General features: G+C 40.6%; 107 protein-coding genes (2 of these 107 cut by a window edge). 60 read left to right on the top strand and 47 right to left on the bottom strand.

Features of this window, described 5'->3' with window-relative positions; all coding sequences use genetic code 11:
• A protein-coding gene (locus tag ACMX3D_RS24945; RefSeq protein ID WP_482748483.1) for a DUF2087 domain-containing protein crosses the window boundary here: on the top strand, positions 1-281 show its end. 310 nt of this gene lie to the left of the window's left edge; the window shows 281 of its 591 coding nt (coding positions 311-591); its start codon lies off the left edge, out of view; its stop codon occupies positions 279-281.
• A gap of 99 nt (positions 282-380) precedes the next feature.
• Here ACMX3D_RS24945 and ACMX3D_RS24940 read toward each other — a convergent pair whose 3' ends face one another.
• Together ACMX3D_RS24940 and ACMX3D_RS24935 are read right to left on the bottom strand one after the other, a co-directional pair.
• Complete coding sequence (locus ACMX3D_RS24940; RefSeq protein ID WP_482748482.1) at positions 381-1,163, bottom strand: ABC transporter ATP-binding protein; 783 nt, start codon at positions 1,161-1,163, stop codon at positions 381-383.
• The gene (locus tag ACMX3D_RS24935; protein ID WP_482748481.1) at positions 1,153-2,286 is read right to left on the bottom strand and encodes a branched-chain amino acid ABC transporter permease; all 1,134 of its coding nucleotides are present in this window, start codon (positions 2,284-2,286) and stop codon (positions 1,153-1,155) included. Before ACMX3D_RS24935 ends, ACMX3D_RS24940 begins: the two co-directional genes overlap by 11 nt.
• Before the next feature lie 179 nt (positions 2,287-2,465).
• On the opposite strand from ACMX3D_RS24935, the gene ACMX3D_RS24930 reads away from it, so the two are divergent.
• The 3 genes from ACMX3D_RS24930 to ACMX3D_RS24920 all read left to right on the top strand — a co-directional run bounded on the left by ACMX3D_RS24930 (position 2,466) and on the right by ACMX3D_RS24920 (position 4,756).
• Positions 2,466-2,663, top strand: coding sequence for a hypothetical protein (locus tag ACMX3D_RS24930; protein ID WP_482748480.1), 198 nt, complete (start codon positions 2,466-2,468; stop codon positions 2,661-2,663).
• Between the two features lie 143 nt (positions 2,664-2,806).
• Complete coding sequence (locus tag ACMX3D_RS24925) at positions 2,807-3,064, top strand: cytotoxic translational repressor of toxin-antitoxin stability system (RefSeq protein WP_482748479.1); 258 nt, start codon at positions 2,807-2,809, stop codon at positions 3,062-3,064.
• Positions 3,065-3,169: 105 nt separating this feature from the next.
• On the top strand, positions 3,170-4,756 hold the full coding sequence (locus tag ACMX3D_RS24920; protein ID WP_482748478.1) for a glucose-6-phosphate isomerase: 1,587 nt from the start codon (positions 3,170-3,172) through the stop codon (positions 4,754-4,756).
• A 113-nt stretch (positions 4,757-4,869) separates the two neighbouring features.
• Here ACMX3D_RS24920 and ACMX3D_RS24915 read toward each other — a convergent pair whose 3' ends face one another.
• The gene (locus ACMX3D_RS24915; RefSeq protein ID WP_482748477.1) at positions 4,870-5,526 is read right to left on the bottom strand and encodes a Nif11-like leader peptide family natural product precursor; all 657 of its coding nucleotides are present in this window, start codon (positions 5,524-5,526) and stop codon (positions 4,870-4,872) included.
• A 493-nt stretch (positions 5,527-6,019) separates the two neighbouring features.
• Between ACMX3D_RS24915 and ACMX3D_RS24910 the strand changes: the two genes are divergently transcribed.
• The 6 genes from ACMX3D_RS24910 to ACMX3D_RS24885 all read left to right on the top strand — a co-directional run bounded on the left by ACMX3D_RS24910 (position 6,020) and on the right by ACMX3D_RS24885 (position 10,530).
• Complete coding sequence (locus ACMX3D_RS24910; protein WP_482748476.1) at positions 6,020-6,514, top strand: hypothetical protein; 495 nt, start codon at positions 6,020-6,022, stop codon at positions 6,512-6,514.
• A gap of 30 nt (positions 6,515-6,544) precedes the next feature.
• Positions 6,545-6,811, top strand: coding sequence for a translation initiation factor (locus tag ACMX3D_RS24905; RefSeq protein ID WP_482748475.1), 267 nt, complete (start codon positions 6,545-6,547; stop codon positions 6,809-6,811).
• A gap of 214 nt (positions 6,812-7,025) precedes the next feature.
• Complete coding sequence (gene coaD, locus ACMX3D_RS24900; protein ID WP_482748474.1) at positions 7,026-7,598, top strand: pantetheine-phosphate adenylyltransferase; 573 nt, start codon at positions 7,026-7,028, stop codon at positions 7,596-7,598.
• Positions 7,487-8,170: a DivIVA domain-containing protein gene (locus ACMX3D_RS24895; RefSeq protein ID WP_482748473.1), complete on the top strand. Its 684-nt coding sequence runs from the start codon at positions 7,487-7,489 to the stop codon at positions 8,168-8,170. The genes coaD and ACMX3D_RS24895 overlap by 112 nt, the downstream gene beginning before the upstream one ends.
• 180 nt (positions 8,171-8,350) lie before the next feature.
• Positions 8,351-10,189, top strand: a complete 1,839-nt coding sequence (locus ACMX3D_RS24890) for a hypothetical protein (protein ID WP_482748472.1) — start codon at positions 8,351-8,353, stop codon at positions 10,187-10,189.
• 8 nt (positions 10,190-10,197) lie between these two features.
• Positions 10,198-10,530: a Ycf66 family protein gene (locus ACMX3D_RS24885; protein WP_482748471.1), complete on the top strand. Its 333-nt coding sequence runs from the start codon at positions 10,198-10,200 to the stop codon at positions 10,528-10,530.
• Between the two features lie 113 nt (positions 10,531-10,643).
• On the opposite strand, the gene ACMX3D_RS24880 is transcribed toward ACMX3D_RS24885, so the two are convergent.
• The gene (locus tag ACMX3D_RS24880; RefSeq protein WP_482748470.1) at positions 10,644-11,231 is read right to left on the bottom strand and encodes a Uma2 family endonuclease; all 588 of its coding nucleotides are present in this window, start codon (positions 11,229-11,231) and stop codon (positions 10,644-10,646) included.
• A gap of 115 nt (positions 11,232-11,346) precedes the next feature.
• On the opposite strand from ACMX3D_RS24880, the gene ACMX3D_RS24875 reads away from it, so the two are divergent.
• Positions 11,347-13,017: a DNA repair helicase XPB gene (locus tag ACMX3D_RS24875; RefSeq protein ID WP_482748469.1), complete on the top strand. Its 1,671-nt coding sequence runs from the start codon at positions 11,347-11,349 to the stop codon at positions 13,015-13,017.
• A 128-nt stretch (positions 13,018-13,145) separates the two neighbouring features.
• On the opposite strand, the gene ACMX3D_RS24870 is transcribed toward ACMX3D_RS24875, so the two are convergent.
• The 3 genes from ACMX3D_RS24870 to cysS form a co-directional block, all read right to left on the bottom strand.
• Positions 13,146-14,489 (bottom strand): TldD/PmbA family protein, encoded by a 1,344-nt coding sequence (locus ACMX3D_RS24870; protein ID WP_482748468.1) that lies wholly within the window; start codon positions 14,487-14,489, stop codon positions 13,146-13,148.
• Positions 14,490-14,562: 73 nt separating this feature from the next.
• Positions 14,563-16,002 carry a TldD/PmbA family protein gene (locus ACMX3D_RS24865; RefSeq protein ID WP_482748467.1) on the bottom strand — a complete coding sequence of 480 codons (1,440 nt, stop codon included), beginning with the start codon at positions 16,000-16,002 and terminating at the stop codon, positions 14,563-14,565.
• Positions 16,003-16,506: 504 nt separating this feature from the next.
• The gene (gene cysS, locus ACMX3D_RS24860; RefSeq protein ID WP_482748466.1) at positions 16,507-18,009 is read right to left on the bottom strand and encodes a cysteine--tRNA ligase; all 1,503 of its coding nucleotides are present in this window, start codon (positions 18,007-18,009) and stop codon (positions 16,507-16,509) included.
• A gap of 187 nt (positions 18,010-18,196) precedes the next feature.
• Here cysS and ACMX3D_RS24855 point away from each other — a divergent pair, with 187 nt between their 5' ends.
• From ACMX3D_RS24855 to ACMX3D_RS24795, 13 genes are all read left to right on the top strand, one after another.
• Positions 18,197-19,318 (top strand): CobW family GTP-binding protein, encoded by a 1,122-nt coding sequence (locus ACMX3D_RS24855; protein ID WP_482748465.1) that lies wholly within the window; start codon positions 18,197-18,199, stop codon positions 19,316-19,318.
• 70 nt (positions 19,319-19,388) lie between these two features.
• Positions 19,389-19,832, top strand: coding sequence for a D-aminoacyl-tRNA deacylase (gene dtd, locus ACMX3D_RS24850; RefSeq protein ID WP_482748464.1), 444 nt, complete (start codon positions 19,389-19,391; stop codon positions 19,830-19,832).
• 149 nt (positions 19,833-19,981) lie between these two features.
• Positions 19,982-20,317: a photosystem II reaction center protein Psb28 gene (psb28, locus tag ACMX3D_RS24845; protein WP_482748463.1), complete on the top strand. Its 336-nt coding sequence runs from the start codon at positions 19,982-19,984 to the stop codon at positions 20,315-20,317.
• Between the two features lie 222 nt (positions 20,318-20,539).
• Complete coding sequence (locus ACMX3D_RS24840; RefSeq protein ID WP_482748462.1) at positions 20,540-21,043, top strand: MogA/MoaB family molybdenum cofactor biosynthesis protein; 504 nt, start codon at positions 20,540-20,542, stop codon at positions 21,041-21,043.
• A 51-nt stretch (positions 21,044-21,094) separates the two neighbouring features.
• The gene (locus tag ACMX3D_RS24835; RefSeq protein WP_482748461.1) at positions 21,095-21,280 is read left to right on the top strand and encodes a hypothetical protein; all 186 of its coding nucleotides are present in this window, start codon (positions 21,095-21,097) and stop codon (positions 21,278-21,280) included.
• On the top strand, positions 21,273-21,476 hold the full coding sequence (locus tag ACMX3D_RS24830) for a caspase family protein (protein ID WP_482748460.1): 204 nt from the start codon (positions 21,273-21,275) through the stop codon (positions 21,474-21,476). The genes ACMX3D_RS24835 and ACMX3D_RS24830 overlap by 8 nt, the downstream gene beginning before the upstream one ends.
• Before the next feature lie 369 nt (positions 21,477-21,845).
• A complete protein-coding gene (locus tag ACMX3D_RS24825) occupies positions 21,846-22,919 on the top strand; it encodes an Mrp/NBP35 family ATP-binding protein (RefSeq protein WP_482748459.1) in 1,074 nt (357 codons plus the stop codon).
• Between the two features lie 278 nt (positions 22,920-23,197).
• A complete protein-coding gene (rodA, locus tag ACMX3D_RS24820) occupies positions 23,198-24,514 on the top strand; it encodes a rod shape-determining protein RodA (protein ID WP_482748458.1) in 1,317 nt (438 codons plus the stop codon).
• Positions 24,515-24,637: 123 nt separating this feature from the next.
• Complete coding sequence (locus tag ACMX3D_RS24815; protein WP_190591931.1) at positions 24,638-24,835, top strand: NAD(P)H dehydrogenase subunit NdhS; 198 nt, start codon at positions 24,638-24,640, stop codon at positions 24,833-24,835.
• A gap of 77 nt (positions 24,836-24,912) precedes the next feature.
• On the top strand, positions 24,913-25,569 hold the full coding sequence (locus ACMX3D_RS24810; RefSeq protein WP_482748457.1) for an HAS-barrel domain-containing protein: 657 nt from the start codon (positions 24,913-24,915) through the stop codon (positions 25,567-25,569).
• 145 nt (positions 25,570-25,714) lie between these two features.
• A complete protein-coding gene (locus ACMX3D_RS24805; protein ID WP_482748456.1) occupies positions 25,715-27,844 on the top strand; it encodes a cation:proton antiporter domain-containing protein in 2,130 nt (709 codons plus the stop codon).
• Positions 27,845-28,191: 347 nt separating this feature from the next.
• Positions 28,192-29,127, top strand: a complete 936-nt coding sequence (locus tag ACMX3D_RS24800) for a UDP-glucuronic acid decarboxylase family protein (protein WP_482748455.1) — start codon at positions 28,192-28,194, stop codon at positions 29,125-29,127.
• Between the two features lie 161 nt (positions 29,128-29,288).
• Entirely contained in the window at positions 29,289-30,680 is a 1,392-nt protein-coding gene (locus ACMX3D_RS24795) for a UDP-glucose dehydrogenase family protein (RefSeq protein ID WP_482748454.1), read from the top strand.
• 158 nt (positions 30,681-30,838) lie between these two features.
• Here the strand turns inward: ACMX3D_RS24795 and ACMX3D_RS24790 are convergent, their stop codons facing one another.
• On the bottom strand, positions 30,839-32,521 hold the full coding sequence (locus ACMX3D_RS24790; RefSeq protein WP_482748453.1) for a fasciclin domain-containing protein: 1,683 nt from the start codon (positions 32,519-32,521) through the stop codon (positions 30,839-30,841).
• A 595-nt stretch (positions 32,522-33,116) separates the two neighbouring features.
• Here ACMX3D_RS24790 and ACMX3D_RS24785 point away from each other — a divergent pair.
• The 4 genes from ACMX3D_RS24785 to ACMX3D_RS24770 all read left to right on the top strand — a co-directional run bounded on the left by ACMX3D_RS24785 (position 33,117) and on the right by ACMX3D_RS24770 (position 37,130).
• Positions 33,117-33,899 carry an MlaE family lipid ABC transporter permease subunit gene (locus ACMX3D_RS24785; protein WP_482748452.1) on the top strand — a complete coding sequence of 261 codons (783 nt, stop codon included), beginning with the start codon at positions 33,117-33,119 and terminating at the stop codon, positions 33,897-33,899.
• Positions 33,900-34,064: 165 nt separating this feature from the next.
• Entirely contained in the window at positions 34,065-34,796 is a 732-nt protein-coding gene (locus ACMX3D_RS24780; RefSeq protein ID WP_482748451.1) for a hypothetical protein, read from the top strand.
• Between the two features lie 386 nt (positions 34,797-35,182).
• Positions 35,183-35,950, top strand: a complete 768-nt coding sequence (locus ACMX3D_RS24775) for a DUF1350 family protein (RefSeq protein WP_482748450.1) — start codon at positions 35,183-35,185, stop codon at positions 35,948-35,950.
• 43 nt (positions 35,951-35,993) lie between these two features.
• The gene (locus ACMX3D_RS24770) at positions 35,994-37,130 is read left to right on the top strand and encodes a PP2C family protein-serine/threonine phosphatase (protein ID WP_482748449.1); all 1,137 of its coding nucleotides are present in this window, start codon (positions 35,994-35,996) and stop codon (positions 37,128-37,130) included.
• Here the strand turns inward: ACMX3D_RS24770 and ACMX3D_RS24765 are convergent, their stop codons facing one another.
• The 4 genes from ACMX3D_RS24765 to ACMX3D_RS24750 all read right to left on the bottom strand — a co-directional run bounded on the left by ACMX3D_RS24765 (position 37,131) and on the right by ACMX3D_RS24750 (position 39,708).
• Positions 37,131-37,457, bottom strand: a complete 327-nt coding sequence (locus ACMX3D_RS24765; RefSeq protein WP_482748448.1) for an STAS domain-containing protein — start codon at positions 37,455-37,457, stop codon at positions 37,131-37,133.
• A gap of 641 nt (positions 37,458-38,098) precedes the next feature.
• Positions 38,099-38,761 (bottom strand): nucleotide exchange factor GrpE, encoded by a 663-nt coding sequence (grpE, locus tag ACMX3D_RS24760; protein WP_482748447.1) that lies wholly within the window; start codon positions 38,759-38,761, stop codon positions 38,099-38,101.
• A gap of 82 nt (positions 38,762-38,843) precedes the next feature.
• Positions 38,844-39,335 carry a Dps family protein gene (locus tag ACMX3D_RS24755; protein ID WP_482748446.1) on the bottom strand — a complete coding sequence of 164 codons (492 nt, stop codon included), beginning with the start codon at positions 39,333-39,335 and terminating at the stop codon, positions 38,844-38,846.
• 109 nt (positions 39,336-39,444) lie between these two features.
• Positions 39,445-39,708: a ParB N-terminal domain-containing protein gene (locus ACMX3D_RS24750; protein WP_190686624.1), complete on the bottom strand. Its 264-nt coding sequence runs from the start codon at positions 39,706-39,708 to the stop codon at positions 39,445-39,447.
• Positions 39,709-39,823: 115 nt separating this feature from the next.
• Here ACMX3D_RS24750 and ACMX3D_RS24745 point away from each other — a divergent pair, with 115 nt between their 5' ends.
• The gene (locus ACMX3D_RS24745) at positions 39,824-41,491 is read left to right on the top strand and encodes a SpoIID/LytB domain-containing protein (RefSeq protein WP_482748445.1); all 1,668 of its coding nucleotides are present in this window, start codon (positions 39,824-39,826) and stop codon (positions 41,489-41,491) included.
• A 313-nt stretch (positions 41,492-41,804) separates the two neighbouring features.
• Here ACMX3D_RS24745 and ACMX3D_RS24740 read toward each other — a convergent pair whose 3' ends face one another.
• Positions 41,805-42,104, bottom strand: coding sequence for a ferredoxin (locus ACMX3D_RS24740; RefSeq protein ID WP_482748444.1), 300 nt, complete (start codon positions 42,102-42,104; stop codon positions 41,805-41,807).
• Positions 42,105-42,435: 331 nt separating this feature from the next.
• On the opposite strand from ACMX3D_RS24740, the gene ACMX3D_RS24735 reads away from it, so the two are divergent.
• From ACMX3D_RS24735 to ACMX3D_RS24725, 3 genes are all read left to right on the top strand, one after another.
• Positions 42,436-43,410 carry a Gfo/Idh/MocA family protein gene (locus tag ACMX3D_RS24735; protein WP_482748443.1) on the top strand — a complete coding sequence of 325 codons (975 nt, stop codon included), beginning with the start codon at positions 42,436-42,438 and terminating at the stop codon, positions 43,408-43,410.
• A 5-nt stretch (positions 43,411-43,415) separates the two neighbouring features.
• The gene (gene map / locus ACMX3D_RS24730; protein WP_482748442.1) at positions 43,416-44,186 is read left to right on the top strand and encodes a type I methionyl aminopeptidase; all 771 of its coding nucleotides are present in this window, start codon (positions 43,416-43,418) and stop codon (positions 44,184-44,186) included.
• Positions 44,187-44,312: 126 nt separating this feature from the next.
• The gene (locus ACMX3D_RS24725; protein WP_482748441.1) at positions 44,313-44,882 is read left to right on the top strand and encodes a hypothetical protein; all 570 of its coding nucleotides are present in this window, start codon (positions 44,313-44,315) and stop codon (positions 44,880-44,882) included.
• Positions 44,883-44,886: 4 nt separating this feature from the next.
• Here the strand turns inward: ACMX3D_RS24725 and ACMX3D_RS24720 are convergent, their stop codons facing one another.
• Entirely contained in the window at positions 44,887-46,347 is a 1,461-nt protein-coding gene (locus ACMX3D_RS24720; RefSeq protein WP_482748440.1) for an adenylate/guanylate cyclase domain-containing protein, read from the bottom strand.
• Entirely contained in the window at positions 46,344-47,351 is a 1,008-nt protein-coding gene (locus ACMX3D_RS24715) for a putative pterin-binding protein (protein ID WP_482748439.1), read from the bottom strand. The genes ACMX3D_RS24720 and ACMX3D_RS24715 overlap by 4 nt, the downstream gene beginning before the upstream one ends.
• Before the next feature lie 180 nt (positions 47,352-47,531).
• On the opposite strand from ACMX3D_RS24715, the gene pruA reads away from it, so the two are divergent.
• Positions 47,532-50,561, top strand: coding sequence for an L-glutamate gamma-semialdehyde dehydrogenase (pruA, locus tag ACMX3D_RS24710; protein WP_482748438.1), 3,030 nt, complete (start codon positions 47,532-47,534; stop codon positions 50,559-50,561).
• A 263-nt stretch (positions 50,562-50,824) separates the two neighbouring features.
• Here the strand turns inward: pruA and ACMX3D_RS24705 are convergent, their stop codons facing one another.
• The gene (locus ACMX3D_RS24705) at positions 50,825-51,031 is read right to left on the bottom strand and encodes a hypothetical protein (protein WP_482748437.1); all 207 of its coding nucleotides are present in this window, start codon (positions 51,029-51,031) and stop codon (positions 50,825-50,827) included.
• A 168-nt stretch (positions 51,032-51,199) separates the two neighbouring features.
• Between ACMX3D_RS24705 and ACMX3D_RS24700 the strand changes: the two genes are divergently transcribed.
• The 5 genes from ACMX3D_RS24700 (at position 51,200) to ACMX3D_RS24680 (ending at position 56,644) form a co-directional block, all read left to right on the top strand.
• Positions 51,200-51,370, top strand: a complete 171-nt coding sequence (locus ACMX3D_RS24700; protein ID WP_482748436.1) for a hypothetical protein — start codon at positions 51,200-51,202, stop codon at positions 51,368-51,370.
• Between the two features lie 37 nt (positions 51,371-51,407).
• On the top strand, positions 51,408-51,800 hold the full coding sequence (locus ACMX3D_RS24695; protein ID WP_482747409.1) for a helix-turn-helix domain-containing protein: 393 nt from the start codon (positions 51,408-51,410) through the stop codon (positions 51,798-51,800).
• Complete coding sequence (locus ACMX3D_RS24690; RefSeq protein WP_482747408.1) at positions 51,758-52,354, top strand: transposase; 597 nt, start codon at positions 51,758-51,760, stop codon at positions 52,352-52,354. The genes ACMX3D_RS24695 and ACMX3D_RS24690 overlap by 43 nt, the downstream gene beginning before the upstream one ends.
• On the top strand, positions 52,320-55,796 hold the full coding sequence (locus tag ACMX3D_RS24685) for an NB-ARC domain-containing protein (protein ID WP_482752421.1): 3,477 nt from the start codon (positions 52,320-52,322) through the stop codon (positions 55,794-55,796). Before ACMX3D_RS24690 ends, ACMX3D_RS24685 begins: the two co-directional genes overlap by 35 nt.
• A 458-nt stretch (positions 55,797-56,254) precedes the next feature.
• Positions 56,255-56,644, top strand: a complete 390-nt coding sequence (locus ACMX3D_RS24680; RefSeq protein ID WP_482748435.1) for a hypothetical protein — start codon at positions 56,255-56,257, stop codon at positions 56,642-56,644.
• A 226-nt stretch (positions 56,645-56,870) separates the two neighbouring features.
• Here ACMX3D_RS24680 and ACMX3D_RS24675 read toward each other — a convergent pair whose 3' ends face one another.
• The gene (locus ACMX3D_RS24675) at positions 56,871-59,009 is read right to left on the bottom strand and encodes a tetratricopeptide repeat protein (RefSeq protein WP_482748434.1); all 2,139 of its coding nucleotides are present in this window, start codon (positions 59,007-59,009) and stop codon (positions 56,871-56,873) included.
• A gap of 443 nt (positions 59,010-59,452) precedes the next feature.
• Here ACMX3D_RS24675 and ACMX3D_RS24670 point away from each other — a divergent pair, with 443 nt between their 5' ends.
• Both ACMX3D_RS24670 and ACMX3D_RS24665 read left to right on the top strand, forming a co-directional pair.
• Positions 59,453-59,677, top strand: a complete 225-nt coding sequence (locus tag ACMX3D_RS24670; protein ID WP_482748433.1) for a type II toxin-antitoxin system HicB family antitoxin — start codon at positions 59,453-59,455, stop codon at positions 59,675-59,677.
• Positions 59,670-59,837 carry a type II toxin-antitoxin system HicA family toxin gene (locus ACMX3D_RS24665; protein ID WP_482748432.1) on the top strand — a complete coding sequence of 56 codons (168 nt, stop codon included), beginning with the start codon at positions 59,670-59,672 and terminating at the stop codon, positions 59,835-59,837. The genes ACMX3D_RS24670 and ACMX3D_RS24665 overlap by 8 nt, the downstream gene beginning before the upstream one ends.
• A gap of 177 nt (positions 59,838-60,014) precedes the next feature.
• Here the strand turns inward: ACMX3D_RS24665 and hemB are convergent, their stop codons facing one another.
• Both hemB and ACMX3D_RS24655 read right to left on the bottom strand, forming a co-directional pair.
• Positions 60,015-60,995, bottom strand: a complete 981-nt coding sequence (gene hemB / locus ACMX3D_RS24660) for a porphobilinogen synthase (protein WP_482748431.1) — start codon at positions 60,993-60,995, stop codon at positions 60,015-60,017.
• 295 nt (positions 60,996-61,290) lie between these two features.
• Complete coding sequence (locus ACMX3D_RS24655; RefSeq protein ID WP_482748430.1) at positions 61,291-61,632, bottom strand: DUF4870 domain-containing protein; 342 nt, start codon at positions 61,630-61,632, stop codon at positions 61,291-61,293.
• Between the two features lie 242 nt (positions 61,633-61,874).
• Here ACMX3D_RS24655 and prfC point away from each other — a divergent pair, with 242 nt between their 5' ends.
• From prfC to ACMX3D_RS24630, 5 genes are all read left to right on the top strand, one after another.
• Complete coding sequence (gene prfC, locus ACMX3D_RS24650) at positions 61,875-63,503, top strand: peptide chain release factor 3 (RefSeq protein ID WP_482748429.1); 1,629 nt, start codon at positions 61,875-61,877, stop codon at positions 63,501-63,503.
• A 106-nt stretch (positions 63,504-63,609) separates the two neighbouring features.
• Positions 63,610-65,844: a M48 family metalloprotease gene (locus ACMX3D_RS24645; RefSeq protein WP_482748428.1), complete on the top strand. Its 2,235-nt coding sequence runs from the start codon at positions 63,610-63,612 to the stop codon at positions 65,842-65,844.
• Between the two features lie 699 nt (positions 65,845-66,543).
• On the top strand, positions 66,544-67,023 hold the full coding sequence (locus tag ACMX3D_RS24640) for an RNA recognition motif domain-containing protein (protein WP_482748427.1): 480 nt from the start codon (positions 66,544-66,546) through the stop codon (positions 67,021-67,023).
• Positions 67,024-67,873: 850 nt separating this feature from the next.
• Entirely contained in the window at positions 67,874-68,494 is a 621-nt protein-coding gene (locus ACMX3D_RS24635; RefSeq protein ID WP_482748426.1) for a TenA family protein, read from the top strand.
• A gap of 58 nt (positions 68,495-68,552) precedes the next feature.
• Positions 68,553-68,903, top strand: coding sequence for a winged helix-turn-helix transcriptional regulator (locus ACMX3D_RS24630; protein ID WP_482748425.1), 351 nt, complete (start codon positions 68,553-68,555; stop codon positions 68,901-68,903).
• Positions 68,904-68,916: 13 nt separating this feature from the next.
• Here ACMX3D_RS24630 and ACMX3D_RS24625 read toward each other — a convergent pair whose 3' ends face one another.
• From ACMX3D_RS24625 to ACMX3D_RS24615, 3 genes are all read right to left on the bottom strand, one after another.
• Complete coding sequence (locus ACMX3D_RS24625) at positions 68,917-69,318, bottom strand: salt stress protein, Slr1339 family (RefSeq protein WP_482748424.1); 402 nt, start codon at positions 69,316-69,318, stop codon at positions 68,917-68,919.
• Positions 69,319-69,419: 101 nt separating this feature from the next.
• Positions 69,420-70,025 (bottom strand): vWA domain-containing protein, encoded by a 606-nt coding sequence (locus ACMX3D_RS24620; RefSeq protein WP_482748423.1) that lies wholly within the window; start codon positions 70,023-70,025, stop codon positions 69,420-69,422.
• A gap of 72 nt (positions 70,026-70,097) precedes the next feature.
• Complete coding sequence (locus ACMX3D_RS24615) at positions 70,098-70,703, bottom strand: vWA domain-containing protein (protein ID WP_482748422.1); 606 nt, start codon at positions 70,701-70,703, stop codon at positions 70,098-70,100.
• Between the two features lie 477 nt (positions 70,704-71,180).
• Here ACMX3D_RS24615 and ACMX3D_RS24610 point away from each other — a divergent pair, with 477 nt between their 5' ends.
• Entirely contained in the window at positions 71,181-71,522 is a 342-nt protein-coding gene (locus ACMX3D_RS24610) for a hypothetical protein (RefSeq protein WP_482748421.1), read from the top strand.
• A gap of 187 nt (positions 71,523-71,709) precedes the next feature.
• Positions 71,710-72,870, top strand: coding sequence for a cupin domain-containing protein (locus ACMX3D_RS24605; protein ID WP_482748420.1), 1,161 nt, complete (start codon positions 71,710-71,712; stop codon positions 72,868-72,870).
• A gap of 118 nt (positions 72,871-72,988) precedes the next feature.
• Here ACMX3D_RS24605 and ACMX3D_RS24600 read toward each other — a convergent pair whose 3' ends face one another.
• Positions 72,989-74,305 (bottom strand): Tudor-knot domain-containing protein, encoded by a 1,317-nt coding sequence (locus ACMX3D_RS24600; protein ID WP_482748419.1) that lies wholly within the window; start codon positions 74,303-74,305, stop codon positions 72,989-72,991.
• 188 nt (positions 74,306-74,493) lie between these two features.
• Between ACMX3D_RS24600 and ACMX3D_RS24595 the strand changes: the two genes are divergently transcribed.
• A complete protein-coding gene (locus ACMX3D_RS24595; RefSeq protein WP_482748418.1) occupies positions 74,494-75,270 on the top strand; it encodes a Uma2 family endonuclease in 777 nt (258 codons plus the stop codon).
• Between the two features lie 89 nt (positions 75,271-75,359).
• Here ACMX3D_RS24595 and ACMX3D_RS24590 read toward each other — a convergent pair whose 3' ends face one another.
• From ACMX3D_RS24590 to ACMX3D_RS24580, 3 genes are all read right to left on the bottom strand, one after another.
• Entirely contained in the window at positions 75,360-76,484 is a 1,125-nt protein-coding gene (locus tag ACMX3D_RS24590) for a site-2 protease family protein (RefSeq protein WP_482748417.1), read from the bottom strand.
• Positions 76,485-76,749: 265 nt separating this feature from the next.
• Positions 76,750-77,796, bottom strand: coding sequence for an RNA 3'-terminal phosphate cyclase (rtcA, locus tag ACMX3D_RS24585; RefSeq protein WP_482748416.1), 1,047 nt, complete (start codon positions 77,794-77,796; stop codon positions 76,750-76,752).
• 194 nt (positions 77,797-77,990) lie between these two features.
• Complete coding sequence (locus ACMX3D_RS24580) at positions 77,991-78,902, bottom strand: LysR substrate-binding domain-containing protein (protein ID WP_482748415.1); 912 nt, start codon at positions 78,900-78,902, stop codon at positions 77,991-77,993.
• 204 nt (positions 78,903-79,106) lie between these two features.
• Between ACMX3D_RS24580 and ACMX3D_RS24575 the strand changes: the two genes are divergently transcribed.
• Positions 79,107-79,763, top strand: a complete 657-nt coding sequence (locus ACMX3D_RS24575; RefSeq protein WP_482748414.1) for a peroxiredoxin-like family protein — start codon at positions 79,107-79,109, stop codon at positions 79,761-79,763.
• 91 nt (positions 79,764-79,854) lie between these two features.
• On the opposite strand, the gene ACMX3D_RS24570 is transcribed toward ACMX3D_RS24575, so the two are convergent.
• Both ACMX3D_RS24570 and ACMX3D_RS24565 read right to left on the bottom strand, forming a co-directional pair.
• The gene (locus tag ACMX3D_RS24570) at positions 79,855-80,040 is read right to left on the bottom strand and encodes a hypothetical protein (protein WP_482748413.1); all 186 of its coding nucleotides are present in this window, start codon (positions 80,038-80,040) and stop codon (positions 79,855-79,857) included.
• 119 nt (positions 80,041-80,159) lie between these two features.
• The gene (locus tag ACMX3D_RS24565; RefSeq protein WP_482748412.1) at positions 80,160-80,648 is read right to left on the bottom strand and encodes a hypothetical protein; all 489 of its coding nucleotides are present in this window, start codon (positions 80,646-80,648) and stop codon (positions 80,160-80,162) included.
• 308 nt (positions 80,649-80,956) lie between these two features.
• On the opposite strand from ACMX3D_RS24565, the gene ACMX3D_RS24560 reads away from it, so the two are divergent.
• On the top strand, positions 80,957-82,846 hold the full coding sequence (locus tag ACMX3D_RS24560; protein ID WP_482748411.1) for a protein kinase domain-containing protein: 1,890 nt from the start codon (positions 80,957-80,959) through the stop codon (positions 82,844-82,846).
• 84 nt (positions 82,847-82,930) lie between these two features.
• Here ACMX3D_RS24560 and rbfA read toward each other — a convergent pair whose 3' ends face one another.
• Both rbfA and ACMX3D_RS24550 read right to left on the bottom strand, forming a co-directional pair.
• Positions 82,931-83,341, bottom strand: coding sequence for a 30S ribosome-binding factor RbfA (gene rbfA / locus ACMX3D_RS24555; protein WP_482748410.1), 411 nt, complete (start codon positions 83,339-83,341; stop codon positions 82,931-82,933).
• 157 nt (positions 83,342-83,498) lie between these two features.
• Positions 83,499-83,705, bottom strand: coding sequence for a DUF751 domain-containing protein (locus tag ACMX3D_RS24550; RefSeq protein ID WP_482748409.1), 207 nt, complete (start codon positions 83,703-83,705; stop codon positions 83,499-83,501).
• A gap of 162 nt (positions 83,706-83,867) precedes the next feature.
• On the opposite strand from ACMX3D_RS24550, the gene ACMX3D_RS24545 reads away from it, so the two are divergent.
• Positions 83,868-84,701: a DNA adenine methylase gene (locus ACMX3D_RS24545; protein ID WP_482748408.1), complete on the top strand. Its 834-nt coding sequence runs from the start codon at positions 83,868-83,870 to the stop codon at positions 84,699-84,701.
• Here ACMX3D_RS24545 and ACMX3D_RS24540 read toward each other — a convergent pair.
• From ACMX3D_RS24540 to ACMX3D_RS24530, 3 genes are all read right to left on the bottom strand, one after another.
• Complete coding sequence (locus ACMX3D_RS24540; RefSeq protein ID WP_482748407.1) at positions 84,698-85,174, bottom strand: PD-(D/E)XK nuclease superfamily protein; 477 nt, start codon at positions 85,172-85,174, stop codon at positions 84,698-84,700. The genes ACMX3D_RS24545 and ACMX3D_RS24540 overlap by 4 nt on opposite strands.
• A 232-nt stretch (positions 85,175-85,406) precedes the next feature.
• The gene (locus ACMX3D_RS24535) at positions 85,407-86,624 is read right to left on the bottom strand and encodes a HetZ-related protein (protein WP_482748406.1); all 1,218 of its coding nucleotides are present in this window, start codon (positions 86,622-86,624) and stop codon (positions 85,407-85,409) included.
• 371 nt (positions 86,625-86,995) lie between these two features.
• Positions 86,996-87,655 (bottom strand): L-threonylcarbamoyladenylate synthase, encoded by a 660-nt coding sequence (locus ACMX3D_RS24530; protein WP_482748405.1) that lies wholly within the window; start codon positions 87,653-87,655, stop codon positions 86,996-86,998.
• A 125-nt stretch (positions 87,656-87,780) separates the two neighbouring features.
• On the opposite strand from ACMX3D_RS24530, the gene larC reads away from it, so the two are divergent.
• On the top strand, positions 87,781-89,046 hold the full coding sequence (gene larC, locus ACMX3D_RS24525) for a nickel pincer cofactor biosynthesis protein LarC (RefSeq protein WP_482748404.1): 1,266 nt from the start codon (positions 87,781-87,783) through the stop codon (positions 89,044-89,046).
• A gap of 73 nt (positions 89,047-89,119) precedes the next feature.
• Here the strand turns inward: larC and ACMX3D_RS24520 are convergent, their stop codons facing one another.
• The 10 genes from ACMX3D_RS24520 to ACMX3D_RS24475 form a co-directional block, all read right to left on the bottom strand.
• The gene (locus tag ACMX3D_RS24520; protein ID WP_482748403.1) at positions 89,120-89,689 is read right to left on the bottom strand and encodes a DUF6658 family protein; all 570 of its coding nucleotides are present in this window, start codon (positions 89,687-89,689) and stop codon (positions 89,120-89,122) included.
• 89 nt (positions 89,690-89,778) lie between these two features.
• Complete coding sequence (locus ACMX3D_RS24515; RefSeq protein ID WP_482748402.1) at positions 89,779-90,294, bottom strand: DUF6658 family protein; 516 nt, start codon at positions 90,292-90,294, stop codon at positions 89,779-89,781.
• A gap of 553 nt (positions 90,295-90,847) precedes the next feature.
• Positions 90,848-90,931 carry a hypothetical protein gene (locus ACMX3D_RS24510; protein ID WP_482752420.1) on the bottom strand — a complete coding sequence of 28 codons (84 nt, stop codon included), beginning with the start codon at positions 90,929-90,931 and terminating at the stop codon, positions 90,848-90,850.
• Between the two features lie 158 nt (positions 90,932-91,089).
• Positions 91,090-92,373, bottom strand: a complete 1,284-nt coding sequence (locus tag ACMX3D_RS24505) for a photosystem II assembly protein (protein ID WP_482748401.1) — start codon at positions 92,371-92,373, stop codon at positions 91,090-91,092.
• A complete protein-coding gene (locus ACMX3D_RS24500; RefSeq protein ID WP_482748400.1) occupies positions 92,366-93,286 on the bottom strand; it encodes an SPL family radical SAM protein in 921 nt (306 codons plus the stop codon). Before ACMX3D_RS24500 ends, ACMX3D_RS24505 begins: the two co-directional genes overlap by 8 nt.
• A 157-nt stretch (positions 93,287-93,443) precedes the next feature.
• Positions 93,444-93,848 carry a PIN domain-containing protein gene (locus tag ACMX3D_RS24495; RefSeq protein ID WP_482748399.1) on the bottom strand — a complete coding sequence of 135 codons (405 nt, stop codon included), beginning with the start codon at positions 93,846-93,848 and terminating at the stop codon, positions 93,444-93,446.
• Positions 93,849-94,136 carry a hypothetical protein gene (locus tag ACMX3D_RS24490; protein WP_482748398.1) on the bottom strand — a complete coding sequence of 96 codons (288 nt, stop codon included), beginning with the start codon at positions 94,134-94,136 and terminating at the stop codon, positions 93,849-93,851.
• Positions 94,137-94,273: 137 nt separating this feature from the next.
• Positions 94,274-95,911, bottom strand: coding sequence for a chaperonin GroEL (gene groL, locus ACMX3D_RS24485; protein WP_482748397.1), 1,638 nt, complete (start codon positions 95,909-95,911; stop codon positions 94,274-94,276).
• Between the two features lie 112 nt (positions 95,912-96,023).
• Positions 96,024-96,335: a co-chaperone GroES gene (groES, locus tag ACMX3D_RS24480; RefSeq protein WP_482748396.1), complete on the bottom strand. Its 312-nt coding sequence runs from the start codon at positions 96,333-96,335 to the stop codon at positions 96,024-96,026.
• 496 nt (positions 96,336-96,831) lie between these two features.
• On the bottom strand, positions 96,832-97,038 hold the full coding sequence (locus ACMX3D_RS24475; protein ID WP_482748395.1) for a hypothetical protein: 207 nt from the start codon (positions 97,036-97,038) through the stop codon (positions 96,832-96,834).
• Between the two features lie 430 nt (positions 97,039-97,468).
• On the opposite strand from ACMX3D_RS24475, the gene ACMX3D_RS24470 reads away from it, so the two are divergent.
• On the top strand, positions 97,469-98,146 hold the full coding sequence (locus ACMX3D_RS24470) for a response regulator transcription factor (protein ID WP_015113911.1): 678 nt from the start codon (positions 97,469-97,471) through the stop codon (positions 98,144-98,146).
• A 615-nt stretch (positions 98,147-98,761) separates the two neighbouring features.
• Positions 98,762-104,884 (top strand): trifunctional serine/threonine-protein kinase/ATP-binding protein/sensor histidine kinase, encoded by a 6,123-nt coding sequence (locus tag ACMX3D_RS24465; RefSeq protein ID WP_482752419.1) that lies wholly within the window; start codon positions 98,762-98,764, stop codon positions 104,882-104,884.
• Between the two features lie 47 nt (positions 104,885-104,931).
• On the opposite strand, the gene ACMX3D_RS24460 is transcribed toward ACMX3D_RS24465, so the two are convergent.
• Entirely contained in the window at positions 104,932-105,588 is a 657-nt protein-coding gene (locus tag ACMX3D_RS24460; RefSeq protein ID WP_482748394.1) for a DUF3386 domain-containing protein, read from the bottom strand.
• A 113-nt stretch (positions 105,589-105,701) separates the two neighbouring features.
• Here ACMX3D_RS24460 and ACMX3D_RS24455 point away from each other — a divergent pair, with 113 nt between their 5' ends.
• Both ACMX3D_RS24455 and ACMX3D_RS24450 read left to right on the top strand, forming a co-directional pair.
• Positions 105,702-106,367: a LuxR C-terminal-related transcriptional regulator gene (locus ACMX3D_RS24455; RefSeq protein WP_482748393.1), complete on the top strand. Its 666-nt coding sequence runs from the start codon at positions 105,702-105,704 to the stop codon at positions 106,365-106,367.
• Positions 106,368-106,383: 16 nt separating this feature from the next.
• The gene (locus ACMX3D_RS24450) at positions 106,384-107,001 is read left to right on the top strand and encodes a hypothetical protein (RefSeq protein WP_482748392.1); all 618 of its coding nucleotides are present in this window, start codon (positions 106,384-106,386) and stop codon (positions 106,999-107,001) included.
• Between the two features lie 113 nt (positions 107,002-107,114).
• On the opposite strand, the gene ACMX3D_RS24445 is transcribed toward ACMX3D_RS24450, so the two are convergent.
• The 3 genes from ACMX3D_RS24445 to ACMX3D_RS24435 all read right to left on the bottom strand — a co-directional run bounded on the left by ACMX3D_RS24445 (position 107,115) and on the right by ACMX3D_RS24435 (position 108,994).
• On the bottom strand, positions 107,115-107,678 hold the full coding sequence (locus ACMX3D_RS24445) for a DUF1796 family putative cysteine peptidase (protein ID WP_482748391.1): 564 nt from the start codon (positions 107,676-107,678) through the stop codon (positions 107,115-107,117).
• Between the two features lie 123 nt (positions 107,679-107,801).
• Positions 107,802-108,371, bottom strand: a complete 570-nt coding sequence (gene dcd / locus ACMX3D_RS24440) for a dCTP deaminase (protein ID WP_482752418.1) — start codon at positions 108,369-108,371, stop codon at positions 107,802-107,804.
• 86 nt (positions 108,372-108,457) lie between these two features.
• Complete coding sequence (locus tag ACMX3D_RS24435) at positions 108,458-108,994, bottom strand: P-loop NTPase family protein (protein WP_482748390.1); 537 nt, start codon at positions 108,992-108,994, stop codon at positions 108,458-108,460.
• A 342-nt stretch (positions 108,995-109,336) separates the two neighbouring features.
• On the opposite strand from ACMX3D_RS24435, the gene ACMX3D_RS24430 reads away from it, so the two are divergent.
• From ACMX3D_RS24430 to pgl, 4 genes are all read left to right on the top strand, one after another.
• On the top strand, positions 109,337-109,897 hold the full coding sequence (locus tag ACMX3D_RS24430) for an adenylate kinase family protein (RefSeq protein WP_482748389.1): 561 nt from the start codon (positions 109,337-109,339) through the stop codon (positions 109,895-109,897).
• 198 nt (positions 109,898-110,095) lie between these two features.
• Positions 110,096-110,836, top strand: coding sequence for a ribonuclease PH (gene rph, locus ACMX3D_RS24425; protein ID WP_482748388.1), 741 nt, complete (start codon positions 110,096-110,098; stop codon positions 110,834-110,836).
• Positions 110,837-111,389: 553 nt separating this feature from the next.
• Entirely contained in the window at positions 111,390-114,323 is a 2,934-nt protein-coding gene (locus tag ACMX3D_RS24420) for a CHAT domain-containing tetratricopeptide repeat protein (protein WP_482748387.1), read from the top strand.
• 368 nt (positions 114,324-114,691) lie between these two features.
• Positions 114,692-115,343, top strand: partial view of a 6-phosphogluconolactonase gene (pgl, locus tag ACMX3D_RS24415; protein WP_482748386.1) — the 5' portion only. The gene runs 71 nt beyond the window's last position; 652 of the gene's 723 nt are visible here — the first part of the coding sequence; the start codon lies at positions 114,692-114,694; its stop codon lies beyond the right edge, outside the window.

Raw genomic sequence — 115,343 nt, 5'->3', positions numbered from 1 at the left:
CCTGGGAAAACAAAGTTCTGAACAACTATTTAGAAAGCAATCCAAACAACTTGGAGAAAGTTCAACGCCTCAAAGAAATTCCCAATAATCGTAAAAAGCGGTTAGTAATTCTCAAGTGGTTAGCAAATAAATTTGAGCTAGGAGTTGGATATTCCGAACAGATGGTACATGAAACTCTCGGTCGTTACCATCCTGATTACGCTACCTTGCAAAGAGAGTTGATGAATTACAAATTAATTAAGCGAGAGGATGGGATTTATTGGCGTAATCTACAGCCTTGAGAATGACAAGTTGAGTTTTTGGCACAAAAGGTGTTAACAGAAGGCAGAATTCAATTCTGAATTCTGTCCTCTGACTCCTGAATTCTCTTGAATAAAAGATTATTTTCCTAAATAAGCTTCTAATACTTGGGGATTGGTTTGAATTTCACTAGGAGTACCATCAGCTAAATTCTGCCCTTCAGCCAATACCCAAACCCGATCGCACAAGGACATAATCACATCCATATTGTGTTCAATAATTAAAAACGTCAGACCATCTTGGCGGTTCCAGGTGACAATGCGATCGCATATATCATCAATTAACCTGGGATTTACCCCTGCTGCTGGTTCATCCAACAAAATCAACTTAGGATTAGTCATCAACGCCCTACCCATTTCCAGCAGCTTGCGTTGTCCACCCGACAAACCCCCAGCATAATCTTGCGCTTTATGTGCCAACCCTACAGACTCTAACAAAAACATTGCCCGTTCTTGCAATTGCTTTTCTTCTGTGGCGACTACGTGGGGTTGGAGTTGTACTTGCCAAAAGCTTTCGCCTGTTTGCTTTTGCGCTGCTAATAGCATATTTTCTAACACCGACAACCGCGAGAGAGTCCGCGCTACCTGAAAAGTACGGACTAATCCCTGCTGGGCGATTTGGTATGGTTGCAACTGTTGAATCTGTTCACCATCAAAAATGACTCGTCCCTTATCTGGGCGAATAAAATTCGAGAGTAAGTTAAATAAAGTCGTTTTACCAGCACCATTGGGGCCAATCAACCCAGTGATGCTACCTTTCATCACTTCAATTTTTGCCTCATTGACTGCTTTGATCCCGCCAAAGCTTTTGCAAAGTCCAGAGGCGGCTAATAAGGGAAGTGGCGGTGATTGGTTATTTACCAAGGGTGAGTTCCTCCTTTTTCCCTAAGATACCTTGAGGTCGCCAAATCATTAGCACCATTAAAATCAGACCAATTACCATAATCCGAAATGCACCCAGACGCGCTTCATCTAAGGGAATAATTCTGGGCAGAACTTCTCTAGTAATGGCATCGTAAGCAAAGTAAATGACCGCACCTAAAATTGTGCCGATGTTATTACCAGAACCGCCTAAAATTACCATAATCCAAGCGTCGAAGGTTAGCTGCGGTTGGAAGTTATCGGGATAAATTGCACTCAACTGCCAAGCAAAGAAAGCACCTGCCACACCTGCGATCGCACCTCCCAACATCAGGGATTGTAACTTGTACCAAAAGACATTTTTCCCCAAAGCTTTCGGTATTTCTTCATCTTCGCGGATAGCTTTTAATACTCGACCCCAAGGCGATCGCACTAAAATCTCTAGCCGCCAAAATACAAACGCCAATACCAATAGTGACAACAACATAAAACCTGCTTTGGGGTTGTAATTATACAAACCCATCACACCAGAAATATAAATTGCTGCTGTCAACAAACCCAAGACAATTCCCACCCCTAAACGCGATGCAACTTCTTGCTTACTACTGGTTTTTTTAGAAGAATCACTATTCAAAAATCTTTGGGCAGTGCGAATCCATCGCCATAGTGCAAAAAAAGTTACAGCCGCTAACAACGTCAGCAACCCAATCATCACTAAACGAATTACTAAATTTGGTTCTGTGGAGAAGGGTATAGTATAACTTTGTACGCCAAAAGCCCCAGATACCCATGTATCACCTACAGGTAATTCTTGGTTATTCACCACCAAGCGAATCAGTTCACCTGTACCAATAGTAACGATCGCCAGATAATCTTCTCGCAGGCGCAAAGTAGCAAAACCAATCACCAAGCCTAACAAAGCCGCTACCATTGCCCCAACAACTGCTGATATCAGTAACGGAACGCCTTTTAAACTTAACAATACTGTTGTGTAAGCTCCCAAGGTCATAAAAGCAATATGACCAAAGTTAATTAACCCGGTAAAGCCCCACTGTAAATTCAGCCCTAGACCAAACAGGGCAAAAACTGCCGTAGAAATTGCCAGAAAAATTAAATAATCAACCATATTTAGTCAATAGTCATTAGTCAATAGTCATTGGTCAAACAGCAGGAAATAGAAATTTTATACTTCAGACTTCATACTTCAGACTTCATACTTGTCCCCAAGATAGTACATCTTACCGTTCACGATTGCCAATTTTTGGGAACAATAGCCTTGACTTTTGGAACATAGTTTATTGATATATGAATTTGCTGCGTATAAGAATCCATCATTTAATCGAGCAGTTAGCTGATGAAGAACTCCAAAGCGTTTGGGATGACGTTCACGCTTTACATTGTGACTTTTATATGTTGAACGCCATCAAGAAAGTCAAGCAATCGCAGCAACCCTGGGATATTTTGACTCAGGAAGAAGCGATACAAATTTTAATGTTTTACTGAAAAAAAGAAGGGAGTAGGGAATTGGGAGTAGGGAGTAGGGGCTTGCTGCAAGTGAAAATAACATTTCATACTTTATCCTTTATCCTTCATACTTCACACTTTCCTAGTCCCTAACTTCTAGTCCCTAATAGAGGTGATCCCTAGTGAGTGTGGAAATGCGCTATGCCAGGTCTTTTTTAGTAGATCTGAAGAGTTTAGAGCCTGCTGCTTATCAGCGGGTGTATGATTTTGTGTTTTTTGAATTTGGGGAAAAGTGGCAGCTGCATTGTCTTCCCGAACTGCGTCAGCTAGATGGAGAGGGCATTTTTCATCGCTTTACCCTAGATGAATATTTAATTGGTATTGAAATTAGAGGAGAAATTGTCAAGTTTCTGCGGGTCATACCTATGCCAGATGTTTAGTAGGGCGGATTAGCCCAACACTTAAAACTGTATAAGGCTAAGCAGGGATGCAGCTGACCTTACATTAAACTTGTTTTGGAAAAACAACTTATTTGAGATTTCCCTATGGATGCAAGGGTACTTTGGCAAAGATACCAAAATTGGTTATATTTCCACGAGGGATTAGGACTGTACTTAGATGTAAGTCGGATGCGCTTTGATGATGCCTTCGTAGACTCATTGCGTCCGAAGTTTGACAAAGCGTTTGCGGATATGGCTGCCTTAGAGAAGGGTGCGATCGCTAATCCTGACGAAAACCGCATGGTTGGACACTATTGGCTGCGCAACCCAGATTTAGCACCTACTCCAGAACTAACACAAGAAATTGTCCAAACATTAGAACAAATTGAAGCCTTTGCAGAAAAAGTCCAAACAGGCGCAATTCATCCTCCGCGAGCCAGTCGCTTCACGGATATCATCTCTATTGGTATTGGTGGTTCTGCGCTTGGCCCCGAATTTGTCGCTGAAGCCCTCGCTTCTGATTTCCCTCCCCTAAAAATTCACTTTATTGACAATACCGATCCCGCAGGTATTGACCGCATTCTTAACCAATTACGCAACAACCTCTCCAGCACCTTAGTTTTGGTGATCTCCAAATCTGGAGGTACACCAGAACCCCGCAATGGCATGATTGAAGTCAAGAAAGCTTACGCTGGACACAATCTTGATTTTGCTCAATATGCTGTAGCGATTACCAGCCCTGGTAGTAATTTAGATAAAGTTGCCCAGTCTGAAGGTTGGTTAGCCAGATTCCCCATGTATGATTGGGTGGGAGGCCGTACCTCAGAAATGTCAACTGTGGGTTTAGTTCCAGCAGCATTACAAGGCATTGATGTGCGTGCCATGCTAGATGGTGCAAAAGAAATGGATGATGCCACCCGCGTTCCAGATATCAAAAACAACCCGGCGGCTTTGTTGGCGTTGTCTTGGTACTATGCTGGGAATGGTAAGGGCGAAAAAGATATGGTCGTTCTGCCTTACAAGGACAGCTTGGCACTGTTCAGCCGCTATTTGCAACAGCTGGTAATGGAATCCTTGGGTAAGGAAAAAGATTTAGACGGTAATATTGTTCATCAAGGTATTGCCGTTTATGGTAACAAAGGTTCAACAGACCAACACGCTTACGTCCAGCAGTTGCGTGATGGTGTACCGAACTTCTTTGCTACCTTGATTGAAGTTTTGGAAGATCGTCAAGGTCAGTCTCCAGAAATCGATCCTGGAGTTACCTCTGGCGATTATCTCTCCGGTTTCCTCCAAGGAACCCGAAAAGCTCTTTATGAAAATCAGCGCGATTCAATTACTATCACTATTCCTCAAGTTAATGCTCGCACAGTCGGAGCTTTAATAGCTTTGTATGACCGTGCTGTTGGTTTATATGGCAACTTGGTTAACATTAACGCCTACCACCAACCAGGGGTAGAAGCAGGTAAAAAAGCCGCTGCTGCTATTCTTGATTTGCAAACTAAAGTAATTGCAGTTTTGCAAACAGCAAAAACACCTCTTTCCTTGGAAGAAATCGCTGAAAAAGCTGGTGCTGCTGAAGAAATTGAAGCAATTTACAAGATTCTCCGCCACTTACATGTCAACCAGCGAGGTGTTGTATTGCAAGGTAATCTTGGTCAACCCGACAGTTTGAAAATTTCTCTTAGCTGATTGGTTTGGGAATTTTTCGCTCATATTCGTGAACAAACAGATCCCCGACTTCTTTGAGAAGTCGGGGATCTGCGCAAATAGGATTGTTATATACCACTCCCAACTCTCTTACTTCAAACTACACTCATCAATCGTTGGTTAAAGTAGCTCTTGGGTAAAAAGCACTGATCAAGTAAAAATGGATTGCGAATATTTTGGCTGACAAGATTGCCTGATTTATTTAAATGACAGAATGGTGGTACGATTCCCCAATCTTCTGCTAACCAAATCCAATATCCTATTTCAATTCTGCCGTAGTTCGACACTGTGAGAATTTCGCCAACACTATTGTTAATTGAAACTAATTCTGGAGAAGACTTCACTTCCGTTAATAGCCAAGCTAACTCGTCTACAGAAAAGTGATAGCGGTTATCAGCAGCTATTTTAATAAAATCTTGGGGATTTTTAGAGGATAGCAATTTCTCTTTTAAAGATGGCGTTATTTGTGCGATGTCAAACAGATCCCAAATCTGTTTTCGGGTGACAGCAAACCAAGCAAACGCTTCTGCGCTCAAGTTATAACCATTTTCTTTAGCTATGTTGATAAAGGGTTCAATGCTGTCAATTTTTGCTAGTTGAGTTTTGAGAAAAAAGTTATGCTCTTCTAATAATATAAAGTCATTGATTTTCTGCCATGTAAAATGGTCAAAATCTTTGATAAATTTTACTTTTGCTTTCCAATAGAAATACCTCTCTTCTCTCAAGAAGAAATTCCAGAGGTGATAATACATAAGTTATTTTTTTAACTTTAATAATTGGTAGGGATAATCACCAGTGTAGTAAGTATAAGTTGAATTAATCGACAGTATTAAATAAACTAATTTGTGTAAATGAAGTTACACGGTAACTAAGTATAAAATCCTTGTTAAGTTTAGAACCAGCTAAGTTTATTTATACTGAGCTTAGAAGAAGTTGGGTCTAGGCGATCGCTCTTATTTGTAAAGCAATGTGATTTTTTGGCTAAATACTGAAACTTTTATACGCAAAACTTAGTGTATATCTTATACGAAGGAGAACTCATTGTATCTGCTCCTCTACATCAGCAGATACACAAAATAGTTTTGATTCAGTTAACAGTTTATTTCTAAAGAATGAATGCAGTTTCTCTCAAAGGCAGGAGTGAATACTGCAATTATTGCTTCATGATTTTAATAATGAAAATTCCAAATTTCAAATCTTTTTAAATAACACAACTTTATAAAATGCAGAGTGATAGCGCAAGAAATGAAAACCATATATCAAAAGCCTAAAAAAGCTCCGTTACCTGCGGCTGTGTTTCTTTCTGCTTTATTGTCAGTTCCTTTTTTAAGTAGCTGTGGCGATAATTCTCGAACAGCATCACCTCCGCCTCCTGTGGATGACACCGTTGGTAGAAATGTCAATTATCCAAATGCTACCAACCAACCCCAAGCAAAAAAAGGATTATCTACTGGGCAAAAAGTAGCAATTTTAGCAGGTGCTGCTGCTCTATATTACCTTTATCAGCAGCGGAAAAATGCTCAAGGCGCAGGGCCAAATGGCAAGTATTACCTATCTAAAAACGGGCGTGTTTACTACCGCGATAGTCAAGGTCGCGCTCACTGGGTAACACCGCCACAAGAAGGAATTCGAGTTCCAGAGTCGGAAGCGCAACGGTATCGAGATTTTCAAGGCTACAACGGGCGTTCTACAGGTCGTGATTTAACAGATATTGCTCCCCAAGAAGCGCCAGCTTACTAGATTTAACACAAAGATTACAGGAGAAGAATTATGGTAGACGGCTTTTTTCAAAGAGCGAGAGAACTTTTCACAGGCTCAAATAATGACGAGCTTGACCAAGATACAGATTATAGCGATCGCGAGGTGCGTCCAGCCAGCGAAGATCCCTACGGTGACCCCGCAAACCAAGACTATGGCAATATCACCCCCGCCAGCGAAGATCCCTACGGTGACCCTGCTGATGAGTACAGCAACCTAGCATCCGCAGACCAAGACCCTTACGGCGATCCTGCTGATGAATATGGCTATGGCCGTTAGTAATCAATAAATGTCGTGACGATAGATTAAACTGGTGTTGATTAAAGGCAGTGGTAATTAATACTACTGTCTATTTTTTGATTGTTAATGCACAATAGAGGCGCAGAGATTTGATGAGCTGGGGTTGACTGGGAGTTGTAAAGAAAGTAGAAGCGATCGCCACTGAGGAATTAGATATAATCACCTCAATAACTTTGATACATCCAAATATATTGTGATTGCTATCTACCCCGGCAGCTTTGACCCCATCACCTTAGGCCACCTTGATATTATTCAACGTGGTAGTCGGCTGTTTGACCAAGTAATTGTTGCCGTGCTGCGAAATCCCAATAAAGTACCGTTGTTCAGTGTGCAGCAACGACTAGTACAAATTCGGATAGCTACGCAACATCTACCAAATGTCGAAGTAGATAGCTTTGATGGCTTGACTGTGAATTATGCCCAACAGCGCCAAGCACAAGTGTTGTTACGGGGGTTACGGGCAATTTCTGACTTTGAAGTAGAATTACAGATGGCGCACACAAATAAAACACTGTCTACTCAAATTGAAACAGTTTTTCTCGCAACATCAAATGAATATAGTTTTTTAAGTAGTAGTGTGATAAAAGAGATCGCAAGATTTGGTGGTTCTGTCGATCATCTTGTACCCCCGCACATTGCTTTAGATATATACAAATGCTACAACCACAACTATCCAATAGCGAACCCAACCACAACGGCAGTTATTCCCCCCCTCCAGAGTATCCCAATGGAGCCGCCAACGGGGACAATTCCCGAACAGGAGTAGATATTCAGCGAGAACTCAACCAGTTAGAAGATTTGATTTTGTCTGGTTGGCGAGTTCCCCTGACAGGACGCACTCTCATAGACGAAGAAAAACTATTTGAACAGCTTGATTTTATTCGGGTTTCTTTACCCTCGCTGTTTCAAGAAGCCGCAGCGATTCTGCAACACAAGCAAGAAGTGATGCTAGAAGCAGAAGAATATGGACAGCAGATTGTTGAAGCCGCCCAAGCCAAAAGAGCCCAAATTTTGGCAGAAAGTGATATTTTGCGACAAGCAGAACGGGAAGCAGAACAACTAAGGCGACAAACCCAGCAAGAATGCGACGCAATGATGCAAGAAACCATCGCCGAAATTGACCGTAGGCGACAAGCTTGTATGGAAGAATTAGAACAAATGCGCCAAACTGCGATCGCCCAAGCCCAAGAAATTGAAGATGGTGCTGATCAATATGCTGATAGTGTCCTCGAAAATATCGAGCAAGACCTCAAAGATATGTTAAGAATTATCACCAACGGCAGGCAACAATTACGCCAAGAAAATCAATCCCAAGGTTATTCATCGAGAAAGAAATAAGGTGAGAGAAAGGAGAAAAATAAATAAATTCTTACTCAGCACTCAGCAACGCCAGTTGCTTCAAGTCGGCAGAGCCGCCCAACGCACTGGCTCCTCAGCACTCGGCACTTTTACTGTAAGATTCTCCTAACCCTATTTTGCTCATAGGGTGAAAATCGCAGGTTATTCCAGTGCATGACCATGCCTTACTATCAGGATCAGTTAAGCATTTCTACTGTTGATGAGGCTCTACAACAGTTATCTGTTGATGAACTTAAAAAACTGGCAGCATTACTGAATACTAATAGCAAACCCACGCGCAAAGCAGAAATAATTGCAGTGATTCAGCGCCATCTCTTGGGGGAAAATCTGCAACAATTGTGGCGAGAACTAGATCATCTGCAACAAAAAGCCGTAGCGGAAACTATTCACAATACAGATGGTTTGTTTAACGCTACACGTTTTTATGCTAAATATCTCGAAGAACCAAATTGGGGAACATCTGACGCATTCGGTTACAAGCGTCAACCATCGTTGTTGTGCTTATTTATCTACGGTAAGGTCATCCCACAAGATCTACAAACAAGGCTGAAAGCTTTTGTTACTCCACCAGCAGAATTTTCGATTAATAGCTTAGATAAATGTCCAGAAGTTTTTCGTTTGCAGTGGCGAGAATGGAACTGGAAAACTCGTGAACGAGAAACCCATGAAAAAGAAATTGTTGTCAAGCAGTGCGAAATGGAAACTGCGGCGCAACAAGATTTACTAGCGGTACTGCGGTTAATTAACGCCGGAAAACTCAGTGTTAGTGATAAAACTAGCTACCCCAATAACACTAGTATGAGTGCGATCGCCTCTGTACTGACTGGTGGCGATTATTACAACGACGACCCATCTACACCATCATACGAAAAAATCGGTTTTATCAAACCCTTCGCTTGGGCAATGCTAGTCCAAGCCGCAGGTTTAGCTGAACTTTCTAGCAAACGCCTAGTCTTAACTAAAGCCGGACAAAAAGCCCTTACCAACCCACCCGCCGCCACCATCCGCAACATTTGGAAAAAATGGCTAAAAAATAAAGTATTAGACGAACTACGCCGCATAGATGCCATTAAAGGGCAAACAGGCAAAGGTAAGCAAGGTTTAACCGCCCCAGACAAACGCCGCGAAGCCATTACTAAAGCCTTAGCAGAGTGTCCTGTAGGATGCTGGACGGGTGTAAATGAATTGTTTCGCTGCATTCTCGTCAAAGGCTACGATTTTGAAGTTACCCGCAATCCTTGGAATTTATATATTAGTGATTCTCATTACGGTAGCTTAGGTAATGGTGGCGATGATTGGGAGATTTTGCAAGGCAGATATACTTTATGTCTGCTATTTGAATATGTTGCCACCTTGGGCATGATTAATATCGGGTACGTTAACCCAGGCGGTGTTCGTCCTGACTACAGCGATTTATGGGGAACAGATGACTTGCCTTTTCTCAGCCGTTATGACGGTTTGATGTGTTTGCAATTAACACCCTTGGGTGCATATTGCTTGGGTTTGCAAAACGACTATACTCCGCCACCTTTAGAAGTACGGGCAGTATTCCGAGTATTACCAAACTTAGAAATAGCCGCAACTGGAGAACCCATCACCCCTGCTGATACTATCGTGCTGGATGTTTACGCCCAAAAAATTTCTGATGCTGTATGGCGGTTAGAGACGGCTAAGTTATTGGGTGCGATAGAAGAAGGGCAAAGCATCACCCAATTACGAGAATTTCTGCAAGCCCGCAGTTGTCATGAATTGCCAGAGACAGTCAATCAATTTTTAGCAGATATTGAAGTACGAGGCAATAGTTTGCGCGATCGCGGTCAAGCCCGGTTGATAGAATGCACTGATGCTGCTTTAGCTGTATTAATCGCCAACGATTCCCGCACCAAAAAGCTGTGTTTCTTAGCTGGAGAAAAGCATTTAGTTGTGCCTAGCGAATCAGAAACTAAATTCCGTAACGCCGTGAAAAAATTGGGTTATAGTATTGCGTTAAGTGGTTAGAATTTCTCATGAACGAATTAATTTTAATGCAAGTAAATTTCGGTTTGAATGTAGCCAGTTTGATTGGTTTTGTTCATATCATTTTTGCAGTAGCTTACCTACTGGCTATGATCATTTTGCTCATTCAGAGTTCTAGAAGATTAGACAGTTTATCTTTAATTATTTATATTGTTCAAACTTTAATTATCCCTGTTTTCCTGTTAGGGTCGGGGTTAATTTTGGTTTTTCAAGGTTGGCGATTAGACCCAATTTTACAATTTATGCAATTCTTATTAACTGTATTAATTATTTATCTATGTATTAAAGATATTGTGATTAACGGTGGTTATAGGAATCGGTAATTTACAGTCAGCAAATATAGTCAAATAAATTATATAAAAATGATTGCTACAAAGTTTATTAAAAATGTAGCATCACAAACAAACTGTATTCTTCTATAATTTCACTCTTGCTGTTAAACATCAGATTCAACATCAAATTCGACCTTGTTGTATAAATCCTGTAATTTAATTTCCAATGGAACAGTAACTAAATTAATAAACTCATCTTCGACATCATATTCTTGTAAAGACCATCGCTTATTAGCAGTTTTATAAAAATGTTCTACAAAAATCCTATCCTGCTCAACTAATAAATATTCTTCAAAGGATGGTATAGTACGATATGCTTTAAATTTTCCTTCTCTATCATAACTTTCAGTAGATTTTGATAATACCTCAACAATTAATTTTGGATTCGTAATTGTATCTGTCCTATTTTCCATAAATTCTATTTTACCTGCAACAATAGAAATATCTGGATATGTATAAATACGTTGTTTAGCTATCCACAAACGCATATCACTGTTAAATACTTCATAATCTTGTTGTCTAAAAGCAAAATTCAAAATAGCATAAAAATTACCAGAAATTCGATTATGGTTTGCAGTTCCACCAGCCATTGGAATAATTCTTCCGTCAATATACTCACTTTTAAAATCAGCTTTTTCTTCTGAGTTTAAATATTCTTGGATGGTAAAATATTGTGGTTCTAGTATTTGCACAAGTTTACCTCACTTCGGCTTTGTGAAAATATTCTGTTTTAATATTTTAGGCTATCTATACTATTGCTCTACAGAATTACTAAATTATATTTAGTAGGATTTAGCTGACAAAATTATGTCTTATATCCCAGAAAATGCGCTGATTGTGCAGAGCGATCGCACTATTCTTTTAGAAGTACATTCTCCCACAGCGGCTAAAGCCAGAGAAGCGATCGCACCTTTCGCTGAACTAATCAAAAGTCCCGAACATATCCACACTTACCAAATTACACCGTTGAGTATTTGGAATGCACGGGCGGCGGGGTTGCAGGTTGAGGCGATGGTAGCAGCGTTGCGAGACTATGCTAAATATCCCATCCCCGAAGCTGTCGCACAAGAAATCAGCACCTTGGGTAGTCGGTATGGCTTGACGGTAATTGAACGGGATGGAGATAGTTTACTGCTGCGGATGAGTGACCAACCATTAGCAGAGTTGCTGTCACGGGATAAGCAAGTAGCACCATTATTAGGTCAGCGACTTTCCGAGGTTTCCTTTCAAGTCGCGGCGAGTTTGCGCGGCGTACTCAAACAGGCTTTGTTAGCGGCTGGCTATCCGGCGGAAGATATTGCAGGTTATGTCACTGGCGATGCTTTAGCAATACAGTTACGCGAAGAAACACGCACAGGCAAAAAATTTCTGCTGCGGGACTACCAAAGTCAAGCAGCAGAAGCATTTTATCAGTCGGGAAGAGTACAAGGTGGCAGTGGCGTAATTGTGCTACCCTGTGGTGCAGGTAAGACAATTGTCGGTATGGCTGCGATCGCTGCCGTGCAAGAGAGTACACTTGTACTAACAACTAGTTTAACATCGGTGCGGCAGTGGCGGCGGGAATTGTTGGATAAAACAGATTTACCGGAAGATGCGATCGCAGAATACAGTGGCGAAGTCAAAAATACAGGGCCAATTACTTTATCAACTTATCAAATCCTGACTTATCGCCATCAACGCGACGGTGACTTTCCCCACTTTGATTTATTCAGTGTGCGTTCTTGGGGTTTAATCATCTACGACGAAGTTCATCTTCTTCCTGCGCCAGTTTTCCGCATTACAGCTGAACTGCAAGCCCGCCGCCGCTTGGGACTCACCGCCACCCTGATTCGGGAAGATGGTAGAGAAGGTGATGTCTTCGCCCTTATCGGCCCGAAACGTTACGATGTTCCCTGGCGCGAATTGGAAGGTGAAGGTTTCATCGCCACCGCTAGTTGCACGGAAATTCGTATATCTCAAGATAAAGAACGCCAAATGGAATATGCTTTAGCACCCAGGCGGAATCAGTTTCGTGTCGCCGCCGAAAATCCGCGCAAGCTGCAAGTTATCAAAGAATTGTTAGCAAAAGAATCAGGACACCGCATTTTAATTATTGGCGAATTTCTCTCACAATTGGAAGCGATCGCCCAAGTTACAAAACTACCGCTAATTACAGGCAAAACTCCAGAAAAAGAACGAGAAAAACTTTATCAAACCTTTCGAGAAGGGAAATTAGGCGGACTCGTTTTATCCAGAGTTGGTAACTTTGCCATTGATTTACCAGATGCAGATGTTCTTATTCAAGTATCTGGTAAATATGGTTCTCGCCAAGAAGAAGCACAACGTTTAGGTAGAGTGTTACGACCTAAATCTGATGGTCGTCCTGCGCAATTTTATACTTTAGTTTCGCTGCGTACTTGTGAAGAAGATTTTGCCCGTCATCGTCAGTTATTTTTAACTGAGCAAGGTTATAGTTATCAAATTGAAATTATGGATTAGTTGAGAGTAGACCTAGTTATTTTCAACGTACAGGTACGCTGAGTTTAGCGCAAAGGTGCGCGGAGATTTTATTAAGATAATTTGTTCTATGGCAAAATTATTAGGTGGGTCTTTATAGAGAATTGGTATTACAAAGTGTAAGTAAAATCATTCACTAACATACCAGGAACTAGACTTCCACCTAATTGGCGGCTATCATAAGTGCCAACTTCGGGCATAAATTCTTGGAAATTGGTGAAATCAACTAAATTTTCCCCCCAAAAACGATAGAGGCTTTCGTCAAAGCGCAGATTTTCGATAGGTGCAATAATTTCTCCATTTTCTACCCAAAAACAGGCATAACGGGTCATACCTGTAATTCTACCTGTCGGGCGATCGCTCCAATTGAGATAATGCAAATTCGAGACATATAACCCTGTGTCTAAGTTAGGCAATATCTGCTCAAATCTTAAACTTCCTGGACTTATTTCTGGTGTGCGTAAAGTTTCTGAACTATTAGCACCGTTAGCAATTTTTTGATATTCTTTAGCAGTCCGAGAATTAACTAAGCTATTTACTAAAATTCCTTGTTTGATAATTGGTAATTCTGGTGCTGCCATTTCGCCTAATTCATTAAAGCGCGGCACTAAACCTAGTTGAAAGTTTTCTTTCAAACTAAATTTAGCAGATAACTGTTTTTCTTTTCTTGATAAGGTAGCTAACGCACTATTACCTTGTTGGATATCTGCCTCACTCACAGCACCCCAAGAAAGCATATTTAATAAATCAGCAACAGCCGCAGGTGCAAAATAAGTTTTATACTGTCCTCTTGCTAGTTCTTTCGCTGGACGAGACAGCAATTGTAGTTGTTTTTTTGCTTCGCTGATTTTAGCCGTGTAACTTGCTACATCCCAATTGCTGCCAGCAAATGTACCTTTAACAGCTTGTCCAGAACTGATAAACAAAGAATAATCTAATGTGAATGTATCAGTAGCAAACCAATGTTTCTGACCGCTAGAATCTCCATAAGCTTTAATTACTACACCCCCGGCATAAATGCCAGTAAAATCTAACCCTACTACTTCTGCCAATATGCTAGGAACTACTGCTTCTGGTGTTAATAAATTACTATTATGAATTTCTCTACTAGTATTATTTCCTGATGGTAAAACTAAATAAGGATCAATCGGTAATACTGGCAGTTCATTGCGTAACTCTTGTAAGGCTTGATATGCTCTTTGCCAATCTTTCTCCCAATTGCCTGTAAAGGGGAACTGTCGAGAACTACTGCGTTGATCGGCCATTAAAGTCAATTCAATCCAACCATCAGCTACACAGCCAGTTTGTCTAACTTTTGCATGATTGAAACGAGTAAATTGACTTTGTTCACTGCTGAGTTTCAGGGTAAATTCTTCATCGTCTACTTTTTTAATTAGCAGAGTTTCTAATAACTGATTAAAGCTAGATTCTAAAGCCGTTAATTCTTCTTTCATTGGTAGATTATTAATTTGTAATTCGGAATAAAGCTACAAAAGTCAAAAGTCCTACTTTTGACTTTTAACTTCTTCAACTGCCTCCGCCGAAGACTTCAACATTAGCAAATACACAAACGGGTGAACCGTGTCCTACCCAAATGGCTTGATTAGGTTCTCCTTTACCGCAGTAAGGAGTGCCGTACATTTCCCAGCTATCAGCATTTCCGACTTTGATTAAACTGCGCCAAAATTCTGGGGTTGTAGCGCGATAGTTGGGGTTGCGGAGAGTTTTGGTGAGTTTGCCATTTTCAATTAATTTGGCATATTCGCAACCAAACTGGAATTTATAACGGCGATCATCTATTGACCAAGACCGATTTGATTCCATGTAAACGCCATGTTCTATACTGCTAATGATTTCATCGAAAGTGGCATTACCTGGTTCTAAGTTTAAGTTAGCCATACGATCAATTGCTGGTCGATTCCACGAACAAGCACGGGCGCAAGCAACTCCAGGGACTCCAGATCTAGCTTGACTTTCTAAACTACCTAAACCCCGTTGTAGTACGCCTTCTTTAATCAAATATTCTCGTGTGGCTACTGCACCAGTATCATCAAAAGCGTAGCTGGCATACTCACCTGGTACGGTGGGGTCAAAGGTAATGTTCATCAGTGGTGAACCGTAGACTCGCTGACCAAAATCTTCGGTTGTGATAAAACTACCGCCCGCATAGTTACGCTCATCACCTAAAATTCGGTCAATTTCTAAAGGATGTCCGACGCTTTCATGAATTTGCAGCATCATTTGGTCTGGGGCTAAGACTAAGTTAGTGCGTGTATTTGGGCATTCATCTGCTGTTAATAGTTCTACAGCTTGTTCTCCTACTTGTCGCACTCGTTGCCATAAATTTTCTTGTCTTAAAAGTTCCCATCCTCCTTGATAACAGTGTGCTTGCCAACCGTTGTTGGTGCGTTGCTGAACAACTGCTCCGTCTTGGGCGATCGCTCCATAATGAGTTCCCAAGGAGATAAACTTTTGGTATACTTCTGAGCCGTTGCTGCTGACAAACCAACTTTCTCGCTCATTAGTACTGATGCTGGCTGTGGTTTGTACAATTTGGTCATTAACTTTCAGCGTGTGGCACATCCGCACCAGCAAGTCATTAATTTCTCCAGGACTCAGTGCATCTAATGGTTCCAAAAATGGTGAGTTGTATTCACCGACAACTTTTGGACGTTCAGTTTCTTTAAACGGATATATCCACCATTCACTAGAGAAGAGTGCTTGTTTATAAGCTATTTGGGCAGCAGATTTCAGAGATGCTAGTTCTAAAGAGTTGGTAGCGGCATAACCTAGACAGCCGTTAACTAAAACTTCGATCATGGCTCCCTCGGTGGTAGCTTTACCGTTAGTTTGGGGTATACCATCGCGTACATAACGGTTCGAGGCTGTTTCTTTGACTGCTCTGATACCAATCCAATCAGCAGGGATATTAAAGTTAGCGATCGCTTTTGTTAGTTCAGACCACATAATAATTTTAGATGCAAATTTAATGAATTTATTATTGACAATTTGGTTGATTTATGAAATACATCTTTAGTTTACTTGTTTAGCTACTTTTAGATTAGCAATCAACTAACCAGCAATTAGACAAATTCTGTAATATCCTCTGCTTTTGTGACCAGCCTAAAAAATTTTAGTTTTTTACCAAACCTGGTTGTATTTGATACTAATTCCTATTCTTTAGTTTTTACCCTAATCGAAGTAAATTATCAGACCTGAGCTACTTTTTCAAGACTGTTCTCACCACCATTCCTAAAAGTTGGATTTAGTGCAATAATCCAGAAGCCGTACATTAATAAAGAAAGCAGTAACTTAAACGAAATCTCGCTTAGAGTAAATGTTATGAAAGCATAACATTGCTGCCTATGTTGAGTTTTCTTGAGAAGAGTTGAGTTAAAAAAAGGCTTTTGTAGTTGAGTTTTTTTTAGATAAAAACTGCAATAGAAGTTTTACAAAAGCCTATGGATAAAATTAATTTTTGTGCCAGCGCGTACCTTCAGAACTATCAATTAAAGTAATACCTTTGGCTTGTAATTCATTACGAATGCGGTCTGCTTCGGCAAAGTTTCTCGCTTTTCTAGCAGCTTGTCGTTGTTGAATCAAATCTTCAATTTCAGTATCACTTAAACCATCATTTGCAGGGGTAGTATCTTCAATTTCGGCTGTTAAACCTAAAACTTCTGCCAAAGTTACAAGAGTTTGCCATTGTTTTTTGAGTTCATCGGCTGGTGTTGTAGTTTTGCCTTCATGGACGAGGATATGTCCTTCGCGGCGTAATTCTTTGGCTAATTCAAACAAAACTGTTACCCCACCAGGGAAATTAAAGTCATCGTTGACAGATGCTTTAAAGCGTTCGATGTATTGAGTGCTGAGTGCTGAGGAGCCAGTGCGTTGCGGAGGTTCCCTCCGTTGTAGCAACTGGCGTTGCTGAGTGCTGAGTGTTTCTTCCCAACCCAGTTGTTTACCGTATTGATAGCCAAACAGCAAACCTTCTTTTAGGGTGTGCCAGCCGTTAGTAGCAGCAGCGATCGCATCATCGGTAAAATCAAGAGGTTTGCGATATTGCGCCATCAGTACAAACAAGCGTAATGCCATTGGGTCAACACCACGATCAAGTAAGTCGCGGATGGTGGTAAAGTTGCCCAAAGACTTGGACATTTTCTCACCGTCCACTTTTACCATGCCGTTGTGCAGCCAGTAATTTGCTAAAGGTTTACCTGTAACGGCTTCTGATTGGGCAATTTCATTTTCGTGGTGGGGGAAAATTAAGTCAGCACCACCAGCATGAATATCTATTGTTTCACCTAAGCGATCGCGCACCATCGCCGAGCATTCAATGTGCCATCCCGGACGACCAGCACCCCAAGGTGATTCCCAAGCGGGTTCTCCGGGTTTAGCAGCTTTCCACAAAGCAAAGTCAAAGGGGTCTTTTTTCTTTTGATATTCTGGGTCTTCTATATTAACGCGATCGCTCGCCCCAGCCTGCATATCTTCTAACCTGCGACCAGAAAGCTTACCATACTCAGCAAACTGCCGCACAGCATAGTAAACATCACCATCAGCAGGGTAAGCAAAACCTTTGTTTTCCAGTTCATGAATTAATCGCTGAATCCCGTTCATTGTATGTGTCGCGCGGGGATATTCATCAGCTTCTTTAATTCCCAGCCGTGCCATGTCTTCAAAATATGCTTTGATAAAGCGTTCAGCTACAGCCTCCATTGATGAGTGTTCTTGTCGTGCGCGATTGAGAATTTTGTCATCAACATCAGTAAAATTCTGCACATAGCGCACTTCATAACCGATAAACTGGAGATAGCGGCGCACGACATCCCAAACGATGCAAGCTCTAGCATGACCCAAATGGCAGTAGTCATAAACCGTCACGCCGCAGTAATACATCTTAACCTTGCCTGGTTCGACTGTTTCAAACGGTTCTTGACGACGGGTAAGGGTATTGTAAACAGTTAGGGTCATAACAGAGTAATGCGGCAATAGAGGGATACGCAATAATAGGGTAAAACAGCTGGTGAGTTTATCCAGCATCCCTATGCTAGTGTTTTCTGGACTATCTGCGCTACCTTTTGTAAATCTGAATTTCCCAGTGGTAGCAACCGCAACTTAGAGAAGTTTTCTATTTTTTGATTTGTTTGATAACAGCGCTATGCAAACAGCAGTGAATTCTGAATCTCAACCAATGGATGCGCCTAAACAAGGTTTACCAGTAACAATTATTACTGGATTTCTTGGTAGCGGCAAAACGACTTTACTAAATCATATTCTCACAAACCAGCAGGGTTTAAAAACCGCTGTTTTAGTGAATGAATTTGGTGAAATTGGCATTGACAACGAGTTAATTATCTCTACCGATGAAAACAATAATATGGTGGAGCTAAGTAACGGTTGTATCTGCTGCACAATCAATAATGATTTAGTTGATGCCGTTTACAAAGTATTAGAACGGGAAGAAAAGCTAGATTATCTCGTGGTAGAAACTACTGGACTAGCAGATCCGTTACCAGTAGCCTTAACATTTTTAGGTACAGAATTGCGGGATTTAACCCGTTTAGATTCGATTATCACTGTTGTAGACGCAGCTAACTACAGCTTAGATTTATTTAACTCTCAAGCAGCTTACAGCCAGATTGCCTACGGTGATATCATTCTGTTGAATAAAACAGATTTGGTTGATGAAGCTACATTGAGCCAGTTAGAACGCAAAATCAACGAAGTCAAAGAAGGTGCGAGAATTTTGCGTACCCAGCGATCGCAAGTACCACTCGCTTTAATTCTCAGTGTAGGATTGTTTGAGTCTGACAAATATTTTGACACTGTTGATGAGCATGACCATCATGACCATGACCATTCAACCTGCGGTCACGACCACGACCACGACCACGACCATTCAACCTGTGGTCACGACCATGACCACGACCATCATCACCACCATCATTCCGACCATCTAGAAAATGATGGCTTTACCTCTATATCCTTTCAAAGCGACAAGCCGTTTTCTATCAGGAAATTCCAGTATTTCCTAGATAACCAGCTACCAACAAGCATTTTCCGCGCCAAGGGTGTGATGTGGTTTGATGAAAGTCCCAAGCGGCACATTTTCCACCTATGCGGTAAACGCTTCACCTTAGATGATGACGAGTGGAAAGGTGAACCCAAAAACCAGCTTGTGCTAATTGGTCAAAATCTAGACCGTGAAACTTTAATGGCGCAATTAGAAAACTGTGTTTGTTTACCTTCTGTAAGTCGCGGTAAAGGCTTTGGGAAATGAAGTATGAAGTGTGAAGTATAAAGTATGAAATATTTATTTTCATAATTCATACTTCAGACTTCATACTTTTATGCGCGTTATCATCCAGCGAGTGAAATCATCTCAAGTAACAGTTAACGGTGAAACTGTAGGCAAAATTGAACGAGGATTAAACTTACTCGTAGGTATTGCCGATACAGACACAGATGCAGAACTCGACTGGATGGCGCGTAAATGCCTAGAATTACGGCTGTTTCCCGATGAAGAAGGTGGAGACAGATGGCAAAAATCTGTGCAAGAAATCAACGGTGAATTGTTGGTAGTCAGCCAATTCACTCTTTACGGCGACTGTCGCAAAGGTCGCCGTCCTTCTTTTGACCGTTCTGCATCCCCTCAAACCGCAGAAGATTTATACAACAGCTTTGTTAACAAGTTACGTGCTAGTGGTTTGCGTGTAGAAACAGGTAAATTTGGCGCAATGATGCAAGTCTCCATCGAAAATGACGGCCCTGTAACTTTATTCTTGGAAAGGTAACTTGGTCAATGGTCAACAGTCAAAAGACAGAAGCCAGAAGAACAAAATTTCAGACTTCAGACTTCAGACTTCAGACTTCATAGACTACTGAGTTCTAAATAATGAGAGAATATTAAATCAATGATCACAAAACTTTAAATTCTCTCATCATGGCAAAAATCCAATTTTCTAGAGGCATTGACGAAGACGTAGTACCAGATGTACGTTTGACGCGATCACGCAGTGGTGATACTGGTACAGCAACGTTTATTTTTACAAATCCTAAAGCCTTAGATCAAGGTAGCACGGAAGATGTCACTGGCATGTATATGCTTGACGAGGAAGGCGAAATCATCACCCGCGAAGTCAAGGCTAGATTCGTCAACGGTAGACCCGAAGCATTAGAAGCAGTTTATATTATGAAATCTCCTGACGAGTGGGATCGCTTTATGCGCTTCATGGAAAGATATGCTGAACAAAACGATTTGGGATTCAGCAAATCTTAAGCAGTCAACTGAAGTATGAAGTATGAAGTATGAAGTATGAAATGAACTACATACTTAAGTTAGGCGAATTGGAACAAGGATAGTTGCCTTGATTTGAAAAATATATTTTTTTAATCCTTGAGCCTTCATACTTCATCTTTTTTTAGTCAGATAAACGATAATTTTTGAATATTACAGTTCTAAATCTTAGATACCAAACCAAAATCGAAAATTTAAAATCGGATGACGCAACAACCCCATCCAAATACAGAAAAAATAACTATAACTTGTGCTGTAGTTACAGTCAGCGATACACGCACTCCAGAAACAGACAAAAGTGGTCAACTTATCCAACAATTACTGTTAGCTGCTAATCATATTGTTCCAGCCTACGTAATTATCAAAGATGAGCCAGCGCAGATTCAAGAACAGATAGAATCGCTGGGTAAAAGTACTAATTTAGATGCAGTGATTTTCAATGGTGGTACAGGTATTGCACCAAGAGATACTACTTATGATGCTATTGAAAAATTATTAGAAAAAACTCTACCGGGATTTGGAGAGATATTTAGATTTTTAAGTTATCAAGAAATTGGTTCCCGTGCGATCGCTTCTCGCGCCGTCGCAGGTGTTTATCAAAATAAATTAATCTTCTCTCTCCCTGGTTCTAGTAATGCTGTGCGGTTAGGTATGGAAAAACTGATATTACCTGAACTAACTCATTTAGTAAGTCAGATGCGGAAATAGGGACTGATATCAATTTTGGCTTTAATCGGATTCCTGACGGCCGAAGTAAGCATGAAGAATGTGAAAAGCTTCTTAAGTTTTTTAGGCGATCGCTTGGGAGACAAACCCATTAAAATTACTGTGAAAGCTGGTGATAAAGAAGTCAACATAGAAGCTAAAAGCCGACAAGAGCTACTAGAAAGTGAGAGAGTAGCAAAAGACTTATTAGCAGCAATGGGCGATCGCAGCAATGGCTAAGAAGATAGCACTACTAATTGGAGTCAGTGAGTATGGTGAAGGTATCCCTTCCCTCTCAGCATCACTCAATAATGTGGAAGCTATGAAGCGAGTTTTGCAAAACCCAAACCTGGGAGGTTTTGAGCAAGTTGAACGGCTGCTGAATCCCGATGCGATCGCTATGCGAACGGTAATTGAAAAGCTGTTCCTAAAGTAACAAAAGCGGTATTAACCATCAAGATTAACAAACCCAAAAGAAAACCAGAAATCTGGTGTGGGCGATGGAGTTGGAAGGGATGAGAAAATCCCACCTGTCGAGAAGGAAGTTGCTTGATGCTGGAGGGAGAAGATTGATTGTCCGCCTCACCCTCCAGCATTACCATCTAAAATGTGGTTACAGCAATAGCTAACCAGAAACCCTCAGCACGTTGTGGGTCAGGTAAGTAAAAGAATCTGGATAAATACTCACACTCTTGTAAAAGACCTATACCTATCAGCTATTCCCCACTCCCTAAGAAAGTTAAGATTCTATTAGGTAAGAATAAAAATTTCTTAAATTTTTTACGGCGGTAATGCTGAAAACACTATGTACGATGTCCTTGATTCCCGTTCTGTCTTAGAAGTATTGCGGCCTGTGCAAGACCCAGAACTCCGCAAGAGTCTGGTAGAACTGAATATGATTCGCAACGTTAACATTGACGGCGGCAAGGTGAGCTTCACTTTGGTTTTAACTACACCCGCTTGTCCCTTACGTGAATTTATTGTCGAAGATTGTGAAAAAGCTGTGAAAAAACTACCTGGTGTTACGGAAGTCAAGGTAGAAGTCACAGCAGAAACGCCCCAGCAAAAAAGTTTACCCGATCGCAATGGTGTTCCTGGTGTCAAAAATATTTTGGCGGTTTCCAGTGGCAAAGGTGGTGTCGGTAAAAGTACGGTAGCGGTGAATGTGGCTGTGGCTTTGGCTCAAACAGGTGCAAAAGTCGGCTTGCTAGATGCTGATATCTACGGCCCCAACGATCCCACCATGCTGGGACTAGGTGATGCTCAAATTACCGTCCGTTCTACAGACAAAGGTGAAGTTTTAGAGCCTGCATTTAATCACGGTGTCAAATTAGTCTCAATGGGCTTTTTGATTGATAAAGATCAGCCCGTGATTTGGCGGGGGCCAATGCTCAATGGTGTAATTCGCCAGTTTCTTTATCAAGTGGAATGGGGAGAACTAGACTATTTAATTGTCGATATGCCGCCCGGAACTGGTGATGCCCAGTTAACTTTAGCCCAAGCCGTACCAATGGCTGGAGCCGTAATTGTCACGACACCACAAACAGTCGCTTTATTAGATGCTCGCAAAGGATTACGGATGTTCCAGCAAATGAACGTCCCAGTTTTGGGAATAGTAGAAAACATGAGCTACTTTATTCCTCCAGATATGCCAGACAAACAGTACGATATTTTTGGTTCTGGTGGTGGTTCTAAAACTGCCACAGAATTGGGAGTTCCTTTATTAGGCTGCGTACCCTTAGAGATTTCTACTAGAGTTGGTGGTGACAGTGGTGTGCCGATTGTCGTAGCCCAACCAGATTCAGCTTCTGCCAAAGCATTAAAAGCGATCGCCCTAGCCATTGCTGGTAAAGTATCAGTTGTTGCATTGACGGCATAAATTTTAATTTTTGTCTGATTCCTGGGCAACCGCCTAGGAATTCAGATTATGAATAGAGAATTTAGAAGTTAGAATTCAGAAGTCAGAATTTCTCATAGTTTAAGTATGAGGCATTCTATAATGTAAAACTATTTTGTTTTGAGCAATAAACTCAAAGGTTTGTCAACTCAATTACTCATCCAATCTCCGAAAATTCCTGATAAATTCTGACTTTTGTCTCCTAAAGTCTTGCTTACTCAGTAAATTTAACTCTCCAAATTAAATTCTAAAACCGCACAATGTTGTTAAAACGTTCGCTCCCCAAAGTTCGCTGGAAGTATTGGGTTAAGCCTTGGCAGCAAGTAGATTGGTTATTATTTTGTTTACCTGTTGCTGTCAGTATTTTTGGCGGCCTGATGATTCTGAGTACAGAACTCAAACAACCTGTTACGGACTGGTGGTGGCATTGGTTAGTAGCTGGTATCGGTGTTTTCATCGCGTTGTTTTTAGCTCGTATCCGCTACGAAAATCTACTTCAGTGGCATTGGATTACATACGGTCTTACTAACCTTAGTTTGATTGCGGTAATGCTGGCTGGTACTAGTGCCAAAGGCGCACAGCGGTGGATTAGCGTCGCTGGTTTTAATGTCCAACCTTCAGAATTTGCCAAAATTGGGATAATTATCACTTTAGCTGCTTTATTACATAAGCGGACAGCTGCTTCCTTAGATAATGTTTTCCGGGCTTTGGCAATTACAGCTGTTCCTTGGGGGTTAGTCTTTTTGCAACCAGATTTGGCTACATCGTTGGTATTTGGGGCGATTGTTATAGGAATGCTGTATTGGGCTAATGCCAATCCTGGCTGGCTAATCTTGATGATTTCTCCTGTAATTTCTGCCATTCTGTTTAGTATCTACTGGCCTTTATCCGAGCCAATCACCTTATTTAAAGAAATAGCTTTAGGGCCTTTGGGAATTATTTGGTCATTTGTAATGGCAATTGTGGGCTGGCAAACACTGCCTTGGCGGCGATTCGGTTTTGGTGCAATTGGTGCGTGGATTCTTAATATCCTAGGTGGTGAACTAGGGGTTTTTGCTTGGAACCATGTCTTAAAAGAGTATCAAAAAGACCGTCTTACCGTCTTTATTAACCCTGATCATGATCCCCTTGGTGCAGGCTATCACCTGATTCAATCGCGGATTGCTATTGGTGCAGGTGAAATTTGGGGATGGGGTTTGTTTAAAGGGCCGATGACCCAACTCAATTTCGTACCCGAACAGCATACAGACTTTATTTTCTCAGCGGTGGGTGAAGAATTTGGTTTTGTGGGTTGTTTAGTAGTACTGTTGGTCTTTTGTTTAATTTGCTTTCGTCTATTGCATGTGGCGCAAACAGCCAAAGATAACTTTGGTTCTTTGTTGGCTATTGGCGTGTTGTCGATGATTGTGTTTCAGTTAATTGTGAATGTTGGTATGACTGTTGGTTTAGCACCTGTAGCCGGAATTCCACTGCCTTGGATGAGCTACGGACGTTCTGCTATGCTGACTAATTTCATAGCTTTAGGAATAGTAGAATCGGTGGCAAATTTCCGACAACGGCAGAAGTATTATTTATGAGTCAATAATCAATAGTCAATAGTCAATTAGGATAAAAACTATGGACTATGAACTCTCAACTATTGACTTTGGACTCTGAACTATTGACTATTGACAAGTATGTAAATCAGCGAGGGTAAAAAGATGATTCTGCCTGGAGCAACTGTTCGTGTCAAAAATCCCGCAGATACCTACTATCGCTATGAAGGACTCGTACAACGGGTAAGTGATGGTAAGGTAGCTGTATTGTTTGAAGGTGGCAATTGGGATAAGCTAATTACCTTTCGCCTGTCAGAGTTGGAACCTGTAGACACAACCGCAGGACGTAAAAAAGCAAAATAAGCTTTTAGTCAATAGTCAATAGTCAAAAAGCTGTGGACTATTGACTTTTCACTCAGCACTCAGCACTCAGCATTACCATGCGTCTTCCTCTACCACAATTTGCAACAAGCGATCGCCACCCTAACCACATTGCGGAGGTGATTGAAACTAATACTACTGAATTTCTGGCACAGTGCTTGGAACCAGAAGACTTGAGTTTTCCAGCTATGCCACCTTTTGGTAGTTGGGTTTGTGCTGTAGATGAAGAGTCGGGCAATCAAGTGTATGCTGTGGTGTCTTATGCCACAACTATGCCCATAGATTCTATACATCGGGCGGTGGCGCTGGGGTTGTCATTGCAGGATTTACGCGAGGAACAACCCCAGATATTTGCCATGCTGAAAACTGAATTTCGGGCGGCGATTGTTGGTTTTGCACCACCTTCCCAGAATTCCCCAGAAATCTCCAGAATATATCAGTATCTACCACCCCGTCCGCCACAAATTCATCAAGCGGTTTATCGCTGTGAAGCGGAAGCAATTATTAAATTTACTGAAGAACTAGATTTTTTACGGACATTATTGTCTGTAAACGGTGCGCCAGTTGAGTCTTTAACCGCAGCAGCCATTCGGGATGTTTACCAGTTACGCAAAGCTGACAGAGAATGGCTTGTCAAAGCTGGACGAATGCTGAGTGTGCTGTTGAAAGACGATTACGATCGCTTACGTTTTATTTTGAGTCAAATCCACCCCTAGGTAGTTCTGTTCTTAACAATTACCTAAGTAGTTTAAGATAAAGTGTTTTGTTATCTTTCAGGGTGGCTTTTATAATGATTGATTTTGATTGAGCGATCGCCTAAGTGCGATCGTTACTTTACCGTCGCCCTTTTAAGTCCTACCTATGGAACCAGTATTACAAGTTCTGGCTCTAGAACCAACTTCTCAAGTTCTTGGTCAGGAACCAGTAGTTCCCTTGGCAATTTTGCTGCTGGTTATTTTAGTTATACCCATACTGTTTGAGCGCCTCAGACTACCGGGGTTAGTTGGTTTGGTATTTTCTGGAGTTGTACTTGGCCCATCAGGCTGGCATTTATTTCAATTTGATTCGCCAATAATTAATCTAATATCTAATATTGGCTTAGTTTATTTGATGTTTTTAGTAGGTTTAGAACAGGACTTTGGGCATTTACACCAGAGTCAAAAACGTTCTTGGGTATTTGCTGGCTTCACCTTCTTGTTACCTTTGCTCACAGGAATCTTAGTAGCGAGGATTTTTAACTTTGCTGGGTATACATCTATATTAATAGGCAGCTTATTTACTTCCTACACCCTTTTGGCATATCCCATTATTAGTCGTTTGGGAGTGATTAACAATCAAGCCATTAGCGCTACTATTGGAGCAACGATATTTACTGATATTTGTGCTGTTTTGATATTAGCGGTTTGTGTATCTAGCCCACAAGCAGAAGTATTTAGTTTATCGAGTCTACTCACATCGTTAGGTCGGTTAATCATTTACGCAACAGCTATTTTGGTAGGGTTTGATTGGGCTGGACAAGAATTTTTCCGCCGTTGTGGAGACGATGAAGGTAATAAATTTTTATTTGTATTGCTATCTGTATTTCTCGCAATTTTCAGCGCTCCATTCATCGGAATTGCCAAAATTGTCGGAGCTTTTTTAGCAGGTTTAGCAGTGAATAGAGTAGTAGGCGCAGGCCCAACAAAAGAAAAGTTGGTATTTGTTGGCAGTGTCCTGTTTATTCCCGTTTTTTTTGTTAACCTGGGTTTGCTGATTGATTTACCGGCTTGGGGCAGAAGCATTACAACTTTACAGTTAATGCTGTTATTCATTGTTAGTTTAATTGTTAGTAAATTTCTAGCAGCTTTGTTAGCAAAACTTTGTTATCGCTACAACTGGCAAGAAATGTTAACTATGTGGTCTATATCATTACCCCAAGTAAGTACGACCTTAGCTGCTACTTTTGTAGGGTATCGTGCTAACTTGCTATCAATAGATGTATTTCATAGTGTTGTGGCGTTGATGCTGATTACATCAACTTTAGGGCCGTTGCTCACCAATCGCCTGGCTGTAGCTTTAACGCCCATACTAGAACCAGTAACTGTAAATTCACCTGACCAACCAACAGCAGAAAAACATAGTACTTTTACTATAGTTGTACCGATATATAATCCTCATACGCAGCAATACTTAATTGAAATGGCGGCATTATTAGCCCGTCACGAAAAAAGCAAAATTATCCCGTTAAATATTGCCACTGCTGCATCTCGTATGGATGCACCACAGTTAGAAGCATCTCTGCAACGAAGTGAGAGATTACTGGCAAAAGCTACAGAACAAAGTCTTAGCTTGGGAATAGATACAGTACCACTGTTGCGGATTGATAATGCCTTTGCATCGGGAATTAGTAGGGCGGCACGAGAGCAAAAAGCTAGTTTAATTGTAATGGGTTGGGGTAAACGTACTGGTTGGCGATCGCGTTTATTTGGCAATGTAATTGATAGTGTACTTTGGGCATCCCATTGTTCTGTGGCGGTAACACGTCTAGTGGAATCACCCCATAAAATTCAGCGCATTTTAGTCCCATTAGAAAATTTTACTTCATCTGCATTGCCTGCTGTCAAGTTCGCCCAAATGCTGGCAGAAGCAAATCAAGCCCAAGTTACAGTTTTAAATGTGTGCGATCGCCGCATTAGTTCTAGTAAAATTGCCGCTAGGCGATCGCAACTCTCGGTTTTGGTATCAAAATTTGCTGTGCCAAATCACCCAGAAGTTCAAGTTATTGCTCATGAAAATGTTGCCCAAGCAATTTTGCAGGCAGCACGATTATATGACTTGGTGGTATTACCTTTTATACGTAATCGCACTATTCCTGGTGGCTTGGTTATAAGCGATTTCACCACTCAAGTAGCAAGGCAACTTACCTGCTCTATTGTCATGTTGAGAGAAGCACAACATCCTCAAATCATCACCATACCTACAAATATTGCTAATCCTACTTCTGTTGTCTAAGTAATTTCCTAGGCTGACAATTCTAGAGATGAAAATTTGCAACTTCAGATAGATCAATGAGTTAGAACTGATTATGATTTAGGTTTTACAGGAAACTTGATTTTGTTGAAGATTTCATGAATTCTAGGTGAAAAACGCTCAAGGCTTCAGTGATGTTTGCTATTTTGCTAGATGAATTGTCCAGCAACTAAGTGTTAATGTAACAAAATTGCATACACAACAGATTAGTCAAACCGAAAATACGTTACTAATTAGCTCTGTTCGCCCTGCATTTTTGTATCTCGGCTGGGTACTCTAAAAACAAGCTAAACAGCCACTACTAAATATCTGTAAATATCGGGAAAACTATGAGAATTTTGGTGACGGGCGGCGCTGGGTTTATTGGTTCCCATCTTATCGACCGATTAATACCCCAAGGGCATGAAGTAATATGCTTAGATAATTTTTATACGGGTACTAAACGTAATATCCTCAAATGGATGGGGCATCCAAACTTTGAGTTGATCCGCCACGACATTACTGAACCAATTCGTTTAGAAGTCGATCAAATCTACCACTTAGCTTGTCCAGCTTCTCCAGTACATTACCAGTACAACCCAGTTAAAACCGTTAAAACTAACGTGATGGGAACGCTGAATATGCTGGGTTTAGCGAAGCGTGTAAAAGCAAGACTTTTGTTAGCTTCAACTAGTGAAGTTTACGGTGATCCGGAAGTTCATCCCCAAACAGAAGACTACAGAGGTAACGTTAATCCCATTGGACTACGTTCATGTTACGACGAAGGCAAAAGAATTGCTGAAACTTTGGCATTTGATTACTATAGACAAAATAAAGTTGAAGTTCGGGTTGCTCGGATATTTAACACCTACGGCCCACGGATGTTAGAAAACGATGGTCGGGTAGTGAGCAACTTGGTCGTCCAAGCATTACGGGGTATTCCCTTAACTGTATACGGTGAAGGTACACAAACACGTAGTTTCTGCTACGTATCAGACTTAGTAGAAGGTCTGATGCGGTTGATGAACTGTGAATTTACTGGGCCGATTAATTTAGGTAATCCTGATGAATACACCATTTTAGAATTGGCGCAAGCTGTGCAGAATTTGGTGAATCCAGATGCCGAAATTAAATTTGAGCCACTACCTTCTGACGATCCTCGCCGTCGTCGCCCTGATATTACAAGAGCAAAAACTTGGTTAAATTGGGAACCTACCATTCCTCTGCAAGAGGGGTTAAAACTGACAGTAGAGGATTTCCGCGATCGCCTAAAAAGCGATACCTAGGATGGAAGCTTCATAGCAGTGGCTAAAGCTGCTCTGAATCAGAGTACAGGCTAGATTATATTGGTAGCTCGTACTTGCATGGCTGGTTAATCGACGGTGTGTAGATGTATTATTGACAACTTCTTTTAGAAGAATAACCCCAAGAAAGCGAGGAGTTTAAAATGCGTGTTTGCGTCATTGGTACTGGTTACGTTGGTTTAGTTACAGGTGCTTGCTTGGCTCACATTGGGCATGATGTAGTTTGCATAGACAATAACGAAGAAAAAGTCAAACTCATGAAGTCTGGGCAGTCGCCGATTTTCGAGCCTGGCTTGTCGGAAATTATGCAGTCTGCCATTCAATCTGGCAATATTCAATTTTCTTCAGATCTCGCTGCTGGCGTTGCCCACGGTGAGATTCTCTTTATTGCTGTAGGTACGCCACCTCTACCCAATGGTGAAAGTGATACCCGTTATGTAGAAGCTGTAGCTCGCGGCATCGGAGCTAATCTTAATGGTGGCTATAAAGTCATTGTCAACAAATCTACAGTACCCATTGGTTCTGGTGACTGGGTGCGAATGATTGTTTTAGATGGAATTGCTGAACGTCAAAAAGAACTTGTACCAGCAGGTGGCGTGCCTAGTGATGACAAATTGCCAGAACTAACTGCACATTTTGATGTTGTCAGCAACCCAGAGTTTTTGCGCGAAGGTTCAGCAGTATACGACACCTTTAACCCTGATCGCATTGTACTAGGCGGCAATAGTTCTAGAGCGATCGCGATGATGCAAGAACTTTATGCCCCAATTGTTGAGCGCAAGTTTGCAGCTGACCCATCTTTAGCACCTGTACCTGTACTGGTTACAGACCTCAGTTCCGCAGAGATGATCAAATACGCTGCTAATGCTTTCTTGGCTACCAAGATTAGTTTTATTAACGAAGTTGCTAACATCTGCGATCGCGTCGGTGCTGACGTTACTCAAGTAGCTAAAGGCATTGGTTTAGACTCCCGTATTGGTAACAAATTCTTGCAAGCAGGGATTGGTTGGGGTGGTTCCTGCTTCCCCAAAGACGTTTCAGCCTTAATTCACACCGCTGACGACTATGGTTATGAAGCTCAATTACTCAAATCAGCCGTTAGTGTTAACGAACGCCAGCGTTTGATCGCTTTGGAAAAACTTCAGCAAGTTCTCAAAATCCTCAAAGGTAAAACTGTTGGACTACTCGGTTTGACCTTCAAACCAGATACCGACGACTTGCGCGATGCACCTGCACTCAACTTAATTGAGCAACTCAACCGCTTAGGCGCTAAAGTTAAAGCTTACGACCCAATTATTTCTCAAACAGGTATGCGTCATGGTCTTTCTGGTGTCTTAGTCGAAACTGATGCGGAAAGACTAGCTGATGGTTGTGATGCTTTAGTACTCGTAACCGAATGGCAACAATTCAGCCAATTGGACTATTCCAACATGGCAAAATTAATGAACAACCCTGTGATTATCGATGGTCGTAACTTCCTCGACCCTGAAACAATGGTGAGAGCAGGTTTCCAATACGTTGGTATCGGAAGATAGATTTTTATAGCAAGGAACAGGGAATAGGGAACGGGGAACAAGCTGGAAAGTTTCTGAATGTTCAGTTCTAATTTATCTGGAAACTGCTATAGTCCTTGTTGTTTCAACAAAACAGACGCGATTAATTGCGTCTGTTTTGCTGTGAATCAGGAAATTAGTTAAAAGTTGTAACCAATGCCGAAGAGTAAACCAACATCAGTCTGATCCAAAAAAGCAGCATTGACAGTACCGTTAAGTGTAAAGCGATCGCCTAAAGGCACATCTACACCACCAGTTAACAACAATCCAACATCTGCATCGTCGCTAGTTTCAATAGCTACACCAGCACCAACAAAAGGAGATACAGGAAAGCGCTGTTCACCTGTAGGATTAACTGAACGTGGGGCAAAATCGAAAGTTACAGGTACTAGAACTACAGTATCGTTACCAAACACTGCGGAAGGACGTACAGATATATAATTAGTTAAACCAACTTTGCTAATTACCGCTATGTTTCCTTCGCTTAAAGCGGAGTCTCCACCCAAACCGATGTTACCAGCAACTCCAAGATAACTAGAACCGCCACGGGTAGATCTACCAGGATTAATATCGCTAGTTGTAGTTCCAGGGGTAGTTTGATTATTGTCTGTTGGTTGTTGGCTAACATTCAAGTTAGGTGGAATCAAGACTTCGTTAATAACGTGAATTACACCATTACTAGCTTGCACGTTTGGTTGAATAACTTGAGCATCATTGACAGCGATTTGATTATTAGCGCTATTCACCTTGATATTTACAGGTTGATCCTCAGCAGTTTTTAGTTCTCCAGCTGTGAGTTGACTAGTAGTTAATGAACCAGGAACGACGTGATATCTGAGAATTTTCACCAACAGTTCTCTGTTTTCTGGCTGTTGTAGCTGTTCTACAGTACCAGCAGGTAATGCTGCAAATGCCTGATCTGTCGGAGCAAATACTGTATAAGGGCCTGGTTGTTGCAGAGTATCAGCTAAACCTGCTGTCTTTAGTAAAGTAGTTAAGGTGGTAAAAGAATTATTAGAGGCAGCGATGGAAACGATATCATTACCAGTTTGAGTGCTGCCAGTTTGAGTATTACCAGTATTTCCTGCCACTACATAGTTAGCAGCAGTAACATTACTGGCCAAAGGTTGCGCCTGTCCTTGTCTGACTAAGGCTTGATATAACAATCCTGCGGCTTCAGCACGAGTTAAAGGCACTTGGGGATTAAGTTGTTTGACATCTGGATAGTTGACAACAACGTTAGCTTGGGTTGCCGCAGCTACATTGTTGACTGCATAGTCAGGAATGGCGGTAGCATCTGTGTAGTAAGTGTTGAGAATATCTGACGCATTGCCACTAGTATTTAAATTTAAACCACTCGACAAAGCTGCGATCGCCTGAACTTTCGGAATTTGCAGATTTGGCCGAAACACATTGCCAGGATATCCCGTCATAAATCCTGTCTCATAGGCTTCTTGAATCGCAGAAGCCGCCCAATAGCCAGCAGGTACATCTGTAAATCCACCTGAACTGATTTGCCGAACTGGATTTTGATTAAAAGCTTTTTGAATCATCGTCGCAAATTCGGCACGAGTCACAGCTTGGTTAGGTCTAAACGAACCATCAGGAAATCCAGAAATGACATTTCTGGCCGCCAATGCTTGAATAAATGGAGTTGCCCAGTAATCTGAACCAACATCAGAAAAGTTACTAGCAGCAGTTGGGGAGGTTGTGGTAGATGGAGTTGTTTGAGCCGAAACTACTATTGGACTAATTGTAGCTGTTGTTACTCCTAAAACAAGCAAAGTTGTATGTGCTAATGACCAACCAAAGAAACTACCCATGAAAATTTCCTCCAGAACAAAGTAGAAATATTGACAATCAAAATATTTCACGATACGGCAATTTATACCCCTAGCAAAAACCACACATTAATGAGTTCATTTCAAGTGGCATTTAGTAGTGGAAAGCTCATCTATGTACATAGACTGATATCGCTACTTTTTTTTAGTAATTCAGTAATATTCCTGCTGTATCACATCTAGTAATATTAGAAGTAGAAAAACAGTGGCATATCTCTATTTAATCTTTTCAAAAATTACCCAATTTCAACAACTAACTAAAAGGTTACATTTTTTCAATAATTTTTCTTACTTTAGATAGTTGTCTATTTACTTAAATTTGCTAAAAATCAGCCTAAATTAGCAATTCATCTGCCATAATTAGAAGATAATCACCCTCAAACTGCCAGCTTTCCAAGATGTATTGCAGTATGAAAAATGATTTTTTAGTTTTTTTTGATAAGTTTTAAAACAAATACAAAATCTATTTTCTTCGGTTATCAGTCCGAAATTGCTTACAAGTACTGCGCAAACAATAAAGAGCAGTTATATTTATTTGATTACCTAATATCTACGTGTAAGAAACTTAGTCTTAAGGATGGTCAAATTGCCTGCAAAACAAAATCTAGAGCAATTATGGATTGTACGTTGTGGCGCTGCTGTATTGCTTTTTGGTCAAGTATTGCTACATTTACTCCAAGGAAAAGCTTACTATCGCAAGATTTTGGAACACATGGTGACAGCTGGGCCTGGTGCTATCTCTCCAGTTCTGCTGGTGAGTGGTTTTGCTGGTATGATTTTCACTATTCAAACAGCTAGAGAATTAGTTCGATTTGGTGCTGTTAGTGCTGTGGGAGGGGCTTTTGCCTTAGCTTTTTGCCGAGAATTAGCTCCAATTTTGACAGCTAGTATTATTGCCGGACAAGTCGGTTCTGCTTTTGCCGCAGAATTAGGCGCAATGCGAGTCACAGAGCAAATTGATGCACTTTATATGCTCAGAACTGATCCGATAGATTATTTGGTACTTCCTAGAGTTATAGCCTGCTGTTTAATGATGCCTTTGATGATGATTTTTGCTTTGATTATCGGCATCACGGGCGGTATCTTTGCTGCATCACAGTTTTACCAGGTTGTTCCAGAAGCATTTTTAGAATCAGTCAGAACTTTTTTAGCACCCTCAGATTTGCTGATTATTTTGTTGAAAGGGTTAATTTTTGGGATTTTAGTTGCTGTTAATGGTTGTAGTTGGGGACTCACTACGAAAGGCGGAGCCAAAGAAGTAGGGGAATCAGCAACTACAGCAGTTGTTACTACCTGGGTATCAATTTTTATCATGGATTTTTTTCTTTCTTTGCTGCTGTTTGGACAGCCAAGTTTTTAATAATTATTAATTGACATAAATATCACTGTTAAGTATTGTTGCGTAAATAAAATATGGGTTTTTATACATAATTTATAAAATAAAAAAATTTTGCCAAAATGACATTTGATTCAGCAATTGCTAAATTTGATTGTTATATTGTATTAAATAACCATGTAGCTGATTATGGGGAAAGCTGTGCGTGATGATTTACATGGCTTAGAAATTAGTCAAAAGGAATTACAACAATTGACTAATTTGCCTGTCAAATATCAACTAGTTTTAATTACTAATCCTTTAAAAGAATTTAGTAAGCAACTTTTGTATAAAATGAAAGGCTCTGAAGGAGCTACTGTCGTTTTTATTAGCTTTTCTATATTTGTTTTTAGTTATTTAATATTTGATATTATCATTAAAATATTTGCCAATTGGTTAACTATTCCATCCTGGATATTATTATTATTACTATGTTTTTTGGGCGGTGCGGGAATGCAGTTGATATTTTATCTACTATGGCGCAACTTTCAGAAAATCTTAAAAGAAAATATGACTTATTCCTTAGAAATTCTCTTAAATGATGTTGACCGATATAATGCGGTAATTCAAGCAATAGATATTAATGACCAAATAGAAGCAGCTGGTAATTCTGAAGTCAGGATTCAGGAAAGAGAAAAAGTAATTGCAGCGTTGCAACTGACTAGAGCAGATTTAGTCCGTGCTTTGAAAACAGAAAGAATTTTGCGAGAAAACAAGAACTTTATTCTTGGTAATGCTGAGTTATTTGCCAATAATTTAGCAGCTTTAACCACAATGCAAGTTACAGAAAAAGCTACTGAACATGGCAAATTATTAAATGAAGCATTGCAGATTGCTTTAGATGTGCAGTATGAAATGAAAAAGTTACAAAGTCAAGGCTGATACATAGCACAATACGGTTCAGTTAAGACTAGATTCCTGAGAAATAAACCAAATCAATCAATTAAAATCTTGATTGATCGGTGTTTATCGGCGTACATCGGCGGTTAAATATTCTTATATAATGCTGTTGCGTTTCGAGGAGAAGAACGCATCGTTTCTGTGACTTTTCCAGAGTTGGATTTGAGTACTGAACAGATGTTGACAGCAAAAAACTGAGTTAAACTTGGGTAGCAAATCTGCGATCGCTGACTCTCTATCTTTTCATCAGCCTGTAAAACTCGGTAATTCAAGAAAATAATCGGTGAAATAGGAATACTAAGATTACCCCAGGGTTGCAATTCCCAGTCTAATATAAAGAAGTGTAAATTAAGCGATCGCCTACAGGCATGGACTGGAAAGAAATTAGAGGTAACTGGGTACTGATTCCCCAAAATCCTATAGGTATTATCCATTTCTTAGGGGGTGCATTTGTTGCGACTGCACCGCACCTGACTTACCGTTGGTTACTCGAACAATTAGCCAGTAAGGGATATCTTGTCATCGCAACTCCCTTTGTCAATACTTTAGATCATATTGCGATCGCTCAATCTGTTTTACTAAACTTTGAACGCACTCTAGAACGGCTACACGACTCAGGCTTATTGCGGAAGCTATATCTCCCTACCTACGGTATTGGCCACAGTATGGGTTGCAAACTGCACTTGCTCATAGGTAGTCTCTACCCTGTAGAAAGAGCAGGCAATATTCTAATATCCTTTAATAATTATGCTGCTAAAGATGCTATTCCTTTAGTTGAGCAATTAAATTCTACTTTGGCGATTGAGTTTACTCCTACGCCATTAGAAACCAATAAGATTGTACAAGAAGGTTATAAAGTCCGGCGGAATTTATTAATCAAATTCAATAACGATACTCTCGATCAATCAATCGTTTTAACCAAAATATTACAACAGCGCTTTCCAGAAATGGTGACAGTACAAACTTTACCTGGAACTCATACAACACCTTTAGGACAGGATATCAAATGGCAAACAGGAACTTCATTTACTCCTTTTGATGCTTTGGGACAATGGTTTAAGCAAGAAGCATACCGCGATTTAAACCAACTCAAACGTGCCATCCTGTTATGGATGAATCCTTTATCACCACCATAATTTTTTTTAATATCAGTGAAATAATAAAGTTGTTAACGTTTTTATGTTCCAAATATTAGTAATTGATGATGATACAACAATTCAAATATTCCTCAAAAGGCTGTTAGAAAAACAAGGATATCAGGTAGTTACTGCTAGTGATGGCAAAGAAGGAATTGCTCAGGCGATCGCTTGTCATCCAGCATTAATTATTTGTGATTGGATTATGCCGATAATGAATGGTCTGGAAGTATGCAATTACATTAAGACAGATCCTAATTTATCTACGAGTTTTTTTATTTTATTAACATCTTTAGATTCCGTTGCTGATCGCGTTAAGGGGTTAGATGCTGGGGCTGATGATTTTATCACTAAACCCATCGAGCAAAATGAATTAAAAGCTAGGGTAAGGGCAGGATTGCGCCTGCATCAATTAAGCCGCGATTTACAAATCCAAAAGCAGCTTTTAGAAACAGAATTGGCACAAGCAGCCGAGTATGTGCGCTCGCTTTTACCTTTACCCACAACTGAACCATTACAAATCAATTCCTGCTTTATTCCTTCACAACAACTCGGTGGTGATTGTTTTGATTATTATTGGTTAGATTCTGATTGTTTGGCAGTTTACTTATTAGATACAGCCGGACATGGACTCAAAGCCACTCTCCCTTCTATTTCTGTACTAAATTTACTGCGATCGCGGGCGCTTAAAGGTTTGAATTACTATCAACCTAGTGATGTACTGAAGGCGCTAAATGAAACTTTTCAGATGAATTATCAAAATGATAAATACTTTACGATTTGGTACGGAGTTTATAATCGAGTTACGCAACAGTTAATTTATGCTAGTGCTGGACATCCACCAGCAATATTAGTATCTGGTAAATCACCCAAAAACACAGAAGTTCAACTATTAAGAACACCTGGGATGCCAGTGGGAATGTTTCCTGAGGCAAAATATGTTGATGCCTGTTGCCAAATTGAACAATTTAGTAATCTCTATATTTTTAGTGACGGTGCTTACGAAATTACAAAATTAGATGGAACTCTTTGGAGTTTAGATGGTTTAATTCAGATATTGACAAGTTTACAAAATACTCCTGATTGCCCACTCGAACAAGTATTGAATTACCTTATCGCTTTAAACTCCAAAGAGGCTTTTGATGATGACTTATCAATCTTACAAATTAAATTTGATTAATTAATTTTTAGAAAGTACAACTTGATTAAATTCATCTTGACTAGGAAAAATTTCAAAAACTTTATCCATACCAGTCAATTCAAATAAAATTCTTACTTGTTCATTAATCGAACAAAGAACTAACTTTGTACCTGCTGCCCTTAATGTTTTGAAGGCTAATACCAAAGCACCTAGTGCTGAACTATCCATAAATGTTACATCTTGGCAGTCAACTAGCACAATTTTTGCACCACTTTCTTGAAGATAAGTAATATTTTCTCTAAGATTGTGTGAATTTGTTGTGTTGATAATGCCGTTGAGTTTAACAACTTTAACTTGCTGATTCATAATATTTTCCCCATTTTTTTTAAGAGAAGATGCTGATTTTGCTAGTATTATATACTAACAGCTATTTTTAGCAAAAAAATAGCAAAATAAAAGTCATTAATTATTACTATGTATCGCTAGATTTATGTTTATCTTTTTCAGATAAGCCTATAACTAATAAATCAGCAATTTAAATTAAGAAGTATCCATAGTGTTATTTAGTAAAATTGATAAATATTTATTTAAAAGTTGTTTTGATTATCTTGCCGTAATGTAAATTACAAAATTAAAATTTGGCAATTAAGGGTTTTCAAATTGCTATGAGATAACCAGATATATGAAGATAACTGAGAACCAAAAGTAACTTTTGTATCAATCACACCAAAATATCGTTCAAGACAGTTTCGAGAAGAATAATTAACCGCCGATAAAAGCTAATAAATGAATATGTTTAATCAACAGATTTGGTATTTTTTTACCCAATACACCCTTAACTGAAGTTTATAAGAATATAGTTAGCAAGCTGGTTAATCCATTAAGCAATTTAATTGGGTTTGCAGAGGCGATCGCCTTCTTTTTTTAGTATTCCCAATATCTGTAATTTTTTTAACAAAAATTAGTGCAGCGAAAAATTAAAAGTTTAGATACAATTCGTAACTTTTTCAAATTTGCTCAATTAAACTCACTTTAGCCCGATAAAGCAGTTTATCGCCTTGCAGGTAGCCACTGTAGCGGACTTTAACAAATTCACCTGGCTGTGCTGTTCCTGTGATTAATTGATGTAATTGAGGATCATAAGGTATTTCTGCTCCTACAGGTGCGATCGCTTCTACTCCCCACGCCTGTAAAAGTTTTTTTAGTGGGTTTTCTACTAATGGTAGAATCTTCACCGCTTCTAACTGCGGATTTTCTCGCGCTTTCTGGGCAGCGGCTGGAAATTGTAATAATAAAGATTCCAGCAGTTGTAAACTCGACTGCTGGAATTCTTGGAGTAATAACTCTCGCTGTTGTTCTATTTGTAATTGCGATCGCTGGTATTCTTTTTTTAAATCTGCAATCTCTTTTAACATCTGCTGAGTGGGTGCTTCGTTACCTTTACTTAACTCTAACGATGAAAAAGTTGTCACTAATTCGCTCAACGACATCCGCAGAACAGAAGACAACTTTAACAACACATCCACTCGCATTTGCGCTACCTCTCCCCGTCGCAACCGCAATATTTGTCGCTCTGAGATCCCAGCAGCTTGACTCAAAGCTTTAAAACTTGGAATCCCAACTTTTTGGGCTAAATCTTGCAGTTTTTGCGTGAAGTCAGTATTTGGCATTCGTTATTCAAGATGAAGGAGCAAAGCCGAAGGATGAATTTCATACTTCATACTTCATACTTCACACTTCATCCTTCATTTACTATTCTTCCAGCAAACTTCTCAACATCCAAGCAGTCTTTTCATGGACTTGCATCCGCTGGGTTAATAAATCGGCGGTGGGTTCGTCGTTGACTGCATCTACCACAGGAAAAATCGACCGAGCAGTTCGCACTACAGCTTCTTGTCCTTCAACCAGTAGCTGAATCATCTCTTTGGCTTTGGGAACTCCCGGAGTTTCAGGAATCGAACTGAGTTTGGCATATTCGCTATAAGTTCCGGGTGCTGGATAACCCAAGGCTCGAATTCGTTCCGCAATTAAATCGACTGCTAAAGCAAGTTCAGTATACTGTGTTTCAAACATCAGGTGTAATGTCTGGAACATTGGCCCAGTCACATTCCAGTGGAAGTTATGAGTTTTTAGATACAGTGTATAGGTGTCTGCCAACAGACGGGACAATCCTTCAGCAATTTTTGTTCTATTTTCTTCGTCGATGCCAATATTTACATTTTTTACTGTTCCTTGAGATGACATAATTTTCTCCTAAACTTATTATTTGATGATTACGAACTAAGAAAGATGATGTTTAAAGCCTAAAGTATAAGATTTTATACTTCAAACTTCAAACTTCATACTTTAAAATCTATGCCAAGTGCATCTTGAGAACGCTGCGAGGAGCTTTACGGACTCTGGCTAATATGGTTTCTTTGCCTAAACGCTGGCAAGCTTCATAACGATGGCAACCAGAAAAGCCATAATACTGTCCGTCTACTTCTAAAACATCGATAGGTTCTTGCTGCCCAATTTCCGCAATAGATTCCATTAGGGCTTTAACTTTGTTGGGATCATTGACACGAGGCAGGGGACGTTTAATTTGATTTAATGGAATTTCTTGGACTTTAGCCATAAGGAGTTGATCCAACTAATTCTGTTTTGTGCCTATAGATAAATCATAGTCATTATGACTTTGATTTGCAAGTAATTTAGGTAGCTAAATTGGTAATGGTACTATTGGAGCGTTCATGCGACAAAACCACTACGCTACGAAGCAAATGGTAACTCTGCCCCAGCGCAATACGAAAAGGCAGAATCAAGTCACGATAGAATTTTCGTTTTGGCGTTTGTCTTACACGGTAGTAACGACATTTTGCTTGTTGGGGCTGACAGCCGCATCAGGGCCTGCAAGCAATAGCAAAGACGTAGAACTGAGAGTAGGAATTGTACAGAGATTTGGCGAAAAATCAACGGCCAAGCTGCAACTAGAACCGACAAAAGGCGATCGCTTGCGGTTAAGATTTCAAGCAGGTAACAAGCAACAAATTGTAGTTACCGACAAGCCTGTAAAGCTAGAAACAGTTATGCAAGCTTTACCAAAACCTGTGGTGGAAGAGGTAGTGGTTTTAGGGATATACCGCACCTTTGAAACCGCAGAAGATAGTGCTAAAAAGTGGCGTTCTCAAGGCATAGAAGTAGAAATTTCCCAGCCAGAACGTTGGCAAGTGTGGGCAAAGCGAGATGTTTACAGTACGCCTTTATTGCGTCGATTGCTATTCCAGAATTTGCAAAAATCTGGCGCAAAAATGGCATATATCGATACTAAAATCCAAAAACAAGTACCAAGGGTAAGTTGGGTTGTAGATGGCAAACGTTACAGCCCAACGAATTTAGCAATTAGCGCCGATAAAAACTTAATTCGCGTTAATAAAAGTGAAAAACCGGGAACTGGGCGTGTGTATGCAGGGCGAATGGCATTACAGCCCAATGCTTACGGGACATATACATTAGTCAATGAAGTACCTTTAGAAACTTATTTACGTGGTGTTGTACCCAACGAAATTGGGACAAATGTGCCGAAAGCAGCCTTAGAAGCGCAAGCAATTTTAGCCCGGACTTACGCTTTGAGGAATTTGCGGCGATTTGCGGTTGATAACTACCAATTATGTGCTGATACCCACTGCCAAGTTTATTATGGGCTGAGTGGAGCCACTAGCAAAACAGATCAGGCGATCGCAGCGACTAGAAGCATGGTATTAACTTATAACAACCAGCTAATAGATGCCTTGTATTCTTCGACAACTGGTGGTGTTACCGCCTTTTTTAGTGATGTCTGGAATGGGGAAGACCGTCCTTATTTGCGACCAGTGGTAGATGCGCCGATTAACTTTTGGAATCTATCACAGCAGAGTTTGGCGGATGAAAATAACTTCCGCAAATTTATTAACATGAAGCAAGGCTTCAATGAAAGTAACTGGGATATGTTTCGCTGGAACAAAGAAACTGCCATCGAAGATATTGCTAAAGATTTGCAGAAATTCTTACGCGTGAAAAATAGTCCCTATGCCAAATTTAAAACAATTGAAGCGATCGCAGTGACAAAGCGTAGTCAGAGTGGACGTATTCTTGACTTGGCTGTGAAAACCGATATTGGCACATTTACCTTACATAAAGACGAAGTACGTAGTGCTTTTGCTGCGCCGCGAAGTACATTGTTTTACTTACAACCTTTAAACAAAGGTAAACCCGAATTGTGGGGATATGCATTTATCGGCGGTGGACTGGGACATGGTGTGGGCTTGAGTCAAACTGGCGCACAAAATTTAGCCAAACTAGGCTGGGAAACTCCAAAAATTCTCCAGTTTTACTATCCAGGGACAAAAATTCAAATTTTCAACGATGACATCAAACTGTAAAGAGTGCTGAGTAAAATCCAATACGGTTCAGTTAAGAAATTTTCCCTGTGGAAACAAGGGAACAGGGAACAGGGAACAGTAAAAGACAAAAAACTTATCTGAACTGTGTTGGAGTAAAATCCATTGACATTAATGAAGCAGGAACACAAAAATCATCTGTGTTCCTGCTTAGGGTAAAAATGCCCAATTATTTTTGTCACTTCATGTTGAAAAGGCACATGTAGAAAGGAGAAAATTTTTCCTATATGTGCTGTTTTAACTTTTTCAACTTTAATTACTCTTGCAAGAGATTTTTTGTTGAGATACCTAACTCTTAGTAGAGTTCTTCTTCTTTGTGAGTTTCGATTGTACAGTCAGAGGCTGGATAAGCTACGCAAGTCAGTACATAGCCAGCTTCGATTTGATCATCATCTAAGAAGGATTGATCAGATTGGTCAACTTTACCAGAAACAATCTTACCTGCACAGGTGGAGCAAGCACCAGCACGGCAAGAGTAAGGCAGATCCAGACCAGCTTCTTCAGCCGCATCTAGAATATATACATCATCTTCAACATCAATTGTGGTGTTTAAGCCTTCAGCTTCGTTGATTAGTGTAACTTTGTAAGTTGCCATTTCTGTATTCCTCTCTTTTGTAAACGGCAGTATAAGTTATGCTAAAGCAATACTTACGGCTTAACTTATAGGATTAGCCGCGCATGAAAATTTAGTTCAATTCTGATACTACGGGAAAAATTAAATCATGTAACTTGAAATCGACCACGATTAGTAATGAAATTTAGTTACATGGAAATAATAAGTTTAATTTATACTTCAAGTAGAGAATTAGGCAGTGGAGAATCAGGAGCAAAGAGCCAGAATAATTATTAACCAGTGACTAATGAGTAATAACCATTAACCATTGACGATCATGTATAATTCAGAAGCAGTTTTGGGACAAGCATAAGTGCGCGTCGGCTTGGTAGGTACTGGGTATGCAGCAAAACTCAGAGCAGAAGCACTGCTGCAAGATGAGCGAACGCATCTAGCCGCAGTGGTTGGTCATAGCCCAGAAACAACAGAAAATTTCGCTCAAGAATACCAAACTTCAGCTTTAAATTCTTGGCAAGAGTTAGTAGAACGGGAAGATGTGGATATGGTAGTGATATCCACAGTGAATCGAGATCATGGAGCGATCGCCCGTGCAGCTCTCACCCAAGGCAAACACGTAGTTGTAGAATATCCCTTGGCAGTGGATTTAGCCGAAGCTGAGGAACTCGTTGCTTTAGCCAAAACCCAAAATAAATTACTGCACGTAGAACACATCGAACTTTTAGGTGGCTTGCACCAAGCTTTAAAACAAAACCTAGCCAAAATTGGCAATGTATTTTACGTCCGCTACAGCACCATCAACCCGCAAAATCCTGCACCGCGCAAGTGGACTTACAATCACGAATTATTCGGCTTTCCTTTAATTGGGGCGATTTCTCGCTTGCATCGTCTGATTGATTTGTTTGGTACAGTCTTCACCGTGAACTGTCATCAGCGATATTGGGCAGTAGAATCGGAATACTACCAAACCTGTTTTTGTACGAGTCAACTGTGCTTTAGCAGTGGACTGTTAGCACAAGTTATTTACGGCAAAGGCGAAACAATTTGGCAACCAGAACGTAAATTTGAAGTTCACGGCGAAAAAGGCGGTTTAATTTTTGATGGGAATACAGGATACTTAATTCAGTCAGGGGAAACTACACCAATTGATGTTGGTACACGTCGGGGTTTGTTTGCCAAAGACACAACTATGGTGTTAGACCATCTGTTTGATGGTACTCCCTTGTATGTCACCCCAGAAGAAAGTTTATACACGCTAAAAGTAGCTGATGCCGCCCGCAGAGCCGCACAAACAGGATTAACTATATTTTTGAATGATGCTTTAGATTAATGTCCATGAAAACCGAACCAATCGTTATTTTATCTTCACGAGAAATTGAAAAAATGCGTCGGGCAGGACGCTTAGCCGCTGAACTCCTAGAGCATCTAGAACCACTAGTCAAACCAGGGGTAAGTACACTGGAACTCAATGATGAAGCTGAACGTTGGACACAAGCGCACGGTGCTAAAAGCGCACCCCTTGGTTATAAAGGGTTTCCTCGGTCAATTTGTACCAGTGTGAATGAAGTAATCTGTCATGGCATCCCCAATGCTAAACAGATTCTTAAAGATGGTGACATTATCAACATTGATGTTACGCCGATTGTCGATGGCTACCACGGTGATACATCCAAGACATTTATTGTAGGTGAAGCTTCGTCGAAAACAAAAAAGTTAGTAGAAGTAACGCAAGAGTGCCTTTATCGAGGTATTGCTGAAGTCAAACCAGGAGCCAAGATTGGGGATATTGGGGCAGCAATTCAAGAGTATGCCGAGTCCGAAGGGTTTTCTGTGGTGCGAGATTTTGTCGGACACGGTATTAGTAATATTTTCCATACTGCACCAGATGTACCTCACTACGGTACACGGGGTAAAGGTAAGCGCCTTAGACCGGGAATGGTATTTACCATCGAGCCGATGATTAACGAAGGCACTTGGGAAGTAGAAATGCTGAGTGATGGTTGGACTGCTGTAACTCGCGATCGCAAATTGTCGGCTCAATTTGAGCATACAATTGCAGTAACAGAAGATAGTGTCGAAATCTTAACTTTACCGGAAATTAAGTAAAGTATAAAGATTACGCAAAGATGAGTCAGGCAAGTCAAAAGTTATGTTTTCAACCTCTTAATATCTGGTGAATTGAGTATCCGGAGTTTTCGGATTATACCTAATTCACACTTCCCACCTTGCCTTATGAAGAGACTTGCAAAAAATATTATTCAGGGTATCATGCCCTACACATTGTCCTATCGTCTTCTCCAATTGTATCGTCAAAAGTTTGGCAAACTAAAGCACGATCCGTCAGAGAAAGATATTGTCATCTATGAAGTTCAACCCCAAGTACTCGTCAAAGTTTATTGGAAAATTCTTCCAATTGGCAAAGGAACTGCTTTGGAACTGATTGTTTCAGGTGATGAAATCCTGCGTTTTGATTGCTTTGGTAAAAATGACGGACACTATCATATATTCGTTGGTTATGAATATCTGGATAGGGATCGAATTTATTTCCCGGAAAAAACAGTGGAGGAACAAATCAATCGCGTAATCTTCGAGTTAAGCCACAATTTGCACTGCTTCCTACAATTGCATCGCAGTCCTCATATTCGGAATTTGAAGATTGATGGTGTAGCACTGAAGAGTGTGTGTGAACAAGCACGTCAAAAGATGCTTGAGTATCTTTCGACGGTTCCGCAATTTGAGGAGCTGCGTAGCCCAAAATCTCAGAACAGCGAACCTCTGCAACTGAAAACAGCGGAGGTATGAAACTTTATTTAACCAGAAGTTCGTAGACAGCGATCGCTTCATCTTTTCCTTTCAACTTCACAGCGGTATCTATCAATCTCAACGAAAATAATTCTGGTTGAGACAAACTCTGAATTACTGATTCTGTGACTAAAGTCCCGCAGCTATATTGTTTTGTCAGCCCTTCAATTCGAGAAGCGATATTAACTGCATCACCGATGACTGTAGAATCAATGCGGCAAGTAAATCCGACTGTACCCATGACTACTTCACCGCGATGCAGTCCAATGCCAATGTTAATTCTGGGTAAATTTTTTTGGATACGTTCTTGATTAAACTGCTCTAGAGACTGGTGCATTAAAATTGCTGCTTTAAGTGCGCCATCTGTGTTTTGATCATCAAACAACGCCATGACTGCATCACCAATATATTTATCAATAAATCCCCCGGCTTGATCAATGACTTGTCCAATACAAGCTAGGTAGTCATTGAGAAAGGTAAATATTTCTCTTGGTGTCATCATTTCCGACATGGAAGTGTAGCCGCGAATATCACAAAATAAAATTGTGATGTGGCGCGTGACTGCCATACCTACCTCAATATTTTCAATTCCTGCGGGTGCGATCGCTAAAATAAATTTATTCGGGACAAATAATTTAAAAGAGTTTAAAGTCTTTTGTAATTTACTAAAAGAACTTTGCAATGCAGCAGACATTTCATTAAACGAAGTTGCTAATGCACCAATTTCATCTGCATTCGTAACTTCCGCCCGGTGTTGCAAATCTCCCGCCGCAATTTGAGCCGCACTAGTTTGCAAGCGACGAATGGGGTTACTCAAGCGTCTAGCTAAAATATAAGTGCATACCAAACTAATCAACAGTCCGATAGCACCGACTATTAATGCTTGGTTTACCGCATTAGCTACAGCACGGTTAACTTGACGCAGAGAAACACCCAAGCGCAAAGTGCCGATTTTTTCACCAGATAGCCGTTGAATAGCCGAAGCTACTTCGATAATGCGATCGCCACGCTTCGCTCTGATATGATTGCCAAAGTAAATATCTGCCAACGCAAAGGTTTCAATCGAGCTAGACTTTTGCGACACTTTCTGAGCTGCATCGCTTACTTTCACTGGCACAATATCAGGAATGTATTGTCCTTGTAAATGTTCAGGAGACGCAGCAATAATTTGATTTTCCAGTCGTGCATCAGTTACCAAAATATATACAAAATCTTGATTTTCCCGCAGCATTACATTGAGGTTGAGGCGCATTTGACTCCAGTTGCGTTCATCGAGATGATTAGCGAAAGAAGAAGTTCCTAACACCCTAGACAAGAACTTGGCTTCATTTAATTTCTGCTCTCGGTAAAGAGTACTTTCAGTTTTTGCCCATACCAACACAACTGCACCTACTAACGCCACATTTAATAGTGTTGTTGCAGTCATGATTCGAGTCCGAATCGAGCGGAAACTAAATAATTTCATGGTGTAGTAGTTAATTCTTCTACAAATGTTACCCAGCGAGATTGGCTGATTTTGGTAGGACATTGAGAACTAAAAGCTAAAGTTACTGGGCCGCCCATCTTGGCAGGAATTAATTCACGGCTTTCACCCCAACGAGTTACTAGTAAAACATCACAATTACGTAAATCTTTAGTAGCTAATTGCACCGGAGCATCATAATAAAACGGTGCTTTACCACGAATTATGACTTTTCCCTGTTGGGGTAATGGTTCTTTTAGGGTAGCGAAAACATCGCGCAGCCTGACTCCATAAAGTTTGACTTTGCCACTAGGCCAAGAAATTCTGTAACCGACAGTTTGCTCTAAGGTAATTTGCGGTAATTTGTCTAAGGTCGCTAAGTTAACTTCACGTTCATTAACACGTAGTTTGACTGGTTCAGTACCAACTACAATATGGCTGACATAAAATGCCCAATTCGTTGAGTCATACTTTTGCTTTAGTTGTGGGTATTGAGTATAGGGAAAGATTAAATAAAGCGGCCCGCCTTGAGCGCGGGCAATTGGTTGATTATTTTTAGCGATCGCCAAAGTAATCGGATATTCTAGTAAATCCTTAAGACTAAGGGTAGTTTGGTAAGAGTCAAAGGAAACAAACGTAACATCCGTAACATGATTAGCTACGGTTAATTGTTGCAACAGCGCTGATACAAGCACACCACGAAAATCAAAAATCTCGTTAGAATGCAAGATGTCTAGGGGATCGGGCGTTTTTACATGATTGGTTGCCAAAGCCTGTAACTGTTGCCAATTTAACTTTAGAGATTTGCCAGTTGCTGTTTCACCTTGAATGACTAAATTCCACTGACTTTGCTGTGCTTTTTTGGCGTTATCTGCCACAATTGTCGCATTGCGAGCGATCGCTTCAGTGCGCCATACTTCCAGTTGTTTATCTGTTGGCTGGTTTATGCAACCTCCCAGACAGATAATTGCGATCGCTAAAGGTGTTAAGGCTAAGTTTTTCCACATTATTAAGTGCTGAGTGCTGAGTAGAAAGTGCTGAGTAATACTGTTTTACTCTGTGTGCCAAAATGTTCCAGCAAAACTTAACTATCCTAAGAATCTGGTAGCCACAAAATCTAAGAGTCACAATAGAAGACGCAGACTGTACATAAACAGTTATGCCTTAAATTAAGGAGATTATTATCTGTGGTATTACAAGTACAAACCAGCATCTACGAACCTAAAACCCAGGAAATTGCTAAACAACTCTTAACCGCTACCCAAGAAAATCGTTCGTTTTTAGCTTCCTTGCGTGACCAAATGCGCTGGGATGATAAATTACTAGCTTGGGCAATGAGTAATCCGGGTTTGCGGGTACAACTTTTCCGTTTTATTGATACTTTGCCAGCGTTACGCAGTAAGCCAGAAATTGCCGCACATTTACAAGAATATTTAGGTGATGAAACAGTCGAATTGCCATCTGCACTGAAGGGGATGTTAAATTTCGCTAACCCTGATTCAATGCCTGGACAAGTGGCTGCAACTACTGTTTCAACTGCGGTAGAAACTTTAGCACATAAATATATTGCTGGCGAAAATATTAAACAAGTCATCAAAACAGTTGAACGACTGCGGAAAGAAAAAATGGCTTTCACTATTGATTTACTTGGTGAAGCTGTAATTACAGAAGTAGAAGCGCAGTCTTATTTAGAACGCTATCAAGAATTAATTGCCCAATTAGTAGAAGCATCGAAGAATTGGAATCATATTCCAGCTATTGATGAAGCAGACGGTGAAAGGCTACCAAAAGTCCAAGTTTCTGTTAAATTAACGGCTTTTTATTCGCAATTTGACCCATTAGATGCTAAAGGTAGTGAAGAAAGAGTTAGCGATCGCATTCGTAACTTATTACGTTATGCCAAAGAGTTAGGTGCAGCTATCCATTTTGATATGGAACAGTATGCGTATAAAGATTTAACTCTGAATATTTTGCAAAAGTTATTGTTAGAAGATGAGTTTCGCCAACGCACAGATATTGGGATTACAATCCAAGCATACTTGCGTGACAGTGAGCAAGATGCCAGAAATGTGATTGCATGGTTGAAACAGCGCGGATATCCTTTGACAATTCGCTTGGTGAAGGGTGCTTATTGGGATCAGGAAACTATCAAAGCTGCCCAGAAGCATTGGCCGCAACCTGTTTTCAATGACAAGGTGGCGACAGATGCGAATTTTGAAGCAATAACTCAGTTGTTGTTAGAAAATCATCAATATGTATATGCTGCCATTGGTAGTCATAATGTGCGATCGCAAGCACGGGCAATTGCCATAGCAGAAAGTTTGCAGGTTCCCCGCCGTTGTTTTGAAATGCAAGTGCTGTATGGGATGGGGGATAAGTTAGCTAAGGCTTTGGTTGATCAGGGTTATCGAGTTAGGGTTTATTGTCCTTACGGGGAATTATTGCCGGGGATGGCGTATTTGATTCGGCGGTTGTTGGAGAATACGGCTAATAGTTCGTTTTTGCGGCAGAATTTGGAGAATAAGCCAGTTGAGGAGTTGTTAGCACCTCCCGATATTGATTTGTCTCGCGCAAAGGCGCAAAGGCAAGGCAGTGCGTTGGGCGGCTCTGCCGACTTGAAGCAACTGCCGCGCAAAGAGGAAGAGGGGAGATTTGAGGGTGCGGCGGATACGGATTTTGCGGAGGAGGAGAGAAGAAGGAAGGCGGCGCAGGCTTTTGAGGGTGTGCGTCGGGAGTTTGGGAAGACTTATTTACCGTTGATTAATGGGGAGTATGTTAAGACTCAGGATGTGATTGATTCTGTTAATCCTTCTAATTACAGTCAGGTGATTGGTAAGGTTGGGCTGATTAGTGTGGAACAAGCGGAACAGGCGATGCAAGCGGCGAAGGCGGCGTTTCCTGGGTGGAAGAGAACACCTGTGAAGCAACGGGCTGATATTTTACGCAAGGCTGCTGATTTGATGGAACAACGTCGGGCGGAGTTGGCGGCTTGGATAGTTTTGGAAGTTGGTAAGCCTGTTAAGGAAGCCGATGCAGAGGTTTCGGAAGCGATAGATTTTTGTCGCTACTATGCTGATGAGATGGAACGGTTGGAGCAAGGTGTTAATTATGACGTGCCTGGAGAAACAAACCATTATATCTACCGAGCTAAAGGAGTGGCGGTGGTGATTTCGCCTTGGAATTTCCCGTTGGCGATCGCCTGTGGAATGACTGTGGCTGCTTTGGTTACGGGTAATTGTACGCTGCTGAAACCTGCGGAAACATCTTCGATTATTACTGCCAAACTCACAGAGATTTTGGTTGAGGCGGGGATTCCCAAGGGTGTTTTTCAATACGTTCCAGGTAAGGGTTCTCAGGTTGGGGCTTACTTAGTCAGTCATCCTGATACTCATGTAATTGCTTTTACTGGTTCTCAAGAAGTGGGCTGTCGCATTTACTCAGAGGCGGCAACTCTAAAGCCTATGCAAAGGCACATGAAACGGGTGATTGCAGAGATGGGCGGCAAGAATGCCATCATTGTAGATGAAAGTGCTGATTTAGACCAAGCAGTTGTCGGGGTTGTGCAGTCAGCATTTGGTTACAGTGGGCAGAAATGCTCGGCTTGTTCACGGGTGGTAGTTGTAGAATCAATCTACGATACTTTTGTTGCTAGGTTGGTTGAGGCGACAAAATCCTTGAATATTGGGGAAGCAGAGTTACCCAGTACCCAAGTAGGGCCAGTGATTGATGCTAACGCCCGCGATCGCATCCGCGAGTATATTGAAAAAGGTAAGGCAGAAGCAAAGTTAGCCCTAGAGTTACCATCGCCAGAACAAGGTTATTTTATCGGCCCAGTTATCTTCAGTGAAGTACCACCAGATGGCATAGTTGCCCAACAAGAAATATTCGGCCCTGTGTTAGCTGTAATTAAAGTGAAGGATTTTGCCCAAGCATTAAAAGTTGCTAACGGCACAAATTACGCTTTAACTGGTGGGTTATATTCCCGTACACCTTCGCATATTCAACAAGCGCAGGAAGAGTTTGAAGTCGGCAACTTGTACATTAACCGCAATATTACAGGTGCGATCGTGGCTCGGCAACCCTTCGGCGGCTTCAAACTTTCTGGTGTCGGTTCCAAAGCAGGCGGCCCTGACTACCTGCTACAGTTCCTCGAACCGCGCACAATTACAGAAAACATTCAACGCCAAGGTTTTGCACCCATTGAAGGCGCAGATTAATCTCGTCAAAACTCTCCGCGCCTCCGCGTCTGGAGCGTGAGCTAATCATAACTGACATAATATAAACGTAAAAATCAGGTGAGCATTACCCACCTGATTTTTTATTACAACATTCAATGTGTAACTTATTCTGAAAACCTCTCCCTGAAGCGGAGAGAAGCTTTAAGTTTTACTCCCCTTCCCTGCGAGGGAAGGGGTTGGGGGTTAGGTTTGAGAGAAGTTTGCACACCACATTACAAATTAAGCAAAAAACCTAACTTTTATTATTCCTCTGCGGTTGGTTTCTTACCTTGCAAACTACGAAATTTAACCAGCACTGGAATATACTGTTGAATCATCCACTGTAACGCCTCAAGAGATGATTCCCCTCTCCCAATGCGGATTTTCGCTTGTAAACCTATTAAAAATAGTTGCATTGCCAACAATACAACAATAATTTTACTGATGATATCTTGACCCTTGGCTTTCATTGGTTTGTACCCCAAAAAGTTGATAGATACAGGTTCTCTTTGGGGTGCTGTCCCTAAGCAAATACCCCAAACTCGCCGAAAATGCTTTAAAATCAGGATTCAATCAATTTGGGGTAGTAGTTTTAACTTGGGGTAGCCCCAAACTTTCTGGTTAACTTGACGATTGCAATGCCAAAAAAAACTTACGGCCCGGCAATTCAAAAGCGAGTCAAGCGTCTGTTAGCAGCTTTGCTTTGTTTCGCAACAGGAGAATTTGAGGACAGTAACTTTAAGATTGAGTACCACTGGAAAGAAGAAGACAGTGTTAACCCAAAGCTAACTACAGCACTTTCGAGGTAAATGAGGTACACATAGTATTGGTGCATCAAGACTTAAAATGAAAGCATACTCAATCGATTTACGAGAAAAAATAGTAAATACTTACGAAAAGGGTGGTACTTCAATAAGAAAGGTTGCTGTGCAATTTGGTGTAGCAAAAAGCTATGTGCAAAAGCTAATCCAACTTCATAGAGTGCAAGGACATCTAGAACCCAAAAAGCAAGGTGGAGCCATGAAGGGTAGGCTAGATGATTTCGCGAGCGAATTAGCCGAAATGGTTCAAATTTACCCAGATGCAACTTTATTGGAATATTGCGAATATTTTGGAGAAAAATACAACGTTTGGGTGTGTGCAAGTGTGATGTGTTGTGCATTACAAAAACAAAAATTAACTCGAAAAAAAAGACTTTGCGTAGCAGCCAAGGAAAAACAGAAAGAGTCCAAAAACTGAGAATAGAGTATTGGGAGAAAGTAAAGCAAGTAGACCCAGAAAACCTTGTATTTATAGATGAAATGGGTGTTTTACTTGGCTTAACTAGGACTCATCAAAGAAGCGAGCGCGGCACTAGAGCGTATAATTTTAAACCATATTACCGGGGAGCAAAAATAAGTGTAATCGGAGGAATTAGCTTAAAGAAAGTTTTAGCGGTGATGACTTTAAACGGCTCAATGGATGGAGATGCATATAAAGTTTTTGTAGAACATTTTTTACTTCCGCAATTATGGGTTGGTGCAGTCGTTGTAATGGATAATCTACCTGCTCATAAAGTCGAAGAGATTCAGCTTTTGATTGAAGGAGTGGGAGCAAGTGTTCTTTATCTATCTCCTTATTCTCCTGAATTCAATCCAATTGAACATTGGTGGTCACAATTAAAAGCTTTTCTGAAACAATTTTCTCCCAAGAGTGCATCTGTCGTTGATGGTTTAATTAAAATTGCGCTGAAACTAGTTGATCCAAAGCATCTAAAAAATTGGTTTACTAATTGCTGCTACTGTACCTCATGAACCTCAAATCTGCTGTATTAAAACAACTTTGGTGACCTTGGAATTGTTGACGCAAAAAGACGAATATCCAGGTCAGTTAACTAAAGCGCAAATTCGAGAAGCGTTAAATTTACTCAAGGATTTTGTCAAAATTCTGGAAGATAACCGTATCCAAACTAAGGGTTCTGATGACTGGCACTTTACATTAAAACTATGTTCAAGGAATAAAGAAAAGAACCTGAAACGTTTTGATGAAATATGGGAAAGCAAACGACCAAAGAAATCTAAAACTCAAGATGAGGATGTTGCTGTTGTACCCCAAACTAAACTTGCAATATTTCAAGCACCACCTTTACCTTCATATTTTGTAGAACGCCCAGAATACAGCGATGATTTAAAAACTCGCCTTCTTACTGGTAATCGCACTTTGGTGATTACTGCCATTCACGGCTTAGGTTCCGTGGGCAAATCAACACTAGCCGCAGCTTTAGCTCATGATGTAGAAATCCAAACGCGGTTTTGTGATGGTATTTTGTGGGCAACATTAGGTCAACAACCTGATGTACTTCCTTTGTTGAGTGGCTGGGTACAGGCGTTAGGAGACTACAGCTTTAAACCTACCAGTATAGAAGCAACTTCTACCTATTTACGGACGCTGCTGTATGACAAAGCTGTGTTGCTGGTGGTTGATGATGCCTGGAATACAAAAGATGCACAAGCGTTTAATGTTGGCGGAGTGCGTTGTCAGGTATTAGTAACAACTCGTGAAGGAGCGATCGCAGATGCTCTAGCAGCAAGTACCTACAGCCTGGATATAATGACACCAGACCAGTCAATGGAGCTGCTGACAAAGAAATTAAGACGCGAGATTATCGGTGCAGAACGTTACTCAGCTGAAAATTTAGCTAAAGGTGTTGGTTATCTCCCTCTAGCATTGGAACTTGCAGCCGCCGAAGTGGCCAGTGGTACAACTTGGGATGAACTATTAGCAGATATTCAGCAAGAAGTAGCCAGGTTAAAAAGTTTTGACAGACCCGAAGCGGAAGAAATCACCGATGAGGCGAGTTTAAAACGCCTGAGTTTAACTGCATCGTTAAATTTAAGTGTCAAGCGAATGCCTCTAGAGAAACAGCAGCATTTTGCTTGGTTAGGGGTGTTGCCGGAGGATGTCACCATTAATAAAATGATGGCGGCGACACTGTGGGAAATGGATGAGCGTGATGCTGCCAAGACGTTGCAATATTTACGGAATAAAGCATTGCTATTAACAGGAGTACCGCTTGCTAATGGTACGCCTACTTATCGGTTACATGACTTATTCCATGATTTAGCCTGTAATTTGTTAACTACACCGCCATTAGATAACCCCTCTCCAAACCTCTCCCCTGCAAGGAGAGAGGCTTTGAATATTCCCTCATTCCCTAGTAGGGAATGGGGGCTAGGGGGGTTAGGTTTCAACCTTGCTAATGCTCACGCTGCTTTCTTAGAGAAATATCGGCAGAAAACCCAAAATAATTTATGGCATACCTTACCCAATGATGGTTACATTCATCAGCATTTAGTTTGGCATTTAGAAAAAGCAGGACAAATAGAAGAGATTCACTCCTTATTGCGGGAGGAGTCGGCAACTGGGAATAATGGCTGGTTTGAAGTGCGGGAGAAATTAGGACAAACTGGGGGTTACATCACAGATATTTCTCGTGCTTGGGAATTAGCCGAAAAGAATTGGACTGAAGCAACTTTGCCACAGGTGGTGGGTTTACAGTGTCGTTATGCTTTGATTACGGCATCTCTTAATAGTTTGGCAGCTAATTTACCAGTAGAGTTGCTGGTGGCGTTGGTTAAGAACAAGCTTTGGACTGCTGAACAAGGACTAGCTTATGCACTACAAAAACCAGACCCAGAGCAGAAAGCGAAAACCCTTGCAGAGTTAGTCAATTATTTACCACCAAATTTACAACAACTATCACTTTCAAAAGCACTCGTTGCCGCTAGGGTGATTCAAGATGAGTATTATCGCGCTGATGCCCTTTCTGCATTAGTAGACAAACTGCCACCGGATTTGCTGCCAGAAGCACTCGCTGCCGCAAGGGCAATTCAGGATGAGTATTATCGCGCCGATGTCCTGAGTGCATTAGCAAGCAAACTGCCAGAAATTTTACCAGAAGCACTCGCTGCCGCTAGGGCAATGCAGTATGAGCAGTATCACGTCCAAACCCTAAGTGCCTTAACAGACATACTTCCAGAAATTTTGCCAGAAAAACTCGCCGCCGCAAAGGCAATTCAGGATGAGTATTATTGCGCCGATACCCTTTCTACATTAGTAGACAAACTGCCAAAAATATTACCAGAAGCACTCACCGCAGCAAAGACTATTCGGGATGAGGCTCATCGCGCAGTTGTACTGAGAAAATTAGCAGATAAACTGCCACCAGAGTTGATACCAGAAGCACTCACCACCGCTAGGGCAATTAAGAATGAGCAGTATCGCGCCGATGCCTTAACTGCATTAGCAGATAAACTGCCACCAGAGTTGATACCAGAAGCACTCACCACCGCTAGGGCAATTAAGAATGAGCAGTATCGCGCCGATGCCTTAACTGCATTAGCAGACAAACTGCCACCAGAGTTGATACCAGAAGCACTTGCCGCTGCTAGGGCAAAGTATGAAATTTATCGCGCTTGTACCCTGAGTAAATTAGCAGATAAACTGCCATCAGAGTTGTTACCAGAAGTACTGGCTGTCGCTAGGGAGATTCAGGATGAGTATTATCGCGCGAATGCTCTAATTGCACTAGCAGAGAAACTGCCAGAGGTATTGCCAGAAGCACTTGCTGCCGCTAGGTCGGTTCAGAATAAGAGAGATTGCACTATTGCCCTAATTGTATTAACAGAGAAACTGCCAGAGATATTGCCAGAAGCACTTGCCGCCGCTAGGGCAATTCCGAATGAATATGTTCGCGCTTATTTCCTGAGTGAATTAGCAGAGAAACTGCCAGAGGTATTGCCAGAAGCACTCACTGCCGCTAGGGAGATTCAGGATGAAAGCGATCGCGCCCATGTCCTTACTGTATTAGCAGACAAACTACCAGATGTGTTGTCAGAAGCACTTGCCGCCGCTAAGGAAATTCAAGATGAGTATTCTCGCGCCAATGCCCTGAGTGCATTAGCAGACAAACTACCAGAGGTGTTGTTAGAAGCACTTGCCACTGCTAGGGAGATTCAAGATGAGTATTCTCGCGCCAATGCCCTGAGTGCCTTAACATCTAGTCTGTCACAAATGCCATCTGCTGAACTTTTCCCTCTTTGGCAAGAGACAATTCATTACTTATCTCTCCGCACTCGCTCTAATTTACTATCAGATGATAAAGCATTGTTTCCAGTTATATTTGCATTAGGTGGTGAAGCAGCAACAGCAGAAGTTGCCCGTGCGATTATAGATGTGGCGCGATGGTGGCGGTGAAGAAATAGGGAATTTCTGCTTGCTCAATTTTATCTGTCATGAAACGCTAAGCCCGATCGCAAAATTAGCTTTCATCACCAACGCTACCTCATCCATAGAGAACCTTAACTTATTTGTGACAAACGACGTAAGGTTTCTTATTAACCCTACCTCATCTATAGAAAACCTTAACTCATTTGTGACGAACGACGTAGGGTTTCTTATTAACCCTACCTCATTCATAGAGAACCTTAACTCATTTGTGACGAACAAGATAATTTTATTGATTGAGACATTGTTATAGGTAGTTGGAAGTTGCGTTTACATTTATCAGATTAAACGATTAATTAATTAAAAAAATACTTAATTTTACTGAAATATAGTGTTGTAAAAAACGCTAATTTTTGTGATTTATCCTGAGCCAGATTATAGCTTCTTTAAGACAAGCTAATATTAGAATCTTTTAGAGGAAAAAATCTATGCCTCGCGCAAAACGTTCATCTCGCATTCTTGCAAAAGCTAAACTCAGAGTTTCTGGGCTGAAAGCTATTGATCCAAATATAGATTTTGGTGATAATAAAAGCTTACAAAATATGCAACAGCAAATAGATCTGTTAACTGCTAAAATAGAAGCTCATAACACGGCTTTAGCTGTGCTTAATGGTTCCAGAACGGAGATTGCACAGCTAGAAAAAAACTTGAGCGCACTATGTGAAATAATGCTGCTAGGAGTTGCAGCATTATTCGGTAATGACAGTAACGAATACGAAATGGCTGGTGGTGTTCGTAAAAGCGATCGCATCCGCAAAAGTACAGCCACTCGTTTAAAATCTGCCTCACAAAACACTGTTAGCAATAGTAAATCTTAAATGGAAGGGAACAGGGAATAGGGAATAGGGAACAGGGAACAGCTATGGCTAAGTGCTGAGTGCTGAGTGCTGAGTAGAAATTCAGTATTATCAGAGTTTTCAGCAATTAATATAGTCCTAACAACTGCTTCGACTGCTATAAAATATGAGGTTGGATTTTGCTGTCGCTTTATCCAACCTACATCTAATATTTAATTACGAATTACGAATTACGAATTAGTAAAAACTATCGCTGACGTTTTCTAATTGCTTCTAAAGTTTGTTGATAGGAAGCTGTATTTCCTTGTGCTTTGTAGAGATTAGCTGCTGTTTCTAAATCAGTGATACCTGCTTGCTTTTCACCTAAATCATAACGAGCAAGACCGCGATTGTGGTAGGCTTGGGCATAGTTAGAGTTATGTTTAATTGCTTGATTGTAATCGGCGATCGCTCCTTCTAAGTCTCCCAAGTTTTTGTAAACGTTGGCACGGTTGTAGTAAGCAAAGGCATAATTCGGGAGAATTTTCAAAGCTTGATTGTAATCAGCTAAGGCTCCTTGCAAATCATTTAAATCATACTTGGCATTGCCGCGATTATTGTAGGCATAAGCATAATTAGGATTAATTCTAATTGCTTGGTTGTAATCTGTAATTGCTCCTTGCTTATTGCCTAAATCAAAGTAAGCATTGCCTCGGTTGTAATAAGCTTCCGAATTCTTAGTATCGTTCTTGAGGGCTAGGGTATAATCTGCAATTGCTTTTTGCTTTTCGCCTAAATAATAAAAGGCATTACCTCGGCCATTGTAAGCAGAAGAATAATTAGGATTAATTTTAACTGCTTGGTTGTAATCAGCGATCGCTGCTTGTAAATCTTTCAAATCAGAGCGAGCATTGCCTCTGTTATAGTAAGCTTCGGCGTTGTTGGGATTAGTTTTGAGAGCTAGGGTGTAATCTGCAATTGCCCCTTGTTTATCACCCAAGTAATAACGAGAATTACCCCTACCGTTGTAAGCAGAAGAATGATTAGGATTGATTCTAACAGCTTGGGAGTAATCAGCGATCGCTCCTTGGAAATCGCCCAAATCATAGCGAGTATTGCCTCGGTTGTTGTAGGCGACAACATAGTTAGGGTTAATCTTAATCGCTTGAGCGTAATCACTCAGCGCTCCTTGCTTGTCTCCCAAATTAGCGCGAGCATTGCCTCTGTTATAGTATGCTTCGGCGTTATTAGGATCAGTCTTAATGGCTTGATTATAATCAGCCAACGCTCCCTGCTTATCGCCTAAAGCGTAACGGGCGTTACCGCGATTGTTATATGCAGAGGAATAATTAGGATTCAGTTTCAACGCTTGGTTATAATCAGCCAGCGCCCCCTGCTTATTATCAAAATCATAAAGAATATTGCCGCGATTATATAAAGCAAAGGCATAGTTAGGATTAATTTTCAGGGCTTCGTTGTAATCTTTCAATGCGCCTTGCTTATCACCCAAGTAATAACGCGCATTACCTCTGTCATTGTAAGCAAAAGAATACTTGGGATTCAGGCGTATTGCTTGGCTGTAAGCTTCAATTGCTCCTTTATAATCACCTTTTTTATACTTATCCCCACCTTGAATGTAAAAGTCATCTGCCTTTGGTATTGTGGGAGTTGGTTGTGTCAAGGCGCTGACTCTGGTACCTCCCTCAGCTTTCGGTAATGTTCGCAAAAAAGTATTAATGGGAATGCCCAAATTAAAGCCAGTTTTGATAATTACGTCAGGATTTTTATCCGAAATTTGATAGTTTTCTGCCGTGTCACCTCTGCCGTGAATGCCAATTAACTCACCTTTGTCATTCAGCACCGGGCCGCCACTCATTCCCGGTAGAGTGTCGTTATTGTAAACTAAAGCGTAACCATCACGCAGAGCTTTAGAAGCGTTAGCAGTGATTCGCCCTTCAATGAAATTGTAAATAGAGATAGAAATCGCAGCGCTTGGCTGAGGAAAACCCGCGACATAAGATGTTGCACCTTCGCTAATGTCGTCAGAGTTGCCTAACTTTGCCACCGGATAAGTTTGTTTGCTGGTAAACTGTCCAACGGCTAAATCTACCCCTGGCAGCTTTTTCACCGTGTCGTACTTTAACTCATAACGGCGATCGTCGGGAGTAACAACTGCATATTTATCTGGGTTGTCAATAACATGTTTAGCAGTTAACACCGTGTAGGTGTCACCCTCACGGCGAATAATTACCCCAGAACCAGAACCATTTTTATTTTCAATCAACACTGTCATCGCTTTGGCAATTTTGTTGACTTCCGTTGAAGAAAGCGCCATCGCCATTTGTGGCTGTACAAGGGTAATTGAGACTCCAATGAGTGCAGGTGTTAATAAATAGTTAATTTTCATAAACGATTTTGCTACAGGTGGAGTAGGTAATTGGTTAAAAGTATATTGATAAATTTTTTATACCACCCGAATGATGCGGGAATGGGCGATTGTTGAATTCTTCTAATAGAGTTTAATGTTTTTTAATTAGCGATCGCCTTTTATACGTGAAACTTTGACTTCATAACATGAAAGTTGAGCCTTTGAGGTTGAAATGAGAGTGCGAGCGCTCCATGTTTTAATTTATTCTAGGGATAAATGAGCGATCTTACTGAACAATTAACGATTACAACACCTCTAGCGTTCTTCTCTGCGCCTCTGCGCGAAAAACAATATCTATGTAACATTGCTTTACACAAGCAGTGTGTTTAAGGAAAGCTAGAAATTCCACCAGATGTAGCTGTAACGACATATCATAAGTAGTTATAAAGTTACGCTTGATATTAATATAAGGTAAATTAAATATGTCCTATCAAGTCAGCATTGTGATTGAAAAAGATGAATATGGATATTATGCTTATTGCCCTGAACTTCTTGGTTGCCAATCTCAAGGTGATTCACTAGAAAAAGTACAAGAAAACATCAAAGAAGCAGTGGAACTATACATAGAAACATTGTCTAATGCAGAAAAACAAGCACTGCAAAACAAAGAAGTATTAACCATGACTTTGGAGGTTAAAGTTGCCTAAACAGCCTCGGCTTACTGCAACAGAAGCTGAAAAACTTTTACTAGAAGCAGGCTTTGTTCAAATTAGAATTAAAGGAAGTCACAGAATTTATCTTCGAGAAGAAGTAAGGGTTATAATTCCCTTTCATGCAGGAAAAATATTGCATCCTACAGATAGTTAAACAAGTTTTACAAGCTATTGGTACTTTTGACGATAAAACCACTCTAGATGAAACTATCGAGAATGAAGATTAAATACCCAAATAAAATAATCTCACGCCTAAACACCAAAACCCAAAGAAAATCTCTGTGCTTCTGTGCCTCTGCGTGAGAATTAAAAATAACTTAGTAAAACCAACCTACCGCAACCATCTTGCCGCATCTTTGGCATGATAAGTTAAAATCAAGTCTGCACCGGCACGTTTAAAGCCAGTTAAAGTTTCCATTACTACACGCTCTTCATCAATCCAACCATTCAAAGCCGCAGCTTTAATCATGGAATACTCACCGGAAACGTTGTAAGCTGCAACAGGTAAGTTACTTGCTTCTTTCACCCGCCAGATAATATCCATGTAAGCCAATGCTGGCTTAACCATGAGCATATCCGCACCTTCGGCAATATCTAATTCAATTTCCTTAATCGCTTCACGACTATTGCCAGGATCCATTTGGTAAGTTCTTCTATCACCAAATTGGGGTGTTGAATCGGCTGCATCCCGGAATGGGCCATAGTAAGCCGAAGCATACTTAGCAGCATACGACAAAATTGGCGTATCCTGGAATCCTGCTTCATCTAATCCAGCCCGAATTGCCTGGACAAAGCCATCCATCATCCCGGAAGGCGCGATGATATCTGCACCAGCTTTGGCTTGAGAAACCGCTGTTTTCTTCAGCAATTCTAAGGTGGGGTCGTTGAGTACCCTGCCTGTTAAATCACCAACTTGCAAATAACCGCAGTGACCATGACTGGTGTATTCACACAAGCAAGTGTCAGCGATGACAATCAAATCTGGTACTGCTTGTTTGACAGCAGTTGCAGCTTTTTGGACAATCCCACAATCATGCCAAGCACCAGTAGCGTCAGTATCTTTATCTTCAGGAATCCCAAATAAAATAATTGCGGGAATTCCTAAGTCGTAAACTTCTTTGGCTTCTTCAACAATTTTGTCTAGCGACAGTTGGTAAACTCCAGGCATGGATTTAACTTCGTTAGCAATTCCTGCACCAGGTACGGCAAACAGTGGGTAAATTAAATCGTTGGTTGTCAGGACGGTTTCACGCACCATCCGGCGCAGTTGAGGGTGGCTACGCAAACGACGGGGACGTTGTATGGGAAACATAATCTTTTGTCAAGGAATCGATGTAATGGACACAACTCAAAGCGGCACAAAAGCCAAGAAAAACTCTACCGCTGTCAGACAGACTACAAACAGTGCTTAACTGTCCTTTGCCCTACTCCTGATGAAGCTGTGGGGCAATTTTGTATTTTACAACTAGGTTGTTACTTCATCTAGCTAACAGACAGTTTGGAAAAAAAGATATTAATTTTTAATTTTTACGCAGAGGCGCAGAGAATTTTCAAAGATTTTGATGTTGAGAATGTTCAATTTTCTATTAGAAATTGCCATAATTGTGCTATAAGACACGAAAGATGAAGGGATAGCGGAAGGGTTGATCTGGATTGAGGAGTACGCTGGCGATCGCCCAAATTGTTAATCCCCAATGCAGCAAATAGCCAATACCAACAAGGGGAAATAACAAACCAAAAGTTATCCAAATCAATGCTGTAATAATAATTCCATAAATCCACACATTAAAGTGAAAATTAATGGATTCTTTGGCATTTTCAATCACTACCGGATCATTAGCAATAAACAGCATGGCAATTGGTATACCAACCGACACAAAAGCCGTACTAAAAAAAATCGCTCCATGACACAACGCGGATAACAGCTTTCGCTTGTCTGGGTCGTACATGCTTTTCTCCTTTGAGAGGTTAGGGATGAGGAACTAGGGGCTAGGGATTGGGGACTAGGGGCTAGAAAGTGAGAGATAAAAACCAATGACAAAGGACAAATGACCATTGACCATTGACCATTGACTCAGCACTATGTTGACCCTATCACGAGCCTCGTTGTTTTAAGATTAAAAGACTTACTAAAGTAGAGAAAAATTAAGTTAAGTAAAGTAACAAGGTAAGCTATACATTTAGGTCAATTATGTCAACTGAACTTCAGTCAGAACTTCATCAAGCAGTAGAACAGCGACGCAACTTTGCCATTATTTCGCACCCTGACGCGGGTAAAACGACACTTACAGAAAAACTACTGCTGTACGGAGGTGCAATTCACGAAGCTGGTGCGGTGAAAGCGCGACGGGCGCAGCGCAAAGCCACTTCAGACTGGATGGCGATGGAACAACAACGGGGGATTTCTATTACCTCAACTGTTTTACAGTTTGAGTACCAAAATTGTCAGATTAATTTATTAGACACCCCCGGACACCAAGATTTTAGCGAAGACACTTACCGTACTCTCGCCGCCGCCGATAATGCGGTGATGTTAATTGATGCGGCTAAAGGTTTGGAACCGCAAACCCGTAAGTTATTTGAAGTATGTAAATTACGGGGTTTGCCGATTTTCACCTTTGTAAATAAACTCGACCGTCCGGGTAGAGAACCTTTAGAACTGTTAGATGAAATTGAACAGGAACTAGGGTTGCAGACTTACGCCGTGAATTGGCCGATTGGGATGGGCGATCGCTTTAAGGGTGTATTTGATCGTCAGCACCAACAAATTCACTTGTTTGAACGTAGCGCCCACGGTAGCAAGGAAGCCCGTAATACAGTTGTTGACTTGGGTGATGCCAAAATTGAACAACTCCTCGAAGAAGACTTGTACTACCAACTCAAAAATGATCTGGAACTTTTAGAGGGGGTCGGCCCGGAACTAGATTTGGAATTAGTACATCAAGGCAAAATGACCCCAGTGTTCTTTGGTAGCGCCATGACTAACTTTGGCGTAGAGTTATTCCTCAAGTCTTTCCTAGACTATGCCTTAAAACCAGGTGTTCACAACAGCAGCGTTGGTGAAGTTCCCCCCACCTATCCGGAATTTTCCGGTTTTGTGTTCAAACTGCAAGCAAATATGGATCCAAAACACCGCGATCGCATCGCATTTGTCCGGGTCTGCACTGGCAGATTTGAAAAAGATATGACAGTCAATCACGCCCGCACAGGCAAAGTTGTACGGTTATCACGTCCACAAAAACTTTTTGCCCAAGAACGGGAATCGATTGATGTCGCATATCCAGGCGATGTCATTGGTTTAAACAATCCCGGCGTGTTTGCGATCGGCGATACCATTTACACAGGGCAGAAGCTGGAATATGAGGGGATTCCGTATTTTTCACCAGAACTGTTTGCCACATTAAGAAACCCCAACCCCTCAAAGTTTAAGCAATTTCAAAAAGGCATTTCGGAATTGCGCGAAGAAGGTGCTGTGCAAATTATGTACTCAACTGATGAAGCCAAACGCGAACCAATTTTGGCAGCGGTGGGTCAGTTGCAATTTGAAGTGGTGCAGTTTCGTTTGCAAAACGAGTATGGTGTAGAAACCATTTTAGATTTATTACCCTACAGCGTCGCCCGTTGGGTAGAAGGTGGATGGGAAGCTTTGAACAAGGTGGGACGTTTATTTAACACCACTACAGTCAAAGACAGTATGGATCGGCCAGTATTGCTATTCCGCAATGAATGGAATTGCCATCAATTACTAGAAGACCATCCTAATTTAAAATTAAGCGCGATCGCCCCGGTATTTTATGGTCAATCACCAGTGGAATCATAATTCATTTGGTAGGCCAATCGGGTATAGTTGATGTCCACGGCATCGCGGGGTCGCGTTGTTGTATAACCGTGGATCAGTTAGCAGAGATTGGAGTGCCAGAATTTCTATGCCTTCATATTCTGAATCATCTTTGGAGGCTGGTTTAACTGCCCTCAAGCAGGGAGATTACAAAACAGCGATCGCTCAACTAGAGTCTGTGGCTAGTAGTCAAGGCAATAGTACTACTAGCTTACAAGCTCGTGTTGGGTTAGTTATGGCTTATGCCCGCATCGGCGAAGCCCGCAAGGCGATCGCTTTGTGTCAAACTCTCAGAGATAGCCAAAATCCCCAAGTTCAAGAATGGGCAGAACGCGCTCTCGAACATTTAACAAAACGTAAGAAACAAAAAAAAGTAGAAAATCGCCAAAGTTCTCACGCATCTTCACAAACATCAAAAGGAACTACAAACTCTGGCAATTCAGCTGCTGTCTCAGCAGCACCTATACAAAAGCCTTTACTAGAAACATCAGCACAGTCAAATCATTATCAAAATACCTACGTTGAATCACCTGTAACATCACAAAATCGATTCACAGAGTCGGCTGAATATACCCCGACTCAAAAACTCAATATTTACTGGCGACAAGCAAAACGCGCTAAGGTATGGCAACCTTTACGTAAACCAAAATTACTGCCTTTGCGGTTACAAGCACTGTTGACAATCATCGCCCTATTTTGGGTGATGGAGTTCATCTTAAAATCAGCAATGGTATCCGTAAATGTAATTTTAGATAAGCTACCGTATTTGGAACCATTGCCGTTTTTCTACCGCGACCCCAAATTGGTAGTAATTGGAATTTTAGCAAGTGCGATCGCACTGTCCCCTTGGCTATTAGATTGGTTACTAGCGCAGTTTTGTAGCCAGCAAACCCTATCAAAAGATGTCTTACACAGCCGCAGTCGGGAAACAGCCAGGGTACTCCAACGTTACTGTCAGCAAAAACGCTGGCAATCACCCCAACTCAGGATTTTGCCAATAACAGCACCCATCGCTTTAACCTACGGAAATTTACCCCGCAATGCTCGGATTGTAGTTAGCCAAGGCTTATTAAATCAACTTGCAGATGATGAAATTGCCGTCATCTACGCTACTCAGCTAGGACACATAGCCCACGGTGATTATTTAGTGATGTCGCTGGTATTGCTGCTGACTTTACCGATTTATCGGATATATCAGCAAATTTCCCAGTGGGGAAACAATATTTCTCCTGGTGTTTTGCAGTGGCCATTTAATATTTTGTCTAGTCTGGCTTATGGAATTTGGTGTTTATTTACTGGAACGGCTTTGTGGTTTTCGCGATCGCGGCATTATTATAGCGATCGCCTAGCTGCCGAAATCACTGGTAACCCCAATGCTTTAATTCGGGCTTTCTTAAAAATTGCGATCGGCATTGCCCATGATATTCAACAAGCACAACACACCAATTGCCAGTTAGAAAGTTTGAATCTCCTTATGCCTATCAGCTATCAACAAAGTCTATCTTTGGGTAGTATTGCTGGGCATATTCCTTTTGAGTCAGCCTTGATGTGGGATTATCTCAACCCCTATCGTCACTGGCTGGCGATTAATAATAGCCATCCATTAATCGGCCAGCGTATCCAATGGCTGTGTCAAATAGCTCGTCACTGGCACATAGAAACCGAACTGCATCTGACTAGCGAACAGTTTATCAAAACAACACGTCAATCTTTCTTACTGCAAATCGCTCCCTTCTTAGGCATTCCCCTAGGTTTTGTATTTGCAGCGTTGATTTGGCTGAGTTGGCAAACTGCTTTCAGCCTCAAATTTTTGAACTTGAAATGGATTTATGAAGATTGGAATTTTGTTAGTGGTTGTCTGCTGATTGGTTTTAGCATTGGTTTAGTAATTCGGATGAATGCTTTTTTCCCGAATATTAAAACTCTTAGTTGGCAAGCTGATGAAAGTTTACCCAACCTGTTAGCCAATCCATCTGCTATCCCCATTGATAGTACTAGTGTATGTCTGGTTGGCAAATTATTAGGTCGTCCCGGCACAGCCAATTCTCTCGCACAAGACTTAATCTTACAGTCCAGCACAGGTTTAGTAAAATTACACCATGTTCCTTGGCTATGCTTGGGGCAGAAAGTTCATCTTCAAGATTTGATTGGTCGGCAAATTACTGTTATTGGCTGGTTTCGTCGTGGCGCAACACCTTGGATAGATATTCACACTTTACAAACTCAATCTGGAACAACCCTTCATAGCCCTCACCCAGTTTGGTCTACCATCTTGGCAGTAGCTGCACAGGCTTGGGGTGCTTACATTTTTCTCATAGGTTAGTCAAAAGAAGTCTGAAGTGTGTAGACACCCTTTGGGTGGCTTCCCGTTCGCTGAAAGCGTTCCCGAAGGGTAGGGTAGTGTGAAGTATGAAATTTCATCCTCCTGCCTTTTAAGCAAGGACAAATGACAAAACTTGCAACAATTCTTTACAAGTGTTACATTTATTAACACTATCCCTAGCAACCAGCAAAACTTAGCATCTCGGCTTAGTAATTGCTGTCTACTGCTTGTGCCAATGCATCTTTTTATCCTCCCAACACAGCAGCAACTCGACCAGCCAATGGCTGGTTTTTGTTTCAAATATCCGCTCTTGAGAAAAAAATGTATTTTATGTTACTATTGATTCGCAATATAATCAGAAATGTGTGTTCTGAACTAGCTACGTAGAAGATACCGTGATAATGTAAGGAATGGTGTTGAATTCTGCGGGCAAGGACATCAAAAAAATGTTTACTGTGGCAGACAGTAGGCTAATAAATTTACAAATTTTAGAATTAAGGTGGTATTAACTGAGCGTTGTATGCGCTTTTGGAATATACAAGCTTTATCCAAACGAAAAACTGTATTGTATAAGTTGACAGTTTGGAATAAAAAAAATTGGTTTATGGCAATTTTAATTAATAGCATCTATTTAAAAGCCAAAACCAAGTGATTGTTCTCTTGCCTTGCTACGTTCATTAAACTCTGGAGGTATAGTTCATGTCCGTTCGCCTATATATAGGCAATTTGCCAAAAGAAGAAATAGATCGTCAAGACCTGCAAGCAGTTTTTGCGGCAGAAGGCGATGCTGTAACCACGAAACTAATTAAAGACCGGAAAACTGGTAAATGCCGTGGTTTTGGTTTCTTAACCGTCAACAATGACGAACAAGCTGATCAAATTATTGAAAAATATAATGGTCAGTTGTTTAAAGACACCCCCATTAAGCTAGAAAAAGCATTACCCCGAACTAAGGGTGATGAAGGCGACGAACAAGCGCCTAAAGCTGCTGCACAGAGTAGTCCTGCTCCTAGCAATAAAGAAAGCCGTCGTGATAAAGGTTCTAAGAAAAAACGCGGTGGTGGTGGACGCGAAAGCACCACAACATCTACTGAATCAGATGCAATTCGTCCAGATCCCCGTTGGGCATCTGAACTAGAAAAGCTCAAGCAAATGTTAGCAGCGCAAACCACAAATTAAGACTAGCAAGGAAAAATTAAAAATTAAAAATCAATTTATGGTTTTTAATTTTTAATTGTCCATGAATGCTGGTTTACTCAATCAAAATTACTTGCAGCTAGGGTAGACAAAGCGTCAATGTACAGCGGCTAGTTGTTAGAGATTGCTAGTATTGGTTGAAATTGTGGATGTTGTAGAGTTGGCTCTGTTTTGCAGATAATTGTGCTTGCTTTTGAGTTAGTTGACTAAAAAACAAGCGATACAATGTATTTTTGTATGGATGATGCATACAGAGTCAAATACTGTCAATAGTTGTTTAGTTTGCCGCTGTAAGCGATCGCCTTGGTTCAACTTCATTAAGTTTGTCCAAAATCTTCCAGAGTTCCGAACCGCCAGCGTGAGGGATATTCATACTCTTAAACTAGTAGAGGCGTAGAAATGCCACGTCTCTAAAAAAATTTATCTATATAATAAAATTTTATTTGAACTGTATAAAAATATAACAGCCTAGTACATAAGTCTCTAGTCTTCAATTTCTGTTTTATCCATGATTGGTGTACACAGTTCATAATGGCTACTTATCTGCTGTAATTTTGGCAAAAGTTAAAACAGTGTTGTGTAAGCTTTGGAAATTACATATATACGTGTAACAATCAATAAGGAAATATTACTGAACTGCTTAAGCAGTTCCAGCAGAGGCAGGAAAATTTCTGCCTCTTTTACTATCTCGAATCACCGTTAGCCAAAAAAGATCAAAGATATAGCCTCCCAGAGGCTTGCCCCAGGCTAGGATAAATTTAATTCATTGTTTAATACAAGCCCCATAACCTTATGAGTGGGGTAGTTTCATACTTCAGTTGAGTCTTGACTAATGACTTTATCCGATGAACTATGGGTAGCAAATCAAGATTTAGGACAAGCTTGTCTAGAGCATCCTTTTGTGCAAGGTATAGCTGATGGTACTCTTGAGCAAACAAAGTTTGCTTACTATGTAGGACAAGATGCCTTTTTTTTAGAAGCTTTTGCTCGTGCTTACAGCATCGCCGCCGCCAAAGCACCAGACTGGACAAGGTTTATTATATTTCATAACTTAGTTGGTGGAGTTTTAGCCGAATTACAACTACATCAAAGCTATGCAGCCAAGTGGGGAGTCGAGTTGCACTCTGTAGAACCAGGTGCAGCCACTCGTCGTTACACAGATTTTTTGTTAGCTACAGCTTGGGGTGGCGATGTTGGTTTAACGGCTGCGGCGATGTCTCCTTGTATGCGTTTGTATAGCTTTTTGGGAGAACAGTTAGCTCGTGATGGTATTCCTCATCATCAGTATGCAGATTGGATTCGTACTTACAGTAGTGCAGATTTTCAACCACTAACACAACAATTAGAAAGTTTAGTGGATAATTACGCTACTAATAACGCTTTGGTTCATTCAACTTACCGTTACGCTATGCTTTGCGAACGTGATTTTTTTCAAGCGGCTTGGACACTGTAGCAGTTTTGTTCTGGCTATTGATGAGATATATAGTTATTTAAGAATCTAAAAAGTAAAAATGAAAGCAGAAGCAGAAAGCGATCGCAGGCTAACATGTGAAGTAGAAACTACCCTTAAGGTAATTGGCGGACGCTGGAAGGTTTTAATTATTAGAGAATTAATGACTGGTGTCCAACGCTTTGGTGAATTGCAACGAGCCTTACCTGGAATCACGCAAAAGATGTTGACTCAGCAACTCAGAGAAATGGAGGAAGATGGTATTGTCCATCGCCAAGTTTATGCACAAATACCGCCAAAAGTAGAATATTCACTCACACCATTGGGAGAAAGTCTGAAACCAATTCTCTATGCAATGCACGACTGGGCTGTTGAGCATTTATCTCACATCAACAGCAAACACAAACTCTAAGACATATTATTATTTAATTATTTTGTAAATATTCAATTGCTGCTGCTAATTTTGAAGGATAGCCTTCAGCAAATCTTTCAAACCATAGCCCTTCCGGTGAGAAAGGATCTAATTTTTCTAACCATTCTTGTGCTTGCTTTTGCAAAACTTTTAATTGTTGGGCTTTAATTTTTTCTTGTCGAATGCGTTCTTGTTCTATTTCTTGTTGTCTTTGCAACTCTTCGGCTGCTGCTTGTGCTTCGACATCAGCTTTGACTTCCGCCAAAATGTTATCGATGATAGATTCTGATTTAGATGGCGGCTTTGGGATGAATGGTGGTATTACATTTTGTTGTGGTTGTTGTGCTGCGGGTGCAGGTTTTACTGGATCATATTCCGCTTTTAGTTGAGCTAATAGTTGATCAATAGAGTCCATTTTTGTTAATTTTATATATGAAATGCTTGCATGAATAATTAACCGCAAATACACGCGGATGTACGCGAATAAAATACTAAGATTAGTGTTTTGTTTTTAGCTTAATCGTTAATGGCGTTGAGCAGAACTTCTGACAAACTTAAATCTTCCATATCTTCCATTGTGATGGTGTCACAGATATCAAATTTTGCTCCGGCGCTTTGCAGTTCATCATCTAAGACTTTAAGAAACCGAGTAGCTTGTGGATCTGAACCAACTTGAATAAAAGAAATTGCTAGTTCTTCATCTTTATCCATGCGACGAGAAGCTTCAATAATCGCTTTCATGACTGCTTTGCGATCATCTGGTTCACCGTCAGTCACTACTAAAATTGTTTCCCCATTCGGCTTTGTTGCACCAGCAGCTTTGCGTTGAAAATAATCATCAGTGGCGTGTTTCAAAACTGCGGCTAAGTCTGTAGTTCCTGATGGATCATTTTCTTGAAAAATTTGTGTAACTTTACTAGTAGTCACATTTTCATAACGCTTAAATTTGCCCGAAAACACATAAACAGTAATCCCATCGGGATCAAATTGTTCACATTTACTAGCTAAAGCTAAAGTAGATTCTTGGGCTGCAACCCAGCGGCTTCTACCACCTTTTTGGTCTGGGGTTGCCATACTACCACTTTTATCAATAATTAAAGTATAATCTCGGTTTTCCAGCATAATTAAATCATCCTATTAGTTATGTGTCATTTGTCATTTGTGACGAACCTAAATTTACTGACTATTGACTAATCAATCTGTAATTGCATTCATCAAGATATCAGCAAGACTCATGTCTTCTAAATCGTCCAAAGTGATGGTATCGCAGATATCGAATTTTGCACCGACACCTTGCAATTGATCATCTAAAGCTTTGAGAAACTTTGTGGCTTGGGGATCTGAACCTACTTGAATTAGAGATATTGCTAATTCTTCATCTCGCTCCATTTGACGAGTCGCCTGGATAATTACTTCAAAAACGGCTTTGCGATCGTCGGGTTCACCATCGGTAATTACTAATATTGTTTCACCATTTGGTTTGGACTTACCAGCGGCTTTACGTTGAAAATAATTATTGACTGCATCATGGAGTACACCAGCTAAGTTGGTAGTACCAGCAGGGTCATTTTCTAAGAAAATCTGTGCGACTTTAGCTGAGGTAACATCGTCGTAACGTTTAAATCTGCCAGAAAATACATAAACTGTAATTCCATCTGGGTCAAATTGTTCGCATTTCCTTGCTAAAGCTAGAGTAGACTCTTGGGCTATTTCCCATCTACTTCTACCACCAGCTTGGTCAGGTGTAGACATACTACCGCTTTTGTCTAGGATTAATGTATAGTCGCGATCGCTCATCATATCTTCCTCTCAAATTGTTACCTTGTGCTACTAGTCTAGTCTACGCATCTTGTAGTTCTGCAAGCCTTTAGGTATAAGTTAACAGAATTACTAACTATTATATTTTTTTGTGATATTTGTCACTCAGTAATCTTTTTGTCGCGAAGAATTCAAGGCCGTTCTACTGTTTCAGAGATGAGACAGCAGAGAAGGAATTAAGTATTGTTTGATAGAAGTTCGCGGTTAATAACTTAATATGGCAATCATCCAGATCTGGGATAGCAAATATCTATAAGAATCAGATTTGATTCGGATAAATTATAGATTCATGCACTATTACAAGAAGGCACTAGCATTCACAAGAATATGAGAATTTTCTCACTCATTATTCATGTATTTTTCATACATAAATTTAAGTATAGAGATTAAAGAAGAGAGTAGTAATTACTGCATTCTTTCTCACTACTAATCTATCTTGTAATTGATAAAGTGTTGCACATGAATCCTAAAGTTACCCTTGGCTTACTAATCAGCGCTAGTTTTGGATTGTTTTTAAATTTAGGTAATCAATCGGCTAATGCTGCTGGTATTTCAGCAAAATCTGAGTTAAAGCGTACATCTTCTATTGAATTTGGAGTAATTGACTTAGTAGAAAAAGAATCTTCAGAACTAATCCTAGCGGATGATAGTGATCGTCGCCGCAACCGTAACCGCAACAGCAACAGTAATAGTAATAGCAATAGTAATAGCAACAGCAACAGTAATAGTAATAGCAATAGTAATAGCAACAGCAACAGTAATAGCAATAGTGACAGTGGAGATGATGACGATGATGATTAACGTCGTAGAAACTATTTGATTAATTATTAAACTGAAACTCTCAGTATAGAAGCTATTATAGGGGGATTTGATTGATAGTTGGAGATGTCTATCTACTATCAAAATGTATGTAACTTTACCCCCTTTTTTATTAATTTTTATATTTAATTGATGAATTAAAAACAGATTTTTGCAATATTAATATGATATGAAGACTTTGCAGTGGTTACTAGCAACCTATCCATTAGAGCAGTTTTTTACAGAGTTTTGGACAAAAAAAGCAATTTACATTTCAAAAGATAAATATCAAAGGTTTCAAAATATTTTTTCATGGAAAGAGTTGAATGAACTACTGAATTATCACAAACTCAAAGAACCAGATTTACGCTTCTCGATGAATGGCAAATCGCTACCAGAGACATACAATCGGCAAGAGTGGAGCGATCGCCTGCGTCAGGGAGCTACACTGATAATTAACGGGGTGCATCACCGCATTCCGACTGTAGCTGAACTAGCAGCAAATCTTCGACATGAAATTGGCTATGAAACCCACGTTAATTTATATTGTTCGCCAGCTAAACAGCGAGGGTTTGATTGTCACTACGATACTCACGATGTGCTGATTCTGCAAATCGAGGGTGAAAAGCAATGGTTTGTTTACCAAGAAACGCTGCCATACCCCACCGCAGATATGCCATCATCAAAACAGCAGCAACCACAAAAGCCACCTTATTTGGAGTGCGTACTTAAAGCTGGCGATTTGCTATATATCCCACGCGGACACTGGCACTATGCAGTGGCTTGTGAACAGCCATCTCTTCATCTCACGGTTGGTATTGAATGTCAAACAGGGTTAGACTGGCTTAATTGGTTGATGAAAGATTTACAAGAAAATGTTTGTTGGCGGCAAAGCTTGCCAGCGATCGCAGATAGCAATACAAATGTAATAGAACAGCAATTAAGTGCATTGCGTCAGCATCTAATTGAAAGTTTACACCAACCTGATATTTTTAAAAGATATATAGAAGCGTTAAATTATCAACATCAACCGCAGCTTCCAGTTAGTTTACCTGCTCAAATGGGAACTAACATTTTTCCTAATCTATTTATGACTCGGTTTAGTTGGTCTCCACTGCACCGAATTCGGATTAAACAAATAGATGAGGCACAATATCAAGTGCGGGTTGGTACCACACAAATTGACCTCAAAGGCATCCCAGAGAAATTAGGAGAAAATTTATTTAACTGCGATGAATTTAGCTTATTTGATATTGCTGATTGGTCGCTAGATTTAGATTTAGAATGTGATATTATCCCACTCATCACCCGTCTTTTAACTGAAGGAATTTTGTTGGTTAAATCTGATTAAAATACTGTTTGGAGGAGTTTTTTAACGCAGAGAAGCGATAAGATAAGCAAAGTAACGCGGAGTAAGTAATTATGGCACAGGGTGTTAATTTACTTACAACTCTGTGCCAATTCATTAGTTAGCAAATTTCTTCTAAATCTAACCACTCATCATAAGATGAATCATAACCAAGGTAATGAACAAAGTATTGCTGACCGCGAATTTCTTCTATTGTGGCGGTATACCATTCTTCGTTGTCTTCATCCCAACATTTTACTTTTTGACCAACAGCAAATCCATTATCATCGGATGATTCATGGTCACGAATCCGAACATCTTCTTCACCAACCCACTCATCAGAAGATGAACCATAGCCAATATAATTAATATAGAATTGGTCATCTTTAATTTTCTGAATTGTGGCTTTATACCATTCTTCGTCTTCTTCGTCCCAGACTTCTACAGTGTTATTCACTACATACTGAGTGGTATCTGATTTTGACTTGGTAGCAGAGGAAGTATCTTGTTTTTGGGGCTGTTGTGCCTCTTGGGCAATTTCTGCTTTGACTAGAGTATGAGCTTGTAAAATTAAGCTACGAGCAACGCTTTGAATACCTGTATGCTCAAAGTAATTTGTAGTTTGATCTAAGAATGCGGCTACAAAATCTAAATTATCGTCAGCAATCTGAACAAAACTACTCAAACCATTAGCAATTGACTGTGGAGTTATACCTGTCTTGGCTACTAGGTTATTCATCCAGCCTTGCACAGAGTTAAAACCTTGGGCAATAAAACCAACTTTATCTGAAGGAGTATTACCTGGTAAAGAGCTATTGACAGCTTGGAAGATAGGGTTTTGGGCGATCGCATTACCAGCATCCGCACCACTAATCATTTCCTGAATTTTCATCAGGAAGTCGGGGCCTAAAGGTAAAATGCCATCTATACAAACTAAAGCTGCCATCCGCATCAGGGAAGCATTTTGATAATTATTAGCCAAGGTATTAGCAAACTCTTGGGGGTTAGGTTGGGGAATCCCGTTAAGTTTGCAGAAGGCGATGATTTCGATCGCAATTTTGAGAACTAAGTCAATTGTTTGCGTGACATCAGCTTTAGGTGTAATGTTACCTAAAAAAGACAGAAAGCTGATTTTTTCACCTACTTTGTTAGCCATAGCCGCAGTTCCCATTGCTGCATCGGCTTTGTCGATGATTTGATAAAGTTTGATTGCTGCTTGATAGCCGTGTTGTGGATCTAAATATAAGCTATTGGCGCGATCGCGGATTCTTTGAATGACTTTAGCATCAGTTTCACCAGTCACGGCACGCACAGTATTATCAAATCCCACCAAATTATCCCACTGTCCTGGGGCTACATAATCTAGGGCTTTTAAAACTTTGACAGTAATATTGTCACTGGGTAACTCATCAACTAACTGAATAATGGATTTATCCATAAGTAAGTCCTTGTGAAACAAAACCTTAATTGATAGAGTTCCCTAACCAGAGAAGAAAGTAACTTTATTTTTGTTTTCACAGACAAACTCTCGATATCTCTTGATATCTATTGATTTCAGACATTTAAAAAGCACTGTAAAATATTGGCATTACACCCCAAGCACACAAGTGACACTTTTTTACCATCATGGTTCTAGCCGCACCCCAGCGCCAAACCCCTGTCGTCACTTGGGAAAAACTCCCAGATGATTTTATTCTGCCCGACGATCCAGTGGAAAATATTCAACAACCTTTTTTAGCAGCAGCTTTAACAGAAGCTTTAGCTACAGCAAATCGGATTCAACCAGAGATGTTGATTGCATCAAATTTTGGCATCGTCGCTAATATTAATCAAAAAACAATTGTTAAAGCACCGGATTGGTTATATATACCACGTGTGTCACCAGTAGGAGTAGGTGTAATTCGTCGCAGCTATACACCCAATATAGAAGGTGAAAACGTAGCTGTGGTGATGGAGTTTCTTTCAGACACCGATAACGGAGAATATTCAATTCGTCCCACTTTTCCTTATGGGAAACTCTACTTTTACGAACACATATTACAAGTTCCCACCTATGCAATTTTTAATCCTTACGAAGTTAGCTTAGAAGTACTTCGTCTGGAAAATGGACGATATGTTTTGCAACAACCAACAGAATCAGGACAATTTTGGATTCCTGAGTTGGATTTATTTTTAGGAATTTGGCGAGGAACTCGCTTAGGGATGAATATTTGTTGGTTGCGATGGTGGGATGAAGCCGGGAATTTGTTGCTGTGGAGTTCTGAACAAGCAGAACAAGAACGCCAACGGGCTGAACAAGAACGTCAACGGGCTGATGATGCGATCGCCCAATTGGAAATTGAACGTCAGCGCCAAGCAGCCTTATTAGCAAAATTACGGGAATTAGGTATAGATACAGAATGAAACAATTTTGGATTAATCCCTTTCCCACAAAAAAACTCCCTCAGTAAATCTGAGGGAGGATTGAGAAGGAGTACTTGGTAATAGGATGTTTATGCAGGGTTAACTACAGGGTTGCTTTGTAATAGTTGGATAATCGCCGTTTTTTCTAAAATCCCCACGAGTACGCCGTTGTCCCGAATTACAGCTAAAGCTGGTAGTTTTTGTTGTTCAAGTAGCTGTATTACTTCTAAGAGGGGCTGATCTGATTTTACCGTGGTAGATGCAGCAACTGGGCGCATGATTTCTTTAACTTGAGTTTCTGTCCACTGTGTTGTGGGAATGGTTCGCAAATCATCTAGTGCAACTGCGCCTACTAATTTTCCTGCATCGTCGGTGACTAAGAAGCGCTTCCAGTCTTGTTGGTGCAGAATTTGTTCATCAGCAAATTCTCTCAAGCTGAGGTTTGCAGATATGATTGGGCTATTACTTGTGACGACATCTGCGGCTGTTAAGCCATCAAGTTTTTCTTGAACTCTCGCAAATTGGGCTGCATTCCCAGCATTTTGCAGTAAGAAGAAGCCAATTAGCAGATTCCAGAAGTTAGCCGCACTACCGAAGAATATGAGTGGAAGTATACCAGAAGCGATCGCCACCCAACCAAAGATCTGTCCAACTCGGCTGGCAAAAGTCACACCTTTATAAGGATTGCCTGTAATTTTCCAAACAAGGGCTTTGAGGATATTACCACCATCTAAAGGTAAGCCAGGAATCAAGTTAAACAGTGCTAAGGCTAAGTTAACAGAAGCGAGAACACCCAAAACTGCCGCTAGTGGCCCCGATACAGGAGTTGTTACACCAACTGCTGTCACAATTCCACATAATAGTAAGCTAACTAACGGCCCGGCGATCGCAATCCAAAAAGCTTCTGTGGGAGTTTTGGATTCTTTTTCTAAGTTTGCCAAACCACCAAAGATAAACAACGTGATGGATTTAACATCAATACCTTGGCGCAAAGCAACAAAGCTATGTCCTAATTCGTGGGCGACGACAGAAGCAAACAATAACAGCGCTGTCATCAATCCTAGTAGCAAAGCTAACCCCCCAGACAATTGGGGAAATTGTGCTAAAAGTCCACTACTATAGCTCCAGGTTACCAAGCCAAAAACCAAAAACCATGACGGATGGATATAAAACGGAATCCCGAAGAGATTACCAACGCGAATTGTGCCATTCATGTCGTTCACCTTTGAAAGCTGCCGAGAGATTGACTTTCACCTCTCGATGTCTCTAGTGTAACGAAACGTAACAAAAATTAAAATCAATCAAGAGTTGTGCTTACCGTCCTTGAAGGTGTGGTTATACCAATTTTGGATTTTAGATTTTGGAGCAGAGGTTCCCTCCGTTGTAGCAAGTGGCGTGATTTTGGATTAAAAATTTAGAATTGCTGAATTAATCTCTCAAACTCTTACTCTCCGCGCCTCTGCGTCTCTGCGTGAGATATTACCTATTCACAGGTACTACCTTTACAATCTTCTCTACCTTATCCACCATTACCCGCGACAGTCCAAACTTCTCAATCACCGTTGCATTTGTAGTCAGGTGAGTACTGACATTTGCTACTCTATATTGACTTTCTTCTGTAGCCAAAGTTGCAGGCAATATTAACTGATCTCCTAAATGCTCATCGACTGGCGCACCAGTCTGGTGAAATTTCAGCAGTTGTTCGCAAGCAATTTCTGCGACTGTTTCCGATGACATCCGCCAACGCCCAAACCCACCAAATCCCGTCAAGCTGTTCTCATACTCAGCCGTGAGAAAAATCCCGGCTCCCGGTGCAGCACCTTTTTCTCGTAAAGCTTGTATGGAAACATTGAATCCGGCTATGCGTAATATTTTCTCGGCCCGATTAGCCATACGTTGAGGAATATGAGCAGGTAATTCCGTCACCACAGCTAGTCCGCGTACTTGGCGTAAATCTCCCCGTTCTAGTAAGTGTATGCCACTGAGTTGAGTACCACCACTCACCTGCATTTCTACTTCTCCGCCACCTTGGGGATACCACCCCCACGCACCTAATTTCACAGATGCTTTTACCCCCATACGCTGGAGCATTGGTAGATATACTTGCTCAATATAAGTCATCGTCGGGCTAAAAATTACATGAGTTCCACCGCGTAATGTTACCTGAGAGTCACCCTTTGCTAAGGCTAAAGGTAAAAGAATTGTTTGTAGAACTAAAGTAATTGCCCCAGCCGAACCACCTTCTATCACTTCACTGACATCAAAGGTATAGTTTCCCGCCTGCACTGGACTACTGGGAATGAATTCCAGCATCATGGAACCTAAAGCATCCCCCTGTAGTTGAGCGTGACAAATCTTGGCAGCAGCTCTAACTGCTGTGAGGTGTTGTGGCGCTAACCCTGGCTTTTTGCGTCCGGCGCGAATATTTGCAATCCGAATAGGTTCACCCGTGATAGCGGCTAAACTCAGGCAAGTACGGAGAACTTGTCCGCCTCCCTCCCCATAGGAACCGTCAATGTCAATCATGAGCAGTGTTTGAATGATGGATGTTGGGTTATGCCCACGGTTTTGACAATTAAAGCACAGATGACCAGAAATAAACACAGATAAATTCTCGGTGTTTAAGCTTCACACCTTTCCCTTGTTCCCTGCTCCTCATATATATATTAGTCAGCCCTGACAGCAGAATGGAATTATTGCTCAATCTGCTAAGTGATCACTTAAAACTGCCCGTAATCTGATACCCAGGGGTCTAGCTTAAATTCATGAGCGAGGAAATCAATGAAACAACGCACTTTAGCTGGCACAAATCGACCCCGACGGTAGACAGCGTGAATGGGTAGTGCAACAGGTTGATAGTCTTTGAGGATCACTTTCAGGTTGCCATTGTACAGCGCATCACCAAATAACCAGACCGGAGAGACCGCAATCCCTAACCCAGCAAACACAGCGGCTCGAATAGCAGTAGAGTTATTGGCCTGAAAGTTTCCATTCACTGTGACTCGGATAATTCCTTGAATTCCTTGAAAGTGCCATTCATTACCTGTAGTCAGGCGAGTGTAAACAATACAGTTGTGCTGTACCAAGTCTTCTGGTGTTTTCGGTTCACCTGCTCGCTCAAAGTAGGATTGATGTCCAATTGTGACTCGCTTTGTAGTACCAATGCGTTGTGTAATTAGTGAGGTATCCTGGACGTTGCCAATCCGAATTGCCAAATCTACCCCTTCTTCTATCAGGTCAACAAAGTGATCTGCCATGATTAAATCAATTTTGATATCTGGGTAGCGTTCAAGAAAGGCCTTCAGTCGTGGTACCAGTTGCAGTTGACTAAAAGCGACAGGACAACTTACTCGCAATATACCCGCAGGCTTTTGCCGTTTCCCCACACTGGATTCTGCTTCTGCAATTGTCTCCAATACCCGTTGACAGTGTTCGTAGAAGCGGGAACCTTCTTCGGTCAAACTCAACGTGCGAGTGGAGCGAACGAGTAACTGAACGTCTAAATATTCCTCTAGCGCCGCAATCTGCTTACTGATAGTAGGTTGAGTGGTGTTCAGTTCACGGGCGACAGTGGAAAAACTGCCTGTTTCCACTGTCCGCACAAAACTTTTTATACAAGCAATGCGATCCATTGCCGAATTTATGCTTATTTGGTATAAATTATATTCTTTTTTGCCATCTTCTCAAGCATTTGAGTATAAATCATGATGAAGATGTCAACAACAAACGAAACATCAAACGCCAGAAGCTTTATGAATATCAATGATTCTGTGGCACTGGTTATGGGTGCAAATCAAAGAGTAAATTTTAAACTTTAAACTAAGGAGAACAGGATCGTGATCCTCAAAACAGCACTTGATGCCTTTCGCTCTGAATTTTTAGAAAAGTTTCCGGCCGAGCAAGCTGCTATTATGCAACAGGCAACCGATGCCTTGGTTGAAACTTTTCAAACCAAACAACCGATTCAAGCTGGAGATCAAGCACCTGATTTTGTACTAACTAATGCTATTGGTGAAACTGTAAGATTGAGCGATCGCCTCTCTCAAGGTTCAGTGATTCTTACATTTTATCGGGGTGGCTGGTGTCCCTATTGTAACCTGGCATTGCGGGCTTACCAACAGGTCTTGCCTCAAATTCGTGAGCTAGGTGCTTCACTGATTGCCGTTTCTCCTCAAACACCTGATACCTCTCTGACAACAGTTGAGAAAAACAATCTGGAGTTTGATGTTCTCAGTGACGTAGGTTGCAAAGTTGCACAGGCTTATGGCATTGCGTTTGAACTGCCTCTTTATTTGCAGCAACTTTACACTGAATTGGGACATCCTCTCCCAGAAAACAACGGTACAGAGGATTGGCAGTTGCCTGTTCCTGCAACTTTTGTGATTGCTCCAGATGGACGAGTAGCTCTGGCTTACGTTGATGTGGACTATCGCAATCGCTTAGAACCGACGGATGCGATCGCTGCATTGAAACAAATTTCTCACAAAGATTAAAAATTCATCAGCGAGTATCAAAGAATCATTCATTTACATATTGCACTGGAAGATTAAAATTGCGATTCAATGCCAGATAGATCCCCGACTTTCAAAAAAGTCGGGGATATTTTCTTGTAAGTTGAACTACAGCCAATTTACTAAAAGCAGGTTTATGTTCTGTTAGTTGTCGCAACCCTATCAACAGTTCAGTGAGGGTGGTGGCTATTCGCAGTTTTCTTACCTCACTTCTTGCACCTACCCAATTTCCCGCCAGAGAATTTATTCTCTGGCTCACAGCACAAGTCCGTTGCAACGGACTCAAATACTCTACCAGTCAGATAAATCTGACTTTCACTATTAGCCAAGAAATTTATTTCTTGGCGGGATAAAAAGCTGGTGCAAGATCTCAGTTACTCAACTATCTGGCAAATTTGCAAACACCTGCGCCACTAAATCTTTTGTCTTATTTTCTAGACGCTGCCAATCTACATCACCCAACTCATCAATTAAACTAGTGTCAATATCAACAGCCTCATTCTCTGGGCTGTAATTGGCAAAACATACTTGATAACACAGTTCCCACAAATCAACGCTGACTTTCTGCTCTTGACGTTGCAATTGCAAATGATATCCTGGATGGGGCATTGGCAAACGTGCCAGGGTATCACGAATTTCTTCTGCTTGTTCTGGTGTGGCACTTTCCATGTCTTGCAACAGTCCAGTAACCAAGGCTTTCATTTCGTCAGTGGTGCTAGGCGGCCAAATCAGTACATCTTGGTAGGTTCCCGTCCAAGCAGATGTGTCGAGTTGCTTACGAATGTTATCCACAACTCTAATGAAAGCTGGTTGCATGAGGAGTTCAGCCTGTTGCCATGCAACTGGATTGGTTATTTTAGGTGGCATCGGTCGTCAAACGATTTTGGATTTTGGATTTTGGATTTTGGATTGACTCTAACCGCTAGGGTACAGTGTTTGAGGATTTTAAATTTTGGAAGTTGATTGATATTCCGCCTTGACTTGGCGGAGTATAAACCAAAAAAATCTAAAATCGGCAATCTAAAATCTAAAATTGGCACAGTTAATCAACAGGGTTTATAAAAAAGCTACGTATTTATTTCAAATCTTTTCTCAAGATAGCGGATTTCAAGGAAAAAAATTTGGAGATATTTATTACCAGCTGGAAAATTAGGTAATAACTCTGGGGAGGGAATATGATCGGTAAGCTACTGGATAATCGTTACCAAGTAATTCAAGTGCTGGCTAAAGGAGGGTTTGGTCAAACCTACATTGCCCAAGATACAAGACGGCCAGGAAACCCCATCTGCGTTGTCAAGCACCTCAAGCCTACCAGTTCTGACCCCAGAATTTTTGAAACTGCTAAACGTCTGTTCCAAAACGAAGCGGAAACCTTGGAACGTTTGGGATACCATGACCAAATTCCCAGGTTGCTGGCTTACTTTGACGAAAACCAAGAATTCTTTTTAGTCCAGGAATATGTCGAAGGACATCCCTTAACTGATGAACTCATTCCAGACCAACGCTGGAGTGAAAATCAAGTTCTGCAAATGTTGCAGGAAGTTTTAAGTATTTTAGAGTTTGTTCATCAACAAGGTGTAATTCACCGCGACATCAAGCCAGATAATATTATTCGTCGTTCTTCTGACAATAAATTAGTATTAGTAGATTTTGGGGCAGTTAAACAATTAAGTTCTTCAATGGTGACGGTTGGCGGACAATCTACAGCGACTGTAGCTATTGGAACTCCTGGCTATATGCCAACCGAACAAGGACAAGGTAAACCCCGCCCTAACAGTGATATTTATTCTTTAGGTATTATTGCGATTCAAGCGCTGACAGGCGTATCAGCTTCCGAATTACAAGAAGATCCCGATACTGGCGAAATTCGCTGGCAACATTTAGCACCTGTTAGCTATCGCTTGGCATCTATCTTAACGAAGATGGTGCATTATCACTTCAAAGACCGCTACCAAACTGCGACAGAAGCACTGCAAGCCTGTGTGAGTGTTATGAGTCCAGCATTAACACCAGCTGCACCACCAGAACCGTCGATAAATTACGCTTACCCTGCTGCTAAACCGGCTTCGTCTTTCCAACCAACTCTCGCAGTTGCACCAGCAAATCCTGGTACTAGCAAACCTACTCGCAGAACTTCTAGTAAATCTGATCCCTTACCGTTGTTAATTGGTGTACTTTTGGCTGGTAGTGCGGCGGCTTTGGTAGCAAATGTATATCCGAATATGAGAAATTTGGCTGCTAATTTTACAGGTCAAAATGCCAGTGCTGGAAATAAGTGCTTGGCGATGGTGACAGGTAATTCTAATATTCGTTCGGAACCTAGTTCGATTAATTCTGATAATGTTCTCAAAACCATCGGTGAGGACACACAATTTGAGGTAACTGGCCTGCGAACAAAACGCAATTGGATACAAGTTAGATTGAATTCTGGGCGTTTGGCTTGGGCGTATGCAGATGTCATCGCTAACAATGATGAATGGATTTCTTGTTTGCGAGATAAAGGTATTGCGATTAAGACGGTTGATGATAGTACGTTAATTGCATCTCGGCCGCTTCCCCCACTCAAACCTAATAAGGTTACTACTCCACCAAAACCAGTAGAGACATCTAATGCTGACGCTGGAAAATCAGAACCCGCAAAACCTAGCGATAACAGCGACAAGGTTGTCGAACAAGCTAAGAAGAAGTATGAGTCAGGAGATTTAGTCGGTGCGATCGCATTATTAAAGTCTATTCCCGCCAATGCTTCTGCTAGTATTCAAGAAACAGGTAAAATCATAAGCCAATGGCAGCAAGATTGGTCTAAGGCGGATGCACTGTTTAATGACATCAACAAAGCAATAGATAATGGTAATTGGGATAAGGTTCTAGATTACAAAAATCATCCCGAAAAGTTACCTGATACTCAATACTGGCGCAATAAAATCGAACCTTTATTTAAACAAGCAGCGGAAAATATCGGTAAACAAGCTTTTCCACCTGGAGATCAGCAAGATAATCAAAAAACTCCCAAAACTGAAAAACCAGCAGCTACAACTAACTCCAAGCCTGAAGGTGGTTTATGATTTAAATTTCATCAGACTGTATGAGGTTGGATTGTTGGCAAAATACACTAAATAGGGGCGCACATCTGTTTGCCCCTACTACAATTATTCCCAATCTTCTTCTGCGCCAATGTCTTCTTCGTTATCGGAAGTTTCAGGCGATCGCTCATACTGGAGTTTATTCAACAAAGATAATACTTTAGTACCGCGTTCTATGGAACGGTCTTCGATAAAAATTACCTCTGGTGTCCGACGCAGCCGTACCCTAGCACCAAGTTCACTACGCACAAAACCCGTGGCTGACTTTAAGCCTGCCATTGTTTCTGCTTTAGCTTCTTCTGTACCATAAATACTGACGTAGATTTTGGCGTGCTGCAAATCACCCGAAACGTCTACATCAGTTACACTGACCATACCTGAACCCACACGGTCATCTTTAATACCGTTGAGTAACATTTGGCTAACTTCCCGTTTAATTAATTCAGCAACACGGGAAACGCGGCGACTTGTAGCCATAAAATCTTTGCCTCCTCACAGAGGTTATAAAACATCAATAGTGGAAATCTGGGTAGGACTCTAGCAAAGTGCTGAGTGCTTAGTATAAAACTAGTAGCTATAAGGTTTCCTTCCGGCTATAACAATACCAAAAGCAACAGCCCCAAGCTGTCCCAGCCTAAATTGCACTCAAGCCCAGCATAGCGCGTAGAGTGAGAGTAACGAAGGTGAGACCGCCCAGTAATAAGCCGACAACAGCAACTAAGGTGACTGGACGTTTTAACAAGGGCAATAATGGCTCAAATGTGTTCACCAGAAGCCCGACAAGGATAGTAATTAAGTAGCGAGGGTAGCGAAAAACGTTATCCCAAAATCCGTCAAACATGGAAATCTAAACTGCCTTGTTATGAACTGACGTTTGTTTTGATATGCTTTATCTACCTAATTGTAATCTATGCAGATGAAAATTACTCACTTAATATAGAATATGCTGCGTTAGCTATATTTTGTTATATTTACTAGCTTAAATTAGTGAACTTGTCAGTAAATGGTTATTCAAATGTTTCCAGAAACTTGCCCACGCCCATTTTTAAAATGGGCAGGAGGTAAAAGTAGGTTAATTCAACAATATATTCCTTATTTTCCTAAGTTTTATCAAACTTACTATGAACCTTTTTTAGGTGGTGGTGCTGTTTTTTTTCATTTACAACCAACTACGGCAATTTTAACAGATATTAATGCCGAACTAATTACTACTTATCTCTGTGTTAGAGATAAAGTTGAAGATTTAATTAGCTTATTGCAAGACCATAAATCTAGACATAGTAGAGATTATTATTATAATGTTCGAGCCAATCACATTACGAATGATTTAGAACAAGCTGCTCGTTTAATTTATCTGAATAAAACTTGTTATAACGGTTTATATCGAGTTAATTCTCAAGGTAAATTTAATGTTCCTTTAGGTAGTTATAAAAATCCTAGTATTTGTCAAGCAGATTTACTCAGGGCTGCATCTAAAGCACTTTCATCTTGTGAGATAAAACAAGCAGACTTTATAAATATGCTGAATTACGCTAAAAGCAGTGATGATTTTGTCTTTTGCGATCCACCTTATCATCCTATCAGCAATACTAGTTATTTTACAGGTTATAATGGCAATTCTTTTGGTGAACAAGACCAAATACGTTTGCGAGATGTTTGTGCAGAACTAGCAAAGCGTGGTGTTAAAGTTATGGTTTGTAATTCTGATTGCGAATTTATCAGAAAAATATACGAAGAAATCAATTTTCATATTTATGCGATCGCTGCCTCTCGCTCGATTAATTCTAATACTAAAAAGCGAGGCATAATTAGTGAATTATTAATTACTTCGTATTAAAAATTTTTATTAGCCCAGGCAATAAATCTATCCAAACTGTAAACTCCGAGTAAGTTCTGGTTTGATTGAACTTGTTGCCTGAGCCATTGAATTGCGCCTTCACGCATCCCTTCACCACCAATTACAATAATCGTTGGGGCTGGATAATATTCCTGAATGTTCATACTTAAATAAGGAAACTTTTCATCTACAGAACCGCCGCTTTCTTGCCATTTACATTCAAAAATTAATCCAGCGGGCATGATAGGTAAACCAACAACATAAAAATCTACTTTCAACAAAGTATTATAAATGCCTGTCCCAATATAAACTTGCTTGGCATAGCGTTTTGGTAATAAATTCGCAGTTAACAGATATTCTTTGGTGACATGATTTCCAACTTGAAAATAATTATGTCCGCTTAATATCGCATCTACATTACTTTCTAAAATTCTCCCTGCTTGATTTGCTCGTCTGCCTTGAGTCATAGTCATTCTCAAGTCCTCCGCCAACTTCCCATCTATTTTAGAATTTCATGGAAGCAGGGACATATAAACACTTACTTAATATGAATTTTCAAAGCTGAAGAAAGTGGGATATTTTTGGTACTTATGTACTAAAAAAGAGTGCAGATGAGAATAATTAACCGCCGATTAACGCAGATAATAGATCAATAAAAACTCTGCGAAACTTTGCGTTTACCTCAGCGATACTCTGCGTTGAAACTCAACCTGTTTGCACTTCGCTATTACCATTACGAATTGCCCAAGCAATTTCTAGTAATTGAGTCCAGCGTTTTTGTAATTGTTTAGGAGTACATTTTAAGGCTTTAGCGATCGCTTGATCACTATGTCTTGCTGCTTTCAATTGCAAAATTTGCTGCTGCTGCGGAGAAAGTACCTGAATAAAAGTTTCCCACTGTTGGGAAGACAAACCTAATTTTTGCTCTAAACCAGCACCTAGCCATTGATGAACTAATTGCCATTGGTGCTGCTTGGCGAACTTTTCGACATGGTATTTGAAGCGTTGTTGCAGATAATCGCGCTGACGGCTAGTTAAACCGAGAATTTGGTCAATTTCGGGCGCAGATAAGTCTTGCAACTTCAAGCTGAGGTAGTCAATACAGTCAGATTGTCCTTGAGATTCCAAATATTTGACTAATTCCGAGATGACGCGATCGCGTTCTGATTCTTCCGATAAATCAACATGACCTTGAGCAATCATTTTAGAACGGATTTGCTGTACCGCTGGATTGCGTTGGTAAGATTCTGCGTCTTCAGTCTTTGCCGAGTCTACAGCCATTTCAATATCTACAGCCGTTTCTTGCGGTTGACGACGGGCGAAACCTTGAGCGCGTAAGATAATTAATTGTTGATTATTGCCACCAGGTAAATTGATGCGGCGCTTGGCATATTGTTCTGTAAATGCCATATATTCTGCTAATTGCAGCTGAGTGCGTGGCTGGTAATCTTCAGCTAATTCATTTTCTCGCCGGAAAGCTTTAATCGCTTCAATATAAAAGGCTTGCAGAAAATCTTCGATCAGATTGTAACGAGCGTCAAATCCGTACTCTGAACCAGATGGCGTAACATGGCGGTAAACCATTGCACCCAAACTACTGTGTAACTCTACCCTCCCTCGCCGAGAACCAAGTTGGTAGTAATGCAGACACTTGTGCAAACGATGCCTTGCTAAAGTTAGTTGCCAAGATTGGATTTGCCCAGATGTTTGAATGCGGGAACTTTTATCACAAATCCGTTTGACTTCTTTAGCTATGCGTTGGGCTACAGCTTGTATACACCCAGAACTGGCTTTAGCTTGTGCTTGTATTTCCTGACACAGCAGTTGCATTAAAGTATCTGTAGCTGGGAATTCTTCAATAGCAACATTGCTAACAACAAAATTGGGTGTGGAGGTTGGTAGATTTACAAGGTTAGCTTTCATGAATTTTCCTAGGGTAGGGTATAGCACCGTAACTACAACGCAAAGATAGCATCTGAAAACGGTCTTGTCTGGAAAATTATTAAGTATTTATCCATACAAGCTTCATTGCCAGCACTGCTCATGTATATGACTGTAGGAAATTTAAAAAAGTTACAGTGAAAATAGTGTGTCGCTTTTTTTATGCGTAACTAGATAGAGGACAGCACACTTCTATTTATCAAGCCCGCAACTGTTTCAAATCCTTGCTGTATACACGTTTACTCCTATCCTGGCTACCCACTCCCAGCCATTGTCAGTATGACAATCCCAAAACTGGAGTATTTTTATTACACGTTTGCGAAACCGATGTTTCCACTTGTGAAGGATACTTTTTACACCCACGCTGTTACTGCTTCCCAACCTAATCCCTTTCTCGTAATTATTGGTTCATCTCCCGTCAAGTCCAAGATTGTCGATACGTCATAGGTTGGCTCTTGACCAGTGTCTACAATCACATCTACTAAGTTATCCAGATAATCAAATAGCTCTACCCGTGATAGCCGAGGTTCAACATCTGAGGCAAATTTACCATCATCCGCCTCATTGGTTGGCAAATGTGCAGAAGTTGAAATAATCGGGTTTTCCAAAGCTTCTAACAAAGCTAAGCATACCGTGTGATTCGGTACGCGGATACCTGTAGTTTTCCGCTTGGGATTCTGCACCAGTCGCGGTACTAATTTGGTAGCAGGTAGCAAAAACGTGTAAGGGCCTGGAATCAGCCGCTTCATCAATCGATAAGCAGTATCGCTGACAAACGCATAAGTCGCCACATTTGACAATGAAGGACACAAAAATGTTAATGGTTTATCATTCGCTAACTGCTTGATTTGCCTCACTCTTTCCACCGCCGACTTGGCATTTAAATCACAACCGATCGCATAAACTGTATCGGTAGGGTAAAGCATGACCGCTCCACTAGAGAGCGCTGACTTTATTTCCTCTATTCGGCGGCTTTGGGGATTGTCCGGATGCACTGTGAAAATTTTGGCCATAGAACACGGTAATTTAGAGCAAGGGTGGAGGGGGTAGAACAATAGCAAGGATACAAGGGTGCAGGGGAGAATAACTAAGGACAAATGACTATTGACCATTGACCATTGACTATTGACTAACCCATATGAGTAAAATAGCTTATCTTCAATGCCCGACGGGAATTTCTGGTGATATGTGCCTGGGAGCCTTGGTAAGTCTGGGTGTGCCTGTAGAGTATTTGAGTACAAAATTAAATGACTTAGGAATTGGGCAGGAGTATCGTTTGCGGGCAGAACTTGTGCAGAAAAATGGTCAACAGGCGACTAAGGTACATGTGGATTTAGTAGAGAATCATCACCATGACCACGAACACAATCACCATCATGGCCGTCATCTGCCAGAAATCGAGCAAATGATTCTTCAGGCAAAGTTACCATCACGAGCGGAAGCTTGGAGTTTAGCAGTATTCCAACAATTAGCAGTAGCAGAAGGTGCGGTGCATGGGATTGCACCAGAAAAAGTACATTTCCATGAAGTGGGTGCCGTGGATGCGATTGTGGATATTGTCGGCACTTGTTTGGGTTTAGATTGGTTAGGAATAGACAGCGATCGCTCAGGATTCCCCTTACTTTACTGCTCGGCATTTCCCACAGGTGGCGGTACGGTGCGAGCCGCCCACGGTCAAATGGCAGTACCAGTGCCAGCAGTATTGAAGTTATGGGAAATGAGGAATTGTCCGGTTTATAGTAACGGCATTGAAAAGGAACTGGTAACACCAACAGGAGCTGCGATCGCCACTACATTAGTCAGAGAATTTGGTAATCCGCCATCGATGACGATTAAACAAGTGGGATTGGGAGCGGGAACTATTAATCTGCCTATTCCCAATATACTACGCCTCTGGCTGGGTGAAAGCACCAGCCTACAGGCAGATGTGGCAAATACTCAAGCAACCAGCCCGATTTTAGAAACAATCTCAGTACTCGAAACGCAAATTGACGACTTGAATCCCCAGGCCTTTGGCTATGTGTTTGAAGCGTTATTTGCCGCTGGTGCTGTGGATGTCTTTACCCAGCCAATAGGTATGAAAAAGTCCCGTCCGGGTATTTTATTAACAGTCATCTGCCATCCAGATAATTTACCCGATTGTGAGGCAGTTTTATTTCGTGAAACCACTACCTTGGGAATTCGTCGCACTACCCAGCAACGCTCTATCTTACAACGAGAAATTCAACAAGTAGAAACAGAATATGGCAAAGTGCGTGTTAAAGTTGCCTGGCAAGGAGAATCACCAGATAAATGTATTACTAATGTGCAGCCAGAATATGAAGATTGTGCCGAATTAGCTCGTCAACACAATCTACCTTGGCGAGAAATTCATAGGCTTGCTCTTCAAAGTTGGTATTCATAAAAAAATAGGAGTTAGAAATTAAGATAATTCTGACTCCTATATTCTGTGTTCCCTACTTTAAATTGACTAGAACTTAGTCAATATTTTGTAATGTCCGGTTTACAGCATCACCTGCATCTTCACCTGCGCGTTGAGCATTTCTTGTCAAGTTTTGAGCAGCATTCCCGGTGTTTTCTTTGATATTTTCTAAACCGCGTTTAGTTCCTTTAGCTACACCTTCAGCTGTTCCTTGAGCAGAACTGCCAATATCTTCACCTAGATTTTTTACTCTTTCACCGAAGGGTGTACCTTGGCGATAATTACGAGTATATTGCTCTGGACTATCAATGCCTTTTTCGTTAATGTTTCTTTCGGCATTTCTACTCAAATCTTCGGCTCTGTTTCTTGCAGATTTTTCAAATGTTTTGGCTCTCGGATCTACATCACTATAGTTGTTCATTCCGCCTTCAGGGCGATTCAGGTTGTAAGCTTTGGTGGGGTCGTAACGCTCAGTATTAGGTGATTGAGCGCTGGGTTGAGGTGGTTGACCTGCAATAGTAGGTCTGTTACAAGCTTGTGTCAGAATGAGAAACAACCCTGCTAAGAAAACACTTAATACCTTTAGAGGGCGAATGTTTTTTACCCAATCAATCACTCTTTTCATAGTTTTACTCCTTGAGTTTGTGTAAGTAAGTTCAAAATTGATGGAGATAAGATTTCTGTTAGTCTCTTACGTGAGAAAAATCAAAAATTTTATCTACCTACTGCCGGATTTTTTTGTAACTCAGGTCTAGCACTTGCTTCGTCTGCTTTATCTTTGACAAAGCTAGAAGCATCTTCAAATTGTTCCTTGACAGTCTCAAGCCGCTCCTGAACTCTCGTTCCTAATCTCGGTTCATTTTGAATTAAATTTCCAGGTTCAGGCTGTTGGAAGTTTTTCTTTGTAATTAATGGCAATTCTTTTTCTTTTTCTAATCTACCCTGTGGTGTTTCCGCACCTGGGTACAGTATTTCTGATTCTGAATTTGTAGCTATTAATAAGCTAGAAGGTAGATAAGCGTTGTCACTTAAATTTCTAGTATATTTATCGCCACCGTTTTTATAAGGATTGTTTGCACCTCCAGCTTGTACTGCGGGATTTTGGGGATTTGCACCTGTAACATCTCCACTACTACAAGCAGTACTAACTATCAACAATAAACCAGCCAAAAATACAGTTAAAACTTGGCGTAGTCTTAATCTTTTCAATAACGCCTTCAAATTTTTCATTAGTGCCTCCTTGCAACTATGAACAAGTTTTTTGCTTATAATATATTTGGTTAAGCAAGTTAAATTCTTGTTTTAGTTGACTGTTATTTGACCAACAATTTCCAATGTTAATTACTAGAAATTTATTTTGTATCTGGCTTAAGTCGCATTATATTGGTGAAATATGTAATAAATTCATCTGACTATGGAGAGATAAGCCTAAAATTTTTCAGCCTGTTATTTATTAATAAATATGCTGTATTAACTTATAATTTAAATTTCATTAACTACACCCTAACTCATACTTTAGGAAGATATAAAATGTATCAAAAAAATATACTATAAACTACATTTTTTCCGAATGTCTCTACATCATCCCATCCAAGCTCAGCAAACTCAAAAACACTGACAAATTCTCCACCCCAGTTTTCATAAAAATGATAGACAGCAATCCGCTCGATGTGGAGTAACTTGCAAGTTTCTTTAGTCCCTGTACGAAAAATTGTTTCTAACTCTAAATAAGCTTGGATTTTACTAATAACTTTATAAAGTACTTCTCTTGCTTTTCCAATTACTAAATTTGAACGTTTTTCTCATTCGATAAATTTCTAAACTGTTCAATTAGTGGTGTATTGATATCTCCAAAACGGCGTTTCATCTGATGGATAATAAGTTTTAATGCTTCCTTATAAATAATATCTTGATAAATTACAGAATATTTAATGAAGTCCTACCGTAATAATTAATGAATCAAATCTTTTTCAAACTGCAAACCTGCCAAAATTGCTAGACAACCTAGAATATATTAAGCATTATCTATTTTTTTGCTAATATCACATAATCATCTAGTTTATAATTTGATTCATAATTTTGTCCAAAATACTTTTTCAGTAACGGAGTCATGTATATTTGCTTGGGTAGCTTGTCTTTAGCAAATTTAGCAAATTCGGAAGCAGCCAGAGGTTTTCTTAAACTTGTTGCAGTTAAATATTTATACCATACTAAATGTAAACCCAATTCTTCTATAAATTTAGAAACTATATTTTTCTCTTTTTCCTTATCTTCAGCTTGAACAGTATCGTAAGCTTTGAATAACTTTTTATCTTGGATAATTAAAAGTACGTAACTTTGATTATTTAGACTATTAGCAAAGATTTCTTTATATATATTATTAGCTTGAATTCTTTTGGAATTATCTGTAAAAAAACAATGAGAAATTACTATAAAATCAAAAAATTTCTTAGGTATATTACTCGATTTAGCATCCCAGGAAAAGATGTCAGTAGTAACAAAACGAAAGTAATTATTTACAGGGGTTATCTGTGATTCTATGTATTTACGCCAAAACTGGAGTCCTCGGTACTGAAAAGCATCTTGTTTTTCTAAAGAATAGTAAGATACATGCATTTGAGGAATATCCAAAAAGCCGCTACAACTTTGGAGAAATAAAGCTAATCCATAAGCCGTGGTTCCTGGCCCTGCTGCAATATCAAGAATATTAAATTTAGTTGGAAGTAACCCATCTTGGTAAATAAGTAACCAAGCTAAATAGAGACAATATACATTTTCTAAAAAATATTTCATAAAGTAGACATGAGGAGTCAGACTAAAACGGTAGTCTGGATCTTGCCCAACTTTTAAGTTATTAATGTCCTCAAAAGCGTCTTCTAATTTAATTACTAATTGTTTTTCTGGAATTTTACGTAATTCTTCTTTGATATATTCCACTAGTTTAGCTTCAAAATCTCCAAATAGATACTCATCAATTCCTGTAGCTTGTAGTTTATATTCATCATGTTGCACTAATTTAAAAGTTTCATACAAGTACTTAATAAATTCTGAGTTTGGCTTTAATAGTAGATTAGATGTTGATGCTTCTACTGATATTATTCGATTCCGTAAATTTGTAATTTCCCGTTTAGATTCCTCTAAAGCTCGTTCAAGTTGAAGTTTATCTCTAAATATTTTTTCTAACCACGAAAATTTTGCACCTGATTTTTGAATGTTCTGTAAAAGTTGTAAAGCTCTTCGGTTATCACCACGCTGCAATGCAGATTTAAACTGCTGACTTCTCCACCAATTAATAATAAAATTACTCATAACCAAAACCGTCTTTTCCTTCTTTGATTTCTACACCCGGAAGTTGAGATAATAATTTTTCTTTAAATCTCTGATAACTCAATTGTTCAGAATTGTACCACCAAGAATATTTTTGTTTAATTTCTTCAGCCTCTTGACGGGTTCCTGCAACAAGAGAACGATGATTATTAGGATGAAAATCTTGAATTACAATTCTATCTACAATAGCTAATTTCTGTATAAAAGCATCTTCATCAGTTGCTAGTGTTGGCAGTAAGGGTGTAATTGTAATAGAAAATTTAGGAATAAAACCTTTAAAACTATCAATGCCTTGTTTTATTTTTGCGATAGCGTTTAGTCTCGCTTTAATACTAGGAGAACGTGGTTCAAAATCTCTTCTCACTGCTTCGCTGCCTGTGGGAATGCTCATATTAATTCGCAAGCGTTGAAACCTTTGTAAATAATCAATATCTCTAGTAATAATTGGACTGCGAGTTTGAATTACTAAAGTTGGACGATATTCCAACATTATTTCTAATAAACCACGAGTTAACTGATGTTTAGATTCTAGTGGTTGGTAAGGATCTGTAACACTACTCATGTAAATTATAGGTGGTTGATGTGGATGTTTTTCATACCATTTTTCTAATTCTTTTTCTAAAATTTTTGCAGCATTTTCTTTAAAGATTACCCATTTACCCCAATCTTGGCGCATTTTAGTATTAGGGCTAAAAGCCGCAGCATAGCAATAGCTGCAACCATACTGACAACCCCGATAAGGATTAAGAGTAAAATCATAAGCAGCAATAAAACCAGTTGCTTTTGTTAAAATAGACTTGGCATTCTGCGAGTAAACATTAGTATCTCCAAATTTTTCACGCACAAATTTTTTAGGAGTTTCCTCGCAATAACCTTCATACAGAGATTTCGGCATATTTCAAAATGCCTTTCAATATATTTGAATACCAGCATAACTCATAAAAATATTATATTTACGTGTATGTGCTAGAAAAAAACAGCCGCCACTCATACCCGTATCAGCATCCTAGAGATTCAGGCTTTTCAATATTATATTTAAATGAATAATTAACCTAAAAATTTAACCAATTTTCTAGCTGTAATTTTTTAACTCTAGTCAAATCAGAATCGTGAGAAACTAAAATCAAATTATGAACTATAGCGGTAGCAGCTATCAAAATATCTGCATCCTGAATAATTGTACCTCTGCCTTTTAAATCAGCATGAATTTCTGCTGCTTTTTGGAAAATTCTAATATCATTTAAAAATAAAATTGGGTAATCTTGGCAAAATTGTTGAAATAAAGCTAGGTTTTTAATGGCATTACTACTTAACAATCCTCTTTGAATTTCATAGTATGTTATGCCACTAAGACTAAGAAATTCACCTTGTCGCCTTATTTCTGTAATTTTCAATCCTATTTGAATGTTTTGTTTTAATAATGCTGAAACAATATTAGTATCTAATAAATAACCCATCTATTCTCGTTTTATAGCTTCATCAAAAAGTTGCATTTGCTCTGGTGTAAAATCATTGATCATTCCTGAAACTAAATGTAAAGATAAAATACTTTTAATTCGTTTTGTTAATTCCACTTCAGAAATATTATTAATATCAGGAACAGAGCTTGGGTCAAAAGTACGATTAATTACTTCAATCATTTCCTTTTTATCTAAGTTTTCTTGATAAATAGGATTATTATCAATTAAAGTTGTCACAATTCCAGGGAATTTTTGAAAGTTAGATTGATAATTAGTCAAAGTCATCTTTAAAGTTCCTCAAAATAAGGCAATTTAAATCCTATGTTAGCAGCTATAATTTCTTTGAAAATATAGAAATTGACAAAAAAACAGCCGCCTCCACAAAGGAAGCAGCTGTTTTTGATTTAAGTGACTACAGAGTATTAGTAATCGAAGTCACCACCGCCCATACCAGCGCCAGCAGCAGGTGCAGCATCCTTGGGTTCTGGTTTGTCAACAACGATGCACTCGGTTGTTAACACCATACCCGCGATGGAAGCAGCGTTTTGCAGTGCAGAACGGGTTACTTTAGCGGGGTCAACGATACCAGCAGCTAACATATCTACGAATTCGTTGCTGGCTGCGTTGAAACCAATGTTAAATTCTTTCTCTTTAACACGTTCAGCAATTACAGCACCGTTTTGACCTGCGTTTTCAGCAATTCTCTTGAGAGGTGCGGGTAATGCACGAGCAACGATTAAAGCACCGGTCAATTCTTCACCAGTGAGGTTGCCATTTGCCCACTCTTCGAGTTGAGGAGCGAGGTGAGCGAGAGTTGTACCACCACCAGGAACGATACCTTCTTCTACCGCAGCTTTAGTAGCGTTGATAGCGTCTTCGAGGCGGAGTTTCTTGTCTTTCATTTCGGTTTCGGTGGCTGCACCAACTTTGACTACAGCTACACCGCCAGCCAATTTAGCCAGACGCTCTTGTAATTTTTCTTTGTCGTAGGAAGATTCGGTTTCTTCCATTTGACGGCGAATTTGTTCGATGCGAGCTTTAACGCCAGCTTCGTTACCTTCAGCAACAATTGTGGTGTTGTCTTTGGTGATGGTGATGCGGCGTGCTTTACCTAAACCATCAAGCTTGGTGTTTTCTAGCTTCAGACCAGCATCTTCGGTGATAACTTGACCGCCGGTGAGGATAGCGATGTCTTCTAGCATAGCTTTGCGGCGATCGCCAAATCCAGGTGCTTTCACAGCAGCTACATTCAGCACACCACGCAAGCGGTTAACCACCAAGGTTGCTAAAGCTTCTTTTTCAATATCTTCAGCAATAATTACCAAGGGTTTGCCTTGACGTGCAACTTGCTCCAGCACGGGTACTAAATCTTGTACCAAAGCGATTTTCTTATCGGTTAGCAGGATGTAAGGATCATCAAATACTGCTTCCATCCGCTCAGGATCGGTTGCGAAGTAAGGAGAGATGTAGCCTTTGTCAAAGCGCATCCCTTCGGTGATTTCCAATTCGGTGGTCATGGATTTTCCTTCTTCCAAGGAAATTACACCTTCTTTACCCACCTTATCCATTGCTTGGGCAATCATCTGACCGACTTCATCGTCGTTACCAGCAGAGATAGAACCAACTTGAGCAATAGCTTTGGAATCTTCTACAGGACGAGCGTGTTCAGCAATTTTCTCAACCAAGAAGTTGGTAGCTTTATCAATACCACGCTTCAACAGAATGGCATTAGCACCAGCTGCAACGTTACGCAAGCCTTCTTTAACGATCGCATGAGCCAATACGGTAGCGGTTGTGGTACCATCACCCGCAGCGTCGTTGGTTTTAGAAGCAGCTTGACGAATCAAAGAAACGCCAGTGTTTTCAATATGATCTTCTAATTCGATTTCTTTAGCGATGGTCACACCGTCGTTCACAATTTGAGGTGCGCCAAATTTCTTCTCTAGAACTACGTTACGACCTTTGGGGCCGAGGGTAACAGCTACAGCCTCAGCTAAGATGTCAATGCCTCGCTCTAGGGCGCGACGTGCGTTTTCGTTGTAAATAATGCGCTTTGCCATAGTTGTTAATTTTCCTGATGTCAGTTGTTCTGTGTCAGTTGTTCTGTGTCATTCGTCATTTGTCATTTGTCTAGCGACTATTGACTGTTGACCATTGACTTTTGACTATTGACTAGGAAACGATTGCTAGAATGTCTTTTTCAGACAACAGCACATATTCTTCGGTGCCGAGTTTAACGTCTGTGCCAGCGTACTTGGAGTACAATACTTTGTCTCCAACTTTGACTTCCAACTCTTGACGAGTACCGTCATCGTTACGCTTGCCAGCACCAAGAGCAACTACTTCCCCTACTTGGGGCTTTTCTTTGGCGGTGTCGGGCAAGTATAGACCACCAGCGGTCTTTTCTTCAGATGCGCTTACTTTTACAAAAACGCGATCGCCTAAAGGTTTAACTGTAGATACGCTTAAAGATACAGCTGCCATACAAATTTCTCCAGAGTTAGCACTCTCAACTCCTGAGTGCTAATTTACCGAAGGACAGCCTGCAATGGCAACATTTTTATATGTACGGGTTTCCGAACTAGTGGGAGGAGGCAGGGGGCAGGAGGTAGTAGGCAGCAGACTAAAAGACCCTTCAGACTTCATCCTTCACACTTCATACTTCAGTAATCGGAAGTTCACTTAAGTATTAGTACCTAATTAAGTTTAATTTTCTGATTTTTCTCCGTAAGTTACGAATATTGTTATATGGTCAACTTTATTTGCAAAGCTTGGAAATTGTTATAGAACAGTAAACAGGGAGCTGAATCATGAGTAACAATACCAAGATTCAAAAAACCACCTCATCGACAAAACCATTAATATGTAGACAACAAGAAAACCTTAAGTAATTGTGTAAAAACTTTATTGATTGCAAAAAATCAGCAACATATTTTTATGTATGCTGACCACACGGTTGCTAACTGCGGTTGACAGCGAGTTAGTGGAGAATCCTAGGAAAGCGTAAATCAGCTGCTTCAAGAATTAAAACTTGATTAACAGCTATGAAAGTTGCTTCCTCTGCATCTTGACAATTCAAGACAATTGCTTGCCAGTTTGTTGTTCTAGACAGATAATAGTTTTCTGCTCGGATGGTGGTGTCAGGTATCGCCAAGCAAATTTGCAAGTCCCAAAGCGGATCATCCAAACATACTTGATCGGCATACAGCTGGTGGAAGAATTTGCATTTTTAACCCATCTTTGCCGGAAATTCCCCTACTTGCTTGTTAACATCTGATAAGGCTTCACATCCGCAGGATATAGTAAAGCAGTAAGCCAATGAAAGTGCGAGTTGTTATAAAGCTAGGGTCATCTGAAGCCAATACTTACTTGTGAATGGAAGATGATTATTATTTAATCAGTGTTTTTTCACTCGCAACTTTCAAAGCGATATATAATAGCGCATTATAATTACTACTGCTCTACGTATCCTTACCGGACTTTTGCCGATGAGCTAGTGGTCTTAAATAAGGTGATAACCGCTTTTGAGACTTCGAGGAAGCAAAGGCAAGTTAAGTGGGAAAAAAGACAACATCTCGATAAATCCACCATATTAAGGATAACCATTCAAGACCTTGATGGACCGAAGCGCGACAAGTGCCACTGCTATGAAAGAGCCCAGCATGAAAGATCACAAACGCCTTCTACTAATTGATGACGACCCTAACCTCATCTTGCTGGTGAAGGATTACTTGGAATTTAGAGGATATGAAGTCGTCACTGCTGAAAATGGACGCGAAGCTCTGGAAATTCTAGAGCATGACGTTCCAGATATGATCATCTGTGACGTGATGATGCCGGAAATGGACGGTTACACTTTTGTAGAACAAGTCCGGCAAAACGAACGCACCAGTTGGATTCCCGTTCTTTTCCTGTCAGCTAAAGGACAAAGTGCAGACCGAGTGAAAGGTTTAAATAAAGGTGCTGATGTTTATATGGTCAAGCCCTTTGAACCAGAAGAACTCGTTGCACAAGTAGAATCTTCGCTGAAACAAACCATCCGTTGGAAGGAACACCAAGCCAAAGGCGGAGAAAACGGTTCCCGCATTCAAGTTCCCTTCGATGTACAGTTAACTCCTACTGAACTGAAAGTAGTACAGTTCGTGGCTAGGGGTTTAGCTAACCGCGAAATTGCTGAAGAATTAAACGTTAGTCAGCGTACCGTTGAAAGCCATGTGTCCAATATGTTGGGCAAAACCAATCTCCATAACCGCACTGAATTAGCGCGGTGGGCGATTGAAAATCAAATGGCTTAAAAAGCTTTCAGCATTCAGCCGTCAGCTTTTTACTGTTAACTGACCGCTGATAGCTGAAAGTTTGTTTACCAGCTTGCGAGAAAAATGTCTCCTGAGGCTAGATTTATGTGGATAAAATGCTTCCTGTTGGCAAAGTTGCTGTTAGCCAGTTAGAGAAGAAAGCAGCTAAATCCTGATAAAGTGCGCCAACCTCAGCAGCACACCCCATTGAACAATCCAGTCATCCCAAGATAAGTGACTTCAGCAATTATTACTGCCTAATAGTTATTGAATGCACGGGACAAATGGCATGATTGCATCTACCCTCCTTGGGGTATCTCATGATTTTTATCCTGTGCTGTGGACGATAGTTCTGTGTGACGCGCATGAGTGCTAAGACATAACAAGAGCGCGAAAATGGTGAATCCTGCAACAAATCCACTGCATCACTCTACCCAAAGATTAAAAGCGATCGCACTGATGATGTTAGGGCGATCGCTTTTAGTTTGAATAAACATGATTCTCGCACGGAAGCGCACGTTTCATCAAGTTTTTCACCACTTGACATTTGTGAACTTACTGCATCATTTTGGGAAAACTAAATCCAGAATTTGTCAAGATGGTGGTGATAAAATCATGGCTTCAGTAAGTATTCCTGGATATAAAGTCAGCGAAGAACTCTACAAAGGTTCTAGAACAAAAGTTTATCGAGGATATCGAGAAACCGATCAAAAACCTGTAGTGATTAAGCTGCTGAAAAATGCTTATCCTAGTTTCCATGAACTCTTGTCGTTTCGCAATCAATATACTATTGCCAAAAATCTCAACTCATCTTTGATTGTTCAAACCTATAGCCTCGAACCCTTCCAAAATGGCTATATGTTAGTCATGGAAGACTTTGGTGGAATTTCTCTTAAGGAATGGGGAGTAGGGAGAACATTACAGGAGTTTTTAGAAATAGCGATCGCCCTGTGCAATACATTAGATATACTATACCGCGAACGCATTATTCATAAAGATATTAAACCCGCCAATATATTAATTAATCCCGAAACCAAGCAAGTTAAATTAATCGACTTTAGTATTGCCTCTTTATTACCACGAGAAACACAAACTCTAGTTAACCCTAATGTATTAGAAGGGACACTAGCTTACATTTCTCCCGAACAAACAGGGAGAATGAATCGCGGGATTGATTATCGCACAGACTTCTATTCTTTGGGTGTCACTTTTTATGAATTACTTACAAGAGAATTACCTTTTGCATCAAATGACCCAATGGAATTGGTGCATTGTCACCTTGCTCAAACAGCACCATTAGTACATGAAATCAATTCCGAAATTCCTGCGGTCATTTCCAGAATTATTAGTAAATTAATCGCCAAAAATGCTGAAGATAGATATCAAAGCGCATTGGGATTGAAATACGATTTAGAAAATTGTTTGGCGCAACTGCAAAAAACGGGTCAGATTGAAAGTTTTGAAATAGCAACAAGGGATGTGTGCGATCGCTTCCTCATTCCTGATAAAATTTATGGACGAGAAACTGAAGTTAAAACCCTCCTTGAAGCATTTGATAGAGTCAGTCAGGGCGCAACAGAAATGATGCTCGTTGCTGGGTTTTCAGGAATTGGTAAAACAGCCGTTGTCAACGAAGTGCATAAACCGATTGTCAGACAACGTGGCTATTTTATCAAAGGCAAATATGACCAATTTCAACGCAATATTCCCTTCTCTGCTTTTGTGCAAGCATTCCGGGATTTAATGGAGCAATTGTTAACAGAAAGTGATGTCCAAATTCAGCAATGGAAAACTAAAATATTAGAGGCTGTTGGCGAAAATGGACAGGTAATTATTGAAGTCATTCCCGAACTGTCAAGAATTATTGGCGAACAACCACCAGTAATAGAGTTATCAGGAACGGCGGCAGAAAATCGCTTTAATTTATTATTCCAAAATTTTACCCAAGTCTTTACCAGTGCATCACATCCCTTAGTAATATTTTTAGATGACTTGCAATGGGCAGATTCGGCATCGCTCAAGTTAATGCAGCTATTAATGGCTAATACAAATAATCTTTTCATCATTGGTGCGTACCGCGATAACGAAGTCACTTCAGCACATCCATTAATATTGACATTAAATGAAATTGCGAAATCACAAGCAAAGATTAATACGATTACTTTAGCACCGTTGAGTCAAGGGCAAGTCAATAAGTTAGTAGCTGACACACTCAAATGTTCAGAAGATTTAGCATGGCATCTTTCTGTATTGATTTATCAAAAAACTCAAGGAAATCCGTTTTTTGCCACACAGTTTCTCAAAGCATTGCATCAAGATGGATTAATTCAATTTGACTTTGAGTTAGGCTGTTGGCGATGCAATTTATCAGAAGTGACGGCTCAAGCAGTTACAGATGACGTTGTAACTTTCATGAGTTGGCAACTGCAAAAATTACCGCGATCAACTCAAGATATCTTGCAGTTAGCGGCTTGTATTGGTAATCAGTTTGATTTAGAAACTTTGGCGATTGTTTCGCAGCACTCGGAAATTGAGACAGCTGCGGCTTTGTGGAAAGCTTTGCAAGAAGGGTTGATTTTACCAATTGGTGATGTTTATAAGTTTTATGTCGGGCAAGAAAATCAAGCAGATACATCAGAAAATCAACTGATTGTTACATACAAATTCTTACATGACCGAGTACAGCAAGCAGCTTATTCCCTGATTCCTGATGACCAAAAACAGACGACTCATTACCAAATCGGACAACTGCTGCAACAGATTTCCGCACAAGCAAGAGAAGACCGGATTTTTGAAATCGTCAATCAATTAAATTACGGCACGGCTTTAATTAGCGAACAAACTCAACGAAATGAACTAGCACAACTGAATCTGATTGCATCTCGCAAAGCCAAAAATTCTACCGCCTATCAAGCAGCGAGTGAATATGTCACAGTGGGATTGTCTTTGTTGGGAGGAAATACTTGGCAGCAGCAGTATGAAATGACCCTTACCTTGTATGAATTAGCGGCAGAAGTAGCACTGCTAAATGGTAATTTTGAGGCGATGGAACAGTTCATTGATACTGTTATTCAACAGGCACATTCTTTATTAGAAAAGGTTAATGTTTACTGCATTAGAATTCAATCGCATATTTTCCAAAGTAAATTGACTTCAGCGATCGCGATCGCCCAACCAGTTTTACAACAGCTTGGTGTTACCTTTCCCCAAACACCCACACCATCAGATCTGCAACAAGAAATCCAAGAGATTGAGGAACTGATTGGAGATAGGCAAATTGCCGATTTGGTTAACTTGCCACAGATGCGAGATGCCGAAAAACTCGCTATTCTGAAGATTTGCAATATCATCAGCCCAGCAGCTTACCTTACTGGTTCACCGTTGTACCCATTGCTGAATACTTTGTCCGTTAAACTCTCGATTCAGTACGGCAACACATCGAATTCTACTTTCGGCTATGTGAACTATGGCAATATTCTCTGCAATTTCTTCCAAATCGTAGATACAGGAACACAGTTTGGTTCTCTGGCACTCCAGATTATCTCAAAACTCGATGCCAAAGCCACTAAAACAGAGGTTTTGATGATTTTGGGGATATTTATTGTACATCGCAAATCTCACATTCAAGAAACACTACCCCTTTTGCAAGAAGGTTACACCAGTGCCTTAGAATTTGGAAACCTGGTACTTGCTGGATATAATGGACACACTTTTTGTCTCAATTCTTTTTGGTGTAATCAACCCCTGGCTACCTTAGAGCAGGATATTTCCGCCTACTGCCATAGTTTGATGCAAATAAATCAATTGACAACCGCAAATTATTGTCGGATTTATTGGCAACCAGTTTTAAATCTGCTGGGTTTTGCAGAACACACCACATTTTTGTCTGGAAAAGCCCTTGAAGAAACAGAATTTCGACCGCAGCTACAATCTGCCAATGATGGATATGGATTGTATATTTTCCATTTGTATAAATTAATGCTTTGTTTCTTGTTTGGAGAAATTGAGCCAGCGAAAAATCATGCTATTGAAGTCAGGCACCATTTTATGGCTGGTGCGGGATTAGTCAGCGAACCAGTATTTTATCTTTATGATTCGCTCCTGACTTTGGCTCAATTAAATCCAGAATTAGAGGAAACATCAGCAGCATTGCAGAGTGTAACAGAAAACCAAACCCAGTTACAGCAATGGGCGCATCATGCACCCATGAATTACCAGCATAAGCTGGATTTGGTAGAGGCAGAAAAATATCGGGTATTAGGCAAGAATTATGAAGCAGGGGATTATTACGATCGCGCTATTTCTCTTGCTAAAGCCAACAGCTACATCCAAGAAGAAGCCTTAGCTAACGAACTAGCAGCTAAATTCTACCTCGAATGGGGTAAAGCCAAAGTTGCCGCAGGCTATATGCAAGAAGCTTACTATTGTTACGCCAAATGGGGTGCAAAAGCCAAAGTTGCCGATTTAGAAAAACGCTATCCCCAACTACTTGCCCCCATATTACAGCAAACTCGTTCGACCCTCTCAATTAACGAAACCATCATCCCCTTGGGGACTGTCGCCTCCACTAGTGGAGCCACTTCTAGCAGTAGTGTCTCAAATACCCTAGATTTAAAAGCGATTCTCAAAGCTTCCCACACGATCTCCAGTGAAATCGAACTGGAAAAATTGCTTGCATCGTTACTGAGAATCGTCATCGAAAATGCGGGGGCTGATAAAGGTGTATTAATGCTGTTACGAGACTCGCGCCTGTTAATTAAAGGATCGATGTCCCAGGGAACACAGCCAGTTGTGTTACAGAGAATTCCTGTTGAAGATAGTCAAGATATTCCCCACAAACTAATTTACAAAGTCAAGCACAGCAATCAAACTGTTGTGCTGATGGATGCGACAGCAGATCCGATTTTAGCCAATGACCCGTATATTGTGCGTCAACAGCCTAAAAGTATCTTGTGTAGTCCGATTTTGCATCAAGGCAAGTTGATGGGGATTTTATACCTGGAAAATAGTTTAGTCACAGGAGCGTTTACAAGCGATCGCGTTGAAATACTGAATTTACTTTGCGCTCAAGCTGCAATTTCCCTAGAAAATGCCCGACTTTATGAAAATTCCCAGAACTATGCTCAACAATTGACACAATCTCTCACGCAATTGCAAGCTAATGAAATCCGCTTTCAAAATTTGGCAAATAATATTCCGGGCATGGTATACCAATTCCGTCTGGCGACGAATGGTTCCACTTCTACACCCTACGTTAGTTCTGGCTGTTGGGACTTGTATGAGTTAGATCCAGAGTTGGTGATGCTGGGGATACATAATCCTTATACAATGCACCATCCTGACGATCACGCAGCTATTGAACAAGCAATGACCTACTCTGCCCAAACTCTGACACCTTTTGAACAAGAATGGCGGATTATCCTACCTTCAGGAACAGTGAAATGGATTCAATCTGCGGCTCGTCCAGAGCTACAAGCCGATGGTGCAATTGTCTGGGATGGGGTGGTGATTGACATTAGCGATCGCAAACAGGCTGAGAAATCTTTCAGACTGACTCAGTTTGCCATTGATCGTTCCAGCGTGCCGATCTGGTGGGTTAAACCGAGTGGACAGATTTCTTATGTTAATGATGCCGCCTGTCACGATCTTGGCTATTCTCGAACTGAGATTTTGCAAAGATGCGTGTGGGACTTCAATCCAGAGCTTTCGTTGGAAGCCTGGAAAAAGCATTGGCAGGAGCTTAAACAGAAGGGTTCATTTATCTTTGAGGCTTACAATTGCAACAAATCAGGGCATAGCTATCCGGTGGAAGTAACGGTTAACTACCTTGAACTAGAAGGCGAAGAGTACAATTGTGCATTTGTAAAAAATATTACTGAACGCAAACAAGCAGAACTTGCCTTGCAACAAGCGCAATTACAAATAATTCAAAGTGAGAAAATGTCTGCTTTGGGTAACTTAGTTGCGGGTGTAGCTCATGAAATGAATAATCCTTTAGGTTTTATTGCTGCCAGTATCAAACAAGCTCAACCCATCTTTGCTGATATTTTTGAACACTTAAAACTCTATCAAGAAACTTTTCCAAACAAGAGTGAAGAAATCGAAGACCATGCTCAAGAAATTGATTTGGAATATAGCTTAGAAGACTTGCCCAAAATGCTTGATTCCATGACTATGGCGTGCAACAGGCTGAAAAATATCAGCACCAGTTTACGTACTTTCTCTCGTGCCGATCGCGATTACAAAGTGCCGTTTAATATTCACGAAGGTATTGATAGCACCATTCTCATTCTCAAACATCGCCTCAAAGCTAACGAACAACGTCCGGCAATTGAAGTTGTCACCAACTACGGTAATTTACCGCAAATTGAATGTTTTCCTGGGCAACTAAATCAAGTGTTTATGAATATTCTTGCTAATGCTATTGATGCTTTAGATGAGTCAAATATTGGACGAAGTATGGCAGATATTCAAGCCAATCCCAACCGCATTACTATTACCACTGACCTCGCAGATAATTTTGTGAAGATAAAGATTGCTGATAATGCTAAGGGAATGAGCGAAGAAATTAAACAGAAGATATTTGACAATTTATTTACGACGAAAGCTGTCGGAAAAGGAACGGGATTAGGATTGGCGATCGCTCGACAAATCGTTGAAGAAACTCACGGTGGAAAATTATTTTGTCACTCTGTTCTAAGTCAAGGTACAGAATTTTTAATTGAAATACCTATATAAAAAATATACGCCTCCAATGGAGGCGTATATTTATTTGAAAATTCAGCTTAAGCAGCCGCAGGTTCCAAAAGTTTAATATTCGAGAACATAAATTCTTGAATATTCATATGTCCGTTGACTTCGGTGCGAATTTCTCGACGATTGAGAATGAAGTATTGGCCTACCTTTTCATATTCATCGGTGAATTCGCTTCTACCACCCTTCTGTTCGCCAGTCTTGGGGTCATGGTAAACAGAATCGTATGTATGAGACAAGTAACCTTCGCCAGTTTGGTGGCTGCTGAAAGTGTTGATAGTAACGACAACGCCGTGAATTTGACGGTGAACGAGGCAAACTTCGTTATTGCGGACTTTATATTTATCGCCAGCAGCTTTACCACCAACCAAAATTTCTACTGCATCAGTTAAGTCGGTGTCACCATAGCTAAATGTGTTTTCGCGGTGGGTGTCTTCAAAACTGCGACGAACACGGTGAATAGCAATTTCCCAAGCTTGACCATGAATTGCTTTTTTGACTTCCTCGTCTTCTACTTCCAGAACTTCCGCTTTGAGTTCAGCATTGATGGTTACTTTACCTGTAATAACTTTATCGTCATACTTATAGGTAACATCTGCGGTATAACCGGGGAAATTATTATCCCATGTGTAGCGGTTTTCATAAGCAGCCCGGAAAAGTTCCTGAGCAGAGAGTTTGGTAACTGTCATGTGCTTCTCCTAGCGTATCCAGTGATAATAGCGTTTTACTCTTGCTGGTATTAGCATAGAGGTAATTGTTGAGTAGAGCATAGTCCCCAATGGGGTACACTTTGGGTACACTTATGGCTAATTCTCTTCATGCTGTATTTGGTGCGATCGCTAGTGTCCGTAATGAGCAAGAATTGCATCTCGCTCTTAAGGATAAGATTAGCGACCATTTTGGTGTGCAGCATTGGGGTATTTATCTTTTAGATGAAAAAGCACCAACCGAAATTAATATTCCTGCTATTCCCTCAGTATGTTTAGAGGGGAACCCTGTAGGACGTTACGTAGTTGAGCGTCACGCTCCCGCCCATGAGCAATTATTATTATCCCCAGGAGACTGGAAACATTTTTGCTCTCGTTCTGACCACGAACACGTCATGACTGGGCCAATTGTTTGTGATGGTCAATTGATTGGTACATTACACCTAGCACGCGATCGCGGTAAGCCTGCTTTTGATGGCAACGACTTAGCTGATTTAAGTGCTGTATGCTTGCATTTGTCAGCTAAACTGGCAACTTTAAGGGCAAAACCTACAACTTCACCTTTAGTTAGCCGCCTCACACCACGCGAGTTAGAAATCGCTGAGTTGGTAGCGCAGGGCTTAACTAATGCAGAAATTGGTGAAAAACTCTGGATTACGCAAAACTCAGTGAAGCAAGCTTTAAAGCGGATGTTTCGTAAGCTAGAAGTATCAGCACGGGCGGAAATGGTGGCGAAATTACAGGATGTTTTGGTTTCGTAGAGAATGATGAATTAATATGACTCGCCCGCCAATTCTTCAACCTGGTACAAGCTATACCTTTAGCAAATATTTTGAATTGCCTTATATGCCAGCCGATATTCTTGCAGAATTTGATTTTAAATATGAACGCAAGCGGCTGGACTTACCAAGATATGCAGATAAACTTAACTGTTTAGAATTTTTGAGCCGTTATTTGCAAAGAAATTTAACCTACGTTAACCCAATAAGCGAAACTGCAAGACGAGAAGTATTAATCGCACCCACACTACTAGAAATTTGTGCAGAAACTCATGCTCAGTTAAATATTGAATATCCGATTAATATTAATGAAAAACTCAAAGGTAGCTTTGACTATTACATTAACACTAATGTGGGAATGTTAGTAGTTGAAGCTAAACAATCTGATTTAGGTCGAGGCTTTACTCAATTAGCAGTTGAATTAATTGCACTTGACCAATGGATAGAATCAGCAACGCCAATTTTATATGGTGCAGTCACAACAGGAGAAGACTGGCGATTTGGCATATTGCACCGTCAAGAAAAGATTATTTCGCAAGACTTGAAACTTTATCGAGTTCCTGAAGAATTGGAAGAATTACTGCGAGTTTTGGTTGGAATTATTGTTTCAAGTTGACCTTGATTAGAAATATCTATTCCTAATCAGTTGGAATTTCGTGCAAATACGTAAATTTGCAAAGATTTATACAACTTTAACTTTGAGAAAATTTTAATAATTTCTAGAGTCTGCTAGGTAGACTGCAATGACATTAGCGACATAAATTCTATGTTATTGAAATGCCTTATCAAAGCTTCAAAATCTCTATATAAATCCTCTATATTGTCTAATAAGAAATGAACTCCAGAAATTTCATATTGAGCAAGCTGCCAATCATTTGGTTTTCTCAGATTATAAACAAACGTCACTTTATCTGATTGCTCTAATATTTGTTTTAGTCTACAAATTCGTCGTTGATACTTTTCTTTAACTAGACCTAAATCTTCTTCTCCCTTTGCCGAAAAATCATGTGGGAAAAGAATCTTGTATTTCTTATCTAAAACAGGTGTTATTATTTCATGAGAAACTTCTAGATCAATACCATTCTCTTTAAATAGCATTCTATCAGTAGGAGGTAAGAAAAGTAAGTTTTCTTTTGCCATGAAATCGACGAAACCATTTTGGATAAGACTGATAGCTGAACTTACAGGTGTTACATTCCAGTCAAATGGAAATGCTTGCACCCTTTTTTTGCTGTTTCGCAGATAATGCGTTACAGAGCAGTCTATGCCAATTGGTATTAGTATTGTTTTCATACTCATAAAATTAATTGACATCCATATAAATTACATAAATTAGAGGTTTCACAGCTAAAAGAAACCTACTAAATTTAGAAACCACAGGTAAAATTAACCGTAACCTGTGGTTGTGGATTTGAACTATACGCGAGCTATAGTGACAATCTCTAACTGATCTTGATATTTACCCTGTCTTGCTTCGTAACTAATTGCACAGGGTTCACCTTCTAAAAAGAGTAACTGCACTACCCCTTCATTGGCGTATATACGACAGTCTGCACTAGAAGAATTAGAAAATTCTAGCGTTAAATGACCACGCCATGCAGCCTCCGCAGGAGTTAAGTTGGCGATTATACCGCAACGTGCATACGTGCTTTTACCTATACAAATTACTGTAATATTATCTGGAACCTCTAACCGTTCTAAAGCAACTCCCAATCCATAAGAATGAGCAGGCAAAATAAAGTAACTGCCATTCACATCTGTATGTAGTGGTGTTGACTCTAGATTATGAGGATTAAAGTTTTTGGGGTCAACAACAGTTCCTGGTATGTGGCGAAAAATCCGAAACTCAGCGGGGGAGAGGCGGATATCGTAGCCATAGGAAGAAAGACCGTAGCTGATAACGGGTTGAGGATCTACAGAGGTATCTTTCTGTAATTTTCGGATTAAGCTTGGCTCAAAGGGTGAAATCATCCCTTTTTGAGCCATTTCCGTAATCCAGATATCGTTCTTAATCACAAGTTCACAGGTAATTCAAACCGAACTACTAGGATATCGTGAACAGTGTCTTTTGTTTAGGGTCGATGGCTGCGGCGAATTTCGGTAATTTGGTCTGCGACATCTAAAAGAGATTTGGGCATTTCTGGGCCTGTAAGAATAATATCGATGTGGGGCGGACGTTTTGCTAAGAAAGCTAAAACGTCAGTTTCAGGAATTAAACCAAAGTTGATGGCTAAACTTAACTCATCTAAAACTACTAAGGAATATTTACCTTCGTAGACTACATTTTGAGTATGTTGCCATAACTTTTGTAAAGCTTGATTTTCAGCTTCATCGAGGTGTGGTGTATCGATACAGCGAGGCAAATCACAGCGTATCCAGTCGAGATTTTGTCCTAACTGCATTGGTTTGTCATGTCCTTGACCAATACCGCCTTTGAGGAACTGTACTACTAATACTGATGTGCCTTGACCAGCAATTCTCAAGGCTTGCGCCATAACGGTGGTAAAAAAGTTACGGTGAGAGCTAGTAAAAACTTGCACTAACCCTTCTACTGGATGTGGTGAGGTAAGTGTCGAATTGCTGCTGGGTGATTCTAACTGGGCAACCATAAGGAAAATTTAGAAAATTACAAAAAAATAAATAAGTTCTGCTGAGAGTGATTGCAAATCTACTTATATGATTAACCTGATTTTGACAAGTGTGTTCTGGGTTGAGGGAATGGTGAATAGGGAGTGGGGAGTAGGGAAGGTGAGATTTTTGGAACCCGGAGGGGGTAAGGCTGAAACAGAAAAGTAATCCAAAAATCTAAAATCCAAAATCCAAAATTGGTATGAGATATTGACATTTTCGTTTTTTGGATGAAACTAGTCGCAACACGATCGCAAAATTTGGGAGCAACAAATGAAACTAGCAGAGTGTTATGAATTTTACCAGATGAGGAGTGAAGTCAAGTGAGATTAGTGATTCTGGGAGGTTCAGGATCAGGTAAAAGCACTCAAGCGCAAAGGCTTGGCAGACACTTTGATATACCTCTGATTTCTACAGGTGAGATTTTACGGGAAGCGATCGCTAACTATAGCGAACTCGGCCGCCATGCACAACCCTATGTAGCCAGAGGTGAGCTAGTCCCGGATGAAATGATGATTCAATTGATTCGGCTGCGCCTGATCAAGCCTGATGTCAGTTGTGGTTGGATATTAGAAGGTTATCCCCGCACAGCCTTTCAATCGGAAGAACTAGATTTTTTATTGGATACTTTGGCGCAAAAGTTGGACTGGGCAATTTATTTACAAGTACCACAAGCCGTCATGGTCAGCCGTTCCCTGGGGCGTTCTTTACCAGATGACCAACCAGAAATCGTCCAGCGTCGAGTCGAAATCTTTTACGATCGCACTATCCCCATCCTAGAATATTACGACCGTCGCCGCCGCCTGTTAACCATCAATGGTGACCAACTACCCGATATAGTGGAGCAAAATATCCTTAATTTGCTAATAAGTGCTGATTGCTGAGTCAAAAGACAAAATTTCCGACTTCAGACTTCAGACTTTACACTTTTTCAGTGCTGCGTCAAAAGACAAAATTTCACACTTCAGACTTCATACTTCACACTTTTTCAATCCTGCGTCAGAAGACAAAATTTCACACTTCAGATTTCATACTTCACACTTCACGCAGTATTCTAAAAGGAAAACTTTGAGGCAAATCCAATGGCATGGCAGCGTCCCGATGGCAGACAACCTTACGAACTGCGTCCTGTAAGCTTTCAGTCTGGCTTTACTCGCTTTGCACCTGGTTCGGTATTAGCTAGATGCGGCGATACTCAGGTACTTTGTAATGTGAGTGTGACTGAGGGAGTGCCAAGATTTTTAAATGGAAGTGGTAAAGGTTGGTTAACCGCTGAGTACCGAATGTTACCCGCCGCAACACAGCAGCGCCAAGAACGGGAATGGTTGAAATTGTCGGGTAGAACTCAAGAAATTCAACGTTTAATCGGACGCAGCTTAAGAGCAACAATAGATTTTGAGGCTTTGGGCGAACGTACAATAACTGTAGATGCTGATGTTTTGCAGGCCGATGCCGGAACCAGAACCACAGCCATTACAGGTGGTTTTGTTGCCTTGGCGCAGGCAATTTCGCAATTATTACAGCGCGGGGTGTTAGAGCGATCGCCTTTATGCGGACAAGTCGCAGCAATTTCTGTAGGTTTATTACAAGGTGAGCCATTTTTAGATTTAAACTACCCAGAAGACGTAGCCGCTACAGTCGATTTCAACGTCGTGATGGATCATCGTCTGGGAATTATTGAAGTTCAAGGCACAGCCGAGGAAGGTAGTTTTAGCCGTACCCAATTAAATCAACTGTTAGATTTTGCCGAAAAAGGCATTCAAGAATTGTTAATTGCCCAACGTGAAGCTATTCCTGGCTGGGAAAGTCTGTTTGAAGTGTGAAGTATCAAGTGTGAAGTATGAATTCGCTACTGAATCTCGACTTTTCAGGTTTTAAACGAGAAAGTTCTTGTTTGAAATAAGAACGTTCGAGTTCGGAAGGCAAAGTTTCAGCCTTTTTGCTCAAATATTGGAGTTCGGAAGGCAAAGTTTCAGCCTTTTTACTCAAATGTTGGAGTTCGGAAGGCGAAAGTTCAAGCTTTTTACTCAAATGTTGGAGTTCGGAAGGCGAAAGTTCAAGCTTTTTACTCAAATATTGGAGTTCGGAAGGCAAAGTTTCAGCCTTTTTACTCGAATATTGGAGTTCAGAAGGTGAAAGGTGAGGCTTTGAGGTGGAAGTGTCAAGAAATTTTCTGTGTTGGGTGTTGTGGGGTGTGGTTTTGTCTCACGCAAAGGCGCAGAGGCAGCCACCTCCATACGGGGGTTCCCCCCGTTGAGGAGAGTGGCGCAAAGAGGAATGAGAAGGTTTTTGACTTTTATCACAACTGCTTTGCGAAAAGTGCTGAGGAAGGCATGATTTATTACATAGCCAAACCGAAAAGCTTGTGAGTTGACTGTGAAAAAGTTATTCAGCGCGATTAATACTACGGGTATCTGTTTAGCACCTTGGACGGTGGTAGTTGCGATGACAACAGGGTTACTGTTAAGTATGCCAGTCAAAGGGATAGCGCAACAGCAAACCCCCGCATATTCAGCAGAGCAAGAAGCAGCTTTAAAAGAAGCTGAAGAACTTAATAAACAAATAATCAAGTTATATCAAGAAGGAAAATATGCTAGTGCTATCCCTTTAGCAGAACGCGCACTGTCTATTAGAGAAAAAGTGCTGGGTAAAGAACATCCTAATGTTGCCAATAGTTTGAATAATTTGGCTGAACTTTATAGATTACAAGGAAAATATCAACAAGCAGAACCACTATATCTCCGCTCTCTAGCTATTTATGAAAAGGTGCGGGGGAAAAAAGATCCTTATGTCGCTATTGCTTTAAATAATTTAGCTTTACTGTATCAGGAAGAGGGAAAATATCAACAAGCAGAACCATTTTATCTTCGCTCTCTAGCTATTTATGAGAAAGTTTTAGGGTCAGAAACTCCTGATGTTGCTAATAGCTTAAATAATTTGGCTGAATTGTATAGATTACAGGGAAAATATCAACAGGCAGAACCATTATATCTTCGCTCTCTGGCTATTTATGAAAAGGTACGAGGGAAAGAAGATCGTTATGTCGCTGAAAGCTTAAATAATTTAGCTTTACTCTATCAAGAACAAGGAAATTATCAACAGGCAGAACTCATCTATCGTCGCTCTTTAGGCATTTATACGAATGTCCTGGGCAATGAACATCCTGATGTTGCTCAAAGCTTGAATAATTTGGCTGAACTGTATAGATTACAGGGAAAATATCAACAAGCAGAACCAATATATCTCCTCTCTCTAGCTATTAGAGAGAAAGTGCAAGGGAAAGAAAATCCTCATATTGCCCAAAGCTTAAATAATTTGGCTGCACTGTATCGCGCACAAGGGAAATATCAACAGGCGGAACTATTGTATCTCCGCGCTCTCGCCATTTATGAGAAGATACTTGGTAAAGAACATCGTTATGTCGCCCAAATTTTAAATAATTTGGCTGAACTCTATCAGGTACAAGGCAATTATCAACAAGCAGAAACATTACATCTTCGCGCTTTGGCTATTTATGAGAAGGTACTTGGTAAAGAACATCCATTAGTCGCCCTAAGCTTGAGTAATTTGGCTTTACTGTACTTAGCCAAGGGTGATAATATTCGTGCTATTGATTTCTCACGCCGTGGGCTAGAAGTTGAAGCACAAAATCTGAATTTGATTTTTGCTGTTGGCTCAGAACAAAGAAAACAGAGTTACGTGAGAACTTTTAGTGGGACAACTAACGCCACCATTTCCCTGTCCTTGCAAGCAGTTCCGAAAAATTCAGCCGCCGCATCTCTTGCTCTAACCACTATACTCCGTCGCAAAGGACTAGTTTTAGATGCTGTAGCTGATAGTATCCAAACACTACGCGCTCAACTCGACAAAAACTCAGAAACACAAAAATTATTCAATCAATGGTTGCAAATACAACAGCAACTCTCAGCATTAGTATTTTCTGAATCAAGCAAACAAACTGCTAACCTGAAAACTCAACTAGAACAACTAGAAGCAGAAAAAGCAAAATTAGAAGCAGCTATTAGTAATAAAAGTGCTGAGTTCCGTAAGCAAACACAACCAGTAGAATTAGCCAGTATTCAAGCCAAAATTCCCAAAGATGCAGTCTTGGTGGAGATTGTGCAATATCAACCGTTTAATACTAAATCCATAACAAAGATGCCAAAGTGGGGTAAATCGCGTTATGCGGCGGCGGTATTACGCTCTACTGGTAAACCCTCATGGCTTGATTTAGGTGAAGCAGCAGAAATTGATTCTTTAGCTGTTGATTTTCGCACAGCATTAGCAACAGGAAGACCATTTAACCAAATCGCCCGCAGTTTAGATGAGAAATTAATCGTACCTATCCGTCCTTTATTGGGTGATGCGCGGCATATTTTAATCTCACCTGATGGGCAATTAACTTTAATTCCCTTTGAAGCCTTAAAGGATGAGCAGGATAAATTTTTAATTGAGCATTATGCTTTTTCTTATCTGACTAGTGGGCGAGATTTGTTACGCTTTGCTTCAAATAATCATGACGCTTCTGCGCCCGTGGTGCTGGCAGATATTGACTATAACAATCAAAAACAAACTGTGACATCCGCTAAAACAACTGGTATGCGTAGTTTACAAAACCTTCGCTCTGGTGATTTAGCTAATTTAGAATTTGAAGCGTTAGCTGCTACTAAAGATGAAGCAGTGGCGATTAAAAAGGTTTTACCCAGTGCAAAATTTCTGTTAGGTCAAGATGCTACAGAAACCGCAGTCAAACAAATACAAAGTCCGAGCATTTTACACTTGGCTACTCATGGTTTCTTCATTACCGATGTGGAACAAGATCTCAACGCATCGCTAGATTTAGAATCAACGCCACTTCAGCCCCAGATTTTACAAATTGAAAATCCCTTGTTGCGTTCGGGTTTGGCGTTGGCTGGTGCAAACAAACGCAATCAAGTCAAAGCAGGGGATGATGATGGTGTGTTGACGGCGTTGGAGGTGGCTGGTTTAGATTTGCGTTCTAATCAATTAGTTGTGCTGTCGGCTTGTGAAACTGGTAAGGGAGATGTGAAAGTTGGCGATGGTGTTTATGGTTTGCGTCGGGCTTTGGTAATTGCTGGTTCGCAAACTCAAGTTTTAAGTCTGTGGTTGGTGGATGATGCAGCAACGAAGGATTTGATGGTGAAGTATTACCAGAATTTGCAGGCGGGTAAAGGAAGACATGAAGCTTTACGTGCTGCACAGTTAGATTTACTCAATAGTCAAGAATATCAGCATCCACGATTTTGGGCGGCGTTTGTTCCTTCTGGTAATTGGACACCGTTGAAGTAGGGACGCGACGGCCGTAGCGTCTCTACTTCTGGTGAAATGACGATTCCCCAGTTAGTACTACTGACTACTGACAACAGAATATGAAAGATGATAACGGTGTATTAACGTGAATTCGACAAGTTTGTTTTAACCTCTCCCCCAACCCCTCTCCGACGCGGAAAGGGGAGCCAATACCTGAATTTTTCATTGCTCCTCCCTCACCTTTTAGATTAGGGAGGCTGGGAGGAAGAGGTTGATTGAACTCACGTTGTATTAGGTTAAATTATGACTGTTTAATGGATGATGTTAAAAGTTTCAGAAGTTAAAAGGAGGGTTTGGAAGAAGTTCGGTATCGTATTGCTGGAAGCCGGCAATGTAATCATAAAGCCATGAATAAACAGGTAGAAATTCTATCAGATCAGTCAGCGCTGGTGGCGCGATCGCTCTCGTTAATCTTATCTAAGTTGGAAACTGCCATTGCTCAACGAGGGCAATTTACCATTGCCTTATCTGGCGGTAGTACACCTAAACCTTTATATGAAGCGATCGCTACAAAAGATTTGCCTTGGGATAAAATCCACGTTTTTTGGGGCGATGAGCGCTACGTTCCCCCAGATCATCCCGATAGCAATGAATTAATGGCGCGGCGTGCATGGCTAGATCGCGTTGCTATCCCCGCCGCCAACATTCACGCCATGCCAACTTTAGATGGCGACCCAGCAGTATCCGCCGACAAGCATGAAGCCCATTTGCGAGAATTTTTTCATACTGCTGCTGGTGAGTTTCCAGCTTTAGATGTAATCTTGCTCGGTATGGGTGATGATGCCCATACTGCATCTTTGTTTCCCCACACAGAAGCACTGAAAGTCAGCGATCGCTTAATTACTGTGGGCAACAAAGATGGAAATCCCCGCATAACTTTTACTTATCCCTTCATCAACACTGCTCGCAGTGTGATTTTTGTAGTTGCTGGTGCGAATAAACGACCAGCTTTAGCCAAAGTCTTCGCGCCAGAAGCCGATGACTTTAGCTATCCATCTC

Source organism: Anabaena sp. TISTR 8404 (assembly GCF_056847745.1).
The sequence above is the reverse complement of the archived record's forward strand: the minus strand, read 5'-3'. Positions and strand labels throughout refer to the sequence as shown.

What these genes read in the sequence shown, in the direction of transcription:
- ACMX3D_RS24740 (WP_482748444.1), bottom strand. Translation starts at nt 42,104, where the DNA reads ATGGCAACTTACAAAGTTACACTAATCAACGAAGCTGAAGGCTTAAAC.
- dtd (WP_482748464.1), top strand. Translation starts at nt 19,389, where the DNA reads ATGCGCGTTATCATCCAGCGAGTGAAATCATCTCAAGTAACAGTTAAC.
- ACMX3D_RS24560 (WP_482748411.1), top strand. Translation starts at nt 80,957, where the DNA reads ATGATCGGTAAGCTACTGGATAATCGTTACCAAGTAATTCAAGTGCTG.
- ACMX3D_RS24835 (WP_482748461.1), top strand. Translation starts at nt 21,095, where the DNA reads ATGAAGAATGTGAAAAGCTTCTTAAGTTTTTTAGGCGATCGCTTGGGA.
- ACMX3D_RS24775 (WP_482748450.1), top strand. Translation starts at nt 35,183, where the DNA reads ATGGACTGGAAAGAAATTAGAGGTAACTGGGTACTGATTCCCCAAAAT.
- ACMX3D_RS24695 (WP_482747409.1), top strand. Translation starts at nt 51,408, where the DNA reads ATGAAAGCATACTCAATCGATTTACGAGAAAAAATAGTAAATACTTAC.
- groL (WP_482748397.1), bottom strand. Translation starts at nt 95,911, where the DNA reads ATGGCAAAGCGCATTATTTACAACGAAAACGCACGTCGCGCCCTAGAG.
- ACMX3D_RS24530 (WP_482748405.1), bottom strand. Translation starts at nt 87,655, where the DNA reads ATGGCCAAAATTTTCACAGTGCATCCGGACAATCCCCAAAGCCGCCGA.
- psb28 (WP_482748463.1), top strand. Translation starts at nt 19,982, where the DNA reads ATGGCAAAAATCCAATTTTCTAGAGGCATTGACGAAGACGTAGTACCA.
- ACMX3D_RS24515 (WP_482748402.1), bottom strand. Translation starts at nt 90,294, where the DNA reads ATGAAAAATTTGAAGGCGTTATTGAAAAGATTAAGACTACGCCAAGTT.
- ACMX3D_RS24630 (WP_482748425.1), top strand. Translation starts at nt 68,553, where the DNA reads ATGAAAGCAGAAGCAGAAAGCGATCGCAGGCTAACATGTGAAGTAGAA.
- ACMX3D_RS24790 (WP_482748453.1), bottom strand. Translation starts at nt 32,521, where the DNA reads ATGGGTAGTTTCTTTGGTTGGTCATTAGCACATACAACTTTGCTTGTT.
- ACMX3D_RS24705 (WP_482748437.1), bottom strand. Translation starts at nt 51,031, where the DNA reads ATGAAAGCCAAGGGTCAAGATATCATCAGTAAAATTATTGTTGTATTG.
- ACMX3D_RS24520 (WP_482748403.1), bottom strand. Translation starts at nt 89,689, where the DNA reads ATGAAAAGAGTGATTGATTGGGTAAAAAACATTCGCCCTCTAAAGGTA.
- ACMX3D_RS24550 (WP_482748409.1), bottom strand. Translation starts at nt 83,705, where the DNA reads ATGTTTGACGGATTTTGGGATAACGTTTTTCGCTACCCTCGCTACTTA.
- ACMX3D_RS24545 (WP_482748408.1), top strand. Translation starts at nt 83,868, where the DNA reads ATGGTTATTCAAATGTTTCCAGAAACTTGCCCACGCCCATTTTTAAAA.
- ACMX3D_RS24455 (WP_482748393.1), top strand. Translation starts at nt 105,702, where the DNA reads ATGGCTAATTCTCTTCATGCTGTATTTGGTGCGATCGCTAGTGTCCGT.
- map (WP_482748442.1), top strand. Translation starts at nt 43,416, where the DNA reads ATGAAAACCGAACCAATCGTTATTTTATCTTCACGAGAAATTGAAAAA.
- ACMX3D_RS24865 (WP_482748467.1), bottom strand. Translation starts at nt 16,002, where the DNA reads ATGTGGTCTGAACTAACAAAAGCGATCGCTAACTTTAATATCCCTGCT.
- ACMX3D_RS24495 (WP_482748399.1), bottom strand. Translation starts at nt 93,848, where the DNA reads ATGGGTTATTTATTAGATACTAATATTGTTTCAGCATTATTAAAACAA.
- ACMX3D_RS24895 (WP_482748473.1), top strand. Translation starts at nt 7,487, where the DNA reads ATGCTACAACCACAACTATCCAATAGCGAACCCAACCACAACGGCAGT.
- ACMX3D_RS24645 (WP_482748428.1), top strand. Translation starts at nt 63,610, where the DNA reads ATGCCTTCATATTCTGAATCATCTTTGGAGGCTGGTTTAACTGCCCTC.
- ACMX3D_RS24445 (WP_482748391.1), bottom strand. Translation starts at nt 107,678, where the DNA reads ATGAAAACAATACTAATACCAATTGGCATAGACTGCTCTGTAACGCAT.
- ACMX3D_RS24670 (WP_482748433.1), top strand. Translation starts at nt 59,453, where the DNA reads ATGTCCTATCAAGTCAGCATTGTGATTGAAAAAGATGAATATGGATAT.
- ACMX3D_RS24600 (WP_482748419.1), bottom strand. Translation starts at nt 74,305, where the DNA reads ATGGATAAATCCATTATTCAGTTAGTTGATGAGTTACCCAGTGACAAT.
- larC (WP_482748404.1), top strand. Translation starts at nt 87,781, where the DNA reads ATGAGTAAAATAGCTTATCTTCAATGCCCGACGGGAATTTCTGGTGAT.
- ACMX3D_RS24655 (WP_482748430.1), bottom strand. Translation starts at nt 61,632, where the DNA reads ATGTACGACCCAGACAAGCGAAAGCTGTTATCCGCGTTGTGTCATGGA.
- hemB (WP_482748431.1), bottom strand. Translation starts at nt 60,995, where the DNA reads ATGTTTCCCATACAACGTCCCCGTCGTTTGCGTAGCCACCCTCAACTG.
- ACMX3D_RS24870 (WP_482748468.1), bottom strand. Translation starts at nt 14,489, where the DNA reads ATGAAAGAAGAATTAACGGCTTTAGAATCTAGCTTTAATCAGTTATTA.
- rtcA (WP_482748416.1), bottom strand. Translation starts at nt 77,796, where the DNA reads ATGATTGACATTGACGGTTCCTATGGGGAGGGAGGCGGACAAGTTCTC.
- rodA (WP_482748458.1), top strand. Translation starts at nt 23,198, where the DNA reads ATGTTGTTAAAACGTTCGCTCCCCAAAGTTCGCTGGAAGTATTGGGTT.
- ACMX3D_RS24540 (WP_482748407.1), bottom strand. Translation starts at nt 85,174, where the DNA reads ATGACTATGACTCAAGGCAGACGAGCAAATCAAGCAGGGAGAATTTTA.
- ACMX3D_RS24610 (WP_482748421.1), top strand. Translation starts at nt 71,181, where the DNA reads ATGAATCCTAAAGTTACCCTTGGCTTACTAATCAGCGCTAGTTTTGGA.
- ACMX3D_RS24755 (WP_482748446.1), bottom strand. Translation starts at nt 39,335, where the DNA reads ATGTCATCTCAAGGAACAGTAAAAAATGTAAATATTGGCATCGACGAA.
- ACMX3D_RS24435 (WP_482748390.1), bottom strand. Translation starts at nt 108,994, where the DNA reads ATGGTTGCCCAGTTAGAATCACCCAGCAGCAATTCGACACTTACCTCA.
- ACMX3D_RS24490 (WP_482748398.1), bottom strand. Translation starts at nt 94,136, where the DNA reads ATGACTTTGACTAATTATCAATCTAACTTTCAAAAATTCCCTGGAATT.
- ACMX3D_RS24920 (WP_482748478.1), top strand. Translation starts at nt 3,170, where the DNA reads ATGGATGCAAGGGTACTTTGGCAAAGATACCAAAATTGGTTATATTTC.
- ACMX3D_RS24785 (WP_482748452.1), top strand. Translation starts at nt 33,117, where the DNA reads ATGGTCAAATTGCCTGCAAAACAAAATCTAGAGCAATTATGGATTGTA.
- ACMX3D_RS24595 (WP_482748418.1), top strand. Translation starts at nt 74,494, where the DNA reads ATGGTTCTAGCCGCACCCCAGCGCCAAACCCCTGTCGTCACTTGGGAA.
- ACMX3D_RS24470 (WP_015113911.1), top strand. Translation starts at nt 97,469, where the DNA reads ATGGACCGAAGCGCGACAAGTGCCACTGCTATGAAAGAGCCCAGCATG.
- cysS (WP_482748466.1), bottom strand. Translation starts at nt 18,009, where the DNA reads ATGACCCTAACTGTTTACAATACCCTTACCCGTCGTCAAGAACCGTTT.
- ACMX3D_RS24770 (WP_482748449.1), top strand. Translation starts at nt 35,994, where the DNA reads ATGTTCCAAATATTAGTAATTGATGATGATACAACAATTCAAATATTC.
- ACMX3D_RS24615 (WP_482748422.1), bottom strand. Translation starts at nt 70,703, where the DNA reads ATGATGAGCGATCGCGACTATACATTAATCCTAGACAAAAGCGGTAGT.
- ACMX3D_RS24795 (WP_482748454.1), top strand. Translation starts at nt 29,289, where the DNA reads ATGCGTGTTTGCGTCATTGGTACTGGTTACGTTGGTTTAGTTACAGGT.
- ACMX3D_RS24745 (WP_482748445.1), top strand. Translation starts at nt 39,824, where the DNA reads ATGCGACAAAACCACTACGCTACGAAGCAAATGGTAACTCTGCCCCAG.
- dcd (WP_482752418.1), bottom strand. Translation starts at nt 108,371, where the DNA reads ATGGCTCAAAAAGGGATGATTTCACCCTTTGAGCCAAGCTTAATCCGA.
- ACMX3D_RS24505 (WP_482748401.1), bottom strand. Translation starts at nt 92,373, where the DNA reads ATGAGTAATTTTATTATTAATTGGTGGAGAAGTCAGCAGTTTAAATCT.
- ACMX3D_RS24765 (WP_482748448.1), bottom strand. Translation starts at nt 37,457, where the DNA reads ATGAATCAGCAAGTTAAAGTTGTTAAACTCAACGGCATTATCAACACA.
- rph (WP_482748388.1), top strand. Translation starts at nt 110,096, where the DNA reads ATGGCATGGCAGCGTCCCGATGGCAGACAACCTTACGAACTGCGTCCT.
- ACMX3D_RS24910 (WP_482748476.1), top strand. Translation starts at nt 6,020, where the DNA reads ATGAAAACCATATATCAAAAGCCTAAAAAAGCTCCGTTACCTGCGGCT.
- ACMX3D_RS24680 (WP_482748435.1), top strand. Translation starts at nt 56,255, where the DNA reads ATGCCTCGCGCAAAACGTTCATCTCGCATTCTTGCAAAAGCTAAACTC.
- ACMX3D_RS24675 (WP_482748434.1), bottom strand. Translation starts at nt 59,009, where the DNA reads ATGAAAATTAACTATTTATTAACACCTGCACTCATTGGAGTCTCAATT.
- ACMX3D_RS24510 (WP_482752420.1), bottom strand. Translation starts at nt 90,931, where the DNA reads ATGAAACGCCGTTTTGGAGATATCAATACACCACTAATTGAACAGTTT.
- ACMX3D_RS24930 (WP_482748480.1), top strand. Translation starts at nt 2,466, where the DNA reads ATGAATTTGCTGCGTATAAGAATCCATCATTTAATCGAGCAGTTAGCT.
- ACMX3D_RS24720 (WP_482748440.1), bottom strand. Translation starts at nt 46,347, where the DNA reads ATGAAATTATTTAGTTTCCGCTCGATTCGGACTCGAATCATGACTGCA.
- ACMX3D_RS24700 (WP_482748436.1), top strand. Translation starts at nt 51,200, where the DNA reads ATGCCAAAAAAAACTTACGGCCCGGCAATTCAAAAGCGAGTCAAGCGT.
- ACMX3D_RS24625 (WP_482748424.1), bottom strand. Translation starts at nt 69,318, where the DNA reads ATGGACTCTATTGATCAACTATTAGCTCAACTAAAAGCGGAATATGAT.
- ACMX3D_RS24620 (WP_482748423.1), bottom strand. Translation starts at nt 70,025, where the DNA reads ATGCTGGAAAACCGAGATTATACTTTAATTATTGATAAAAGTGGTAGT.
- ACMX3D_RS24875 (WP_482748469.1), top strand. Translation starts at nt 11,347, where the DNA reads ATGTCTTATATCCCAGAAAATGCGCTGATTGTGCAGAGCGATCGCACT.
- ACMX3D_RS24780 (WP_482748451.1), top strand. Translation starts at nt 34,065, where the DNA reads ATGGGGAAAGCTGTGCGTGATGATTTACATGGCTTAGAAATTAGTCAA.
- ACMX3D_RS24855 (WP_482748465.1), top strand. Translation starts at nt 18,197, where the DNA reads ATGCAAACAGCAGTGAATTCTGAATCTCAACCAATGGATGCGCCTAAA.
- ACMX3D_RS24815 (WP_190591931.1), top strand. Translation starts at nt 24,638, where the DNA reads ATGATTCTGCCTGGAGCAACTGTTCGTGTCAAAAATCCCGCAGATACC.
- ACMX3D_RS24915 (WP_482748477.1), bottom strand. Translation starts at nt 5,526, where the DNA reads ATGTATTATCACCTCTGGAATTTCTTCTTGAGAGAAGAGAGGTATTTC.
- ACMX3D_RS24725 (WP_482748441.1), top strand. Translation starts at nt 44,313, where the DNA reads ATGAAGAGACTTGCAAAAAATATTATTCAGGGTATCATGCCCTACACA.
- ACMX3D_RS24750 (WP_190686624.1), bottom strand. Translation starts at nt 39,708, where the DNA reads ATGGCTAAAGTCCAAGAAATTCCATTAAATCAAATTAAACGTCCCCTG.
- prfC (WP_482748429.1), top strand. Translation starts at nt 61,875, where the DNA reads ATGTCAACTGAACTTCAGTCAGAACTTCATCAAGCAGTAGAACAGCGA.
- ACMX3D_RS24605 (WP_482748420.1), top strand. Translation starts at nt 71,710, where the DNA reads ATGAAGACTTTGCAGTGGTTACTAGCAACCTATCCATTAGAGCAGTTT.
- ACMX3D_RS24810 (WP_482748457.1), top strand. Translation starts at nt 24,913, where the DNA reads ATGCGTCTTCCTCTACCACAATTTGCAACAAGCGATCGCCACCCTAAC.
- ACMX3D_RS24935 (WP_482748481.1), bottom strand. Translation starts at nt 2,286, where the DNA reads ATGGTTGATTATTTAATTTTTCTGGCAATTTCTACGGCAGTTTTTGCC.
- ACMX3D_RS24825 (WP_482748459.1), top strand. Translation starts at nt 21,846, where the DNA reads ATGTACGATGTCCTTGATTCCCGTTCTGTCTTAGAAGTATTGCGGCCT.
- ACMX3D_RS24460 (WP_482748394.1), bottom strand. Translation starts at nt 105,588, where the DNA reads ATGACAGTTACCAAACTCTCTGCTCAGGAACTTTTCCGGGCTGCTTAT.
- ACMX3D_RS24450 (WP_482748392.1), top strand. Translation starts at nt 106,384, where the DNA reads ATGACTCGCCCGCCAATTCTTCAACCTGGTACAAGCTATACCTTTAGC.
- ACMX3D_RS24565 (WP_482748412.1), bottom strand. Translation starts at nt 80,648, where the DNA reads ATGCCACCTAAAATAACCAATCCAGTTGCATGGCAACAGGCTGAACTC.
- ACMX3D_RS24885 (WP_482748471.1), top strand. Translation starts at nt 10,198, where the DNA reads ATGAACGAATTAATTTTAATGCAAGTAAATTTCGGTTTGAATGTAGCC.
- ACMX3D_RS24635 (WP_482748426.1), top strand. Translation starts at nt 67,874, where the DNA reads ATGACTTTATCCGATGAACTATGGGTAGCAAATCAAGATTTAGGACAA.
- ACMX3D_RS24800 (WP_482748455.1), top strand. Translation starts at nt 28,192, where the DNA reads ATGAGAATTTTGGTGACGGGCGGCGCTGGGTTTATTGGTTCCCATCTT.
- ACMX3D_RS24805 (WP_482748456.1), top strand. Translation starts at nt 25,715, where the DNA reads ATGGAACCAGTATTACAAGTTCTGGCTCTAGAACCAACTTCTCAAGTT.
- ACMX3D_RS24590 (WP_482748417.1), bottom strand. Translation starts at nt 76,484, where the DNA reads ATGAATGGCACAATTCGCGTTGGTAATCTCTTCGGGATTCCGTTTTAT.
- ACMX3D_RS24830 (WP_482748460.1), top strand. Translation starts at nt 21,273, where the DNA reads ATGGCTAAGAAGATAGCACTACTAATTGGAGTCAGTGAGTATGGTGAA.
- ACMX3D_RS24715 (WP_482748439.1), bottom strand. Translation starts at nt 47,351, where the DNA reads ATGTGGAAAAACTTAGCCTTAACACCTTTAGCGATCGCAATTATCTGT.
- grpE (WP_482748447.1), bottom strand. Translation starts at nt 38,761, where the DNA reads ATGCCAAATACTGACTTCACGCAAAAACTGCAAGATTTAGCCCAAAAA.
- ACMX3D_RS24840 (WP_482748462.1), top strand. Translation starts at nt 20,540, where the DNA reads ATGACGCAACAACCCCATCCAAATACAGAAAAAATAACTATAACTTGT.
- rbfA (WP_482748410.1), bottom strand. Translation starts at nt 83,341, where the DNA reads ATGGCTACAAGTCGCCGCGTTTCCCGTGTTGCTGAATTAATTAAACGG.
- groES (WP_482748396.1), bottom strand. Translation starts at nt 96,335, where the DNA reads ATGGCAGCTGTATCTTTAAGCGTATCTACAGTTAAACCTTTAGGCGAT.
- ACMX3D_RS24640 (WP_482748427.1), top strand. Translation starts at nt 66,544, where the DNA reads ATGTCCGTTCGCCTATATATAGGCAATTTGCCAAAAGAAGAAATAGAT.
- ACMX3D_RS24890 (WP_482748472.1), top strand. Translation starts at nt 8,351, where the DNA reads ATGCCTTACTATCAGGATCAGTTAAGCATTTCTACTGTTGATGAGGCT.
- ACMX3D_RS24500 (WP_482748400.1), bottom strand. Translation starts at nt 93,286, where the DNA reads ATGCCGAAATCTCTGTATGAAGGTTATTGCGAGGAAACTCCTAAAAAA.
- ACMX3D_RS24465 (WP_482752419.1), top strand. Translation starts at nt 98,762, where the DNA reads ATGGCTTCAGTAAGTATTCCTGGATATAAAGTCAGCGAAGAACTCTAC.
- ACMX3D_RS24905 (WP_482748475.1), top strand. Translation starts at nt 6,545, where the DNA reads ATGGTAGACGGCTTTTTTCAAAGAGCGAGAGAACTTTTCACAGGCTCA.
- ACMX3D_RS24580 (WP_482748415.1), bottom strand. Translation starts at nt 78,902, where the DNA reads ATGGATCGCATTGCTTGTATAAAAAGTTTTGTGCGGACAGTGGAAACA.
- ACMX3D_RS24535 (WP_482748406.1), bottom strand. Translation starts at nt 86,624, where the DNA reads ATGAAAGCTAACCTTGTAAATCTACCAACCTCCACACCCAATTTTGTT.